Source organism: Leisingera sp. ANG1 (assembly GCF_000203975.2).
GTDB lineage: Bacteria > Pseudomonadota > Alphaproteobacteria > Rhodobacterales > Rhodobacteraceae > Leisingera.
In genome coordinates, this window is sequence record NZ_AFCF02000002.1 from 1 (window position 1) to 112,991 (window position 112,991).

Genomic DNA, 112,991 nt, shown 5'->3' on the forward strand with positions numbered 1-112,991 from the left:
CGGTCTCGGTCTCGGTCTCGGAAACCGCAGACTCTACATCATCAGGGGCGTCAACAGACTCAGCACCGGTTTCCTGCGCCGCATCCTGTTCAGAGGTTTCTGCAGCGTCCTCGGCCGGTTTGTTTTCACCGGGGCCGGGCTCAATCACGTCTTCCGGATTTTTCTTGTCAGCCACGCCGGCCTCCCCCTCGATTCCTAAAATACATTCTTGCGAACACGCTGGACCCTACTCCGCGCGCCCCTTGCCCTCAAGCCGGGACAGCTGCGCTGCGGCATCAAGGACAGCCGCAGCCATGGCCGGTGCATCCGGTGCCTTACTTACGCGCAACACCTTGCAATTCAAGCCTTTCAACGGTTCAGCAACGGCCTGGCTAAGCGCAATCAGATGCAAATGCGGCGCGTCCCCGCACAGATTGGCAAAATGGCGCGCAGTCCTGGGTGAAAATAGCGGCACGATCACATCATTTTGCGCAGCAAGCGCAGCCTGCGCCTCCTCCGTCAGCGGCAAAAGCACCTGATCATACACGATTTGCTCCCCGCAGGGGAGGCCGCCATCCGTCAGAAGCTGGGCAATTTCCCCCCGCGCATGGGCACCGCGCAGATGTACAAGCGGTGCCTCGGGGCGCTTTTGCAGCAGGGCAGCCGTCAGCTCTTCGGCGCATTGGCCCAGAAACTCCGCCTGCCAGCCCAGTTCTGCGGCAGTCTGCGCCGTGCGCTCCCCGACACAATAGGCAGGCAGCCGAACTGCCGTTTCACGTGAAGCGGCCTCAACCCCGTTGGCGGAGGTGAAAACCACGCCCTTCACACTCTGCAAGTTTACCGGTGCCTGAACCACCTGGATTTCCATCAGTGGAGTGTAGACCACGTGCAGGCCCGCAAGCGCTCCGGCTGGCAGGCCGTCAGCAAACCGCTTTGCCGCGGCCAGCGGGCGTGTCATCAGCAAAGGCACCATTGCAAGGCTCCCGGGATTGTTTGCACCCCGCTTCGGTGGTAGCCCCGGCAGCAGATTGATGCAACGGTAAGGCCATGACAAAGACCCTGACAATCCTGGGGCTGGAGAGCAGCTGCGACGACACCGCCGCCGCCGTGGTGCGGCAGGCTGAGGGTGGGAATCCCGAGGTTTTGTCTTCGGTTGTGTTCGGCCAGACCGAACTGCACAGCGCCTTTGGCGGCGTGGTGCCGGAAATCGCCGCCCGCGCCCACGCGGAAAAGCTGGACATCTGCGTCCGCGATGCGCTGGCAGAGGCGGGGCTGTGCCTGAAGGACATGGATGCGGTGGCGGTGACGGCCGGACCGGGGCTGATCGGCGGCGTGATGTCCGGCGTGATGTGCGCCAAGGGCATCGCTGCCGCAACCGGTCTGCCGCTGATTGGCGTGAACCATCTGGCGGGCCATGCGCTGACGCCGCGGTTGACGGACGGGATCATCTATCCCTACCTGATGCTGCTGGTTTCCGGCGGCCACTGCCAGTACCTGCTGGTGCGCGGGCCGGAGGATTTCACCCGGCTGGGCGGCACTATTGACGACGCACCGGGCGAGGCCTTTGACAAAACCGCCCGCCTTCTGGGGCTGCCGCAGCCCGGCGGGCCGTCGGTGCAGGCTGAGGCGGAAACGGGTGATCCCAAGCGGTTCCGCTTTCCCCGGCCCTTGCTCGACCGGCCGGATTGCAACCTGTCCTTTTCCGGCCTGAAAACCGCGCTGATGCGGATGCGGGATCAGATCGTGGCCGAGAAAGGCGGACTAACCCGCCAGGACCGTGCCGACCTCTGTGCCGGGTTTCAGGCTGCGGTGGTTGATACATTGGCGGAGAAAACCCGCCGCGCAATCCGTCTGTATCTGGAAGAGCAGCCAGCGCAGCCAACCGTCGCCGTGGCTGGCGGGGTGGCAGCAAACACAGCCATTCGGGCCGCGTTGGAGACCGTGTGTGCAGAGGCAGGCGCCGCCTTTACTGCCCCGCCGCTGCGGCTGTGCACGGACAATGCCGCGATGATTGCCTATGCGGGCCTTGAGCGGTTCAAGTCCGGTGCGCGTGATGGTCTGGACCTGACCGCCCGCCCCCGCTGGCCGCTGGATCAAAGCAGCCCGGCATTGATCGGATCCGGCCGCAAAGGAGCCAAAGCATGAGCATTTCGGTACTGGGATCGGGCGCCTTTGGCACCGCCCTGGCAATTTCGCTGGCCGGCAACGGGCCGGTGACCCTGTGGGCGCGCAACCCGATGAAAGCCCAGGCGATGCAGGACAGCCGCCGCAACGGCACCCGCCTGCCCGGTGTGGAACTGCCGGAAAACCTCTCTGTCACCGCGGATATTGCTGAGGCCTGCCAGTCCGAAGTCTTGCTGCTGGCGGTGCCAATGCAGACGCTGCGCGGTGTGCTGGAGGAGTACGGCGCGCATCTGGCAGGAAAGACGCTTGTTGCCTGCTGCAAGGGGATTGAGCTGGACAGCGGGCTTGGCCCGGTGGCCGTTATCCGCGAGGTTTTACCGGATGCGCAGGCCGCGCTGCTGACCGGGCCGAGCTTTGCGGCGGACATTGCAAGGGGCCTGCCAACTGCACTGACTTTGGCCTGCGGCGATGCGGAGGTGTGCAAAAAACTGCAGGAGCAGCTGACCACGGCCAACTTGCGCCTGTACCGGACCACAGACACCATTGGCGCGGAAATCGGCGGTGCCCTGAAGAACGTGATGGCGATTGCCTGCGGTGCGGTCATCGGCGCCGGGCTGGGCGACAGCGCCCGCGCTGCGCTGATGACCCGCGGTTATGCCGAAATGCAGCGCATGGCGCTGGCCGGCGGCTCCAAGCCGGAAACCTTGGCGGGATTATCCGGTTTTGGCGACCTGGCGCTGACCTGTACCTCTGAGCTGTCCAGGAACTACCGGCTGGGCCTGTCCATCGGCCGCGGAGAGGAGTTTGACCCCAGCATCACAGTAGAAGGCGCAGCCACCGCGCGGGCGGTTGCGGCACAGGCCCAGCGAATGGGCTTGGATATGCCGGTCACGCTCACGGTAACCAATTTGGTAGATCAGCGCTTGACGATCAGCGAGGCTGCGGCACATTTGCTTAAAAGACCATTAAAAGAGGAATAAAATGCTCATCGCATTGATCGCCCGCGACAAACCCGGCCATCTGCAGACCCGGCTGGACAACCGTGACGCCCATCTGGCCTATATCAACGACACCGGCGCCGTGGCGCAGGCAGGTCCGCTGCTGGATCAGGATGGCAATATGGCCGGTTCCCTGGTTATTCTGGACGTCGAAGACATGGCAGCGGGTGAAGCCTGGGCGGCAAATGACCCCTACAACAAGGCCGGCCTGTTTGAAGCTGTCGAATTGATCACCTGGAAAAAGGTCATCGGCTGATGCGCTATTGGCTGTTCAAATCCGAACCCTCCACCTGGAGTTGGGATGACCAGATTGCCAAGGGTGACGCGGGCGAGGAATGGGACGGCGTGCGCAACTACCAGGCGCGCAACTTCATGCGCGAGATGAACATTGGCGACCGCGGCTTTTTCTATCATTCGCAGAAAGAGAAATCCGTGGTCGGCATCGTTGAGGTTTGCGCGGAGGCGCATCCCGACAGCACCACCGAAGACGACCGCTGGGAGTGCGTCGACATCAAGGCGGTGCGCCCCTTTGCCAAGCCGGTCAGCCTGGATCAGATCAAAGCTGACCCGCGGTTGGAGAACATGGTGCTGGTCAAAAACTCCCGCCTGTCGGTGCAGCCGGTGAGCGAGGCGGAATGGCAAGCCATCTGCGCGCTGGGGGAGACAGACCCCGCCTGATCTGCCACTTTGCTCTCAAATGGCTGAAACCATTGAGGAGAGCATCATGGAATTCCTGAGTGTGATTGTTGCGGCGGCAGCGGCATTTGTGCTGGGCGCCGTCTACTACGGCGCATTGGCCAAGCCCTGGATTGAGGCTTCCGGCGTTGAATGTGATGAAGACGGCAAGCCGAAGGGCGGGCAAAGCCCGATGATCTTTGCCATGGCCTTTGTCCTGCAGTTGATCGTTGCCGGCATGATGCGCCATGTGTTCAGCCTGTCAGGCATCGAAACCCTGGGCGCCGGCCTGATCGGCGGTGCCGGCATCGGCCTGTTCTTCATCAGCCCCTGGATTGCGCTCAACAACATGTATGGAATGCGGCCGGTGAAGCTGACGCTGATTGATGGCGGCTATGCGACGCTGGCCTGTGCGGCGGCTGGTCTGGCGCTGACGCTGTTCTAAGCTGCCACACATCTGAAATGAAAAAGGGAAGGACCTGAGGACAATCAGGACCTTCCCTTCCACCCCGCGTGCTCCACTATCCACCACACGCGTATGAAAATCTGGTTCCTGGCCGTCCTGGCCGGTTTCTTAGGTATAGGCCGCCTTGCGCCGATTCCGCAAAGCAATAACCCGGACAATGCGAGCTAAATCAGAACTGACGTGAATGCCGGCAGAGGTTTTCACCTTCAGGTATTACCCGCTGAGCCGATCCCATCCTCCGGGACCAGAAATTCAAATCTCTCAATTGGGTTCCCGCCGCCTTTCGCAGCCAGAGCGGATGCCTTTCCGGACCAGGGACCTATATCGAGGCCTGCGTATCAGTGACACGGAGGAGGTTATCCTATGCAAAGGTTTCTCATAGAACGGGACATCCCGAAGGTCGGCAGCATGAGCGGTGAAGAACTTGGCGGCGCGGCGCGCACCTCAAATGACGCGCTGGCCAAACTGGCCCCCCGGGTCCAATGGCAGCACTCCTATGTTGCCGGCGACAAGACCTTCTGCATCTACCTGGCCGACTCCGAAGACGCGATACACGAACATTCAAAGTTGAGCGGCTTTCCGGCCAGCAAAATCACCAGAATCGAAACTGTTATCGACCCCACCACCGGCAATTAGGGTCAGGTAAAGAAAAGCGCCGCCGGATTTCCCCGGCGGCGCTGTTTTGTGTTCTGCATTGTCCGCTTAGTAGCGGTAGTGCTCCGGCTTGAACGGGCCTTCGGGCTTGACGCCGATATAGGCGGCCTGTTCGGAGCTCAGCTGGGTCAGCTTGACGCCGATCCGGCCCAGGTGCAGGCGGGCGACTTTCTCGTCCAGATGCTTGGGCAGGATGTAGACGTCGTTTTCGTAGTGGTCGCCGCGGGTCCACAGCTCAATCTGCGCCAGCACCTGGTTGGTGAAGGACGCCGACATCACAAACGACGGGTGGCCGGTGGCGTTGCCGAGGTTCAGCAGGCGGCCTTCGGACAGCAGGATCATGCGGTTGCCCGAGGGCATTTCGATCATGTCCACCTGGTCCTTGATGTTGGTCCACTTGTGGTTCTTCAGCGCCGCAACCTGAATCTCGTTGTCGAAGTGGCCGATGTTGCCGACAATCGCCATGTCCTTCATCTCGCGCATGTGCTCGATGCGGATCACGTCCTTGTTGCCGGTGGTGGTGATGAAGATGTCGGCGGTGGCGACTTCATCTTCCAGCAGGGTCACTTCGAAACCGTCCATCGCAGCCTGCAGGGCGCAGATCGGGTCGGCTTCGGTGACTTTCACACGGGCGCCGGCGCCGCGCAGGGAGGCAGCGGAGCCTTTGCCGACGTCGCCATAACCGCAGACCACGGCAACCTTGCCGGCCATCATGGTGTCAGTGGCGCGGCGGATACCGTCAACCAGCGATTCCTTGCAGCCGTATTTGTTGTCGAACTTCGATTTGGTGACCGAGTCGTTCACGTTGATCGCCGGGAACGGCAGCTGGCCGTTTTTCTGCAGCTCATACAGGCGGTGGACGCCGGTGGTGGTTTCCTCGGAAACGCCCAGGATGGCGTCGCGGGTCTTGGTGAACCAGCCGGGGGAGGCTTCCATGCGCTTCAGGATCTGCGCCTTGATGACCGCTTCTTCCTCGGACTGCGGCACCGGGATGATCTCTTCGCCCGCCTCAGCGCGGGCGCCCAGAAGCACATAAAGGGTGGCGTCGCCGCCGTCGTCCAGGATCAGGTTCGCGCCTTCGGGGAACATGAAGGATTTGTCGAGGTAGTCCCAATGCTCTTCCAGGGTCTGGCCCTTGATCGCAAAGACCGGAATGCCGGCATCGGCGATGGCTGCCGCTGCATGATCCTGGGTCGAGAAGATGTTGCAGGAGGCCCAGCGCACATCCGCGCCCAGCGCCACCAGCGTTTCAATCAGAACCGCAGTCTGAATGGTCATATGCAGCGAACCGACGATGCGGGCGCCCTTCAGCGGCTTGCTTGCGCCGTATTCTTCGCGCAGCGCCATCAGGCCCGGCATTTCAGTTTCGGCGATGTCCAGCTCTTTGCGGCCAAAGCCTGCCAGCGCGATGTCCTTGACGATATAATCCCCGGCCATAGTCTGCTCCATTCCGGTTACGAGTACACTTGGTGCAGGGCCTAGCACTGCATTTGTTGATATTCAACGAAGATACCCGCAACCGGAGCCGGATGGCTCAGGCTTTTCATCAAGTGTCAGGCTGTAGGGGAAGCCCGTCAGGCAGCCAAATTCAGCTTGGCGTGCCCGGGTCCGGCGCTTTTTCCGCGATGTGGAAGAAGGAGGATCCGGTTGCGACAACGCAGCTGATCCCGTTTGCATGTGTAACGAGAACCGTAAAGGTGCCGGTTTCATCTGACGACCATACTTCAATCACTGTCGCTTCGGGGCGGCTTTTCTGCAGTCCGCCGGCCGTCAGCCGTTCGGAATATCCGCTTTCCAGCTTCTGCGTCATGACCTCGCGGTCGCCGCAGCTGGCGGCCAGGGCTGGCGGCGCTGTCGCTGCCATGCCGAACAACAGGGAAAGACCAAGTAAACGCTTGAACATGACAAACTCCTTTCTGTTGCGTGTCACGTCGCAAAGGGGTTTGCCGCGGGGAGGGGGCGGTGCCCCTTGTGTACTTATAATATTGGTTCGGGACGCACCTTTTTCAAACTCACAGGGCGTAAACTGCCCGTTTTCATCCGTGTTCGCGCAAACACTCAAACGATGGCAAGCATTGCCCGGGCAACGCGCAGAAGGTAGTCAGAGGGTAAATAAAACGACAGGAATCCCCATGCCCGCCAAACCCGCCCGCGCCTGGCAGAGAATGCTGTCCGGCCGCCGTCTGGACCTGCTGGATCCGACGCCCGTGGATATCGAGATCGAGGATATTGCCCACGGGCTGGCCTTTGTGGCGCGGTGGAACGGCCAGACGATGGGGGATTTTGCCTACTCAGTCGCAGAGCATTCATTGCTGGTTGAGGACATCTTCACCCGGATGCAGCCAAAGGCGCCGGTTAAATGGCGGCTGGCGGCACTGCTGCACGATGCGCCGGAATATGTGATCGGTGACATGATATCCCCTGTGAAGGCCGCAGTAGGACCGGGCTACGGCGATCTGGATCAGCGGCTGACGGCGGCGATTCACCTGCGGTTCGGGCTGCCGGCGGCGCTGCCCAAGACGGTCAAGGCGCAGATCAAGCGGGCAGACAAGGTCAGCGCCTGGATGGAAGCGGTGCAGATCGCGGGTTTTTCAGAAGCCGAAGCCAGCAAGTTCTTTGGCCGTCCGAATGCAGAGATTGCCAAGGGCCTGCTGATCCGCCTGCGCCCGCCCGTTGAGGTGCGGCAGGAGTTCATTGCCCGGCATCAGGCGCTGTTGCAGCAGATGTGAATGAAACGGGTTTTACCCAGCCAGGGCCGCTGCCCTGCCGGTGGGTCAAATCGGTATCCTGCTGGCTGTCCTGCGTAAGAGCGGAAGCAAGTTAAGGATGGCGGCGCCGCCAAGGGGCGGAGGCGGGACGGGAGGGTTACTCCCGCACGCGAAACGTCGTCTGTGCGTGCCCGTGCCAATGGGCCCAGTTCCAAAGTGCCGGGGGTGTCAGGCCCGGCGGTGACCGCGATCAATTGGAACTTTGCCGCAGGCCGCTTAAGATCCCGTGAGACCAGCGTACGCAGGGTGCGCAACACCCTGCGTTGACGGGCAGAGCCCCATGTTTGAAGTGGAAGGCTCAGCGCGGGCTGCGCTTGGCCAGGATCCGCTGCAGGGTGCGGCGGTGCATGTTCAGCCGGCGGGCGGTTTCCGAGACATTGCGGTCGCAGAGCTCATAGATCCGCTGGATATGCTCCCAGCGCACCCTGTCGGCGCTCATCGGGTTTTCCGGCGGCGGCGGCAGCTCATCACCGGTGGACAGCAGCGCATTCATAATGTCGGTGGCATCGGCCGGCTTGGACAGGTAGTCAGTCGCGCCGATCTTGACCGCCGCAACCGCTGTGGCGATGGCGCCGTAGCCGGTCAGCACGACAACCCGGCTGTCGGGGCGTTTCTCGCGCAGCACCTCGACCACATCCAGGCCGTTGCCGTCCTCCAGCCGCAGATCAACCACCGCATAGGCCGGCGGGCGAGCGGTTGCGATGGCGCTGCCTGCGGCGACGGATCCCGCAGTCTCTACCTCGAACCCGCGTTTTTCCATGGCCTTGGCCAGGCGCCGCAGAAACGGCTCGTCATCATCGACGAGCAGCAGTGTCTTGTCAGGTCCGATTTCCTGCAGATCAGTTTCGGCCATGCCCGGTCCTCCGCGCGGTTTTATCTATTGGCGCAAGAATATGTCCGGGCAGGGGAAAAGGTCAAACAGCTATCCTGCTTCAGATTTTCCCGACAAAGCAGGCGGTCTTGTCGGCCATCTGCTCTGCCGTTTCATCGCGGCGGAAGAACTCAACAAACCCTTCCTCGGGCAGCACCAGGTAGGAGAAGGTGGAATGGTCGACGAGATAGTAGTCCTCATCCCCTTCGTTCTTTTTGAAGTAGGTCTTGTAGGCCATGCTGGCCGCCTTCACCTGTTCCAGCGAACCGGTCAGGCCGATCATCTTTTCATGCAGGTTGGCGGCGAAATCGCCAACGGCTTCAGGGGTATCGCGGTCCGGGTCGATGGAGATGAACACCGGCGTCACGCTGACGCCGCGCTCAGCCAGAACGTCGATAGCATCAGCGTTGCGTGCTGCGTCCATCGGGCAGACGTCAGGACAGAAGGTGTAGCCGAAATAGACGATGGACGGCTCGGTGATCACATCCTTGTCAGTGACGGTTTCGCCCTTGGCATTGATCAGTTCGAACGGCCCGCCAATGGTTTCGGTGCCGCCTGCGATCTGGCTGCTGCGGCACTGCGCGAATTTGTCACCCCCGCTGCCTCCGCGGGTCAGAAACCAGGCACCGCCCACCAGGGCAGCGACAAAAGCAGCAGCTAGAAGAGCATAGACGCGGGTCATGGGATCACACTTTTCGTCAGGGAAGGGTTGTTGATCGTTTGCGGCGCCAGACCTATCAAGAAATACAGCCGATGCAACTGGCGCACGGCGTCACATCTGCGGGAGCACCGGAACCGGATGAACGACCGACTTTTCATGCTGGCAAGCAGCCACGATCACAGTCATTGGGTCCGGCTGCGGACACTGATCCTGCTGCGCTGGGTCGCCATTGCCGGGCAGATCACCGCCATTGCTGTGGCGCAGCACCGGTTCAACCTGCAGCTGGAACTGGGGTTGTGCTACCTGGCGATCGGCATCTCCGCCGCCGGCAATTTGATTGCCATCTTTGCCTTCCCGGAAAACAAGCGGCTCAGCGAGTTCGAGAACTTCCTGATGGTGCTGTTCGACCTGCTGCAGCTGGCTTTCCTTGTTTACCTGACCGGCGGGCTGAACAATCCCTTTGCCCTGCTGGTGCTGGGGCCGGTTACGATTTCCGCCGCGGTGATGGGCCTGCGCTCGACCCTGATCATCGGGGCAACGGCCATTATCCTGGTCACGCTGATGGCCGAGTTTCACCTGCCGCTGCGGACCGAGCAGGGATTTATCCTGCGGATCCCGGATGTGTTCATCTTCGGCAACTGGATCGCCATCGTCATCGCCATCCTCTTCATCGGTGCCTATTCCTTCCGGGTCAGCAACGAGATGCGGCTGATGTCGGACGCGCTGAGCGCCACCCAGCTCGCCTTGTCGCGCGAACAGAAGCTGACCGATCTGGGCGGCGTGGTGGCAGCGGCAGCGCATGAGCTGGGCACGCCGCTGGCCACCATCAAGCTGACCAGTGCCGAGCTGATCGAGGAGCTGGACGACCGCCCGGACCTGCGCGAGGACGCCGCGCTGATCCGCGAACAGGCCGACCGCTGCCGGGACATCCTGCGCGGCATGGGCCGGGCCGGCAAAGACGACCTGCACCTGCGCCAGGCCCCTTTCTCGACACTGGTGACAGAAGCGGCAGAGCCGCATATGCACCGCGGCAAAGCAGTCCTCTACCACGAGGAGCCGTTGGAAGGCGGCGATTTCCAGCAGCCTACGGTTTTGCGCAAACCGGAGATCATTCACGGGCTGCGCAATCTGGTTCAGAATGCCGTCGATTTCTCGCAGTCCACTGTCTGGATTGATGCGGCATGGGACAACGACCGCATCGTCCTGAAGATCAGCGACGACGGTTCGGGTTTCCCTCCGCATCTGCTGGGCCGTATAGGCGACCCTTTTGTGCGCCGCCGCCGGGGCGAAAGCGAACTGAAGCAGCGCCCGGAGTACGAGGGCATGGGGCTGGGCCTGTTCATTGCCAAGACGCTGCTGCAGCGCACCGGCGCACAGCTGAGATTCGCCAATGGCTCTGACCCCCACCAGACCATTTCCCCCGGCATTGAACAGACGGGCGCCATTGTCGAGGTTGCCTGGCCACGCGAGAAAATCGACGCCATGGAAGCAGGAGGCCCTGTCACCGGCAAAAATTTACCTTTAGAAATTTAACTATTCACTTTTGGGAAACCAATTAAACTTCATTTAACCATTTTTAGGGAACCATGCGGGTAAACGAGAGCTGAACTAGGCAGGAAGACATGCAGGATTTCGCGTCGATCGAATGGTTTGTACTGGCCGCGCTATGCGCTGCCACGGCTGCCGCCGCAGTTTGGTGGCTGTCCCCCTCCCCCCGCCGCAATGGCATGGAGCACGATCTGCTGGCCGCCGATGGCCGGACTGATGCCGTGTTCCTTTTCGATGACAGCAGCTTGATCGGCTGGTCTTCCGGGGCCCGCAAATTTATCGGCGACCAAGCGGAGAACTTTGATTGGAGCATGCTGCGCGACCAGCTGGCCCGCAGCTATCCTGGCCTGCCGCAGTCGCCTGGTTTTCTCAAGGATGTGGGGCCGCTGGTGCTGTCCGGCACCGCCGCCGCTGAAAGCCGCGAAGCACATTGCGAATGGATTGATGGTGTGACCCGCGTTCAGCTGCGCCGCAGCACCTTGGAGGAACACAATAAATCCCTGGATCAAGAGCTGACCACCCTGCGGGCCGCGGTGCATCAGGCGCCCTATCCGGTCTGGCTTCAGTCGGAAGAAGGCAATGTTACCTGGTCCAACCTGGCCTATGACAATCTCGGCCAGAAGATTCGCGGCCGCAGCGCAGATTTTTCTGATCCTCTGTTCGTGGATCTCCATGATCCGATGACCAGCGGCAAACCGGAACGGATTTCCATCCCGCTGCCGGAAAGCACCAAGAAGCTGTGGTACAACGTCTCAACCACCGAAACCGAGGCCGGCTGGCTGTGCCACGCGGTCGATGTGAACGCGGTGGTCGACGCCGAGGTTGCCCAGCGCAATTTTGTGCAGACGCTGGCCAAGACCTTTGCCCAGCTGTCCATTGGCCTGGCGATCTTTGACCGCAACCGCCAGCTGGTTCTGTTCAATCCGGTGCTGATCGACCTGACCGCGCTGCCGGCAAACTTCCTGAGCTCGCGGCCCAACCTGCTGACCTTCTTTGACCGGCTGCGCGATCAGCGGATGATGCCGGAACCCAAGAGCTACTCCAGCTGGCGCCACCAGATGGCGGACCTGCTGGAGGCTGCCGCCGAGGGGCGTTACCAGGAAACCTGGTCGCTGCCTTCAGGGTCTGTCTACAAGGTCTCGGGCCGGCCGCATCCGGATGGCGCCATCGCCTTCCTGTTCGAGGATATCACCGCCGAAGTCACCCTTACCCGCCAGTTCCGCTCTGAGCTGGAAATGGGGCAATCAATCCTGGATCAGATGGACGAAGCCATCGCGGTGTTCGCCAATGACGGCAGCATGAGCTTTTCAAACAGCGCGTATGACACCCTTTGGCAGATGGACCCGAACTCCAGCTTTGCCAAAGTGTCTATCATGGATGCCAGCCGCATCTGGCAGGACACCTGTTCACCCACCCCTGTCTGGGGCGAGATCCGTGACTTCGTGGCAGGCTGCGAAGGGCGCGAGGCCTGGTGGTCCCATGTTCAGCTGCGCGACGGCACCGGGTTGGTCTGCAAAGTGTCCGCTATCCAGAACGGTGCCACCATGGTTAGCTTCCGCCAGCCGGAAACCGCTGCTCTGCCGGCTGGCCAGGAACGGTTCCCCGCCTCAAGCAAGGGCTGAGCGGGGAAACCCGCTTGCAGCAGCACCGCGGCGGCGCCATTCTAGCGCCATGACATTTGAAACTGCGTCCTGCACGCTGAATTCACCTGATGAAACGGCCCAGCTGGCCGCCAAGATCGCCGGAGCACTGCGCCCCGGCGATTGCCTGTTGCTGGAGGGTGTTATCGGCGCCGGAAAGACCCATTTTGCCCGCCATCTGATACAGTCGCTGATGGACGTTCCCGAGGATGTGCCCTCGCCCACTTTTACATTGGTGCAGACTTATGACGTGCCCGCCGGCGAGTTGTGGCACACCGACCTTTACCGTTTGTCCTCTTTGGACGAACTGGAGGAACTGGGCCTGACCGAAGCCTTTGACAGTGCGATCTGCCTGGTTGAGTGGCCTGACCGGCTGCAGGAACTGACTCCGCCGCACGCCTTGCATCTGACGCTGGCCCTGGATGCCGAACACGAAGACCGCCGCCACCTGACGCTCCGCTGGAGTGATGCAAAGTGGCAGCCCCTTATGGAGCGCATTTGCGCATGAGCGACCGTAATTCCCTGTGCGAGAGTTTTCTTTCGCAAACACCCTATGCCAACTGGCAGCGCGGCCCGCTTGCCGGCGATGCCTCCAACCGGCGTTATGAGCGGCTGACTAGCGCTGAAGGCCAGACTGTTGTGCTGATGGATGCGCCGCCGGAAAAAGGCGAGGAAATCCGGCCCTTTATCCGCATAGCAGACTACCTGCGTGCCCAGGGCCTGAGTGCTCCTGAAATTCTGGCGCAGGATTCCGAAAACGGGTTTCTGCTATTGGAGGATCTGGGCGACGATCTTTATGCCCGCATCATCGAACGCGAGCCGGTGCTGGAAAGAGAGCTTTATGAAGCTGCGACCGACGCGCTGGTTGCACTTCATCAGGCGCCGATGCCGGAATTGGAGTCCTACGGGCCGCGGCTGATGGCGGAAATGGCCGGGCTGGCCTTTTCGAAATACCGCGCCGGCATTCTTGGCGAAGGCGACGCGGATCTGCAGGCCCGGTTCGAAAACCAGTTCGAGGATATCCTGCGCGAAACAGTCAAGGGCGATCCGGTCCTGGTGCAGCGCGACTACCACGCCGAAAACCTGCTGTGGCTGCCGGACCGGGATGGTGTCGCCCGTGTCGGCCTGCTGGATTTTCAGGACGCACGCGCGGGCCACCCGGCCTATGATCTTGTGTCGCTCCTGCAGGACGCCCGACGCGACGTGCCCGCCGGTATCGAGATGCAGATGATCAGCCGCTACATCACGGCTGCCGGCGCGGACGAATCCGGCTTTCGCACTGCCTACACTGTGCTGGGCGTGCAGCGGAACCTGCGCATTCTGGGTGTCTTTGCCCGGCTCAGCCTAGACTACGGAAAACCGCACTACGTGGACCTGATCCCGCGGGTTTGGGATCATTTTTTCCGCGGGCTGGACCACTCTGCATTGGCTCCGGTGGCAGGGCTTCTGCGTGACAGCCTGCCAGCCCCGACCCCGGAGAACTTGGACAGGCTGAGGCCGTGATGCAGCGTTCACCCGAAGCCGTCATGCTGTTTGCCGCAGGCTTTGGCACCCGGATGCGGGAGCTGACCCGCGACAAGCCAAAACCGATGATCGAAGTTTCCGGCCGGCCGCTGATTGCACATGCATTGGAACTGGCCCAAGCGGTGCAGCCGGTCCGGATTTCTGCCAATGTGCATTACAAGCCAGAACCGCTGAAGGCCTTTTTAGAGCCTGAAAACGTGCTGATCAGCCATGAGATGCCTGAGATTCTCGATACCGGCGGCGGGTTGCGCCATGCCCTGCCCATGCTGGGCGGCGGCCCGGTTTTCACCATGAACACGGATGCCATCTGGAAAGGCCCGAACCCGCTGCAATTGGCGCAAAAGGCCTGGGACCCGGACCGGATGGATGCGCTTTTGGTCTGTGTGCCGCTTGCGAATGCCATCGGCCGCAGTGGGCAGGGCGACTTTTCAGCCGATGCCGAGGGCCGTATCAGCCGCGGCGGAAATCTGGTCTATGGCGGGGTGCAGATCCTGAAAACACAAGGGCTGCAGGACGTTGAGGAGCAGGTGTTCTCGCTTAATGTTCTGTGGAACCGGATGGCTGCAGCCGGGCGGCTGTTTGCACTGGAATATCCTGGCCGCTGGTGCGATGTGGGCCATCCCGAAGGGATCAAACTGGCCGAGGACCTGATAGCCGCAGATGATGTTTGAACCGTCCGCCAAACCGCGCGTCTTTGCCGTGCCCTGCGGCGTGGATTTCCCGCGCGCGCTGGTCGAGGGGCTGCGTGAGCGCGCCCGGAAGCTGCCGCCGGAAGCACTGGCCAGGGCAGAGCTGATCGTCAACACCTCCCGCATGGCGCGGCGTATCCGCAGCCTGTTTGACGACGGCCCCGCGATGCTGCTGCCGCGGATGCTGATGCTGAGTGATCTGGCACAACGGGCCGCATTGGACGGGCTGCCGCCTGCCCTGCCCCCGCTGCGGCGCCGGCTGGAGCTGTCGCAGCTGATTACCAAGCTGCTGGATGCACAGCCTGACCTTGCCTCCCGCGCGTCTCTCTATGATCTGTCCGACAGCCTTGCCGCACTGATTGACGAGATGCAGGGCGAAGGTGTCAGCACGGATGCCATCCGGGAACTGGACGTTTCGGACATGTCCGGCCACTGGGCACGGGCGCAGGCCTTCATCGGCATCGCGGACGAGTTCACCGGCCTGCATGAGGGCGCGATGGACGCACAGGCACGGCAGCGGCAGGTGGTGCTGAACCTGATTGAGGAATGGCAGGAAAACCCACCTGCCCACCCGGTCATTCTGGCCGGCTCCACCGGGTCGCGCGGCACCACCTTGATGCTGATGCAGGCCATTGCCCGCCTGCCGCAGGGCGCCGTGGTGCTGCCCGGTTTCGATTTCGACCAGCCGGATCATGTCTGGGGCGGGCTGGATGACCCGATGATCTCGGAAGATCACCCGCAGTACCGGTTTCACAAGCTGATGAAGGACCTGGAACTGGCCCCGGGCGACGTGCAGCCTTGGACCGATACGCGGCCGGTCTCTCCCGAACGGAACCGGCTGGTCTCGCTGGCCTTGCGCCCGGCCCCGGTGACCGACGCCTGGATGAGCGAAGGCCCCAAGCTGACCGGATTGGACAAGGCCACCGAAAACGTCACCCTGGTTGAGGCTCCCAGCCCCCGTGCTGAGGCGCTGGCGATTGCGCTGCGCTTGCGTCAGGCGGCAGAGAACGGCCAGACCGCTGCGCTGATCACGCCTGACCGGATGCTGACACGTCAGGTTTCCGCCGCGCTGGACCGCTGGAACATCCTGCCGGATGATTCCGCCGGCCTGCCGCTGCAGCTGTCGCCGCCGGGCCGGTTTCTGCGCCATGTGGCAGGGCTGTTCTGCAAGCCGCTGGCCTGCGATAGCCTGCTGACGCTGCTGAAGCACCCGCTGACCCATGACGGTGCGGACCGTGGAAACCACCTGCGCCAAACCCGCGAGCTGGAGCTGTCTCTGCGCCGCAACGGACCGCCCTTCCCCGATGCCGCGGCCTTTGCCAGCTTTGAAAAGGGCCGTCAGCTGACACAGGGCTGGACCGGCTGGTTGAGCGCCTGTTTCGCGGATCAGGAGATCGCCGGCACCCTGCCCCTTGCCGATTGGGTCGAACGGCTGCGCGATCTGGCCGAGCGTATCGCTGCCGGCAGCCAAACGGACGGCGCCGGCACGCTGTGGGACAAGAAGGCGGGCCAAGCCGCCCTCGCCTGTATCGAAAATCTGGAGAGTGAGGCCCCCTATGGCGGCGAGATGACCGCCCGCGATTTTGCCGACCTGCTGGGCGCGCTGCTGAGCCAGGGTGAAGTGCGCGACCGCGATGCGCCATATGGCTCTATCATGATCTGGGGCACGCTGGAGGCGCGTGTGCAGGGCGCCGATCTGGTCATTCTGGGCGGCCTGAACGAAGGCAGCTGGCCTGAGGCCGCCAGTCCCGATCCCTGGCTGAACCGCCAGTTGCGCAATCAGGCAGGTCTGTTGCTGCCCGAACGCCGCATCGGCCTGTCGGCGCATGACTTCCAGCAGGCAATTGCCGCAACTGAGGTCTGGCTGACCCGCGCCGAACGGTCAGAGGAAGCCGACACCGTACCGTCACGCTGGCTGAACCGCCTGTCCAACCTGCTGTCCGGCCTGCCGGACCAGGGCGGCCGGGATGCGCTGGACGCGATGCGAGCCAAAGGCCGGCAATGGCTGGGCTGGGCAGACGCGCTGGAGGAGCCTACGCCCATTCCGCAGATGCCGCGTCCCTCGCCGCGTCCGCCGGTTGCGGCCCGCCCGCGGCGCCTGACCATTACGGAAATTCCGCGGCTGATCCGCGACCCTTATGCGATTTACGCCAAACATGTGCTGCGGCTGAAGCCGCTGAACCCGCTGGTGCAGGAACCCGACGCCCTGCTGCGCGGCATTGTGGTGCATGAGGTGTTTGAGCATTTCATCAAGGAAGCCCAGGTGGATCGAAGCCTGCTGACTGCCAGCCAGCTGATCGAAAAGACCCGGGAGCTGCTGGATGCCCATGTGCCTTGGCCCGTTGCCCGTATCCTGTGGCACAGCCGCATCCGCAAGATTGCCGGAGACTTCGTCCAGGCCGAGCAGGAGCGCCAGGCCCGTGCCAAGCCGGTTGCGTTTGAAGCCAAAGGCAGCGCCCGGCTGGATCCGCTGGATTTCACCATCGCCTGCCGTGCGGACCGGATCGACATGGATGAGCGCGGTTTCCTGCATCTGTATGACTACAAGACCGGCGCGCCGCCCAGCGAGTCCCAGCAGAAGAAGTTTGAAAAGCAGCTGCTGATCGAAGCCGCCATGGCCGAAGAGGGCGCCTTTGACGATCTTGGCCCGGCGGAGGTTGCCCGCGCCCTGTTCATTGGCCTTGGCTCCAGCATGAAAGAGGTTCGCGCACCGCTCGAGGACGAGCCGCCCGCCAAGGTCTGGGATGAGCTGCGTACCCTGATCGGGGCCTATTTCGAGCCTGAACAGGGCTATTCGAGCCGCCGCATGGTGTATCGGGATGACATCGCCGGCGACTACGACCACCTGGCGCGCTACGGCGAATGGGACCGCAGCGCCGAACCGCAGCCGGAGGATCTGGCATGACCATCCGCGACGCCGCCTCTGAGGCGCAGTTCCGCGCCGCCCGGCCCGATGCCTCCACCTGGCTGGCGGCAAATGCCGGCTCCGGCAAGACCAAGGTGCTGACCGACCGGGTGGCCCGGCTGCTGCTGAAGGGCGTGCAGCCGCAGCACATCCTGTGCCTCACCTATACCAAGGCCGCCGCCAGCGAGATGCAGAACCGGCTGTTCAAGCGGTTGGGCGAATGGGCGATGCTGGAAGATCCGGCGCTGATCGCAGCGCTGACCGAATTGGGAGAGGTCAACACTGCGGCTGAGGATCTGGCCAAGGCGCGCACCCTGTTTGCCCGCGCGATTGAGACGCCGGGCGGGCTGAAGATCCAGACCATCCACTCCTTCTGTTCGTCTCTGCTGCGCCGCTTCCCGCTGGAGGCCGGCGTCAGCCCGCAGTTTTCCGAAATGGACGACCGTGCGGGCCAGCTTTTGCGGGCGGAGATCATGGAGGATTTTGCGCAAGGCGCTGATGCCCCGCTGGTCGATGCCCTGGCGCGGCATGTGAGCGACAGCGACTTCGAAACACTCACTTCCTCAATTTGCAATCGCCGGGCCGACTTCGGAGAGACGCTGGACTGGGACGGGCTGCTGGACCTGTTTGGCCTGCCCAAAGGTTTCGATGAAACAGCGCTTGAATCACTGGTGTTTCTGGGCGGCGAGGAAGAGCTGCTGCAGCGTACCCGGGAGATGCTGGGGCAGGGCGGTTCAACCGACCAGAAGGCGGCGAAGAAACTGGCCGGGATCACCAAGCCGGCAATCGCCGATCTTGGCGCGCTCGAAAGCGTGTTCCTGACCGGCGCCGGCGCCAAGGAGCCTTTCACCGCCAAAATAGACAAGTTCCCAACCAAGAAACTGCGCGAATCCCACCTGTCGCTGATGGACCAGCTGGAACCGCTGATGCTGCGGGTTGAGGACGCGCGCGCCAAACGTCTGGCGCTGACTGCCGCGCGCAAGAGCCACGACCTGCACCGCTTCGCGGCCGCCTTCCTGCCGGAATATGAACGGCGCAAGCAACTGCGCGGCTGGCTCGACTTTGACGACCTTATCCTGAAAGCCCGGCAACTGCTGAACGATCCCGGCGTAGCTGCCTGGGTGCTGTACCGGCTGGACGGCGGCATTGACCACATTCTGGTGGACGAGGCACAGGACACCAGCCCAGTGCAATGGGACGTGATCGAAAAACTCGCGCAGGAATTCACCGCCGGCGAAGGCGCGCGCTCGGATGTGGAGCGCACCATCTTTGTGGTCGGTGACAAGAAGCAGTCGATCTATTCCTTCCAGGGCGCTGACCCGGATGCGTTTGACCGGATGCAGCAGGAGTTCGGCAACCGGCTGGCGGAAACAGGGGCAGGGCTGCAGGATGCCTCGCTCGATTTCTCCTTCCGCTCCTCTGCGGCTATCCTGAAGCTGGTCGATCTGGTGTTCAAGGACAGCCCGCGGGCCGGCTTCCGCAAGGACGCGCTGCATAGGGCCTTCAAGTCGGACCTGCCAGGCCGGGTGGACCTGTGGCCGGTGGTAGAAAAGGTGGAGGATGACGAGGATCCCGATTGGACCAGCCCCGTCGACCGTCCCAGCAGCCGCCATCACACGGTGATCCTGGCAGAACGGATTGCCGGGTCGATCAAGCAGATGATTGAAACCGGCGTCACCATTCCGGAGGATGGGCCCGAACGCGGCACCTTTCAGCGCCGTCCGGTGCAGGCCGGCGATTTCCTGATCCTGGTGCAGCGCCGCTCCGATCTGTTCTCGGAAATCATCCGCGCCTGCAAGAAGGCTGAACTGCCTATCGCCGGCGCTGACCGGCTGAAGGTCGGTGCGGAGCTGGCGGTCAAGGACATTGCCGCGCTGCTGCGGTTCCTGGCGCTGCCCGAGGACTCCTTGTCATTGGCAGAGGCACTGAAATCGCCGCTGTTCGGATGGACCGAGCAGGCGTTGTTTGATCTCGCACACCGGCGGGAGGCGATGTACCTGTGGCCCGCGCTGCGGGAGCGGGCACAGGAGTTCCCGGAGACCATGGCGGTGCTGGATGACCTGCGCGCCAATGCGGATTTCCTGCGGCCCTTTGATCTGATTGAGCGTATCCTGACCCGCCACGGCGGCCGCCAGAAACTGCTGGGCAGGCTGGGGCCGGAAGCGGAAGACGGCATCAACGCGCTGCTGTCGCAGGCTCTGGCGTATGAGCGCACCGATGTGCCCAGCCTCACCGGGTTTCTGGTCTGGATGCAGACCGATGATCTGGAGATCAAACGCCAGATGGGCGCGGCCGGCAATATGATCCGGGTGATGTCGGTGCATGGATCCAAAGGTCTGGAGGCGCCGATCGTGATCCTGCCGGACACCGCCAAACGCCAGGCCCCGCGGGACGCGGAGATCATGCTGGCCGAAGGCACACCTGTCTGGAAGCTGCCCAAGGACCAGATGCCCGCTGCTATGCTGGCGGCCCGTGAAGCTGCCCAGGAAAAGCTGCAGAATGAACGCCTGCGGCTGCTCTATGTGGCTCTGACCCGGGCGGAAAAGTGGCTGATTGTCGCTGCCGCGGGCGACGCGGGCGAACAGGGCGACAGCTGGTACCGCATGACAGAGGGCGCCTTGCGCGAGGGTGGCGCAAAGGAATTCGACTGTCCCGGCGGGGCAGGATTACGCCTGCAGCACGGGGATTGGGACGGGCTGCCTTTGGTTGCAACGCCGGTCGAGGAAGTTGTGCAACACAGCCTGCCCGAGGTTTTCAACCGGCCAGCCAGAGCCTATGCGGCGCCGGCGCCGGCGCTCAGCCCCTCTGACCTGGGCGGGGCGAAGGCCTTGCCAGGTGACCTGGGCCTGGATGAGGAAGCCGCCAAGGCTCGCGGCAGCCGGCTGCACCTGCTGCTGGAGCACCTGCCGGGCCGGCCTGAAGACCACTGGCCGCAGCTTGCCGGCAACCTTCTGCAGGATGCCGAGGATACTGCAGAGCTGCTCGCCGAGGCGTCCGGTGTTCTGCAAAACGCCGGCTTGTCCCATATTTTCGCCCCTGAAACCCTGGCAGAAGTGCCCATCACCGCCGACCTGAACGAGGGCCGTCTGCATGGCATCATTGACCGCCTGATCGTCACACCTGACAGGGTTCTGGCGGTGGACTTCAAATCCAATGCCACCGTACCGGAAGTGCCGGAACAATGCCCCGAAGGTTTGCTGCGCCAGATGGGTGCCTATGCCCATGCGCTGGCACAGATTTACCCGGGCCGCACTATCGAAACCGCGCTTCTTTGGACCCGAACGGCCACGCTGATGCCGCTGCCGCACGAACTTGTGACAGCGGCGCTGATGCGGCGTCTGGAACCTTGACGATCCGTTAAGCCGTACATAGGTTCCAACTCCAGTTGCCACACACTCATGGAGACATGCATATGTCCACCGTAGCCGTCACCGACGCCACCTTTGACGCCGAAGTCAAGAACTCCGATATCCCCGTTGTGGTGGATTTCTGGGCCGAGTGGTGCGGTCCCTGCAAACAGATTGGCCCGGCTCTCGAAGAGCTTGCCGCAGAATTCGGCGGCAAGGTGAAAATCGCCAAGGTCGACGTTGACAGCAACCCGAACTCCGCCGCTGCCATGGGCGTGCGCGGCATTCCGGCGTTGTTCATCTTCAAGGACGGCCAGGTGATCTCCAACCGTGCCGGCGCCGCCCCCAAGGCCGCGCTGCAGAGCTGGATCGAAGAGTCGATCTGAGCCGGATCCAAACCGGATTTCTTAGGGCTGTCCCCACGGGGACGGCCCTTTTTTGTTTTAAGCGCTGGCGTACCGGCTGGCGGCAAACTGGCACTGTCCTTTGAGCTGATACCCTGCGACGGTTCGCCTTGAGACAGGTAAAGGAGGCAAAATGGCCAAGACACGGGTACTGGTGGAATTCGGCATGGGCACGTCGCTGAGGCGCGAGGACTATACTGAAGCCGCTCGCCGGGCGATCAAGGACGCGCTGTGGCACAACTCCGTCAATATGGCGGAACTGTTTGATTTCCGTAAGGAAGACATGATCATCGACGCGGAGATCGGTGTGCAGAAACCAGAAGCGGTAGACAGGGACGCACTGCTGGAGATTTTTCCCTACGGCCAGCCCAGCATCCGGGTTTTGGAAGGCGGGCTCGACATTGAAAAACCGCAGGGCGGATGCACGGTGATAGCCAATGCGGCTGTGGTGGTTTCCTTTGACATGGAGACGGTGGAATGAGCGAGAAACGCATCATCCTGGAAATGGGCACCGGCAACGACCTTTACGGCCAGGATTACACCAAGGCGGCGCGGCGCGCGGTGCAGGACGCACTGCATCATTCGTCGATCACCCTGTTTTCCAAGCTTGGCATCGATCACAGCGAAATGCGTGTTGACGTGACCATCGGGGTGCAGCGGCCGGAGGCGGTGGATTGCGATCTGGTAGCGCAGGACTTGCCGCGGGGCAGGGCCAGTGTGCGGGCGGTCAACGGCGGGCTGGATGTGGAGGATGCAGAAGCCGGCAGCTGCCATGTGGTGGCCACCGCAGCAATCGAGGCCTGGCTGCCGGATCAGGCCGGAAAATACAAAATCACAGCCCCGAAATGAACAAAGCCGCCCGTTTCTGGGCGGCTCATTCAATGTCTTCGACCATTTTAGTCTCAGATCTTGGCGATGTCGGCGCGGCTCATGCCAATGTCGTCCAGCTGTGCGTCAGTCAGCCGGGCCAGAGCCTTGCGGGTCTCGCGGGCTTCATACCACTCCACGATGGAGGTTTTCACATTGGTCATAGCGTCGACCACGCGGAGAACGGTGACTGCTCCGAGCGGCGCATGAATGTTTGCGGTCGTCATTTGCGCATATCCTTCTAAGAAACAGCCGACCCTGTGCCGGTTGTGAGCCCCATGTAGGATGCGTAGCTGAGTCCCGCAATTGCCGGTTCGACAGCCCCGCCTTGCGCTTTCTGCATAGCGGCGAAACCCCTTGCAGTCCGTGCAAAGCCTGTGATCCGGCCCGCTCTCTTGTGCCGGCGGGGGGATGGTTCCATATAGGGGGCAACTAAACGGAGGCATTTATGGCAGACGATCAATTCCCCGGCTGGCACGGCACCACCATCATCGGCGTCAAGAAGGACGGTCAGGTGGTCATCGCCGGCGACGGCCAGGTGTCGCTGGGTCAGACGGTGATCAAGGGCACCGCCCGCAAAGTGCGGCGCCTGTCGCCCGGCGGTTTTGATGTGGTGGCAGGCTTTGCCGGCTCGACCGCCGATGCATTCACCCTGCTGGAACGGCTGGAAGCCAAGCTGGAAGCAACCCCGGGCCAGCTGGCCCGCGCCAGTGTGGAACTGGCCAAGGACTGGCGCACCGACAAATACCTGCAGAAGCTGGAAGCGATGCTGATCGTCACCGACGGCACCGATATGTTTGTAATCACCGGCGCCGGCGATGTGCTGGAGCCCGAACATGATGTGGCGGCCATCGGATCCGGCGGCAATTTTGCCCTGGCCGCAGCCCGCGGCATGATGGACAGCGATAAATCCGCGGAATCCGTTGCCCGCGACGCCATGGCCATTGCCGCCGATATCTGCGTCTACACGAATGGAAACCTGACCGTCGAATCCATTGGACGGGAAGGCTGAGGTGGGCAGGGTCAACCAGGACGATCTGCGCGCCGCCGTTGGCTCAGGCCTGCTGAGCGAGGCTCAGGCCGCCTCGCTGCTGGCATTGGCCGACAGCCGCCGGGGCGTCAGGGAAAACCTGGCTCCGGGCGATGAACCCTTTGAACTGTTTAAAGGGTTCAACGAGATATTCATCGTCATCGGCCTGTTGATCCTGGCCTCCGGCTGGATGGCTTTTACAGCCGTCGATCTGGCAGGCTCGCTGGGCGGCTATCAGCAGAAGGCGGTCTATTCCGCCATCGCAGGGGCCGCGGTTCTTTGGCTGCTGTCCGAATACTTCATCCGCCGCCGCCGCATGGTTGCACCTGCCATCGCCCTGTCGCTGCTGTGGGCCGGCAATGCAGGCACCGGGTTTACAGCATATTTCTCGCAACCTTTCATGATTGCGCAGAACGACTTCTCCAGCCTGCCGCTGCCTGTTGCAGCCGCAACCGCTACAATCGCGGTGTTCTGGATGCGCTTCCGGGTCCCCTTTGCCATGGCATTGATTGCTTTGGGGGTCTTTGCGGTTGCACTTCTGTCGGGCGCCATACGGGCCGGCACCCCAGCAGGAATAAGCGATCTGTTCCTGCTGTCAGCCAGTGGCCCCTTTGCCTGGATCACTCTGGCCGTCGGGTGTTGCGTTTTTGCGGTTGCGATGATTTTCGATCTCAGCGACCCGCACCGGGTGACGCGGCGGTCCGCGCAGGGGTTCTGGCTGCATGTCGTTGCCGCACCGGCCCTGGTCAACACCATTGCTCTCAGCCTTCTGGACAGTGGCACCTCCAGTTCAAATTTTCTCTTATTTGCCGTCCTTGTGCTGTTTGCCCTCATCGCAATCATCATCGACCGCCGGTCCTTCCTGATTGCCGCCATCGGCTACAGCGTCACCCTGGCCGGCACCGTGTTCAGCGGCGAAGGCACCGCCATCACCATACTGGCGCTTGGTGTGTTTCTGGTTGCCCTCGGCGCCTTCTGGAGCCGCATCCGAGCGGTCCTGCTTACCCCCTTGTCCGGTGTGCTGCCACTTGACCGGCTGCCGCCCTCACACTGAAACGGAAAGACCCATGACTGATCTGACCCCCCGCGAAATCGTCTCGGAACTGGACCGCTTCATCATCGGCCAGAAGGAAGCCAAGCGCGCCGTCGCCGTGGCGCTGCGCAGCCGCTGGCGGCGCAAGCAGCTGGCCGACGACCTGCGCGATGAAGTGTACCCCAAGAACATCCTGATGATCGGCCCCACCGGCGTCGGCAAAACCGAGATTTCCCGCCGTCTGGCGAAGCTCGCGCGCGCGCCTTTCATCAAGGTTGAGGCCACCAAGTTCACCGAGGTCGGCTATGTCGGCCGGGATGTGGAACAGATCATCCGCGATCTGGTGGACAGCGCCATTGCCCAGACCCGCGAGTACATGCGCGAAGACGTGAAGGCCAACGCCCATAAGGCCGCAGAGGACCGGGTTGTGGAAGCCATCGCCGGCAGCGATGCCCGTGAGGCCACCCGCGAGATGTTCCGCAAAAAACTGAAGGCGGGGGAGCTGGACGACACGGTGATCGAACTGGATGTGGCCGACACCTCCAATCCGATGGGCATGTTCGAAATCCCCGGCCAGCCCGGTGGCGGCAACATGGGAATGCTGAACCTGGGCGACCTGTTCGGCAAGGCGATGGGCGGGCGCACCACGCGCAAGAAGATGACCGTTGCCGAAAGCTATGAGGTGCTGATCAGCGAGGAAGCTGACAAGCTGCTGGATGACGAAACCGTCACCCGCACCGCGCTGGAGTCGGTGGAGCAGAACGGCATCGTCTTTCTGGATGAGATCGACAAGGTCTGCGCCCGTCAGGAAACCCGCGGCGGCGACGTCAGCCGGGAAGGCGTGCAGCGCGACCTGCTGCCGCTTATCGAAGGCACCACCGTCAGCACCAAACACGGGCCTGTGAAGACCGACCATATCCTGTTCATCGCCTCCGGCGCGTTCCATATCGCCAAGCCGTCGGATCTGCTGCCAGAACTGCAGGGCCGCCTGCCGATCCGCGTCAACCTGCGGGCGCTGACCGAAAAGGACTTTGTCCGCATCCTCACGGAGACCGACAATGCGCTGACACGGCAGTACACCGCGCTGATGGGCACCGAGGAAGTTGAAGTGACCTTCACGGAAGACGGGATTGCCGCGCTGGCCAAAATCGCGGCTGAGGTGAACCAGACTGTCGAAAACATCGGCGCGCGGCGGCTTTACACCGTAATGGAACGCGTGTTCGAAGAACTCTCCTTCACAGCGCCTGACCGCTCGGGCGAGGCGGTCACGGTAGACGCGGCTTTTGTGAAAAAGAACCTGGGAGAGCTTGGCCGCTCTGCGGATGTCAGCCGTTACGTGCTGTAAACTACCCAAGCCGCGCTGAGCCACTGGACAATGGCGGCAGGTCGGATAGCCTGCCGCTGTTTGAGTTTGGGGGCAAATATCATGCAGGTTCTGCGCGCAGTTTGCGTATTGTTCGTGACCGTCCTCGCAGGCTGCACGGACAGGTCCTACTCGCCCACAGTTCCTGGAGCTTTGCAGCTTGGCACTGCCAAGACCGTATTTGCAGCGACCAACCGCGATCCCCTGCCGGATGGCACTTTTGGTTCTGACCGGACCGAAGGATTCAGCCTGCTTGAACTTACTGTGTCAATTCCGCCCAACCGGCAGCCTGGATCCTTGGAATTCGGATACCAGGATCCAGATCCAGCCACTGAGTTCACCATGGCCGGACGCCGGAAATTCGAGAGCGAAGCTGCCTTTTCTTCACGCCTGAACCAAGAACTGGCCAAGTTTCCGCCGCAGGAGCGGGACGTCACTGTATTTGTGCACGGCTTCAATTCCACCCAGGCCGAAACCGCGTTCCGCGCGGCGCAACTCACCCATGACATCAATGTTCCCGGGGCAACTGTCATTTATTCCTGGCCCAGCAAGGGCAAGGCGCTTGGCTATGCATATGATGCAGATAGTGTCCTGTTTGCCCGCGACGGGCTGGAGATGCTGCTGCGCAAGCTGCGTTCGCCAGGCACCGGCCGGGTTGTGGTGGTGGCGCATTCCATGGGCGGGCTGCTGACCATGGAGGCGCTGCGCCAGATCGAAATCAAGTCACCGGGATGGACCGCCCGCAACCTGGGCGGCGTGGTTCTGATGTCTCCGGACCTGGACGTTGATGTGTTCAAATCGCAGATGCAGCGCTTTGCCGAAGTCCCGCAGCCGTTTGCCATCTTCGTTTCGCAAAAGGATAGTATCCTGACCCTGTCGCAACGGCTGCGCGGATTGAACGGGCGGGCAAGGCTGGGCAATCTCAACAATATTGAGGAAATCAGCGACCTTCCGGTAGAAGTCATTGATACGACGGCCTTTGCCGACGAAGCGGAATCGCAGCATTTTGTTGCTGCCAGCTCACCGGCGCTGCTGGCGCTGCTGAAAGGCGCCCGGCAAACGGCGCAGACATTCGAACGTGATCAGGACCGTCTGCGCAGGATTTTACCGGGCCAGATCGTTATCCGGGACAGTGCCATAGAAATCGCGCTGGAAGGCCCCCCATCCAATAACCGGTGACAGCCGTCAGCGGCCCCGCCGGAGATAGACGTAATATGCACCTTCTCCGCCATGGCTGATGTGAGCCGGCGTGACCTGCAGAACCGCCTGCGACAACGGCGGCAGGGCAAGCCATTGCGGCACCTTGTGGCGCAGCACCCCGCGCGGCACCGGCATCGGGCCCGGCTCGTCCCGGTCCTTTCCCTTGCCGGTTACCACCAGCACCAGCCGCTTGCCCGATGCCTGAGCCGAAAGGATAAAGCGCGTCAGGGCAGGGTGCGCGGTGTCGATCCGCATGCCATGCAGGTCCAGCTTGCCTTCCGGCCTGATCTTGCCGCGTTTCATCCGGCGGAAGGCCTTTTCGTCCATCTGCAGCGGATCACTGGCCAGGCTACGGGCAATCGACGGCTTCAGATCATGTTTCACCGGCTTGGGTTTGGCATTGCTGCCAACCTTGAACGGCGCCAGGCGCGGTTCCGGTTGCTTGACCGGTTTGGGTTTCGGCATCGGCGCAGCTGGCGGCGTGGAGTGGGTACCCGGGTGCAACCGCTCTGTGTGCTTCACGACCTTGTGCCAAAGGTCGATCTCATCTCCTGTCAGTTTGCGCCGTGTCATTTAGATGTCTTCCGGCAGCATCGCATAGGCCCGCTGGATCGGCAGCAGAACCACCATCCGGCCCGGGTCTTTCATGGTGCCCGCGGTTTCACCCGCCGCGTCCCCAGTGCCCACAAAGATGTCGGCCCGCTGGGCACCTTTGATGGCAGAACCGGTGTCCTGTGCAATCATCAGTCTCCGCAAAGGCATGTGGCCGTCCTTTTCCACCCAGACCGGGGCACCCAGAGGTGTATAGGCTGGATCGGCGGCAATGGTCCGCATCGGGGTGACGGAGCGGTTCATGGCGCCAAGCGGCCCTTTGGAGGCTGCGACCTTGCGAACCTCCCGGAAAAACACGTAGGACGGATTGTGAAACAGCAGCTCCTTGCCGTCCGCCGGATTTCGCCGCACCCAGGACTTGATCACCTGCGCGCTGACCTGATGGGCATTGTAGACGCCGCGGCGCACCAGTTCCTTGCCGATCGACTTGTACGGATGGCCGTTGGCGCCTCCGTATCCGACGCGGATGGTCGAGCCATCCGGCAGGCGGATGCGCCCTGATCCCTGAATCTGAAGAAAGAACAGCTCTACCGGATCATCGACCCAGGCGATTTCCAGCCCGCGGCCCTGCATCACGTCACTGCTCAGGATATCCCGGCGCGGCAGCCACTGATCTGTTGCACGCGCCTCTGGGGGCATCTTGTAGACCGGATAGCGGAACCGGCCCGTGGGGTAGCGTGACCCTGTCAGTTCCGGCTCAAAATATCCGGTAAACAGGGCAGGGTTGCCGTCCTCGATCAGAACCGGACGGAAAAACAGCTCAAAAAACGCACGGGCGCCATCAGGTGACTGGGAGCGAGCCGCCTTGCACAATGCGGTCCAATCCGGATCCTTGAGGTCCCGGCAGGTTCCCAGAAAAACCTCCAGCGCGGCTGCGTGGTCATCATGTGCCCAGCCGTCAAGCTGAGCAAAGTCCAGAATGCTGGACACAGTTTCGGAGTGCGCCCCGGAGGCGGTCATCGCGGCACCTGCAATTGCAGCTGCCCCAAGTGCCCCCCGAAGCGCCGCAATCATGCGTCCGTCGCAACAAGCTGCCAGTTGGGATCATCGCTGCCCATGTTGCGAGCAAAGACCCAAGTGTCTTTCTGGCGTTTCACCGCCTTGGGGTCGCCCTCGACAATATCGCCGCCGCGGTCGCGCACGACGGAGGTAAGCTCACCCACGAAGCGCATGGTAATCTCAGCCCGGCCAGACTGCGCATCAAATTGCGCATCGGCCAGCGTCGTTTCACGCACTCCAATGAATTCGGCTTCGATCTTCAGCCCCTGGTCCTCGCGGTGCGCGACGGCTTCCACGAAGCTATCAAAAACATCCTCCGCCAGGAACGGCTGGATGTCATCCAGATTGCCGTGCTCGAATCCCATCAAGATCATCTCGTACGCACCGCGGGCGCCCTGAACGAAATCCTGCACTTGGAACGAGGGTTCAGCCCGTTTCATCGCAGCCAGGGCCTGAGCCTGCGGGCTGCCTTCAGCAACATAATCGGTGATGTCGCGGTCCGGGCCGCCTTCGATCACTTCCAGATCCGGGCGGCGGCTCTTGGTTTCGGACTTCGGCAGCGGCGGCTTTTCAAAGCCTTCGCGTGTTCCCAGAACGCTTTTCAAGCGCAGGATCAGAAACACGGCAATACCGGCCAGAACCAAAAGCTGAATCACAGGCGACTCCATGGATACCTCATGCTAGGCGTTCGTGCTTTGTTTGAAACCAAAGCGGTCAGACCTTATGTAGGTGACGGGCGGGGGCAAGTCTACCGCCCGGGTGTATGATCGCAAGGAAACCCCCATGTATCTCCTCTTGGCCTTTCTGATGGTTCCCATCATTGAAATTGCTTTGTTTATTCAGGTCGGCGGCGCCATCGGCCTGTGGCCGACCCTGGCCATCGTGGTTCTAACCGCAGTACTGGGCACCTGGCTGGTGAAAACACAGGGACGCATGGCGATGGGACAGCTGCGGTCGTCTTTTCAGCAATTGTCCGATCCGGCAGAACCATTGGCGCATGGTGCGATGATCCTGTTTGCAGGCGCTTTGCTGCTGACCCCCGGTTTCTTCACTGATGCTGTTGGCTTTGCGCTTTTGATGCCGCCGGTCCGGCTGGCGGTCTATCGCTATCTGCGTGCCCGCATCACCGTGGCGCAATTCCAGATGGGACCAGGCAGCATGCAGGGCCGCCACTATCCGGGAAGCGCTGGAAAACCGGATGACATCATCGACGGAGACTACGAAGATGTGACTCCCGGGCAGCGCCCAAGCAGCCCGTCCGGCTGGGTTGACGGGCCCCGTTGAGGTGTCCGGGCCAAGCTGTTAAGCACGGTCCAAAGCATATTTCAGGAGTATCCCGATGGCCGAAAACGGCGAAGCCCAGCAGCAGCCGCAAGTCCAGATGAACGTTCTGGCACAGTTCATCCGCGACATGTCGTTCGAGAACGTGATGGCGCAAAAAGGCACTGGTGGCGAGGTTCAGCCCGACGTCAGCGTGCAGGTTAACCTGGATGCGAAAAAGCGTTCGACTGAGAACCAGTACGAGGTGATCACCAAGCTGACCGTCGAGTCCAAGAACAAGGAAGGCGGCAACGTCCTGTTCGTGCTTGAGCTGGAATATGTCGGCGTCTTCAACATCGTCGGCGTGCCGGAAGACCAGCTGCACCCGTTCCTGCTGATCGAATGCCCGCGCATGACCTTCCCGTTCCTGCGCCGCATCGTGTCCGATGTGACACGCGACGGCGGCTTCCCGCCGCTGAACCTGGACAACATCGACTTTGTCGGGATCTACCGCAACGAACTGGCGCGCCGCCAGCAAGAAGCGGCTGCAGCCGAACCCACACAGTAAAGTCTTCGGTCTCTGAAGCAGAAAACGCCGCTGGTCTCAGCGGCGTTATTTCGTTTCCAGCCAATTTGGAGTCAGGTGGCCTTCCACAAGGCATCTTCTCCCATTTTGCCGACAAAGGCCTCATGTGCCGCCAGTTCGTCGGCCGTGATCCGCGGTGGAAGCGGAGATTGCCGCGGGGCAGGGCGCCAGTCATCCTCAACCTGTACGGAGCCTGACGAGGCGGCTTGCGTGGACAGGCCAAAATCCGGCTGCCGACCGCCAATCAGCTCAAGATACACATCTGCCAGGATTTCGGAGTCGAGCAGCGCGCCATGCAGGGTCCGGTTGGAGTTGTCGATATTGAACCGGCGGCAGAGCGCATCAAGCGTCGCCGGCGAGCCGGGAAACCGCTGGCGCGCCATTGCCAGAGTATCGATTGCCTGGTCCATCGGCAGCTTTGGCAGCCCCATCCAGTCAAGTTCCGCGTTCAGGAACTTCATATCAAAACTGGCGTTGTGAATGACCATCTTGGAGTCTTTCACAAAATCCAGGAACTTCTGGCCAACTTTGGCAAAAACCGGTTTGTCGCGCAGAGTAACCGCACCGGGTTCCGGTTTCTGGGGCGGCTCCAGCAGGTCCGGGCCAATGCCATGAACCGAGAATGCTTCTGCCGGCATTGAGCGTTCCGGGTTTATGTAAACGTGAAACGTTTCCCCGGTGGGCATGTGATTGAACAGCTCCACTGCACCGATCTCGACAATCCGGTCGCCGGAAAACGGATCAAAACCAGTGGTTTCAGTATCGAGGACGATTTCACGCATGGCCCAGCTTACTCCTGATATCTGCGAGGACCTCTGCCACCTGTGCCTCTGCGTGGTCGAGCGTGTCTGTCTCGATCACATAGTCAGCCCGAGCTTTTTTTTCCTCAATCGGCATCTGTTTTTGCAGGATATGCCGGAATTGCTCAACCGTCATCGTGCCGCGGGCCAGAACACGCTTTTGCTGAGTGCCCGCATCCACGGTCACACAGGCCACTGCGTCCATTTCTGCATCGCCGCCGGTTTCGAACAACAGGGGGATGTCGAAAACCAGGACGTCACTGATTGCCTGCGCCCGGAAAGCGGCCCGGTCCTGAGCCACCAGCGGATGCACGATACTTTCGATCCGTTTCAGAGCGTCCGGGGATTGGCCGATGATCTGTTTCAGGGCAATACGGCTGACTGCGCCATCCTCGATTGCCTCCGGGAAGGCAGCACCCATCGGCGCCACCGCGGCACCGCCTCGGCCGTAAAGCCGGTGAACGGCCGCATCGGCATCCCAAACAGCGCAGCCCTGGGCCGCAAACAGTTTGGCAGTGGTGCTTTTTCCCATACCGATAGAGCCGGTGAGGCCAAGGCTGAAACTCATCTGAGTGCCGCCGCGCGCGTGGCAGCGTCAACCTCAGGCCGGTGTCCAAACCAGCGTTCAAAGCCCGGAACCGCCTGATGCAGCAGCATACCCAGACCGTCAACCACAGTGCAGCCCGCATCCTCGGCAGTTTGCAGCAAGTCGGTTTTCAGCGGCGCATAGATCAAATCGGTCACAACAGCATTTGACCGCAGCCCGTCCAGCGGAACCCGCAGACGCGGCTTGCCCACCATGCCGAGTGAGGTTGTGTTCACGATCAGCGCGCCTTCTTCCACGATATTGCCGGCCTGAACCCATTCCACCACTTTGACACGGTTGCCAAAGTCCTTCTGCAGCTGGTCCGCCCGCTCACGCGTGCGGTTGGTCAGCAGGATTTCCGGCACACCAGCCTCCATCAAGGAAGCGACCACTGCCCGGCATGCCCCGCCAGCCCCCAAAACTACAGCCGGCCCGGACTGCGGATCCCAATCCGGCGCGCCCTGATGCAGGTTGGTGATAAAACCGTAACCGTCCGTATTATCGGCCATGATCGTTCCATCCTTGCGGAAGATCAGCGTATTAGCCGCACCGATCAGCCGCGCCCGGTCCGTCACTTTGTCAGCAATCTCCATCACCGCTTCCTTGTGCGGAATGGTGACATTCGCCCCGACAAACCCCATCTTCGGCATCGTCCGGATGGTTTCGGCAAGATCTTCCGGCTCTACATGCATGGGAACATAGTAACCGGCGATGCCGTGAGTCTTCAGCCAATGGCCATGCAGCTGCGGGGATTTGGAATGCGCCACCGGGCAGCCGATCACGCCGGCGAGCGGGATTTTTGCTTCTGTCATTGCTTGATCACCCCTTGCAAACCCAGGTAACTGATAAGCTCCATCAGCGGCAATCCCAAGACATTAAAGTAGCTGCCGTCGATGCTGGCAAACAGCCGCACACCTTCTTCTTCCAGTTTGTAAGCCCCGACCGCATGGCGAATGCTATCCCAATTGCGGGCGACATAGTCCTCAAGGTAACTGTCCGAACATTTACGCATTACCAGCCGGACCTGGCCCACATGCCGCCAGATCGGTTCACCATCCCGGTAGATCACGGCAGCTGACAATAGCATATGACGTTTGCCGCGCATCTCCTTGAGCTGGTGCAGTGCCTCCTCAGGACTGACTGGCTTGGAAAGAAGGCTCCCCTCAAAATCAAGCACCTGATCACAGCCTAGAACCAGCTTTCCAGAATGCTTCCCGCTGATTTTGCGCGCCTTTGCCTCTGCCAGCGCATCCGCGATGTCCCGCGGCGGAGCCTGTTCGGCCAATAGGGCTGACTTAATCGCATCCTCATCCAAGCGCGGTACATCGCATTCGAAATCAATACCCGCCTGACGCAGCAGATGCGCCCGGATTTCGGAACCGGAAGCCAGCACAATGTGGGCAGTCATGTGGAAAACCCCGTGGGAAAGACGCAGATCGTTTCAGGACGTTTTGTATGGTTTTCCGCGGTTAAGTAAAGACTCCAGGGGTTGACGCAAATCTCGGGATTCTGCCGGCTGAGTCGTCCTTTGTGAGTCAGGATAACTTTGAAATCGTGGATATGCCGGCTCTCCCCGGATCATCCCGTGGTTATCCCCAAGTTCAGATAGGTAAACTGATCCTTAACAACCCTTGTTTTAAGAGCGTTAACCAAATTTCCACGACTCCTGTCCCATGCACGCTGGAATCTTATCCCTGCTGGGGATAAGCGAAGGAAGATTCACTTATCCACTGGAATCCACGCACACTACAAAAACATCATCCTTCTAATATTTCTTTATTTATTAGGGTGGTCAGATCTGAACGGGGAGAACTGCCCATGGACTTGAGCGATCTGATGTTCGCGCTCTACCCATATGCCAAGTCACTTCACATCATGGCAGTACTCAGCTGGATGGCCGGTCTCTTCTACCTCCCCCGTCTGTTCGTGTATCACGTGGAGCAGGCAGAGAAGGTTCAGGAAGCAGTACCGATTTTCCTGACTATGGAAGAGAAGCTTCTCAGGATCATCATGCGCCCTGCAATGTATGTTTCATGGGCTGCAGGTCTGTTCATCGTACTGACACCCGGCATTGTCGACTGGAGCTACCTCTGGCCTTGGACCAAGGGTCTATCCGTCATCGCCATGACATGGTTCCACCACTGGCTGCTGTTCCGCCACCGGGATTTCAAAGGCGGGCGCAATACGCTGACGGGGCGGCAGTTCAGGATGATGAACGAGGTGCCGACGGTGCTGATGGCGGTGATTGTGATCTCGGTCATCTTCAAATTCTGACGCAGCGGCGCTGGGGTGGGGGCTGTGGCTGCGAAACGTTTTCAGCCGGCGTTTGACTCATCTGAAACGAGTCCCTATGTATGGCTCTCAGCGGGCCCGTCCGGGCAACCGTGTTTTCCTAACCTGTCGTGTGACCGACCCCCGGGTAAGCGGGGAGTAGAGGCCGTATCTATATGACCGTGCAATCCCTGAATCTGTCCGATCTCAAAGCCAAGAGCCCTAAAGCCCTGCTGGCGATGGCTGAGGAGCTGGAGATCGAAAACGCCTCGACCATGCGCAAGGGCGAGATGATGTTCCAGATCCTGCGGGAACGCGCGGATGAGGGCTGGGACATCGGCGGCGACGGTGTGCTGGAAGTGCTGCAGGACGGCTTTGGCTTTCTGCGCTCTCCTGAGGCAAACTATCTACCGGGTCCGGACGACATCTATGTCTCTCCCGACATGATCCGCCAGTATTCTTTGCGCACTGGCGACACGGTCGAAGGCCAGATCAAGGCGCCGCTGGAGTCGGAGCGCTATTTTGCACTGACCAATGTCACCAAGATCAACTTCGAGGAGCCTGAAAAGGCCCGTCACAAGATCGCTTTTGACAACCTGACACCGCTCTATCCGGATGAGCGCCTGAAGATGGAGATCGAGGATCCCACCATCAAGGACCGCTCTGCCCGGGTGATCGACCTGGTGGCCCCCATCGGCAAGGGTCAGCGCTCGCTTATCGTGGCGCCGCCGCGCACCGGTAAGACGGTGATCCTGCAGAACATCGCGCACTCGATCGAAAAGAACCATCCGGAGTGCTACCTGATCGTTCTGCTGATTGACGAACGTCCGGAAGAGGTGACCGACATGCAGCGCTCGGTGAAGGGTGAGGTTGTGTCCTCCACCTTTGACGAGCCGGCAACCCGCCATGTTGCAGTGTCCGAAATGGTCATCGAAAAGGCCAAGCGCCTGGTGGAGCATAAACGAGATGTTGTGATTCTTCTCGACTCGATCACAAGACTTGGTAGGGCGTTTAACACGGTGGTTCCGTCTTCAGGTAAAGTTCTGACCGGTGGCGTTGACGCAAACGCGCTGCAGCGGCCCAAGCGCTTCTTTGGTGCCGCGCGGAATATCGAGGAAGGCGGTTCGCTGACCATCATCGCCACCGCGCTGATCGACACCGGCTCGCGCATGGACGAGGTGATCTTTGAAGAATTCAAAGGCACCGGTAACTCGGAGATCGTGCTGGACCGCAAGATTGCCGACAAACGCGTGTTCCCGGCAATCGACATTCTCAAATCCGGCACCCGGAAAGAGGATCTGCTGGTCGACAAGGGCGATCTGGCCAAGACCTTTGTGCTGCGCCGGATCCTGAACCCGATGGGCACTACCGATGCTATCGAGTTCCTGCTGTCGAAGCTGAAGCAGACAAAGTCGAACTCCGAATTCTTCGACTCTATGAACACCTGATCCGGGCCGGCAAGAAAGAAGGGCCATCCCATGGACACGATCTTTGCGCTGGCCTCCGCACAAGGGAAGGCCGGGGTCGCGGTAATCCGCATTTCCGGCCCATTGGCGCTTGACGCTGGCGCGCAGATTTGCGGCGGTGAACTGCCGGCGCGGGGCACCAGTCTGCGAATCTTGCAAGACGAATCAGGTGAACGCCTGGACGAAGCTCTGGTTCTAAGCTTCTCAGCTCCAAAAAGCTTTACGGGTGAAAATACCGTTGAATTTCAAACACATGGAAGTACGGCGGTGGTCTCTGCGGTGTTGGATTCCCTGGGGCGAATCAACGGGCTTCGCATGGCTGAACCGGGGGAGTTCACCCGCCGCGCTTTGGAAAACGGCAACTTGGACCTGGCGCAGGTCGAAGGGCTCGCCGATCTGATAGATGCTGAAACCGAAGCGCAACGCAGACAAGCACAGGTCGTTCTTGCCGGCGGGCTGGGGCGATTGGCCGAATCCTGGCGTACAAGCCTGATCCGTGCCGCATCCTTGATCGAAGTCACAATCGATTTTGCTGATGAAGAGGTGCCGGTTGACGTGACCCCGGAAGTCTCTGAGCTGCTGGCACATGTTCAAGCCGGCCTCGAAAAGGAGACCGCCGGCGTTAGAATAGCAGAGCGGATTCGCAGCGGGTTTGAAGTTGCTATTGTTGGTGCTCCGAATGTGGGAAAGTCCACGCTGCTGAACGCGCTGGCCGGCCGGGAAGCCGCGATCACGTCAGAGTATGCCGGCACGACGCGCGATATAATCGAAGTGCGGATGGATCTAGCCGGCCTGCCGGTCACGCTTTTGGATACTGCCGGCCTTCGCGACACGGATGACCATGTCGAGGGCATCGGCATTGCCCTGGCCCGAAGGAGGGCTGAGGAAGCCGATCTGCGTGTGTTTCTTGCGGAAGACAGTGAAGTTCTGGACGTCGAGATGCGCGCCGGCGACATTCGCTTGCGGCCAAAGGCTGATTTGCGTGCAGAACAAGGAAATGCAATCTCGGGCCGGTCGGGGCAGGGTGTCGATCAGCTTGTTGATCATGTGTCCTCTGTCCTCAAGAGCCGTTCAGCACAGGCGGGAATTGCAACGCGTGCCCGTCACCGGGATGCGATGTTGTCGGCTCTGCTCAGCTTGACTGAAGCCCAAGACATTCTGCGGCGCGGACCGGAGTATTATGATATAGCTGCCGAAGAAATGCGTTCGGCAATCCGATCCTTGGAGATGCTTGTTGGCCGGATCGGGGTTGAAAATCTTCTTGATGAGATTTTCTCTAGTTTCTGTCTCGGAAAGTGAAGGAGTGTTTCACGTGAAACATTCATCGTATGACGTGATTGTAGTTGGCGGCGGCCACGCCGGTACCGAAGCTGCCCATGCTTCGGCGAGAATGGGCGCCGCAACTGCACTGGTGACCTTGAACCGTGACGGCATCGGAGTAATGTCATGCAACCCGGCAATTGGTGGCTTGGGCAAAGGGCACTTGGTCCGGGAAATTGACGCAATGGATGGCGTCATGGGCCGTGTTGCTGATTTGGCAGGAATTCAGTTCCGGTTGCTGAACCGCAGAAAGGGACCTGCCGTACAAGGGCCGCGGGCCCAATCGGATAGAGCTATCTATCGCCTGGAAATGCTTCGGCTGACGGAAACTCAACAGAACCTGGACATCGTGGAAGGCGAAGTAACAGACTTTCTGATGTCCGGAGAAACTGTTGCCGGCGTTGTGCTGGCTGACGGCAGCGAAATCCCAGCTAAGTCGGTTGTGCTGACCTCAGGCACGTTTCTTCGCGGCGTTATTCACATTGGAGATGTGTCGAAGCCAGGCGGCCGGATGGGAGATAAACCGTCTGTCAAATTGGCTGAGCGCCTTGATAGTTTTGAACTTCCGCTCGGTCGACTTAAAACTGGCACGCCGCCACGCTTGGATGGGCGGACCATTAACTGGGAGAGTTTGGACGCCCAGCCGGGAGATGATGATCCTGTCTTCTTTTCCTTTCTGTCTAAAACCCTGAATGCGCAGCAGGTGTCTTGCGGCATTACGCATACCAATGCCAAAACCCACGACATAATCCGCCGGAACTTGGAACGATCCGCGATGTATGGCGGACATATCGAAGGGGTCGGACCGCGGTATTGCCCCTCGATTGAAGACAAAATTGTGAGGTTCTCGGACAAGGAAAGCCATCAGATCTTTCTGGAGCCAGAAGGGGTGACGGATCACACCGTGTATCCCAATGGCATCTCCACCAGCCTGCCTGTGGAGGTGCAGGAGGAATATGTCCGGTCGATTTCAGGTCTTGAGCACGCAGACATCCTGCAGCCGGGGTATGCGATTGAGTATGACTATGTCGATCCAAGAGCGCTCCAGTTAGATCTATCGCTAAAGGATGTTCCTGGCCTTTATCTTGCAGGACAAATCAACGGAACGACTGGCTATGAGGAAGCCGCTGCGCAGGGACTGGTCGCGGGGCTCAACGCGGCGCACCGGGCCAGGGAAAGAGCGCCTATCACCTTCAGCCGGTCGAACAGCTACATCGGTGTGATGATCGATGATCTTACGACCAACGGCGTTACTGAGCCTTACCGGATGTTCACCTCAAGGGCGGAGTTCAGATTGTCCCTTCGGGCTGATAATGCGGATCAGAGGCTGACACCGATGGCGATTGATCTGGGGTGTGCCGGAGAAGAACGTCGGCGGGCCTTTGAGAAGAAGAATGAACAACTAGTCTCAGCTCGAAAGAGACTTGAGTCCGAGACTTTTACACCCAAACAGGTGGCAACTGCGGGTATCCGGATCAATCAGGATGGCAATAGGCGGACTGGTTTGGATGTTCTGGCTTTTCCTGATGTCACTTTTGAAAATGTGATCCAACTGATGCCTGACTTGGATGAAGTGGATCCGGAGATTCGCCGGCAGATGGAGCGGGACGCCCTCTATGCAAATTATATTGCGCGTCAGGAGCGGGAAATCTCCGCAATGAAGCGTGATGAAGGTCATGTGATCCCGAAGGGCTTTGTTTTTGAAGATGTCGACGGTCTTTCCAAAGAGCTTCAACAGAAGCTAGCGCGAGTGCGTCCGGAAACCCTGGCCCAAGCCGCTCGGATCGACGGAATGACTCCCGCTGCCCTTGCGCTGATCCTTGCCCGTCTTCGCAAGGGGAAATCGGGGCAGGAGAAGACTGGATGAGCAGCAAGAAGCTCCTAGATGACCTCAGTGTTTCACGTGAAACATTTGAACGCCTCGAGATCTTTGAAAGAGTTATTCGCAAGTGGAATCCGAAGATCAACTTGGTCTCCCGTTCCAGTCTTGACGAACTCTGGACGCGTCATATAGCGGATTCTGTTCAAGTTTTCCGCAGTGTCGACGCGCCGAAGCATTGGGTCGACATCGGCAGCGGCGGAGGATTTCCTGGAGTTGTGGTTGCGTTGCTCGCCGCGGATGAAACTCCGGAAACCAAGATAACGTTGATCGAGAGTGATCAACGCAAGTCTGCCTTCCTTCGAACAGCGGCCAGAGAGTGCGGCGCATCGATTACAGTCCTGAGCAGCCGGATTGAACAGGTTGAACCGCAGAGCGCAGATGTATTGTCTGCCAGGGCACTTGCCGGATTGAGTGATCTCTTGGGTTTCGCAGAGCGTCATCTCGCGGCCGATGGCGTTTGTGTGTTCCCCAAAGGTGAGAACTGGAAAAAAGAAGTGGATAACGCTCGGCAGCAATGGCGATTCGAGTTGGAAACGACTAAAAGTTTGACTGAGCCAGAAGCAGTAATCCTGAAAATCAGGGGAGTAGAACGTGTCTGATTTTTCCCGCCCGGAGGGGCCTCGGATCATCGCGGTCGCAAATCAGAAAGGCGGGGTAGGGAAGACAACAACAGCCATAAATCTTGCAGCAGCGTTGGTGGAATGCGGGCTGCGGGTACTGGTTGTCGACCTGGATCCGCAAGGCAATGCCTCCACAGGATTGGGTATTGAACCGTCGGATCGGGACCTGACGACTTATGATCTCCTTGTTGAGGACGCATCTTTGTCGGATGTTATCCGGCAAACGGAGATTGAGGATCTTTGCATTATTCCAGCGACTGTTGATCTCAGTTCTGCCGATATCGAACTATTCACCAATGAGAAGCGCAGTTTCCTATTGCACGATGCTCTTCGGCAAACGGCTATGGATGAATATGATTGGGATTATGTTCTGATTGATTGTCCGCCATCCCTGAATTTGCTGACAGTTAATGCGATGGTTGCTGCGCATTCAGTCCTAGTGCCATTGCAAAGTGAGTTCTTTGCGCTGGAAGGCGTGACACAGTTGATGCTGACGATCCGGGAAGTCCGGCAGTCGGCGAATCCGAATCTGCGGATTGAGGGAATCGTTCTGACCATGTTCGACCGGCGCAATAACCTGTCGCAACAGGTTGAGCAGGACGCACGGGATAATTTGGGTGATCTTGTGTTCCAAACGAAGATCCCGCGCAACGTGCGTGTGAGTGAGGCACCGTCTTACGCACAGCCCGTATTGAACTATGACAGCAACTCCCAGGGTGCACAGGCTTATCGCGCACTGGCAGAAGAAATCCTGAATAAACATCACAAGATAGCGGCGTAAATGCAGAATACGGACCGGAGGCAACCATGGCAGACAAAAAGACAAAACCACGCGGACTTGGCCGGGGGTTGTCGGCGTTGATGGCAGATGTGAACCCTGCGCCAGTCAGCACGCAGGCTGAAGCACCACGAAATGCGGAAATACTGGTGCCAATCGAAAATGTCATTGCCAACCCGAACCAGCCGAGGCGCCAATTCCTGCAGGAAGACCTGGATGACCTGACGGCTTCCATCAAGGAGAAGGGGGTTCTTCAGCCACTGATCGTTCGGCCCCGTCCTGGCGGGAAGTATGAGATTGTTGCTGGTGAGCGCCGCTGGCGCGCGTCGCAGGCAGCCCAGTTGCACGAAGTTCCGGTTCTGATCCGCGATTATTCCGACCTGGAGATGATGGAAGTTGCCATCATCGAAAACATCCAGCGCTCGGATCTGAACGCGATGGAAGAGGCGCAGAGCTACAAGCAACTGATGGAAAAATTCGGGCATACGCAGGAAAAAATGGCAGAGGCGCTGGGGAAAAGCCGTAGCCACATCGCCAATCTTGTGCGCCTTCTGCACCTTCCGGAAGATGTCCAAATCCTGGTTCAGGAACGCAAACTGTCCGCGGGCCATGCCCGCGCTCTGATCACTTCGGATCATGCCTCAGAATTAGCGGCAAAGATCGTGAAGGGTGGTTTGTCCGTTCGTGCTACTGAAGCATTGGTGAAAAAAGACGCGGCTGGCATTCAGGCGGCCGGTGCCAAGAAACCTCGTAAAGCTCCAGAAAAGGACGCCGATACCCGGGCACTGGAGGGCGACTTGTCAGCGATGCTGAAAATGAAGGTCTCGATCGATCACAAGCCTGGCGGTGAGGCGGGTGCGGTGACGATCAGCTATGAGAGCCTGGATCAGTTGGACGAACTGTGCAATCTGCTCAGCCGTTAGGCCTGGTCCAGATGAAGAGAAGCACGGTTGACAGAACTACTGTTTGAATCCCCAGCACGTGACCGGGGACGCCCAACAGCAGAGACAGGCCAAAGACGGCGGCAATCGACAGGGTTGCCGCCTTTTTTGCACCCGGCCGGATAGCGCCATGATCGCGCCAGTCCATGATCATAGGACCAAAGACGTTGTGATCAACGATCCAGTTGTGCAGGCGCTCAGAGGAATTTGCGAAGAAGAACGCTGCAAGAAGTAAGAATGGAACGGTGGGAAGCAGGGGGAGAACAATGCCAATGACGGCCAAGGCGACGCAGAATAATCCCAGGCCGGCGTAGAGGAAACGCATTGCTTCAATCCATCAACAGTTCGCGGAGTACCGCATTCAATACCGCGCGGCCCTGGTCAGTCGCGCGAAGCCTCTGGCCAGAGATAGTCACCATACCCATTTGTGCAAGATCATGCAGCCGGTCTTCTGGAAATTTGCACCCCGAAAGCTGGCTGTATCGCCCCATATCCAGACCTTCAGACAGGCGCATCCCCATCATGAGGTATTCAGCCGCAGCATCTTCCCGGTTTAGTTTCTCTCGCAGGGATTCCCCGTTGCCACTACTCACAGCATTCAACCAGGCCCCGGGCGCCAGATGGGTTTCAGTGGCATGACGCAGGCCGTTCAAGGTCAGACGTCCGTGGGCCCCGGGGCCGATGCCGGCATAGTCGCCATAGCGCCAGTAGATCAGGTTGTGGCGTGATTCTGCTCCGGGCTTGGCGTGGTTCGAGATTTCATAGCCAGCCATACCGAAGCCGGCGCAGACCTCCTGGGTAGCCTGGTACATATCTGCTGCCGTGTCGTCTTCCGGCAACCCGCGCAACTTGCCGCGGGCATACCGGTCGCCAAAGGCAGTGCCTTCTTCGATGGTAAGCTGATAGAGCGACAGGTGGTCGATGGCCATGGAGAGCGCTTCGCGCAGTTCCGCCTGCCAAGATTTTAATGTTTGCCCCTGACGCGCGTAGATGAGGTCAAAGCTCACGCGATCGAAACATTTACGGGCTATGTCGAAAGCTGTTTTGGCCTCTGCAACGCTGTGAATACGACCAAGCCGGCGCAGGTCTTCGTCGTTCAGGGCCTGTATGCCCATGGAGACCCTGTTTACGCCTGCGTCGCGGTAGCCCGCAAAACGGCCGGCTTCAACAGATCCAGGGTTTGCTTCAAGAGATATCTCTATGTCATTGGCGAAAGGCCAAATTTCACGTGCGCGCTCAATAACAGCGGCCACAGTGTCCGGCCGCATGAGGGAAGGGGTGCCGCCGCCAAAGAAAATCGAGTTCAGAACACGACCGGAAAGCTGCTCTGAGAGTCTGTCAAGTTCGCTCAGATAGGCTCTAACCCATAGCTTTTGGTCTATGCTTGCCGAAACATGGCTGTTGAAATCGCAATAGGGGCATTTGGCCTGGCAAAAAGGCCAATGCACGTAAAGGCCAAAGCCCCCATTGCGCCAGTCATCCACCGAAACAGCCCTGGACGAACTGGGCCACCGCCTTGCCGCGGTGGCTGATCTTGTTCTTCTCCGCCGGGTCCATTTCGGCGCAGGTGATGTCAAAGCCGTCAGGCTGGAACATCGGGTCGTAGCCAAAGCCGTGTTCGCCGCGGATCGGCCAGACCAGCTGACCTGGCATCACGCCCTCGAACACTTCGTCATGTCCGTCGGGCCACGCAATCACCAGGGTGCAGCGGAACTGGGCAGTGCGCGGCGCGCTGGCTCCGGCAGCGGTTAGCTCATCATTGGCGCGGGTCATTGCCAGCTTGAAGTCGCGGCCGTTCGGTGTTTCGGCCCAGTCGGCAGTGTAGACGCCGGGCGCTCCGTTGAGTGCGTCGATGGTGATGCCGGAATCATCGGACAGGGCCGGCAGGCCGGTTGCCGTGGCGGCAGCGTGGGCCTTGATGCGGGCATTGCCGACAAATGTGTCCTCGGTTTCCTCGGGTTCCGGCAAATTCATCTCGCCGGCGCCAACAACCTGCACGCCGAAGGGGGCGAGGATTTCGGAGATCTCGTTCAGCTTGCCCTTGTTATGGGTGGCGACAAGCAGCTTGCCGCCTTCCAGTTTGCGGGTCATTTGCAGGCGGCCTTCTGCATTTCTGCCAGCTCGGAGGTGCCTTTAGCGGCCAGGTCCATCAGCTGGTTCATCTGGTCGCGGGAAAAGACGGAGCCCTCGGCAGACATCTGTACTTCGATCAGCTTACCGGATCCGGTCATGATGAAGTTGCCGTCCACGCCGGCCTCGGAATCCTCGGGGTAATCCAGATCCAGCACCGGCTGGCCGGCATAGATGCCACAGGAAACGGCCGACACAGGATCCACCAGCGGATCGATATGCACATCACCAGCTTTCATCAATTTGTTGACGGCCAGACGCAGGGCAACCCAGCCGCCTGTGATCGAGGCGCAGCGGGTGCCGCCGTCGGCCTGCAGGACGTCGCAGTCGATGGTGATCTGGCGCTCGCCCAGGGCAACGCGGTCGACGCCGGCCCGAAGCGCGCGGCCGATCAGGCGCTGGATTTCCACTGTGCGCCCGCCCTGCTTGCCAGAGGCTGCTTCGCGGCGCATCCGGGTGTTTGTGGCACGGGGCAGCATGCCGTATTCGGCGGTAACCCAGCCCAGGCCGGTACCCTTTATGAAGGGCGGCACGCGGTCTTCGATGGTGGCGGTGCACAGGACATGGGTGTCGCCGGCCTTGATCAGGCAGGAGCCCTCGGCGTGTTTGGTGAAGCCGGTCTCGATCGAGACAGGGCGCATTTCATTCAGTTCTCGTCCTGAGGGTCGCATGGCACTTCCTTTTGCTGTTGGCTTGGGGATATCCCCCGGACGCGGGGCTATGCAAGCCCGATTGACCTTTTCCCGAAGTGCTCTTTAATGACATTTTGGAGCCGGGTTCCTATGTTTAGACCGGAAGAAATGCTGGCAGGCTGATGAGCGATCCGAACAACATTCTGAAGGACTTGAATGACCGCTCCCGGGACGTGTTCCGCGCAGTGGTGGAAAGCTATCTAGAGAGCGGCGATCCGGTTGGCAGCCGCACGCTGACCCGTTCGCTGAGTGAAAAGGTCAGCGCAGCTACCGTGCGTAACGTTATGCAAGATCTTGAATACCTTGGCCTGCTGGACAGCCCGCACGTCAGCGCCGGCAGGGTACCCACGCAGATGGGCCTCAGGATGTTTGTTGATGGTCTTTTGGAAGTTGGCGATCTCAACGTAAAAGACCGTGAGAAGATTGATGCGACTCTAGGCCGGAATGCAGGTGACGTTGGCGGGATGCTCGACCGGGTTGGCGCTGCACTGTCTGGTGTCACGCAAGGCGCTTCCCTAGTGCTGACACCCAAGCATGAAGCGGAGATCCGGCACATTGAGTTTGTCTCTTTGGCGCATGACCGCGCACTGGTGGTTCTGGTATTTTCTGACGGTCATGTGGAGAACCGGCTATTCACACCGCCGCCAGGGCAGACGCCCAGTTCGATGCGTGAAGCCGCAAATTTCCTGAATGCACTGATCGAAGGCAAGACACTGAGCGAGGTGCAACGGCAGATCCAGAGAGAGATTTCCGCCCGGCGTCAGGAAATCGACAGTCTTGCACATGCGATGATCGAAAGCGGACTGGCTGTCTGGGAAGAGGAAGGCAGCGAACAGGCACGACTGATAGTGCGAGGCCGCGCGAATCTTTTGGCCGAGACTGGAGCAGCCGAGGAGTTGGAGCGGATCCGCACGCTGTTCGATGATCTGGAACGCAAGCGGGACATTGCCGAATTTCTGGAACTGACCGAAGAAGGCGAGGGTGTGCGCATTTTTATCGGGTCGGAGAACAAACTTTTCTCACTTTCGGGTTCCTCTTTGGTGGTGTCTCCCTATATGAACGCGGATCGAAAGATCATCGGTGCGGTTGGGGTGATTGGCCCAACGCGCCTGAATTACGGACGGATTGTGCCGATCGTGGACTACACGGCACAGCTGGTCGGCAAACTGTTGTCCGACCGGAGTTAGAGGTGAAACATGGCAGAGCTCAAGGACGAAGACTTTCTGGATGACATCGCCGCCGCCGAAGCTGAAGAGCTGGCTGCGCAAACCGAGGAATTTGATGATGCCTCGCTGGAACTTGATGCGCTCCGGGCGGAACGGGATGAGCTGAAGGACCGCTTCATGCGGGCGCTGGCGGATGCGGAAAACGCCCGCAAGCGCGGCGATAAGGCGCGCCGCGAAGCAGAGAACTATGGCGGGTCGAAACTGGCCCGTGACATGCTGCCGGTCTATGACAACATGAAGCGCGCGATTGAAGCGGCCACCGACGAGCAGCGCGAGGTGTCCGCCGCCCTGATTGAGGGCGTGGAACTGACAATGCGTTCGCTGCTTGGCGTGTTTGAGAAGCACGGAATCCGGATTGTGTCGCCCGAGGTTGGCGACAAGTTCGATCCGCAAGTACATGAGGCAATGTTCGAAGCGCCTGTACCGGGCACCAAGGCGGGTGACATCATTCAGGTCTCAGCGGAAGGATTCATGCTGCACGACCGTCTGCTGCGCGCGGCGCAGGTGGGTGTGTCCTCGACCCCGGCCAGCTGATGAGCAGACCCTGGCGGGCCTGCGCCTCCGGCGGGAGTATTTTTGAAAGATGAAAGGGCGGGTCCGTTTGGACCCGCCCTTTGCTTTAGTTCGCAGCTTCCTTGAGCTTGTAGAGCACTTCAAGTGCTTCCCTGGGAGAAAGCTCGTCCGGGTGAATGCTGGCGAGGAGCTCTTCGGTCGGCGAGGGGCCCGCCGGTGCCTTGGGCTGTGGTGGCGGGGCGGCTGCGAACAACGGCAGGTCGTCGATCTGGATCTTGGACCCGCCTTCGCGGCTGCCTTGCTCCAGCATGTCGAGGACGTCGCGGGCGCGGGCGACAACAGTTGCAGGCAGGCCGGCGAGCTGGGCCACTTGAACGCCATAAGAACGGTCAGCGGCGCCCTTGCGCACCTCATGCAGGAAGATCACTTCGCCCTCCCATTCCTTGACTGCTACGGTGGCGTTCTCAACACCTTCCAGTTTGGCGGCAAGCTGGGTCAGCTCGTGGTAGTGGGTGGCAAAGAGTGCACGGGAGCGGTTCACCTCGTGCAGATGCTCCAGTGTCGCCCAGGCGATGGACAGGCCGTCATAGGTGGCAGTGCCGCGGCCGATTTCATCGAGAATGACCAGAGCGCGGTCATCTGCCTGGTTCAGAATCGCGGCGGTCTCGACCATTTCCACCATGAATGTGGAGCGGCCGCGGGCCAGATCATCAGAGGCACCGACGCGGCTGAACAGCTGGCTGACAAGGCCGATATGTGCGGCCTCGGCCGGGACATAGCTGCCCATTTGGGCGAGCAGGGCTATCAATGCGTTCTGACGCAGGAAGGTCGATTTACCAGCCATGTTGGGACCGGTCAGCAGCCAGACTGCGGCGCCGCCCTGCGCGGTCAGATCGCAGTCGTTGGCGACGAAAGCTTCTCCGCCTTGCTGGCGCAGGGCCTGTTCCACAACCGGGTGACGGCCGCCTTCCACGTTAAACGCACGGCTGTTGTCGACCTTGGGGCGGATCCAGTTTTCGCCGCGTGCCAGATCGGCCAGTGCCGTCAGCAAGTCCAGTTCTGCCAGTCCCCGCGCAGCAGTGTTGAGGCGCGCGGCATTGTCCAGAATGGCGCCAGAAAGCCTTGCGTAGAGCCTTTTTTCGATCTCTAGCGCCAGGTTGCCCGCGTTGAGAATACGGGTTTCGATCTCACTCAGCTCTACCGTGGTGAACCGGACCTGGTTTGCTGTGGTCTGGCGGTGGATGTAGGTCTCGTTGAGGGGGGGCGACATCATCTTGTCGGCGTGGGTTGCGGTGGTTTCAATGAAGTAGCCCAGCACGTTGTTGTGCTTGATCTTCAGCGAGGCGACGCCGGTGTGCTCTGCGTATTGCTTTTGCATTGACGCGATTACCGATCGGCCCTCGTCGCGCAGAGTGCGGGCCTCGTCCAGCTCAGGGTCATAGCCGGCTGCAATGAAGCCGCCATCGCGGGCCAGCAGCGGTGGTTCTGCTACAAGTGCAGCGTCAAGCAGTGATACCAGATCATCGAACCCTTGCAGATTGGATATGGCGCCGGATATCAGGTCCGGCAGATCCAAACTGGTGCAGAGGTCCGCGATTACTTCTGCCTGTGACAAACCGTTTCGGATGGCGGCCAGATCGCGAGGGCCGCCGCGTTCCAGCGCGAGACGCGAGAGCGCACGGTCAAGGTCCGGTGTCTTGCGCAGTGCAGCGCGCAGGTCTTCGGCTTTGCGCGTATTTTCAACAGCAAAGTCGAGGGCGGTCAGCCGCTGATGAATGGTGTCCAGATTGCGCGATGGGCTGGACAGCCGCTGTTCCAGCAAGCGGGCGCCGCCGGGGGTGACGGTCCGGTCTACGACAGACAGAAGAGAACCGGCCCGGCCGCCGGATAAGGACCGGGTCAGTTCCAGATTGCGGCGAGTGGCGGCGTCGATTTGAACCACCCGGTCCTGTGCCTCTTGCTGGGGGGGCTGCAGCAGCGGCAGTTTGCCCTTCTGGGTGATCTCCAGATAGTCGATCAGTGCGCCCATTGCGGAAACTTCAGCGCGGGTGAAGGTGCCAAAGCCGTCCAGAGCGCTGACGCTGAACAGGGTGCAGATGCGCTTTTCCGCAGCGGTGCTGTCAAAGCTTGATTTGCCCAGCGGGGTCAGCGGGATCTTGTATTCATCGGCCAGCGGGCGGGCGGCCTCGTAGGCTGGGCCATCTGCAACAATCAGCTCTGAGGGCGCGAGGCGGGCCAGCTCTGGAGACAGGCGCACCCGTGCAACCGGCATCACGTGAAATGCGCCGGTGGAGATATCGGCCCAGGCCAGCGCAGCCTCATCGCGCAGTTCGGAGTAGGAAACCAGGAAGTTGTGACGGCGGGCTTCCAGCAGGGAATCCTCGGTCAGGGTACCTGGGGTCACCAGTCGCACCACATCTCGCTTCACAACAGATTTGGAGCCGCGTTTTTTGGCTTCGGCTGGGCTTTCCAGCTGTTCACCTACCGCAACGCGGAATCCCTTGCGGATCAGAGTCAGTAGATACCCTTCGGCTGCATGCACCGGCACACCGCACATCGGGATGTCTTCACCGTTGTGCTTGCCGCGTTTGGTCAGTGCGATGTCCAACGCTTCGGCTGCGTTGACGGCGTCCTCAAAGAACATTTCGTAGAAGTCGCCCATCCGGTAGAAAAGCAGCGCATCCGCATGCGCTTCCTTGATCTCGAGATATTGCGCCATCATGGGCGTTACGGTCATTGGAGGTCCCCCGGGGTCGTCTTTGCAAGACATCTACAATGGGGGCGGAGCGAGGAAAACCCGGATATGGCTGCCGCCAGCGCGCCGGCGGCAGCCTGCTGTCAGTAGAGATTGCGCAGAGTGTCAGGCATCGTGTTGACGATGGAGAGCGAGAGGGTGCTCAGCTGTTGCTGTGCTTGCAACGCCAGCATTTTGGTTGCAGCTTCCTCCATGTTGGTGTCGATCATGGAGCTGACACCGCGGGTGAGCGCATCAGATTGCTTGCTGACATAGTCGCCCTGGCCAGCCAGCTGATTGGCACTCGACCCCAAAGCCGCCGAGCCTTCGATTGCGTAGGCAAGAAAGCCTTCGATTTCGCCCAATGCAGTTAGAGCACTTGCGCTGTCTGTGATTGCGGTTCGGCCACCGAGATCGAACAGCGGGCTGCCTTCAAAGTCCACACCGTCCACGCTGAGGGTGCTGAGGGTGCCGTCGCTGGAAATCGCTGACGGTACTGTCAGTCCAGCGCCGCCGGCCCCGTCGACATCGGTTTTCAGCAGGTTCACCCCATTGAAGCCGGAAGACGAGATGATCGAATTGATCTGCTCGGTCTTCTTTGCCATGGCCGCTTCATATTTGCTGAAGTCGCCCATTCCGCTGCTGGCCATGATTGCAAGTGACCGCATTTCAGTCAGGGTTTCGGTGATCTGCTCTGCCCCGGCTGAGGCAACCGCCACGGTAGCTTCGCCCAGCGACAATGAGTCCGACACCGAGCGTAAGCCGGAAATATCCGAGTTCATCAGCTCGGAAATTGCCCAGAGGGCCGCGTTATCTTGCGCTGAGTTAATGGTCTGACCGGTGGAAATGCTGTCTTGCGTTTGATTGAGCTGAGAATTGACTCCGCCCAATGTCTGCAAGGCCACCATCGCACCGGAATTGTTGTGGAAGCTTATCATTCCTCACTTTTCCTTTGATCCTATGCCCTTTGCGGGCGGACAAACGCCGTTCTGGCCCTTGCTTGCAGGCCTCTGAATTTCAGGCCATAGCGCCACCTGGGAGACAGGTGCGCGTTAATACCTATTAAGAAATTACAGCATTCCGCGGTCTGCTTTGAGGCGAAAACCTGACGGAATCTATCGTCTTTTAGCCGCTTTTTTCTAAAATCTGGCGATACAGATTCTTGAAACCGCGGATTGAGGGGCGCCGTGGGCTGGGCTAAGACGGTCCGCGACGAGGAGAGGACACGTAATTAAATGCCCAAGAACAAGATCACCGATGAAGAAGCCCTGGCGTTCCACCTGGAGCCGTCTCCGGGTAAGTGGGAGATCAATGCCACCGTCCCGATGACCACACAGCGGGATCTGTCGCTGGCATACTCTCCGGGCGTTGCGGTGCCTTGTGAAGCGATCGCCGAAAATCCAGAGACAGCCTATGATTATACCAACAAAGGTAACCTGGTTGCGGTGATCTCCAACGGCACGGCTGTTTTGGGTCTGGGCAACCTCGGCGCACTGGGCTCCAAGCCGGTGATGGAAGGCAAATCCGTCCTGTTCAAACGGTTCGCTGACGTCAACTCAATCGACATCGAGCTGGACACCGAGGACCCGAACAAGTTCATCGAAGCGGTCAAGCTGATGGGCCCGACGTTTGGCGGCATCAATCTGGAAGATATCAAGGCACCCGAATGTTTCATCATTGAGCAGAAGCTCAAGGAAGAGATGGACATTCCGGTGTTCCACGACGACCAGCATGGCACCGCGGTGATCTGCGCAGCGGGTCTGATCAACGCTTTGCATCTGTCGGGGAAAAAGATCGAGGATGTGAAGATCGTCCTCAATGGCGCCGGCGCGGCGGGCATTGCCTGTATCGAACTGCTGAAAGCGATGGGTGCGCGGCATGAAAATTGCATCGTCTGCGACACCAAGGGTGTAATCTACCAAGGCCGCACCGAGGGTATGAACCAGTGGAAATCGGCGCATGCGATCAGCACTGATCTGCGCAGCCTGGAGGAAGCGATGCGCGGAGCCGATGTGTTCCTTGGCGTTTCGGTCAAAGGCGCGGTGACCCAGGAGATGGTGGCCTCCATGGCCGACAACCCGGTGATTTTCGCCATGGCAAACCCGGATCCGGAGATTACACCGGAAGAGGCGCATGAAGTGCGGGTGGATGCCATCGTTGCCACTGGCCGCTCGGATTACCCGAACCAGGTCAACAACGTTCTTGGCTTCCCGTATCTGTTCCGCGGCGCACTGGATATTCATGCCCGCGCCATCAATGATGAGATGAAGATTGCCTGCGCCCATGCGCTTGCGGCGCTGGCGCGTGAGGATGTGCCGGACGAGGTGGCGCTGGCCTATGGCAAGTCGCTGACCTTTGGCCGCGATTACATCATTCCGACTCCGTTTGATCCGCGGCTGATCCACCGGATTCCGCCGGCTGTGGCCAAGGCAGGTATGGATACCGGCGCGGCGCGGCGCCCCATCGTGGACATGGATGCCTATGAGGTTGGCCTGAAATCTCGCATGGATCCGACGGCGTCGATCCTGCGCGGCCTGAACGCCCGTGCGCGCTCCGCCCAGTCGCGAATGATCTTTGCTGAGGGTGACGATCCCCGGGCGCTGCGGGCCGCGGTTATGTACCAGCGCTCCGGTTTCGGTAAATCGCTGGTTGTGGGCCGCCAGGAAGACGTGCGCGTCAAGCTGGAAAAAGCCGGACTTGGCGATGCGGTGCGTGAACTGGAGATTATCAACGCTGCCAACACGCCGCATTTCGAGGCATACAAGGATTTCCTGTATAACCGCCTGCAACGCAAAGGGTTTGACCGTAAGGATATCCACCGCCTGGTTGGCCGCGACCGGCATGTGTTCTCCAGCTTGATGCTGGCGCACGGGCATGGTGATGGCCTGGTTACCGGCGCAACTCGCAAGTCGGCGCATGTTCTGGACCGGATCAACCATGTGTTTGATGCCGATGCCGACCACGGTGTGGCTGGTGTGACCGCGCTGCTGCACAAGGGCCGGATCGTGCTGATCGGCGACACGCTGGTGCACGAATGGCCGGATGAAAACCACCTGGCCAACATCGCAGAGCGCGCCGCCGTGGTTGCCCGTCACATGGGGCTTGAGCCGCGGGTGGCCTTTGTCAGCTTTTCCACCTTCGGCTATCCGGTTTCGGAGCGTGCTGAAAAGATGCATGTCGCGCCGACTGTTCTGGACCAGCGCGGGGTGGATTTCGAGTATGAAGGCGAGATGACCGTGGACGTGGCATTGAATGAGCGCGCGCAGCGGTATTACCCGTTCCAGCGCCTGACCGGTCCTGCCAATATCCTGATCGTTCCGGCCCGACACTCGGCTTCGATCTCGGTCAAGCTGATGCAGGAGATGGGCGGTGCCACCGTGATCGGTCCGATTCTGTCCGGTATCGACAAGCCGATCCAGATCTGCTCGACCACCTCCACGACCAATGACATTCTGAACATGGCGGTGCTGGCGGCCTGCAATATCGGGTGATCTGACATGGCGATCTGGAATCTCGGCTCTATCAATGCGGACATGGTTTATAGAATGCCGCATCTGCCGGCGGCGGGGGAAACCCTTGCCGCCCGCGGCCTTGACCGTTTCCTTGGCGGTAAAGGTGCCAACATGTCTGTTGCTGCCACTCGCGCCGGCAGTGACGTGTACCATATCGGTGCTGTGGGGCCTGACGGTGAATGGGCGGTGGAGCGTCTTAAGGAGTATGGGGTCGGCATCGGCCACATTGTCCAGACGGACACTCCAACCGGGCATGCCATCATTGCGGTGGAACCTGAGGGAGAAAACCAGATCATCCTGTTCCCCGGTGCCAACCGGGCGCTGAGTCTAAAGCAGGTAGAGAAGGCTCTGTCCTTAGCGAAGTCCGGTGACATTCTTGTCATGCAGAACGAAACCAGCATGCAGGCAGAGGCGGCGCAGCTGGGCCGCCTCAAAGGGTTGCGCGTCTGCTACGCTGCCGCTCCGTTTGATGCAGACGCTGTGCAGTCGGTCCTTCCATACTTGGATTTCCTGATTTTGAATGAGGTCGAAGCGCAGCAGCTTCAGCAAGCCACGGGAAAGGAACCTGGGGCGTTGGGCATCACGGATGTGATCATTACCCTGGGTGCCAAGGGTGCGCGGCATATTAACGGGGAGACGGGCGCTGTCAGTGACGTGCCAGCCTTGCCGGTCACGCCGGTTGATACAACCGGCGCCGGCGATACCTTTACCGGCTACGTTCTGTCTGGTCTGGATCTGGGGCTGACAGTGGCAGAGGCAACGGCGCAAGCCAGCCGCGCGGGGGCTCTTATGGTCACACGGCACGGTACGGCTGATGTCATCCCTACCTTGGCGGAACTACAAGCCGCCCGGTTCTGAAACCGGACGGCTCCGGCTCAATGCCCTTTGGCAAAGGGCGCAGTATCACCCCACAGCTGGATTACTCTTGCGTCGCGGCCGCAGGCCTGGCGGTAGCGTTTGTAAGCCTCCGCCTGACGCTTGGGACCAAACCGGGTGAATACCAGACTGTCGCCCTTGTAGTAGTCCTGATGGTAATCTTCAGCCTGAAAAAAGGTCTTGGATGAGAGTATTGGGGTCACAATCTTCTGCCCCAACGCCTGCTGAGCCTGTGCCTTTGTTTGTTCGGCTAGGGACCTTTCTTCGCCGTTAGAAACAAATACTGCGGTGCGGTAGCTGTCGCCACGGTCGCAGAACTGGCCTCCAGGGTCGGTGGGGTCTACTGAGCGGAAGAACAAGTTTATTAGGTGCCCGCGAGAGACTTTTGCGGGATCGAAGACGATTTGCACCGCCTCATAATGGCCGGTGCCGCCTTTGGTGACATCTTTATAGGTGGGGCTTACCGTAGTGCCACCAGTATAGCCGGATATGGCTTCAACCACACCCGGCACGCTTTCGAAATCGCTTTCCACGCACCAGAAGCATCCGCCGGCAACGGTCAGAGTTTCTGTGGACTGCGCTTGAACCGGAATACCATGCGCGGCGAACCCGGCAGCAATCAGACCGCTCAGAACCAGGGGTTTAATCTTCTCCAGAACTCGCATTCCCGACTCCTTGAATAGCTTGGGGCCAGACTGCCGGCTGCAGTGGGTTCTCTCAACCCGGCAAGTCAGGATTTCACGGACTGGTGACAGCACGTTATCGTTTGGATTCCGGATCCAGTATCAATAACGTGCCGGCCAAGGAGGACCCTATGACCGAAAAGATGAGCACCCACCAGGCCGAAGAAGATCAGCGCAACGAAGAGATCCTGATTTATCTGAACGGTGAAATTGTGCCCAAGGCCGAGGCCAAGGTCAGTGTATATGACAGCGGTTTCATGCTGGGTGACGGCGTGTGGGAAGGGTTGCGCCTTTATAACGGCACCTGGGCCTTCATGGATGAGCATATGGACCGGCTGTTCGAGGCGGCCAAGGCCATTGATCTGGACATTGGCCTGGACCGAAATGGTGTCAAAAATGCTGTGTTGGAGACTCAAAAAGCCAATGGAATGACGACCAATGCTCACGCCCGGCTGATGGTGACGCGCGGCGTGAAAACCCGGCCGTTCCAGCATCCTTCACTGTCGCGCCAGGGGCCGACGATGACCATTATCATGGAGCACTCCCGCCCCAATCTTCCGCGCCCGATCAAACTGGCGACGGTGCCGCATCTCCGCGGGCTGCCGATGACCCAGGATCCCAAGCTTAACTCCCACTCCAAGCTGAACTGCATCCTCGCCTGTATCGCGGCAGAGAAGGCCGGCGCGGATGAGGCGCTGATGCTGGATGTGAATGGCTTTGTGAACACCACCAACGCCTGCAACTTCTTCATCGTGCGCAAGGGGGAGGTTTGGACTTCCACTGGTGACTACTGCATGAACGGCATCACCCGGCAAAAGGTGATTGATCTCTGCCGTGCAAACAGCATTCCGGTCTACGAGCGGAACTACTCTTTGGTGGATACTTATGGCGCAGACGAGGCCTTTCTCACAGGGACTTTTGGTGCCCAAACCCCGGTCGGCAGCATAGATGGCAGGCAAATCGGCAGCGGCCAGATGGGACCGATGACTGAACGTATTCGCGGCCTTTACAAGGCGCTGATCGAGAAGGAGTGCGCCTGATGCGGATTGCCATGTGGTCCGGGCCAAGGAACCTGTCGACGGCGATGATGTATGCCTTTGGCAACCGCGGCGACTGCGCCGTGGTGGATGAGCCGTTTTATGCAGCCTATCTGGCGATGACCGGACTCGATCACCCTATGCGTGCGGAAATTCTGGAAAGCCAGCCGCAGGACCCTGAAACCGTGGCGCAGGCATTGCTGGGAGCGGTGCCGGCGGCCAAGCCGTTTTACTACCAGAAGCACATGACGCAGCACATGATTCCTGGGGTTCCGAGGGAATGGATGCGGGAGGTCACCAACGTCTTCCTGATCCGCCACCCGGCACGGGTGATCGCCTCATATGCCGCCAAGAGGGAAAACCCGGTTCTGGAAGACATCGGCTTTCGCCAGCAGGCGGAGCTGTTTGATTTGGTGCGAAGCTGGGGGCAGTTGCCGGTTGTGGTGGACAGCCATGACATCCGCGAGGATCCGGCCGCCAAGCTGGAACAACTGTGTGAGATGATCGGGATGCCCTATTCACCAAAGATGCTGAGCTGGCCCAAAGGCGGCCACAGGGATGACGGTGTCTGGGCGGCGCATTGGTACGGCGCTGTCTGGACTTCCACCGGATTCGCCGGCCTTGAAGGCCCCCTGCCGGAGGTGCCGGAGGAATTGCAGCCGGTCCTGCAGGCGGCGATACCCTACTATGAACAAATGAAGGCTGCAAAGATCTGACTTGCCGAGAGGGGTGCCCGGCGCCCCTGCGGCGCGCAGCCCGGGAAACTTGCGGCCAGCAAAGCTGATCAGCTGATCAACTGATCAGCTTGCTCAGTTTCATGGCAACGCCAATATCTCCGGAAACCTTGATCTTGCCCATCATGACAGCGGTCATCGGATTGAGGTTTCCGTTCAACAGCTTTTTCAGGTTTTCAGCCGACAGCCGCAGCGTGCAATCTGTTTCACGGTCGTCTGTGCCGGCGCTTCCCTCCGACAGAACAATCACACCGTCCGGTCCGCAATCGAACTTCAGCGACCCGTCGAAACTCTTCCCGGCCAGACCGTCCCGGATTCCTGCCGCAATATCGTCCAATGCCATCTTCTTCTCCCTCGCTTAGCGAGAGGGTTAGGCAGAGGGATAAATCCGGGCAAGATTGACCGCGGGAGAGGCGGAAGGATTACGCCGCGGCAAGTGCGGCCTTGGTCAGCGGGCAGGGCTGGCCGCCGTAGAAAGCATCCAGAACCTGCTGGAATTCCACCGGTGCGCCGGGGACCGCGGCAAACAGCGTCATTGAGGAGCGCAGTTTCTTGGCATCAATTCCACCGAGGATCTGCTCGGCATCCTTGTCCTGATGAGACAGCATCAGTTGGCTGACCTCGACCAGGCGCGCGCGCAGTATCTCATGCTTCAAATAGGCCGTGGCTTCAGCCTTATCTTCGATCCCGTAGAGCTGGGCCAAGTGGGAGCGGCCAAGTTCGGCAAGCTGGGGAAAGACGAACCACATCCAGTGGCTCGTCTTCTGTCCTGCGGAGAGTTCACTCAGGACATCAGCCCATACGGTGTCCTGAGCTTCGACGAACATATCCAGCTCTTCCGCGAAATCGTCCTCGAATTCGCCGTCTATGTCGTCGTATTCGCTCACTTTTTGATCCGGCGCTCGCGGGCGGCCAGCAGTTTGAGACGCAGCGCGTTCAGCTGGATGAAGCCTGCGGCGTCTTTCTGGTCATAGGCGCCGGCGTCTTCCTCAAAGGTCACATGCGCCTCGGAGTAGAGCGAGTTTTCGGACCAGCGGCCGACGGTGTTCACCGAACCTTTGTAGAGCTTCACGCGCACGGTGCCGGAGACATGTTTCTGGCTGGCGTCGATGGCTGCTTGCAGCATTTCGCGCTCGGGGCTGTACCAGAAGCCATTGTAGATCAGCTCTGCGTACTGCGGCATCAGCTGGTCCTTAAGGTGCATCGCGCCGCGGTCCATGGTGATGGATTCGATACCGCGGTGGGCTTCCAGCATGATGGTGCCGCCCGGGGTTTCGTAGATGCCGCGGGACTTCATGCCGACGAACCGTCCTTCGACCAGGTCAAGGCGGCCGATGCCGTGCTTGCGGCCGTACTCATTTAGCGCGGTCAGGATGGTTGCCGGGCTCATTGCTTCGCCATTGATGGCAACCGGGTCACCCTTTTCAAAGGTGATCTCGATGAATTCCGGGGTGTCCGGCGCCTCTTCGGGGTGAACAGTGCGCTGGTAGACGTAATCGGGCGCCATTTCCGCCGGATCCTCCAGCACTTTACCCTCAGACGAGGTGTGCAGCAGGTTGGCGTCGACGGAGAAGGGAGCCTCACCACGCTTGTCCTTGGCGATCGGGATCTGGTGCGCCTCGGCAAACTCCAGCAGTTTGGTGCGCGAGGACAGGTCCCATTCACGCCAGGGTGCGATCACTTTGATGTCCGGGTTCAGCGCATAGGCCGCCAGTTCGAAACGGACCTGGTCGTTGCCTTTGCCGGTGGCGCCGTGGGCAACGGCATCTGCACCAGTGGCTTCGGCGATCTCAACCAGGCGCTTGGAGATCAGCGGGCGCGCAATGGAGGTGCCCAGCAGGTATAGACCCTCGTAAACCGCATTGGCGCGGAACATCGGGAAGACGAAGTCGCGGACGAATTCCTCGCGCACATCTTCGATGAAGATGTTTTCCGGCTTGATGCCCAGCATTTCCGCTTTCTTGCGGGCGGGCTCCAGTTCCTCACCCTGGCCGAGATCGGCGGTGAAGGTGACAACTTCGCAGCCGTATTCGGTCTGCAGCCATTTCAGGATGATCGAGGTGTCGAGGCCGCCGGAATAGGCGAGCACAACTTTCTTGGGCGCGGACATGGAATTCCCTCTCAGGTCAGAACGCCTGCGGCGTAGCGGGTTTTGACCGCAAGGGCAAGGTTTTCCGGGGTTTCGCAGCGCGGCGGCGGCAACTAAGGTCCGCGCCTGACGCGATTTTCAAACTGGAGCGGATTTTCATGAAACCTTGGGCGCTGTTCAGCCATTCGGTCGGAATGCTGACTCGGAATTTCGGTGATATGCTGCGCGTGTTTTTGGTCCCAACGCTGCTGATCGTGGTGGTCTGTGGGGTGTTTTTGAAAGTGACAGGTCTTTTGGATGTCTTGCAGTGGGGAGTCATGACTCCCTTACAAGAAGATTCAGGCTTGGGCGGCCCACTGTTTATTGTAGTTATACTCTCACTACTGATTGGGATGTGGAGCGTTGTTGCTTGGCATAGATTTGTACTACTTGAGGAATTGCCGCAAGGCTGGGTACCGCAACTGCGAACCGATAGGGTAATGGCCTACTTCGGCCGGTCTTTGCAGATTGCATTAGTTCTGTTCTGCATGATGCTTCCCGTGCTCTTGGTTATTCTGTTCCTCACAATTGCACTCAGCGGAGCAGGGTCTGCTAGCCTACACTTGATCAACCTTCCGATTGCGATCTTCATCACCTATCTGGTTCTTAGGCTTTCGGTGATCTTGCCCGCGGCAGCTCTTGGGGAGGACATGGGCCTGCGTGACGCTTGGAACTCCACTTCAAATGCATTTGGAGATCTGTTGGGACTGGCGGCCATAATGGTTGCGGCACAGTATGCTGGCCAATTCATTGCCGAATCCCTGGATGCATCCTCCCTCGTGGCCGTCGGGGTTTCAATAATAGTTTCTGCTGCGCTGGCGCTGTTGAACATTAGCCTGCTGACCACTCTTTATGGCCACTATGTTGAGGGCCGTCCGGTCTGACGTCCGGTATTCTTATGTATGCTTTGAAGCCCGCCTCTTGCCTTGGGGGCGGGCTTGCGCCACTGAAGGATGCATGAGCGATTTCAAGTCCCAGGCCCGCGCCGCCGAGCAGGCGATGCGCGACGTTTTTCCTGCAACACCCTTGCAGCGCAATGTGCACCTGTCCGAAAGGTTCGGTGCTGATATCTACCTGAAGCGGGAGGACTTAAGCCCGGTCCGCTCCTACAAGATCCGCGGTGCAATGAACGCCATGCGCAAGCAACCGGATCAGGAGCTGTTTGTCTGTGCTTCCGCTGGCAATCACGCGCAGGGTGTCGCGTTTATGTGCCGCCATATGGGCAAGCGCGGCGTCATTTTCATGCCGGTCACCACACCTCAGCAGAAGATCCAGAAGACCCGGATGTTCGGCGGCGACAATATCGAAATCCATCTGGTAGGCGACTACTTCGATGTGTGCCTGGCTGCCGCACAGGAATGGTGCGCCCAGGAGGGCGGGCATTTCCTGTCACCGTTTGACGACGCCGATGTGATCGAAGGTCAGGCCTCCATCGCGGTGGAGATCGAGGAGCAGCTGGGCAATGCACCCGATCACGTTCTGTTGCCGGTTGGCGGCGGCGGCATGTCGGCAGGCGTGTCATCGTGGTTTGGCGATGAAGTGCACAGCCTGTTTGTCGAACCGGATGGCGGTGCCTGTCTGCGAGCGGCGCTGTCGGCGGGCAAGCCGGTGCCGCTGGACACGGTCGATACCTTTGTCGATGGCGCCGCGGTAGGACGGATCGGCGAACTGCCTTATGATATTTTGAAGGACGTGCCTTTGCCTGATGTGCTGGCAATTTCCGAAGACAGGATCTGCGCCACAATCATCGAGATGCTGAATGTAGAAGGAATCGTGCTGGAGCCTGCCGGTGCGCTGTCAGTTGAGGCTCTGCAGGATGTGCGCTCATGGATTCGGGGCAAAACCGTTGTTTGCGTTACATCCGGCGGAAATTTTGATTTCGAACGGCTGCCCGAGGTCAAGGAACGGGCTCAGCGCTACTCTGGTGTGAAAAAGTACTTCATTTTGCGGTTGCCGCAGCGCCCGGGCGCACTGAAGGAGTTTCTCGGGATCCTGGGGCCGGAGGACGACATCGCCCGCTTTGAATATATGAAGAAGTCGGCCCGCAACTTCGGTTCGGTTCTGATCGGGATCGAAACCAAACGGCCGGAGAATTTTGAGCAGCTGTTTGCACGTCTGGACGCTGCCGGAATGACTTACACGGATATCACCCGGGATGAGACACTGGCGCAGTTCGTGATCTGACGGCGGCTGAGTCAGAACTTCTCCGAAAGGCCGGTCAGGAAAACGGATTTGGACGCTTGAAAGTTGGCGATGATGGCCGGAACATCCACACCGTCCGCCCCGCCTTGTGCAGAGCGCCGCTCGCCATCCAGGCACATGGAAGAAAACTCATCAAATCCAAGGTTGAGTGCACTGCCTTTCAGGAAATGCAGATCCTGCTCAAGCTGGCCACGGTCGCCACCCTCCAGCTTGCCGATAACTTCTTCGACCTCTTCCAGAAAGATTTCAACAACTTCACCGAAGTCCTCGGCGCCGACTTCTTCACGCAGCTCGGTCACGCGTGGCCAGTCAATCATGTGGTACGTCCTTACGATCTTTCGCTGAGAGCACATCTTAAGTTGATTGCAGTAAAAATATGGTGAAATAAAGGAGGAAGCTCAAATTTTAGGCTTCACCGCCTGTTAAATCTCTGGACCGATAGTATCACAAGATCTTCTGATTTTGCCATTTGTGAGGTGCCTTCGGTGCTGCCAGAAAGTTCGATGGACGACGAGGACCAGACAGTGGCCGGATCAATACGCCGTGTGCTGGTTGTAGACGACAGCCGCCTGCAAAGACGCATCCTTGTGGCCTCTCTCAAGAAGTGGGGATTTGAAGTTGTCGAGGCTGACAGCGGCGAGGCAGCAATGGAAATTTGCCAAGCGGACCCCCCCGACCTGATTCTCAGCGATTGGATGATGCCCGGCATGAACGGGCTGGAGTTCTGCCGCGCGTTCCGCGCGCGCGCCACTGAGGACTACGCTTATTTTATCCTGCTGACCTCAAAGAGCGAAAAAAACGAGGTGGCCGAGGGCCTTGATGCTGGCGCTGATGACTTCCTGACTAAACCTGTCAGCTCTGATGAGCTGCGGGCTAGGATTTCAGCGGGTGAGCGCATTTTGCGGATGCAACGGGAACTGTATGAGAAGAACCGTATCGTGTCAGAGACCCTGGGTGAGCTGCAGCGGGTGTACGACGCAATCGACAAGGACTTGATCCAGGCTCGTAAAATCCAGGAATCACTGGTGCCGGAATTGTCCAAGGATTTCGGCTCTTCCACAGTCAGCCTGCTGTTAAAGCCATGCGGACATATTGGCGGGGACCTGGTTGGGATGTTTTCCCCCGGTGTGAACCGAATCGGCTTCTATTCTATTGACGTGTCCGGCCATGGCATCACCTCTGCAATGATGACGGCGCGGTTGGGTGGTTACCTGTCGTCAAACTACTTCGACCAGAACGTAGGGATGGAGAAACGGTTCAATCGCTTCTATGCATTGCGCCAGCCAGAGGAAGTTGCCAGCCTGCTGAATGCCCGGTTGATTGCTGATACGGGGATCGAAGAGTATTTCACCATGGCCTATTGCATTGCGGATCTGCGCAGTGGTGTCGTCAAGATGGTGCAGGCAGGCCACCCGCATCCGCTGTTATTGCGAAAGAACGGCGAGCTGGAGTTCATCGGCAAAGGCGGTGTCCCAGTAGGCTTGGTCCCGGACATCGGCTACAGCCAGGAAGAGTTCACAATGGAGCGGGGCGATCGCCTGCTGCTGTTTTCTGACGGGTTTACCGAAGCACGGCTGGAGAACGGGGCAATGCTGGAGCCTGAAGGCTTGCTCGACTTGGTTCAGAAATGCGGACCGCAGCAGAACGGCAAGGAGTTCCTTGACGATCTTTACTGGCACTTGACCCAGATGATGAGCAAGGAGCATGGGCTGGAGGATGACGTTTCCGCCACCCTGTTCGAATACCAAGGCCCCTAAACAAGCTTTTATTCTGTCCGATGTGTCCTGGCCTTTGCCGGGATTGTTTGCGTTTTGCAGAATAGGCTGATCTGACTACATGCGGGCCGCCAGTTGGGAGGCAAAATGGCGGTCGCCGGCGTTGCCCAGGCAGACGGCCGCCTCTGCAGGAGCCATCCAAAGCGCTTCATGCCCTTGTTCTGCCGGCGGACCGAGCCTGCGAAGGGGGCGGGCCACATAGATGTGGCACAGCTTTTCTGCCCACAGATCGTATTCCGGCATATAGGCAAACCGCCGGAAAGCACCCAACTTGCGCGGGGGGGAGATCTTCCAGCCGGTTTCCTCGTACACCTCGCGGTGCAGGGCAGGGATTGGTGATTCGCCGGGATCAATACCGCCACCCGGAAGCTGCAGATCGGGGTGCGGATCATACTGGCGAGTAACCAGCAGCTTTCCGTCTCGTGGCAGCAGAGCATAGACCCCGGGACGTATCCGGTAATTCCGGCCCTTCTGAGGTGTGTCGCCAAAACGTCTGATCACAGGCCGGCCTCTTCACTCTTGTGTCGTTTCTCCTATATAGCCCCGGTATGCCAATCCCCGGCGCGTAAGGAAACCCCATGACACTTGGTTCTAAAATCGCGTGGGACGACACCGTCCTGCCTTTCCAGCTTGATGCATCCGACATGCGCGGCCGTGTGGCGCGGCTGGATGGCGTGCTGGATGGTATTCTGAAACAGCATGACTACCCGCCGGTTGTCGAGGCGCTGGTTGCCGAGATGGCGTTGCTGACAGCACTGATCGGGCAAACAATCTCTCTGCGCTGGAAGCTGTCGCTGCAGGTGCAGTCCAAGGGTGCGGTGCGGATGATTGCAACCGATTACTATGCGCCTCAAAAGGAAGGTGAGATCGGCCAGATCCGTGCTTATGCGAGCTTTGACCGCGACCGCCTTACCGACAGCAACCCCTTTGACCAAGTGGGCGAAGGCTATTTTGCCATTCTGATTGACCAGGGCAATGGCACCCAGCCCTACCAAGGGATCACACCGCTGTCCGGCGAATCGCTGAGCGCCTGTGCAGAGGCCTATTTCGCGCAGTCCGAACAATTGCCGACCATGTTCAAACTGAGCTTTGGAAAGTCGGCGGAACCGGGCGTTGCCGAGCATTGGCGTGCGGGAGGTGTGATGCTGCAGAGCATGCCCAAGGCTTCTCCATTTGCGGCGCAAGGCGAAGGTTCCGGCGAAGTCCTGCAGGCCGGCGACCTGGTGTCCGGGGACGAGGAAGAGAACTGGAACCGGGCCACCACACTGCTGAGCACGGTGGAAGAGCTCGAACTGATCGGCCCGTCTGTCACCCCTACCGATCTGCTGATCCGATTGTTTCACGAGGAACAACCGCGGGTCTATGACACCCAGCCTGTGCGCTTTGGCTGCACCTGTTCCGAGGACCGGGTACGTCAAAGCCTGTCGATCTACTCTGCCAAGGACATCGAGAAGATGACCACGGATGATGGCCGTGTGACTGCAGACTGCCAATTCTGCGGAGCGCACTACGATCTGGACCCGTTGAGTGTGGGTTTCGACGCGGAAAACCCGCCCAGTGAGTGACCCTGCCCAGGATCTGACGGACAGGATTGCCGTCGCCCTGAACCGTGAGGGCGGCGGCTCCTCCGATTTTGACCTGAACCCTGGCACTGTGCTGCCGGAGGGGCGCAAGCTGCGCCCGGCTGGTGTGCTGGTTCCGGTTTCCATTGCTTCGGGCGCTCCGCGGCTGATCCTGACCAAACGGTCCTCGGCGCTGAAGCATCATCCGGGGCAGATCGCCTTTCCTGGCGGCAAAGTGGATCCGGGCGACAAGGACGCCTGTGCGGCGGCGCTGCGCGAGGCGTGGGAAGAGATAGGCTTACCGCAGGACGTGCCCCGGATCATCGGCTGCCTGCCGGAGCATGAAACCGTAACTGGCTTCTCCGTGACACCAGTTGTAGCGCTGATCCGTGACCGTTTTGACGAATGTCCCGAGGCGGGCGAGGTGGCAGAGGTGTTTTCAGTTCCTCTGGCGCATGTTTTGGAACCGCAAAACTACATCATCGAATCCCGCCGTTGGCGCGGCACGCGCCGCCGGTACTATACCGTGCCCTATGGTCCCTATTACATTTGGGGCGCTACCGCCCGTATGTTGCGCGGGCTCGCGGCACGGATGGAGGGAGAATGCGGCTAGATCAGCCATGGCTGGAGGACCCGGCTACGCAGGCGGTTTGCGAAGCTGTTTCGGCAGACGGTGCGGAGGTATTGTTTGTTGGCGGCTGCGTGCGCAATGCCTTGCTGGGTGAACCGGTTTCTGATCTGGACATTGCCACCGATTCGCAGCCGGAGCAGGTGATGGAGCTGGCTGCTCGTGCCGGGATCAAGGCAGTGCCGACCGGGATCGACCATGGCACAGTGACATTGGTAAAGAACGGCATCCCGCATGAAATCACCACTTTCCGCAAGGATGTGGCGACCGATGGCCGCCGGGCAGTGGTGGCATTTTCCACCGATATTGCCGAGGATGCCCGCCGCCGCGATTTCACAATGAACGCGATTTATGCGCGCCCGGATGGTGAAGTCGTCGACCCTCTAGGCGGGCTGACGGATATCGCTGGGCGCCGGGTGCGTTTTATCGGCACCGCGGAAAACCGTATCCGGGAGGATTACTTGCGCAGCCTGCGCTACTTCCGCTTTCACGCCTGGTATGGCGATCATGCCTTGGGCTTCGATCCGGACGCGCTAGCGGCGATTGCAGCCAACTTGGACGGACTGGGTTCGCTGTCTAAGGAGCGGGTTGGGGCGGAACTGCTGAAGCTGCTGGCGGCTCCCGATCCTGCTCCTTCGGTTGCGGCGATGCGGCAGGCAGGCGTGCTGGCGCAGATTCTGCCTGGCGCCGATGACCGTGCGCTGGCGCCGCTGATTCACCTGGAAGCCGGAAGGGCGGCCTCGGGCATCCGGCGCCTTGCCGCGCTGGGCGGCGATGGCTTGCAGGAGACCCTTCGGCTGAGCAAGGCTCAGGCCTCGCATCTGGTGGCAATCCGTGCGGCAGCGGCTGGAACTGCCGGGGCAGGGGAACTGGGATTCCGGCTGGGTGCAGAAATGGCGCTGGACGCATTGCTGTTGCGTGCTGCGCTGCTGGAACAGCCGCTTTCATCCAATTTAGAGACTGATATCGCGCAAGGCGTGGACGCGGAGTTTCCAGTTAAGGCCCGGGATCTGCTGCCGGAACTGAAGGGGCCGGCACTGGGAAAAGCGTTGAAAAAACTGCAAGCGGATTGGATTGCGTCGGGGTTCTCCCTCAGCCGAGAGGAACTGCTGAATTCCTTCCGCTGACAAGGGATGTCAGCAGCGTCACAACCTTGGGGGGGTGACAAAACCGCAAATCTTGCGTACGCATGAGGCAGCCACCACATGACGGAGGAATGCTGATGTATTACGGGATCTGGTTTCTTTAACGCCTGAGACCTTGCCCCGTTTGACGTGGGAGCCTTGGGCGGCCCGCAGTCTGCATCTGTTTTCCGATTTGCTCGAACACCTGGAGCACCCGCATGTTTCGCTATTTTGAAAATCTCATTGACCCCTATTGCGCCTACCCGGAAGTCAACACGCCACCGACACGGCTGTGGCCTTTCTTGCGCGACTATTCCAAGCCATTCAAAACCATCTTTGTCCTGACTGCGCTGATGTCGGTTGTGGTCGCAGGGATTGAGGTCGGGCTGATCTACTACATGGGCCGGATTGTCGACCTGATGTCGGGCACGCCGGCCGAAGTGTGGGAAGAGCATGGCACTGAACTTATCCTGGTTGCCTTGTTCATACTGCTGCTGCGGCCGCTGATCCAGCTGCTGGATGTCGCGCTGCTGAACAACGCGATTCTGCCGAATTTTGGCACTCTGATCCGCTGGCGGGCGCACAAGCATGTTTTGCGCCAGTCGGTCGGCTGGTTCGAGAACGATTTTGCCGGGAGGATTGCCAACCGGATCATGCAGACCCCGCCTGCCGCGGGGGAGGTGATCTTTCAGGTATTTGACGCCATCACGTTTTCGCTGGCCTATCTCGTAGGCGCGGCAGTTCTGCTGTGGGTCGCGGATATACGGCTGATGCTGCCGCTGGCGCTTTGGTTCGCCCTCTACGCAGTTTTGGTACTGTGGACGGTCAAGCGGGTCGGGCCGGCCAGTCAAGCGTCTTCCGACGCGCGCTCGACCGTGACAGGGCGGGTGGTCGACAGCTATTCCAACATCCACTCGGTCAAGATGTTTGCCCATCACAACCGCGAACTGACCTATGCCCGCGATGCGATTGAGAACACCCGCAAAACGTTCCAGACGGAGATGCGGATATTCACCATCATGGACGCCACGCTGGTTACGCTGAACGGGCTGCTGATTGTCGGAGTGGTGGGCTGGGCCGTGATGCTGTGGATGCAAGGCTCTGCTTCGGTTGGGCTGGTTGCTGCAGCGACGGCGCTGACACTGCGCCTGAATGCGATGACCGGCTGGATCATGTGGGCGCTGACGTCCTTTTTCCGGCAGCTGGGTGTTGTGGCTGAGGGAATGGAGACCATTGCGCAGCCGATCGACCTGGTGGATGCGGCCAATGCGGAGCCGTTGCGGCTGGTAAAGGGGGGGATAGAGTTGCGCAACCTCTCGCACCACTACGGGCGTGAGGCTGGCGGGCTGGACAGGATCAGCCTGATCATTCAGCCGGGGGAGAAGGTAGGCCTGATCGGGCGTTCCGGCGCCGGGAAATCGACCCTGGTCAAACTGCTCTTGCGGTTCTATGACGCCGAAAGTGGACAGATTCTGATCGACGGTCAGGACATCCGCTGTGTGACACAGGACAGCTTGCGCAGCCATATCGGCATGGTGCAGCAGGACAGCTCTCTGATGCACCGCTCGGTTCGGGACAACCTGCTGTACGGACGTCCGGAGGCCACTGAGGAGCAGATGATAGCTGCTGCCAAACAGGCGCAGGCGCATGAGTTCATTCTGGATCTGGAGGACCCGCAGGGGCGCAAGGGGTATGACGCCCACGTGGGCGAGCGTGGCGTCAAACTGTCCGGTGGGCAGCGTCAGCGGGTGACACTGGCCCGGGTGATCCTGAAGGACGCGCCGATCCTGGTTCTGGATGAGGCGACCTCAGCACTGGATTCAGAGGTCGAAGCGGCAATTCAGGAGACACTGTATGGCATGATGCAGGGCAAAACGGTGATCGCCATCGCACACCGGCTGTCCACCATCGCGCAGATGGACCGTATCCTGGTGATGGATCAGGGCCGTATAGTTGAAGAAGGGTCTCATGAGGCGCTATTGCAGGCGCAGGGGCTTTATGCACAGCTTTGGGCGCGCCAGTCCGGCGGCTTCCTGAACATCGAGGCAGCAGAATGACCATAGGCAACCTGATCGACGCCTTCCGCCCGGCAGACGGTCCGCCACCGCAGCGGCTGGGAGCTTTCTTGCGCTGGTGCCTGGCCGGCGCTTGGCCGATGCTGCTGCTGGCTGCGGCCTTTTCAGCACTGGCAGGCGGGATGGAGGCGGGCACCGCCTTTATCCTGGGCATGGTCATCGACACCGCCATCGCCAGCGGGCCGGAACAGTTCTTTTCGGCTGGTAATGTGGCAGTGATCGCATTGGCGCTGGGCTTTTTCCTGCTTGTGCGTCCGGTGCTGTTCGGCCTGTCCGCAGCCTCCAACGCCATTGTGGTGCAGCCGAACGTGAACCCGCTGGTTCTGTCGCGGCTGAATCGATGGACATTGGGCCAGTCGGTGCGGTTCTTTGACGATGATTTTGCAGGCCGGATAGCGCAGAAACAGATGCAAACGGCAAATGCCGTGACCTCCGTGACCACTGAGGTGATCAATGTTGTGGCCTTTGCGCTGGCCTCTCTTGCGGGCTCTTTGGCCTTGTTAGGGTCTATTGATTGGCGCATCACTGGGGTGTTTCTGATTTGGCTGGTGGGATACTTCGCATTGATCCGCTGGTTCCTGCCAAGAATCCGCAAGAGGTCAGGAAAGCGGGCCGGGGCGCGGGCGATGGTAACCGGCCAGGTCGTCGATTCGATCACCAACATCAAGACGGTGAAGCTGTTTGCCCATGCTGACCATGAGGAACGGACTGCACAGGATGCAATGGTCGAGTTTCGTAAAAAATCGCTGCACTTCGGCTATCTCTCTGCCAGCTTCCGGTTCTTTCTGATGTGCCTTGCAGGCATTCTGCCGGTGCTGCTGATCGGAGCAACCTTGCACCTGTGGCAGTCGGGGAACGCGACCGAGGGCGACATTGTGGCTGCGGGTGCGGTTTCGATACGGATTGCACAGATGACTGGCTGGGTGAGCTTCACGCTGATGGCGATCTACTCCAACATTGGAGAGATCGAAAACGGCATGAAGACTTTGTCCGTCCGCGACAGGGTGGAAGATGCGCCCGGAGCCAAACCGCTGGAAGTGCGAGAGGGCGGGATTGTTTTTGATCAGGTGGAATTCGCCTATGGCCGCGATGTGGGCGGGGTGCAGGGGATCAGCCTGCACATTCATCCGGGGGAGAAACTAGGCATTGTCGGGGCTTCCGGTGCTGGGAAGTCGACACTCGTTTCGCTTCTTCTCAGGCTCTATGAGGAAGAAAACGGGCGTATTTTTGTCGACGGGCAAGAGATCTCGGAGGTTACCCAAAATTCCTTGCGCAGTCAGATCGGCATGGTCACGCAGGAGACTGCAATGTTCAACCGGTCTGCGCGTGAAAATATCCTGTATGGGCGGCCGGATGCGTCTGAGGAAGATCTGATTGCCGCGGCCAAGAAGGCTGAAGCGCATGAGTTCATCACGGAACTGGAAGATGGTCAGGGCCGTACGGGCTATGATGCATATCTTGGCGAACGCGGGGTGAAACTCTCTGGCGGGCAGCGGCAGCGGATTGCCCTGGCCCGCGCCATCCTCAAGGACGCACCGATCCTGGTCCTGGATGAGGCGACCTCGGCCCTGGATTCCGAGGTTGAAGCTTCGATACAGGCTGCGCTGCACCGGGTCATGGAGGGCAAGACGGTTCTGGCCATTGCGCACCGGTTGTCAACGCTGAGCGAAATGGACCGGATTGTCGTGATGGACAAGGGCCGGATCGCCGAAAGCGGCAGCCATCAAGAGTTGCTGGCCAAGGGTGGTCTTTATGCCTCGTTCTGGGCACACCAGTCCGGCGGGTTTATCTGCACCGATGATGAGCGGACAGCGGCAGCTGAATAAACTTCCCAGCGCATTTTGCTTTTGCTGGCTGGATTGCCGGGGTAATGAGCGCGCATGACTGACACAGCCAGAACCAAAGCAATGATCAGCCGGCTGGGCCATCAGGGTGATGGTGTGGCCGATGGTCCATTGTTTGCCCCTCGGACACTGCCGGGCGAGGTAGTCAGCGGTATTGCCGATGGCAGCCGTTTGACACATATCCGCATCGAAACGCCTTCCGAACACCGTGTGCAACCGCCCTGCCGACATTACAAGGCCTGCGGCGGATGCCAGCTGCAGCACGCCAGCGATGCGTTTGTGGCAGAGTGGAAAACGGATGTGGTGCGCAATGCACTGTCAGCACAAGGTCTGGAGACGGATTTCCGGCCTATACACACATCACCGCCCAGATCCCGCCGTCGAGCCACCTTGTCGGTACGGCGGACCAAAAAAGGGGCGATGGCCGGTTTTTATGGCCAGGCATCAGACGTGATCACGGAAATTCCGGATTGCCAGCTGCTGGAGCCTGAATTGCTGGCCGCCATTCCTGTAGCAGAAGCATTGGCACTTGCAGGAGCCAGCCGCAAGACGCCGCTGGCTGTGACAGTTACTACGTCTGATGCGGGACTCGACATGCTGGTTCGCAATGGCAAGCCGCTGGATGGCCCACTGCGGATCGAACTGGCGCAGCTGGCTGAAAAGCACCGGATTGCGCGACTGACCTGGGATGACGAGCCGGTGGCGATGGAGCAGCCGCCCGTGCAGCCCTTTGGCCCGGCACTGGTCTGCCCGCCGCCGGGCGCATTCCTGCAGGCAACGCGTGAAGGGGAAGCTGCTTTGCTGGCAGCGGTTCTGGAAATCATCAAGGACGCCAAGCGGGTTGTGGACCTGTTTGCCGGCTGCGGGACCTTCTCTCTCCCGATTGCGCAAACGGCAGAAGTTCATGCGGTTGAGGGCGAGCGGGATATGGTAAAGGCCTTGGATGCGGGCTGGCGGGCGGGGAAAGGGCTGAAGAAAATCAGTACTGAAGCTCGCGACCTGTTTCGTAATCCCTTGCTGCCAGAGGACCTCAACCCCTTTGGTGCCGTATTTGACGCCGCGGTGATTGATCCGCCTCGAGCCGGTGCCGAAGCGCAGGTAGCGCAACTGACTAAGGCGCGCACGCCGTTGATTGCTTATGTATCCTGCAATCCGGTTAGCTTTGCCCGTGATGCCAAGACACTGGTTTCAGCAGGCTACGATTTGAACTGGGTTCAAGTTGTTGACCAGTTTCGCTGGTCAGCCCATACCGAGCTGGCCGCAAGGTTTACCCTGAAAGACTGAAATGACGGATATTCAAGTGATGACACCGACCCGACGCATGGAAGCCATTCTGGACAGCAGCCGCTTTGGCCGCTTCATAACCGCTGTCATTTTGGTCAATGCCGTTACTCTTGGGTTGGAAACCGCTCCGTCGGTTATGGAAAAGGCTGGCGGGCTGATTCATCTGATCGACAAAGTTTGCCTGACAATCTTTGTCGTTGAAATTCTGGCAAAGCTTTTGGTGCGCCGGCTACGGTTCTTCCTGAGCGGATGGAATGTGTTTGACTTCGCAATTGTCGGCATTGCGTTGGCGCCAGGTACACAAGGCCTGTCGGTACTGCGGGCTTTACGTATCCTGCGTGTGCTGAGGGTGATCTCCGTCGCGCCGCGGCTGCGCCGAGTGGTCGAAGGGTTCATCACCGCCCTGCCGGGGATGGGCTCGGTCTTTTTGCTGATGGCGATCATCTTCTATATCGGCTCAGTTATTGCGACCAAGCTGTTCGGCCAGGACTTCCCGGAATGGTTCGGGAACCTTGGCCTCAGCGCCTACTCGCTGTTCCAGATCATGACACTTGAAAGCTGGTCCATGGGCATTGTGCGTCCGGTTATGGAAGTGCATCCGCATGCCTGGGCATTCTTTGTGCCTTTCATCATGGTGACGACCTTTGCCGTGGTGAACCTGTTGGTTGGCCTGATCGTGAACTCTATGCAGGATGCCCACGGCGAAGAAGAAGGTGAGCGCACAGATGCTTACCGGGACGAGGTGCTGAGCCGGCTGGAAGCGATCGAGCAAAAACTGTCCAGTCAGACGGTCCAGGACAGGAAATTGTGAATTTCCTTAACAGCAATTTCGCGCTAAAGCCTGAATAGAGGCAAAAGAAAAATACAGGCTGGGACAATGAACAGAAGGGCATTTGGCATTGGTGCCGCCGCAAGCCTTGCGCTGGCTGGCTGCAGCACCACAGGCGGAGCAGTAAGCAGATTCAAGACTTATAACGGTCCACAAGTCACATCGATCGTGATCAATAAAGGTGCGCGCAAGCTGTACTTGATGAACAACGACGAAATCCTGCGGGAATATAAGGTCGATTTGGGTTTTGCACCGCTTGGGCCGAAGCAGTTTGAGGGTGATGGCAAGACGCCGGAAGGCACTTATTTGATCAACCGGCGCAACCCGAACAGCCGGTACCATCTGTCGGTTGGCATCTCATATCCCAACAACCAAGACCGCGCTCATGCGCAGGCCAATGGCAAGCGGCCTGGCGGAGAGATATTCATCCATGGGCAGCCGAACAACCCGAAGGAACGCAAGCGAGCGGCCAGGGTTGACGACTGGACTGCTGGCTGCATCGCTGTAACCAATGAAGAAATCGAAGAGATTTACGCGATGGTACAGGATGGCACCACTATCGCACTGCGGCCCTGATCGGAGCCAATGATGAGAAGTGAAGGTCCGCTGCGGTTGCGCCGGACCTTTCCCTTTCGTGCAGTTTTCAAGCGAAACGCTGCGCTAAAGCACGGCGTAGTGGCTTAGTTCGCCATAACCAATGTCCACCAGATCTTGCCGTTCGGCTCCTGGAACCAAGAAAAGCCCATGTTCACGGCCTTGGGATCCAGTATCACTGCACGAGTGGCCGGTCTTTCCAGCCAGGCAGTCAGGGTCTGCTGCTCATTCTCGTAGGTTTCGGATATGTTTTCACCCAGCAGTGTGCCCGTGTAGCCAGCACGGGCAACCCGGTCCAGCGGCGACGATCCGTCTGAACCGAAATGCCAAGGACGGTTCTGCACCGACATGTCACGGGAATGGGTGGCTGCGGCGGCAGTCAGTTCAGCGTTCAGTTGCACGTTTTGAGCGCCTGAAGCCTGGCGCAGTGCATTCACCGAGTCGAGCATCCGCAGTTGCACTTTGTCCGCATTCCTGATGCGGTAGGATCCGCCGGATTCCGATGACGGGGTACAGGCGGCTGCCACCGTGAGAATTGCAGCTGCCATCAGCAGAAAAACGCGATTCATAATGCTCTCTCGCTCCATCAGTTGCTGAAGCATGTATCCTTCCTGTGGCAGCTGTGCAAACGGGCCGGCAGAATTATGCAGACTAAGCTTCCGGATTGATTTGCGACTGCGGCTTTCCGGCCATAAAATGTTTCAATCTTGGATCCTCAATGCGCAAGTTGGTAGAAGTGATGCCCCGAAAACCTTTTGAAATATTCAGCCGAAGGCAGTTTCTTGCTGGCAGTGCTGCTTTGATATCCTCCTCCGCGCTTGCGCAGGAGGCTGGCGATACCGCGGAGCAGGCATTTGATCCCCTGCGCCCGCCGCCAGAGCCAGAGCCGCCGGTTCAGCGCAATATCTCAGCTTTCCGTGCTAAATCCTGGCGGCCCTATTTTGATAACCTGCGCAATGGGGCGATACTTGTCGATATAGACAGCCGTGCGCTGCACTATTGGTCACCAGATGAAGGCACCTACAAGCTGTTCCCGTCTTCCGTGCCGCTGTCAGACGATCTGACCCGCCGCGGCCGCACGCAGGTTGTGCGCAAGGTGGAGGGGCCTAGCTGGGCACCAACACCCAATATGCGCAAGCGCAACCCGGAATGGCCGGCCTATATTCCACCGGGGCCGGATAACCCGCTGGGCACTCATGCTTTGTACCTGGGCTGGAAATACTACCGGATCCACGGAACCCACGATACGCGCAAAATCGGACGCAAATCGTCGAACGGATGCATTGGCCTTTACAATGAGCATATCGCCGAACTGTTCGGCTTGGCGAAAGTCGGCACTCAGGTGTTGCTAATTTGACGACACGCAGCGGGGCGCTAAGCTGTTAACTATAACAAGCAATTGCAATCCCGCGTTTTTGCTGGTTAGAAAAAAATACGAGGTAAGTCTTGGGTGCGCGGTTCAGATGTTTGATCCGCGCAAATTCTGGAGGTTAACATGAAAAAACTCGTTATCGCTGCTGCGCTGACCGCTGCTGCTTCCACTGCCACCGCTGGCAACCTGTCCGAGCCGGTTGTTGAACCGCCGGTCATCGTGGAAGAAGCTCAGGGTTCTTCCAGCGGCATCCTGCTGCCGCTGCTGCTGCTGGTTCTGGTCGGCGCAGCTGTTGCATCGAGCTAATTTCGATACACAGTTACAGAAAAGGCGGTGGGGCAACCCGCCGCCTTTTTTCGTTGCCCGAAGGAATTGCCGGAGGGACTGTCAGACCGCTTCCACCTCCTGCAAAATGTTATCCAAGATTTTGACGATCATGTCTGTATCGTCGGAATCAATAGTCATCGGCGGCCGGATCTTCAGAGTATTGTCCTTGGGGCCTTCACTGCCGATAAGGATGCGGTGATCCCGCATCCGGTTTTTAACGTAGGAGCAGATCTCTGTGGCTTGTGAGCCATCCAGATTGATAAGTTCCAGCCCAAGAAACAACCCCATACCACGGACGTCACCTACGCAGGCATATTTCTGTTCCAGTTCCTTCAGGCCTTCAAACAGCCGCTTGCCTTGGATACGGGCGTTTTCCTGAAGTCCCTCGTCATCAACGATATCCAGAACTTCTTTGCCAATCCGGCAAGAGAGTGTGGAACCGCCAAAAGTAGAGAAAAACTCGATCCCGTTGTCGAAGCTTTCGGCAACTTCTTTTGTGGTGACAAGCACGCCCAAGGGATGGCCGTTGCCGATTGGTTTGCCCAACACAACGATATCAGGCAGGGCACCTTGATGTTCAAACCCGAAGTAGAAGTCGCCGAGTCTGCCCAATCCGGTTTGCACCTCATCGGCAATGCAGACACCGCCTGCAGCGCGAATCTTCTGATAAACCGCACCCAAATACCCCTTGGGAGGAATGATTTGGCCACCGACTGACGGAAAGGTCTCTGCGATGAAGCCGGCAACGCCGTGCCCTCTCTCCTGGAGGCGTGCGATCGCTGGATCTATGAGGCCGGCGTATTTTTTCGCCCGGTCCAGGTCATCCCGGCGGAAGGAGCCGCGGTAGTCATCGGCAACTTCAACAAGTTCTACCCAGTCTGCCTGACCGGTTCCCCCGGGTTTGTTGAATTTGTAGGCTGAAATGCTGATCGCACCGGTGGTGTTGCCATGATAGCCGTGATCCGGCGTCACCATACCCTTGGCGCCGGTATGCGCGCGGGCCAAGCGCAGGGCTAGCTCGTTCGCCTCTGTCCCGGAGTTTACGAAGAAACAGACCTCGAATTGATCCGGCAGCTTGGACAGAACTTTTTTGGCAAAGGCCGTCTGGGCGGGGTGCAGATAGCGTGTGTTTGAGTTCATCCGCTTCAACTGGTCGGCGGCAACTGCCTGGATGCGGGGATGGGCGTGGCCTACATGCGGCACGTTGTTGTAAGCATCCAGATACGGTCGCCCCCATTCGTCAAACAGATGGTGCTTCCAGCCGCGCACTAGCATGACGGGGTCTTTGTATGTCAGGCTCAGGTTGCCGCCGAAATGTGAGCGGCGTTCTGATAGAACTTCTTCCTTGCTGGTAGGCTGAAAAAGAACCTTTTCTTCCGGCAGATTAAGCAGCGCAGCCGGGTTCGGGCAAAGCGCGCGCCACAGGTACATTTCGTCCGGATCACCGACACCGGGCCAGTCGGCTTCGATTCCTTCAGTGGTCAAGGCCAGTTGGAAATGGACATGCGGCGCCCAGCCGCCGTTTTGGCTGGGGTCGCCAAGGCGGCAAAATTCTTCACCTTTCTCGACGACATCGCCAGATTTCAAACGAGTCAAGAATTCGGGGTCCAGATGGCCATAAAGGGTATAGAACGAATCGCCGTCGGGCGTTTCATGCCTCAGGATGATCACCCCACCATAATCCAGATGCCCCTTGCGGTACTCAGCAACAAACACTGTGCCGCGTAACGGCGCGAACATCGCCTTGCCTGCCGGAGCAAAAGCGTCCACCGCCAGATGCACCGTCCGGCGGTTGCTGGCTTTCCACGGACCTTTGCGGAAGGCTGGGTCCGTATAAATAAGCCGCGGCTCGTGGTAGTAGCCTAGCCAGATGCGTCCATTATCCTCAAACTCTTCGCCGACCTTGGCGGCCTCTTCGAAGGGCAAGTGGAAAGGGTTTTGCGGCCAGGTAGACTCTTCAACTGACAGCGTCCCCATCGGCGCATCTGCCAAGTCTTCCCCCATCAGCGGGGCGAAACTTCCGTTTTCCTGCTTGAGCCAGGCCACCACACGGTCCGCACCCTCAACCACCGGCAGGCCGCAGGCAGCGCGCAGCCGGGCATTCAGCAACCCGCCATGTAGCGTATTGCTCTCCAGAAACCGCCAGGCTGGCGCTTGGGAAACTGTCACATAAGGATCATCCGGGTTTTCCGCGGCCATGAGAGTGGAGTTCACCACGCTTACCGCCAGCCGCATCCGAAGCAGCTTCCAGACCATGTCGACCTCGGCGGTGGTCAGCGGATAGGCCTCGTGGTAACCCGCGACCAGTGACGCAAGAGCGGCCTCCGGTGCCGGGTGATCCAATACGATGTAGGCCGCGGCAATTGCCAGATCGCAGATGCGCGGCGCCGCGCACATGTCGCCAAGGTCGATCAGGCCGGATACCCGCCGCGGTTCGTTCAATTCGCCTGCTACCATGATGTTGTAGTCATTGGCGTCATTGTGGATGGCTTGCTTGGATAACTCTGCCAAAGCAGGCTCTAACTTTGAAAATTCTGCGGATATTTCTTCAAGAATTGCATGGCGCGCGGGGTCTTTGATGCAGGAGAACTGAGCTGTAATCCAGCCGGCGCGCATCAGGTCCCACTTGAAGTTGCGTTCCAAGCCTTCATGGTGGAAGTCCGTCAAAGCTTTTGCAGTGCCGCCCAGCGTCTGGCCGATTTCATGGATCAGCATATCGCTTTTGGGCTCCGCCTTGGCATAGCAGCGCCCCGGCAACTTGTTCAGCAGCCAGACCAGCCGGTTCTGCCCATCTTCATCCGGAAGGGTTAGCAGGGATCGCCGGGAAAGAGAGGCAATGACCCGCGGGCAGGGCAGGTCTGGCTGGCATTCCTGGATATGCTCAAGCGCCTTCACTTGCATATCAACCAGCCATTCTTCGCAGCCGGGGCGCATGGCCTTGAGGATATAGCCTTGGCCATCCTGCCCCGTGGCCAGGAAGTTCAGGTCGTATTCCCCGTCCAGGCGGGTCAGTTCCGCCTCAATGCCCCAGTGCTCCCGGAGGGCTTTGGCCCAATGCGCAAGCGTCATCCAATATCTCCCCGTTTTCCGGCCGGACCGGAAATTGAATATTGGATACTTTTTGGACTCAGGCGGCCGGTTAGTCCAGCCAGCCTTTCAGGTTTTCCTCGATAACACCGGCCAGCGCCGCAACGTGACCGTCATCGTCATTGAGGCACGGAATATAGAGGAAGTCTTGCCCGCCAGCGTGTTCAAAGCTCTCGCGGATTTCTTCGTTGATTTCTTCCAGTGTCTCGATGCAGTCCGCAGAGAAGGCCGGTGCAATTACTGCGATGCTCTTCTTGCCTTCCTTGGCAAGCGTGGCGACGTGGTCCACTGTGTAGGGTTTAAGCCATTCCTCGGGTCCGAAAACGGACTGGAAAGTGCTGGTGATTTGGGTGTCGTCCCACCCAAGCCGCTCCTTCAGCAACCGAGTCGTTTTCTGGCACTGGCAGTGATACGGGTCCCCCTGCATCAGATACCGCTTTGGCATCCCGTGATAGGAAACCACCAGAATATCCGGGCGTTTCCCGGCTTTGGCATATGCTTCTTCCACCGAGCGCGCCAAAGCATGGATATAGGCGGGCTGATCGAAATAGGGAGCGATCGTGCGCGCGGCAGGCTGCCAAGGTTCCTCCATCAGAGCACGGAAAAACTGATCGTTTGCGGTGCCGGAGGTCGCGCCAGCATATTGCGGATAGAGCGGGACAAACAGAATCTTCTGACAGCCTGCCTCAACCATCTGCCGCACCTTGGACTTGGTGGAGGGATTGCCGTAGCGCATGCAGAAATCGACCATAACCTGATCGCCGTAACGCGCCTTCATCACCTCCGCCATCTTGGTGGTCTGGTCCTTGGTGATGGTCATCAGAGGGCTTTCGCCCGTGTCGTGATTCCAGATCGATTTATAGGCCGCTCCCGACGAAAACGGACGTTTGGTCAGGATGATTAGCTGCAAAAGCGGCTGCCATTTCCATGACGGATAGTCGATGACCCGCTTGTCAGACAGGAACTCACTCAGATACCGGCGCATTGGCCAGTAGGAGTAATCATCCGGAGTGCCGAGGTTGGCCAGCAGGATGCCGACTTTTTCTGCCGGGATCCTGGGGTGATCGGCTGGGGCGTGGGCAGGGCATTTGGCGGTCCGGGCGGCGTCCAGCATGGGCAGGTCCTGTGCGGCTGAGATTTTTGTTGGCGGATAACTACTGTGTTTACGCGCGGAAGGCCAATTGGATCACATTGGCGCAGCAATAGCTTTGTCCAATCAAGGCTAGAGCTTTGATTCAGGCACCTTGAGCGCGTCGGCCAGACGCATCTGGGCTGAACCAGGGCGCAGGGGTTTCTGCTGGTTGTCCGATGGCGACCAGCCGGTCAGGCAGACAAGTTCGAACGTCGCGGGCAGGCGGCCTTCGGCGTTGGCGAAATGCTCCCGGTAGATGTGATCGGCGAGGTGGAAGAGGCCGCGCGGAGGAGTACGTTTCAAGCGTTGGGCGAGCGTGTTGGTCTCTCCCATACCGCGCAGGTCGTGGACCAGGTGGGTCAGGTCGCGGTATTCGGCTGTCAGCGGCACCAAATCAGCAACCGGCAGGGCGAAACCCGCACGTTGCAGCAGGCCGCCCAGATCGCGGATCTCGCCCATCGGCGCAATGCGTGGCGAAAGACCGCCCAGAACAACGGTCTCGGCTTCGGCCATAGCAACACGCAGTTCGTGCAGGGTCTGCCCGCCCAGCAGGATGACCAGAAGCAGCCCGTCTTCCTTCAAAGCGCGGCGGCATTGGATTAGTTGCCCGACAGGATCATTGGACCAATGAAGGCACATGGCGTGGATCACCACATCATGCGTGCCTTCCTTCAGGTCGAGGACATCCTCGTCTGCAACGACCTTTGCTTGTGGATGAAAACCTTCCCAGACTTCGGGGAAAGGGCAAACCACTGCCGGTGCTGTAAAGGTTCTGTTAACCAAGCCCAGGCGATCCTCAGCTTCGTCCCGTGCCATCTGGTGCAGGAACAGGGCGTCCGGCCGCCGTCGTGATCGGCGGGCGTTCAGGGCGCGGCGGTCGAAAAGCTGCATGGGTGCTTGTGTCATGGGGGCTATTTAGATGCTGCCGGCTTGGATTCAAACTGCTGTTTCGCTGATTTATCCGTCCCAGTGCCTGGGTTGCGGCGGGTTGGTTGGCAGTGACTTCGGGCTGTGTGCAAATTGCTGGGCAGATATGTACTTCATCAGTGGAACGGTTTGTGAAGGCTGCGGCGCTCCGCTGCCAGGCGAAGCGGATGGGTTCCGCCTGGAGTGCGACAGTTGCCTGCGCCATCCGCGGCCCTGGAGCCAAGGGCGGTCTGCTTTGCTCTATGAGGGGCAGGGACGCAAACTGGTGTTAGCCCTAAAACATGGTGACCGCACGGAAATTGCCGTTCCGGCCGCTAACTGGCTGCAACGGGCGGCAGAACCTTTGCTGGAGGGGGATCCATTGATTTGCCCGGTGCCACTGCATTGGACCCGGCTGCTGAAGCGAAAGTACAACCAATCCGCCCTGCTGGCTGATGCATTGGCGCGCAGAAAGAACTTGCACCACTGTCCTGATTTGTTGCGGCGCATCCGGCGTACACCTGCACTGGAGGGGAAAACCCGGGACCAGCGTTACCGGCTCTTAGGATCAGCCGTGGGTGTACCGCAAGACCGGAAAGAAAGGGTCAAAGGACGGATTGTGCTGATTGTAGACGATGTGATGACCTCTGGAGCCACTCTCAGCGCGTGCAGCGAGGCCTGTTTGCAGGCGGGGGCGGCAGAGGTGCGGGTGGCGGTGCTGGCCCGGGTCACGCAAGCGTGAGGCCATGGGTTGGCCACTGGCAATTGTTGCAATGAATGCCCAATTCCTCCACAACCTTCGAAACCTGAACATGGGGTCCTGAATGAAACCGGTTGAAATCTACACCTCTCCGCTCTGCGGCTTCTGCCATGCGGCCAAGCGGCTGCTGAACCAGAAAGGTGTTACCTTTTCGGAAATCAATGTGCTGGCGCAGCCGGGACGCAAGGCAGAGATGATCCAGCGTGCCAATGGCGGCCGCACCGTGCCGCAGATCTTTATCGGCGACACGCACGTCGGCGGTTGTGACGACCTTTATGCTCTTGAGCAAGCGGGTAAACTTGACCCGTTGCTGGCGGCTTAAAACCGGAGAAACAATATGCGCGCTGCTCTGCTTCAGATGACATCTACTGATATTCCGGCTGAAAATCTGGAAACGGTGAAGGCATTGATGGCGGAAGCTGTGCGCGGCGGGGCGGGCTTTGTACTGACGCCAGAAGTTACTAACTGCCTGTCAGGCAGCCGGACGCATCAGAATGGTGTGCTGTGCCACGAGGAGGATGATCCAACTCTGGCGGCCTTGCAGGAAGAAGCGGCTAGGCATGGCGTGTGGTTGCTGCTCGGATCGCTGGGAATCAAGACACATGACGATGACGGCCGTTTTGCCAACCGCCAGTTCCTGATTTCGCCGGAGGGCGAAATCAAGGGGCGTTACGATAAGATTCACATGTTCGATGTGGAGGTCACCCCAGAAGAAACGTATCGCGAGTCAGATGGATACCGTCCTGGAACCAAGGCAGTGGTGGCGGAAACGCCTTTTGCCAAAATTGGCATGACCATCTGTTATGATGTGCGCTTCCCGCATCTGCATCGCGCTTTGGCCAAGGGAGGAGCACAGATTGTCACTGCTCCCGCCGCCTTTTCCTATGTGACTGGAGCTGCGCATTGGCATTCTCTGTTGCGCGCCCGTGCCATAGAAACCGGCTGTTTTGTGTTGGCGCCCGCACAAACCGGCAAGCACCCGGCCTCCAGGGGGCCGAGCCGCAAGACCTTTGGCCATTCACTGGCAGTTGCTCCATGGGGTGAAATTCTGGCGGATGCAGGTCAGGAACCAGGCGTGACTTACGTTGATCTCGACATGGAAAAAGTGGCAGAAGCGCGCAAGCGTGTGCCTTCTTTAACTCATGACCGGGAGTTCGACGGACCCTGATGGACGAAACCCATTCCCTGGCAGTATCGCTGTTCAGCGAAATTTTGATGGCTGACCAGCTGGCCCGGTCACGCCTCAGCAAAGTGCTGCCCAAGGGGATGGAGCTGTCGCATTTCTCTGTGTTGAACCATCTGGCCCGAGCCGGGCTGGAACGGTCGCCTGCACAGCTGGCCAAAGCGTTTCACGTGACACGCGGCGCAATGACCAACACCTTGAACAAGCTGGAAGTGGCAGGCTATATCCACGTCCGCCCCGACTGGGATGACGCGCGGCGAAAGATGGTTGCTATCAGCCCAGCAGGAAAACAAGCCCGGGATGCAGCCCTGGCGGGTATCATTCCTGTGATATCGGAAGTGGTGGGGGAGCTGGGCAGCGACCGGGTCCGCGCCACGCTGCCAATTCTGCGTGAGCTTCGCGGTAAACTGGAAGAGAGCGGCTGAGCGAAATAGCCGTCCTCCTAAACATTTTGACCTTAAAGTAAAAAGAAAGACGCCCGCTAGCAGGCGCCTTTCCTCCCCATCAGTCCCCATCAGTCCGTGAGTGGCGGTTCCGGTAACCTTTGGGCGGACCCACCATCATTGCAGTGGCAAGCATTCACTCGATTCAGGAGCTTGCACCCCTGTAGCGAAGCGAAATATTCCAATTCCGCAATCTGACGATAACAAGCAGTGGATAAGCGCAAAAGTGCGCATAGGGATTACCACCTATCCTTTCGGATAGATGGCAGTATCAACGGAAATTCAGGCTGATTCTTCAATCAGGCTTTACGCTGGCGGTTACATAGTTCACCGACAAGTCCCGCTCAGAAATTGACCAATTCCAGGTTATTGGGTTGAATACGAACCCCTTGCGGTCTACCGGCTTCAGCCCGGCCTTGTGCAACAATTCGAACAGTTCGTCGGGAGTGATGAATTTGGACCATTCATGGGTGCCGCGCGGCAGCCAGCGCATGATTACTTCGGCTCCGACAATTGCCATGGCGAAACTCTTGGGGTTTCGGTTGATGGTCGAGCAGATTTCCAAACCGCCAGGTTTCAGAAGTTTCTGCGTGGCGGTCAGGTAGCTGAGCGGATCGGCAACATGCTCGACAACTTCCATATTCAGTACCACGTCGAATTGCTCGCCGGCTTCGGCTAGCGCTTCGGCGGTGGTGTGGAGGTAATCGATTTCCAGTCCGGATTGCTCTGCATGAATGCGGGCGACTGGCAGGTTGCCTTCAGCGGCATCTGCGCCAACCACTGTTGCTCCCAGCCTTGCCATGGGTTCGCTCAGCAGCCCGCCACCGCAGCCAATGTCCAATAGCCGCAGCCCTTCGAAAGGGCGCTGTGACGTCAGGTCGCGGCCAAACTCGCCGGCGATCTGGCTGGTTATATAGTCGAGTCTGCACGGGTTCAGCATATGCAGTGGCTTGAACTTGCCGTTCGGATCCCACCACTCTGCCGCCATCGCCTCGAATTTGGCGATTTCCGCAGGGTCGACCGTGGATTGAGGCGCTTGCATTCCTGTCTCCGTGTGCTCTTTTGTAGTCTGACGTTTCACTAAGGTCAGTAATGGATAGATACCCGGATCAAAAGCGCGCTGTGCATTATCTTTACCCGCCGGTTGAGCCTTTTGACCAGCGTATGATCGACGCAGGCCAGGGCCACCGCATTTATGCGGAACAAAGCGGCAATCCGAATGGAATTCCGGTGATCGTTTGTCATGGCGGGCCCGGCGGGGGCAGCAGCCCGGCGATGCGGCGCTATTTTGATCCGCATGTCTTTCGAATCATCCTGTTCGACCAGCGCGGATGCGGCCGCTCGCGCCCCTATGCTTCCTGCGAGAACAACACCACATGGCATCTGGTTGCCGATATGGAGTTGATTCGAACCCAGCTGGGAATTGACGCTTGGATCCTGTTCGGCGGCAGTTGGGGGGCAACCCTTGCGCTGATCTATGCCCAGACCCATCCGGACCGGGTGCAGCAAGTCATCCTGCGCGGTGTCTTTCTGATGACCAAGGCGGAGCTGGACTGGTTCTATGGCGGCGGAGCGGGAAAATTCTGGCCAGAGACCTGGGCTAAGTTTGTCTCGCTGATTCCGGACGCAGAGCGCGGCGACATGATTGCGGCATACAAAAAGCGCTTATTCTCGGGCAATCTGGAGGAAGAAGTGCGCTATGGCCGAGCCTGGTCCGCCTGGGAAAACGCCTTGGCCTCCGTCCATTCAAACGGTCAGTGCGGTGAAAGCCCCGGCGATTATGCGCGCGCGTTTGCCCGGCTGGAAAACCACTATTTCAGCAACGGCGGTTTCCTTGACTACGACGGCCAAATTCTCGCCAGCATGGGGCGGATTTCACATATTCCCGGTGTGATCGTACAGGGACGTTATGACATGATCTGCCCGCCGTCCTCCGCCTGGCGCCTGAACGAGCTGTGGCCAAATGCGGAGTTGAAGATGGTGCGCAATGCCGGCCATGCTCTGTCCGAGCCGGGAATCAGCGCAGAACTGGTCCGGGCGATGGACCGGATTGCAGGAGAGCTTGTGCCATGACGCGCATCGACCGCCGCGCGCTGTTCACCTCTGGTGCTGCTGCTGCCTTGCTGGCGGCGGCTGGCGGTTCGGTTCATGCGTCACCCAAGGCTGGCGGCGTGCTGCGCCTGGCGGTTCCGCGTGAGGGCGGCATGCTGGAGCAGGCCGCCCGCGGCGCGGTCTATGAAACGCTGACTGAAATCGCGCCTGACGGGCTCCTGCGCGGCGAGCTTGCAACCAGCTGGCAATCCGCGCCGGATGCACGCGCCTGGACCCTTGATCTGCGTGAAGATGTCACTTTTCACGATGGCATACAGTTGACAGCGGAAGATGCCGCGGCCTCGCTTGATGCGCTGGGCGTAACCGGTGCAGACCTACGGGCTGTTACCGCGTTAGGCAGTCATCAGTTGCTGCTGGAACTGGCACAGCCCAATCCGCATCTGCCTTATTTGCTGGCCAGTGCTGATCACTATATCGCCCCTCGGGGGGAACTGCCTGCCGCGCTTGATGAAGCGGTTGGAACCGGCTGCTACCGCGTTGAACGTGCTCAAGAAGACCGCCACTTCCGCGCGTCCAAAGTGGCAGGGCATTATAAAGCCAGCACAGCGGGCTGGGCAGACACGGTGGAAATCATCGTGATTCCGGATGCTTTGGTCCGTGCTGAGGCTCTGCGCGACGGTTATGTCGATGTGGCGGCCCTGCCGGAACCGCGCGGCCTGCTGAAGCGCGGTGAGTTTCTGTATCATCCGTCCTCCAAAGACATGGCTTTGGCGGCACGACACGATGTCGGTATTCCACGAAAGGTGGGCCAGCGCGCACCACTGGACGATGGCCGCATTGCAGAACGGTGGTGGCGGCTGTAAGGCCACCGGGAGGCTCTGCACAACACAAGCCTTGCAGTTTTCCCCAATCCCGCCTATATGCCTTTGACAACAGCGGCGCGTTGAACCTCTGGCTCAAGGCTCCACCGGGAATTTCGACGGGCCGCGCGCCCGTTTTTTTGTGTTTGCAGGCCTTTGTCTGCACGCTCCAAGTGGAGGTCTTATGACCAACGACCTGATTGCCAAAGCTGCCATCGACAGGCGCCTGGCCGAGATCGTCACCCCGGTGATCGAGGATCTGGGTTACGAGCTGGTGCGAATCCGGCTGATGTCTGGTAAGGCGACGACGCTGCAGATCATGGCCGATAAGCCTGATGGCGGCATTGAAGTGGACGATTGTGCTGCGATCTCGAACGCGGTCAGTGCGACGTTGGACGTCGAAGATCCGATCATTGACGCCTATGCACTGGAAGTTTCGAGCCCGGGTATCGACCGGCCGCTGACCCGGCTGAAGGACTTTGACATGTTCGAAGGCTACGAGGCCAAGCTGGAGACCGAAGAGCTGGTCGGTGGCCGCCGCCGTTTCAAGGGTGAGCTGGCAGGCACTGAAGAAGATGAGGTTCTGATCAATATTAACGATCAGGGCGAGACTGTGACCATTGGTCTGAAATTCGACTGGCTGAGCGACGCCAAGCTGGTTCTGACTGATGATCTGATCAAGGAAATGCTGCGGCAGCGCAAAGAGGCCGGCACGCTGAACGAAGACGCATTCGACGAAATCGAGACCGAAGAGTCTGACGAGGAGAACAAGTAATGGCTATCACCTCTGCAAACCAGCTGGAGCTGTTGCAAACCGCCGAGGCCGTGGCGCGCGAAAAGATGATCGACCCGGGTCTGGTGATCGAGGCGATGGAAGAGAGTCTCGCCCGCGCGGCCAAGAGCCGCTATGGCGCCGAGATGGACATCCGCGTCTCGATCGACCGCAAGACCGGCCGCGCCACCTTTACCCGTGTACGTACCGTTGTGGCGGATGAGGATCTGGAAAACTACCAGGCCGAAATGACCGTCGAGCAGGCGCGTCAATACATGGCGGAGCCCGAGGTCGGCCAGACCTACGTCGAGGAAGTGCCGCCGGTGGAAATGGGCCGGATTGCCGCCCAGTCGGCCAAGCAGGTGATCCTGCAGAAAGTTCGCGAAGCTGAGCGTGACCGCCAGTATGAAGAGTTTAAAGACCGCGCCGGCACTATCATCAACGGCCTAGTCAAGCGCGAGGAATACGGCAACGTTATCGTAGATGTCGGCGCTGGCGAAGCGATCCTGCGCCGCAATGAGAAGATCGGCCGTGAAAGCTACCGCCCGAACGACCGCGTACGCTGCTACATCAAGGACGTGCGCCGCGAGCCGCGCGGCCCGCAGATTTTCCTGTCGCGCACCGCGCCGGAATTCATGGCCGAGCTGTTCAAGATGGAAGTGCCCGAAATCTATGATGGCATTATCGAGATCAAGGCCGTTGCTCGTGACCCTGGGTCGCGCGCCAAGATTGCGGTTATTTCCTATGACGGCTCGATCGACCCGGTTGGTGCCTGTGTCGGTATGCGCGGTTCCCGCGTGCAGGCCGTTGTGAACGAGCTTCAGGGCGAAAAGATCGACATCATTCCGTGGAATGAGGATCAGCCGACCTTCCTGGTGAACGCGCTGCAGCCGGCCGAAGTGTCCAAGGTTGTTCTGGACGAAGAAGCTGGCAAGATCGAAGTTGTGGTGCCGGAAGAGCAGCTGAGCCTGGCCATCGGCCGCCGCGGCCAGAACGTGCGCCTGGCGTCGCAGCTGACCAACCTCGACATCGACATCATGACCGAGGAAGAGGAATCGGCCCGCCGACAGAAGGAATTCGAAGCGCGTACCAAGTTGTTCATGGAAACCCTGGACCTTGACGAATTCTTTGCCCAGCTTCTGGTGTCCGAAGGCTTCACCAATCTGGAAGAAGTTGCCTATGTCGAACTGGACGAACTGCTGGTGATCGACGGTGTCGATGAAGGCACCGCCGAAGAGCTGCAGGCCCGTGCCCGCGACTTCCTGGAAGCCCAGGCCAAGGCGGCGCTGGACGCGGCGCGCGCTCTGGGTGCCGAAGACAGCCTTATCCAGTTTGAAGGCCTGACCCCGCAGATGGTCGAGGCGCTGGCGAAGGACGACGTGAAATCGCTGGAAGACTTCGCCACCTGTGCCGATTGGGAACTGGCCGGCGGCTGGACCAATGACGGCGGTGAGCGGGTCAAGGACGACGGCATCCTGGAACCCTTCGGCATGTCGCTTGAGGAAGCACAGGATCTGGTGATGACCGCGCGCATCATGCTGGGCTGGGTTGATCCTGAAGAGCTGGAAGCGGAAGCAGCTGAAGGCGAAGAAGCTGGTGAAGAGGAAGGCGAGGCCTGATTTCGGGCCTTGCACAGGAGACCTGCATGACACGCGGCGGCACAACAAAAGACCGGACCGGCGAAAGCGAACGCAAATGCATCGCGACCGGCGAGTCCCAGCCTAAACAGGGCCTCATCCGATTTGTGATGGGGCCTGACGGGCAGGTTGTGCCAGATGTGATGGGCAAGCTGCCCGGCCGCGGTGTCTATGTCGCCTCCAGCCGGGAGGCTCTGGCTGCAGCAGTCAAAAAAAAGCTGTTTGCCCGCGGTTTCAAGGCGCAGGTGCAGGTGCCGGATGAGCTGGTACAGGAAGTCGAGCGGCAGGTAGTCCGCCGCCTGATCGAACTGATCAGCCTGGCGCGCAAATCGGGCGACGCAGTGTCCGGGTTTGAGCGGGTCAAGGATTGGCTGGCCAAGGAAGAGGCCCGGGTGCTGATCCAGGCTTCTGACGGATCCGGGCGCGGGAAGTCGAAGCTGAGCACGCCCTACAAGGGCAAATTCATCGGCTGCCTCACGGCGGACGAGCTGGGAATGGCATTTGGGCGCCAAACTGCGATCCATGCCGCCCTCGCCTCTGGCGGACTCAGCAAACGTGTTGTAGATGAGGCGCAACGACTGCAAGGTTTGCGCGAAATGGTGGGCGGCAACGGCCGCACGGAAGGATAAGTAGCTTTATGAGCGATAGTGACGGCAAAAAGACACTGGGTCTGCGTGGGGGTTCCCGTCCGGGGAACGTGAAACAAAGTTTCAGCCATGGACGGACCAAGAATGTCGTGGTGGAAACCAAGCGCAAACGCGTTGTGGTTCCCAAGCCGGGTGCGGCCAAGGGGGGCAGCGGCGCTGCACCTTCCACATCCGGATCGCGCCGGCCAGCCGGCATCAGCGACGCGGAAATGGAGCGCCGCCTGAAGGCACTGCAGGCTGCAAAAGCCCGCGAAGCTGAGGAAGCCGCGCAGCGCGAAGCCGAAGAAAAGGCCCGCGCTGAAGAGCGTGAGCGCCGCCGGGCCGAGGCTGAAGCCAAGGAACGCGAGCAGCGCGAAGCGGAAGAACGCGCGCGTGCTAAAGCCGAAGAAGAAGAGCGTCAGCGTATTGCAGCCGAAGAAGCCGCGAAGCGTGCTGCAGCCGCGCCGGCACCGGAAGCCGCGAAAGCTGAGCGTGCTGCGCCGAACAAGCCTGCCCCTGCTGCAACACCGCGCAAATCCGAACGCGAGCGCGAGCAACGCCCGTCCCGCGGCAAGGGCCGTGACGACAACCGCCGCTCCGGCAAGCTGACTCTGGGCCAGGCAACTGGCGGTGAAGGTAACCGCCAGCGCTCGATGGCAGCCATGAAGCGTAAGCAGGAACGTGCGCGGCAGAAGGCCATGGGAGGCTCGGTCGAGCGTGAAAAGGTTGTGCGTGACGTGCAGCTGCCGGAAACCATTGTGGTGTCCGAGCTGGCGAACCGTATGGCTGAACGCGTTGCAGATGTGGTGAAATCGCTCATGCAGATGGGTATGATGGTCACCCAGAACCAGTCGATCGACGCCGATACCGCGGAGCTGATCATCGAGGAATTCGGCCACAAGGTAACCCGTGTTTCCGATGCTGACGTCGAGGACGTGATCAAGGAAGTCGAGGACAAGGAAGACGACCTGAAGCCGCGTCCTCCGGTCATCACCATCATGGGTCACGTCGACCATGGCAAGACATCGCTGCTGGACGCTATCCGAGATGCGCGTGTTGTGGCAGGCGAGGCGGGCGGTATTACCCAGCACATTGGCGCCTATCAGGTGACCACCGAAAGCGGCACGGTGCTGAGCTTCCTGGACACCCCTGGCCACGCGGCCTTTACTTCGATGCGCTCCCGCGGCGCGCAGGTGACGGATATCGTGGTTCTGGTTGTGGCTGCGGATGACGCGGTGATGCCGCAGACCGTCGAAGCCATCAACCACGCCAAGGCTGCGCAGGTTCCGATGATCGTGGCGATCAACAAGATCGACAAGCCGGCAGCCGATCCGACGAGGGTCCGCACCGACCTGCTGCAGCACGAGGTGATCGTGGAGCAGATGTCAGGTGAAGTGCAGGACGTCGAAGTTTCCGCCGTTACCGGACAGGGCTTGGATGAACTGCTGGAAGCCATTGCGCTGCAAGCGGAAATCCTGGAACTGAAAGCCAACCCCGACCGCGCTGCCCAAGGCGCCGTGATCGAGGCGCAGCTGGACGTGGGCCGTGGCCCGGTTGCCACCGTTCTGGTTCAGAACGGCACCCTGCGCCAGGGCGACATCTTTGTTGTGGGTGAGCAGTACGGCAAGGTCCGTGCGCTGATCAACGACAAGGGTGAGCGCGTGCAGGAAGCCGGTCCTTCGGTCCCGGTCGAGGTCCTTGGCCTCAACGGCACCCCGGAAGCGGGTGACGTTCTGAACGTGACGGAGACCGAAGCGCAGGCGCGCGAGATCGCCGCCTACCGCGAGCAGGCCGCCAAGGACAAGCGCGCCGCAGCTGGTGCTGCGACCACGCTGGAGCAGCTGATGGCCAAGGCAAAGGAAGACGAAAACGTCTCCGAACTGCCAATCCTGGTCAAGGCCGACGTGCAAGGTTCCGCCGAAGCCATCGTGCAAGCGATGGAGAAGATCGGCAACGACGAGGTACGTGTGCGCGTGTTGCATTCTGGTGTTGGTGCGATCACTGAAACCGATGTGGGCCTGGCCGAAGCCTCTGGTGCGCCGATTATGGGCTTCAACGTCCGTGCCAATGCTTCGGCCCGCAACACTGCAAACCAGAAGGGTGTGGAGATCCGCTATTACTCGGTGATCTATGACCTGGTGGACGATGTGAAAGCGGCGGCTTCCGGCCTGCTGTCTGCCGAAATCCGCGAGAACTTTATCGGTTACGCTCAGATCAAGGAAGTCTTCAAGGTTACCGGTGTTGGCAAGGTTGCCGGCTGTCTGGTTACCGAAGGTGTCGCCCGCCGTTCGGCTGGCGTGCGTCTGCTGCGCGACAACGTGGTGATCCACGAAGGCACGCTGAAGACCCTGAAGCGCTTCAAGGACGAAGTGTCCGAGGTTCAGTCCGGCCAGGAATGCGGTATGGCGTTCGAAAACTACGACGATATCCGCCCGAACGATGTGATCGAGATCTTCGAACGCGAAGAAGTCACGCGTACGTTGGATTGATAGCTGCGGAAAACGGAATAAATGAGGGCTCTGGTTAGTAACCGGGGCCCTTATTTTCTTACTCGGGTCACTAAGGTGTTCGCAGGAATAAAAGGGCAGCCTTGCAGCTGCCCTTTGCGGCGTTGCCTGGCATGTGTGAGTGGCGGCTCAGGCAGAGGGGGTTACCGGGTGGCCCTTGTATGTTTTGCTACCGACCTGCACCGCTATTTTCCCATCTGGGAATGCCCGTATGAATATGCCCTGAACCAGTGAAAAACTTCCAACCGCGATAGTTCTTAGCATGATCGCCTCATAATCCGCTGTAGTACAGCCTACTGAGTTGGTTTGCTTTTTCAGGTTTGACCAGAATGGTTAACAAAAAGTTCACACGTATTGCCGAGGCGCAGTTAAACACCCGGCAAAAATGTGGGATTTGCCATCGAAAGCGTGGCGTGTGACGGCTCTGGTGTTACCACTGTGCCGTAGCGTCTTTCGCTTTAGAGCCAGTCGCGCAGGATTGGGATAAGCGGAATATCAGCTGGCGGCATCGCAAAATCGCGAAGGTCCTGCGGGCGGACCCACTTTAAGGTTTGACCTTCCTTTGCCTGTGGAATGCCCTCCCATTTTCGGCAAGCAAACAGCGGCATCAGCAAGTGGAAATCCGCATAGGAATGGCTGGCAAAGGTAAGCGGAGCCAGGCAGGAGGCCCAGGTATCAATGCCCAGCTCCTCGTGCAACTCGCGGATCAGTGCGGCCTCCGGTGTTTCACCCGGCTCGATCTTGCCGCCAGGAAACTCCCAAAGGCCAGCCATGGACTTGCCTTCCGGCCGCTGCGCAAGAAGCACGCGTCCATCCGCATCGATGAGCGCAACCGCGGAAACCAGAACTGTTTTCATGACCGGTAATCCGCGTTGATTGAGATGTACTGATGGGTGAGATCGCAAGTCCAAACGGTTGCTGAGCCGCTGCCGAGGCCAAGATCGACCTTTATGGTGATTTCCTGCTTCTTCATCTCCGCCGCGCCTAGCTCCTCATTGTAGCCCGGCGAGACCCAGCCCTTTTCAGCAACTAGAACATCGCCAAAGCGAATCGACAGAAGATCGCGGTCTGCGGCAGCGCCGGATTTACCGATTGCCATCACTACTCGGCCCCAGTTGGGATCCTCTCCGGCTATAGCGGTTTTTACCAAGGGCGAGTTGGCAATTGCCATTCCATGTACTTTGGCATCCGGATCCGAAGCCGCGCCTGTGACCTGAATTTCCACGAACTTTGTGGCGCCTTCACCGTCTCGTACGACCTGGTGCGACAGGTCTAGCATGACCCGTTCCAGTCCAGCCGCAAACTCGGCATTGCCGGTTGCGTCCACGCCAGAAGCGCCAGTAGCACAGAGCATCAGGCTGTCTGAAGTGGAGGTGTCGCTGTCCACTGTGATGCAATTGAAGCTCCGGTCGCAAATCGCGGCCAGCTGAGCTTGCAGCGCTGCCTGTTCAACCTTTGCGTCAGTGAAGATGTAGACCAGCATTGTCGCCATGTCCGGTGCAATCATGCCGGAGCCCTTGGCAATACCGGCTATTTTGACCGTTTTACCGTCTATGCCAACGGTGGCGCAGGAGCCCTTGGCAAAGGTGTCAGTGGTCATAATGGCTTTGGCGGCACCTTCCAGTGCGGTTTCATCAACGGAGTTGTGCAATTCGCTGATCTTGGCAACGATCCTGTCATGGGGCAGTGGTTCGCCAATCACACCGGTGGAGGCGGTAAAGACCCTTTCTGCCGGAATGCCTGTTCGAGCAGCCACAGCCGAAGTTATCTCCGCAACCGAAGTTTGGCCGTAATGGCCTGTGAAGGCGTTGGAGTTGCCCGAGTTCACCAAAATTGCCGCGCCTGCGTTTGTTGCGCCACCCAGCTTGGCCTGGCAATCCAACACTGGCGCAGAACGGGTCTTGGACCGTGTAAAGACACCAGCGACGGATGTCCCTGGCTCCATGACTGCTAGCATCACGTCTGTACGGCCTTGGTATTTGACTCCGGCAGCTGCGGACGCAAATCGCACACCCTTGATCACGGGAAGGTCGGGAAAGCTGGCAGGCGCCAGCGGCGAAACGGGCATGGATTTGGCCATGATCAATTCCTAACCAGGCTAAGGTCTTTGAGAATGGCCGGGTCCAAATCCTCGATCTCAGGCCGTTCGATTTCTGCGGCAGCTGTCAGTTCGTTCACCCGGTCCTCAACCGCTTTCTGGCGCAGTTCACCGGCCAGTTCGGCACGCACTTCTTCGAACTCGGGCGCTTCCGTTTTGCGGCGCTGGTTGAGCAGGATAATATGCCAGCCGAACTGTGTCTGGACCGGACCGGAGACCTCGCCCGAACGCAGTTTCAGGACAGCCTGTTCGAACTCCGGCACCATGCGGCCGGTGGTGAACCAACCTAGATCGCCTCCATTGGGGCCGGAAGGTCCGGTGGAGCGTTCCTTGGCCAGGGTGGCAAAATCAGCGCCTGCGTCCAGCTCAGCCTTTACGTCCAGTGCGTCCTCTTCACTTTCGACCAGGATATGGGCCGCATGAAACTCGTCACCGCCTTCACCGGTGGAGTATTTCTCGTCATAGGCTGCCCGCAGCTGGTCCTCGCCGCTGGCTCTGTCCATGACCGTTTCGATCACATCCGCTGCCAGCATCGCGCGTTCCTCGTTTTCAACTGCAAGCTCGACGTAGTGGGGCACTTCGCCACGTAGTTGCTGTTTAAGCGCGGTCTGCTGGACAAGCTGGTCGAGAATAGCGTTGTAGAGCACCTCGTCGGGCAGTTGTTTGTACTGCTCCGGCAAATTTTCGCGCGCCATGACCATGTGGCCGATGGTGATTTCTTCACCGTTGACGGAGGCAACCACTGTATTGGCGTGCGGCGCTGCTGATACGGCTAGCGGCAGCGCAGCACTGGCGGCAACCGCCATACCGCGCAGAAATGTGAGACCTTTACGCATTGAAACCTTCCTATTCCCCGGCCGCAAGGGGCCGTGCCGTTGACACTCTATACCCTGCCGCTTACATCGCCTTGAGGCCATTGGCAGGACCGTCTTTGCACCATTGTTTATGGGTTGCGGACACGGCGGGCAAGCCTGCCCGATGCAAAGGCCGGACATAGGATCGCTGGAGAAGATATGCTGGGTTTCGGAACACTCGCCAAAAAGGTTTTCGGCACGCCGAACGACCGTAAAGTCAAGGCGACACGGCCGCTGATTGCGCAGATCAACGGGCTGGAAGATGAGTTCGCGAAGCTCAGCGATGATGGGCTGATTGCTAAGACCGAAGAACTTCGCAAACGGGCGCTGGACGGTGAAAGCCTGGACGCGCTGCTGCCCGAAGCCTTTGCCAATGTGCGTGAGGCCGCAAAGCGGGCCCTGGGCCTGCGTGCCTTTGACACCCAGCTGATGGGCGGAGTCTTTCTCCATCAGGGTAACATTTCCGAGATGAAGACGGGCGAGGGTAAGACACTAGTGGCGACCTTCCCGGCTTACCTGAACGCGCTGACCGGCAAGGGCGTGCACGTGGTTACTGTGAACGAATACCTGGCCAAGCGCGACAGCGAATGGATGGGCAAGGTGTTTGCTCAGTTGGGTATGACCACCGGCGTGATCTGGTCGGGCCAGCCCGATGCTGAGAAGATGGCCGCCTATCAAAGCGACGTCACCTATGCGACGAACAACGAGCTGGGTTTCGACTACCTGCGCGATAACATGAAACCTTCGCTGGATCAGGTGTTCCAAAAGCAGCACAACTTTGCGATCGTCGACGAGGTGGATTCAATTCTGATCGACGAGGCCCGCACCCCGCTGATCATCTCCGGTCCGGCAGAGGACCGTTCGGAGCTGTACTCTACCATCGACAAAGTGATTCCGCTGCTGGCGGAAGACCACTATGAGATCGACGAGAAGACACGCGGCGTGACCTTCACGGAGGATGGCAACGAATATCTGGAACAGGTCCTGCGTGAGCATGGGCTGCTGGAGTCTGAGGCGTCGCTATACGACCCCGAAAGCACCACAGTGGTGCACCACGTGAATCAGGCGCTGCGTGCACACAAGCTGTTCCAAAGGGACAAGGACTATATCGTCCGCGACGGCCAGGTGGTTCTGATCGACGAATTCACCGGCCGGATGATGCCGGGCCGCCGATTGTCCGAAGGCCTGCATCAGGCCATCGAAGCCAAGGAAGACGTTCAGATCCAGCCGGAGAACACCACGTTGGCCTCCGTCACCTTCCAGAACTACTTCCGTCTCTATGAAAAGCTGTCCGGTATGACCGGCACGGCGATGACCGAGGCTGAGGAATTTGCCGAAATTTATGGTCTTGGTGTGGTAGAAGTGCCGACCAACCGACCGATTGCCCGGGCAGACGAGGACGATCAAGTCTACCGCACCGCCCGTGAAAAATACGAAGCGATGATCAAGGAAGCCACGAAGGCGCATGAAAAGGGCCAGCCGGTCCTTTTGGGCACCACCTCGATCGAGAAATCTGAACTGCTGAGCCAGATGCTGCAGCAAGAAGGTATTCCGCATAACGTTTTGAACGCCCGCCACCACGAGCAGGAAGCGCAAATTGTCGCCGATGCCGGCCGCTTTGGCGCGGTGACTATCGCCACCAACATGGCTGGCCGTGGCACCGACATTCAGCTCGGCGGCAACGTGGAGATGAAGGTACTGGAGGCGCTGGCGGCAAACCCAGAAGCCGATCCAGCAGAACTGCGTGCGGCTGAAGAAGCCAAACACGCGGAAGAGAAGCAAAAGGTGCTGGATGCTGGCGGTCTGTTCGTAATGGCGTCTGAGCGGCACGAAAGCCGCCGCATCGACAATCAGCTGCGCGGCCGCTCCGGCCGTCAGGGCGACCCGGGTCGCACGCGCTTCTATCTCAGCCTCGAAGACGACCTGATGCGCATCTTCGGTTCCGAGCGTCTGGACAAGCTGCTGTCGTCTCTGGGCATGAAAGAGGGTGAAGCGATCATCCACCCCTGGGTGAACAAGTCGCTGGAACGCGCTCAGGCCAAAGTCGAGGGCCGCAATTTCGACATGCGCAAAAACGTGTTGAAATTCGACGACGTGATGAACGATCAGCGTAAGGTGATTTTCAAGCAGCGCCGCGAGATCATGGCGGCAGAAGACTTGTCTGAAATCACCAATGACATGCGCCATGAGGTGATCGACGATCTGCTGGATGTTCACATGCCGCCCAAGACCTATGCTGACCAGTGGGATACACAGGGTTTGCAGGAACAGGTCCGCGAAATGCTGTCCATTGATGCTCCGGTAGCCGATTGGGCCGCGGAGGAAGGTGTCGACGACGAGCAAATCCGCGAGCGGCTGGTAGATGCGTCAGACAAGATGATGGCGGAGAAGGCTGAGGCCTTTGGTCCGGAGAACATGCGGAACATCGAGAAGCAGGTGCTGCTGCAGACCATCGACAAGAAATGGCGCGAGCACTTGCTGACGCTGGAGCATCTGCGTTCGGTCGTAGGTTTCCGCGGCTATGCGCAGCGCGATCCCTTGAACGAGTACAAGAACGAAAGCTTCCAGCTGTTTGAGAGCATGCTTGACAGTTTGCGGGAGGAAGTCTCCCAGCAGCTCAGCCGGGTGCGTCCGATGACTGAGGAAGAGCAGCAGCAGATGCTGATGGAGATGGCTGCGCGCCAGGCAGCCATGCAGCAGATGGCTGCACAGGCTTCGGGGGCAGAGGCCCCGGCGGAGGCTGCGGCTCCCGGTTTTGTTGAAGATGATCCTTCGACTTGGGGAAATCCTTCGCGCAACGACAAGTGCCCTTGCGGATCCGGCAAGAAGTTCAAGCACTGCCACGGCAGCCTAGCCTAACTGATACACTTAAGTCGCCTAGTATCAATTATCGGAGGCACGCTTAGAAGCAAAAGGGGGGGAGTGCCCCTACAGGTTTTCTCAACTTACGGCCTTGGCTTGAAGTGGCGCTGCATTTGCGTGCAGCGCCATAGCTGTCTTTAAAAGGAGAGACAAGGTCGAGCCGGAACGCCCGCAGCGCAGCTAAGTGCGTCTGTATTGTTTCCTAGCGAGCAACGAAGATGGGGGAATTGCCGGATTCTCTCCTGTATGCGGCCACAAACTGGCCGTCTTTTCCGGGCAGGCTTCCTCCACCAAGCTGGTTCAGGAGGTGCCCATGCTGACGAAACAGGTGATGCTGACAAGTGCGCTGACGCTGGCATGCGCCTTGGGGATCGGGGTCTATATGCAGGCATTCGGAACAGACCGTGAAGCTGGTTCTGCCCTTAAAGCTGCCGGTGCTGAATTGCCATCGGAACCTAGCGGGGCGGAACTGCAAATCGAAAAAATTGCTTTGACCTCTGCTAATCCAGCATCTGCCCGGGAATCTGCGGACCACCAGAGTTCAGAGCCGGAGCCTGAGAGCTCTTGCCGTATGACAGCCGCAGCCAAGGCAGCTCCGCTGGCGATGGTTGCTTTCTCGGTTGATGCTGCATGCCGCGCAAACGAACGCCTTACAGTGCACCACAGTGGTATGAGTTTTACTGTCTCTCTGGACGAAGCCGGGCGCTATGAAGGGCTTGTGCCGGCCTTAACTCAGACTGCAGTCTTTATCGCTGAAATTTCCGGTGGCACAGGTGCGGTTGCTGTCGTCGAAGTTCCCGATATTGGGGCTGTGGAACGTGTGGTCGTACAATGGAGTGGCCACAGTGGGATTGAACTGCACGCGCGGGAGTTTGGAGCTGCTTACGGCAGTGCGGGTCATGTCTGGCACGGTGCCGGCGACCAAGCCGGGATTGGCCGGGTTATGCGGCTCGGCGATGAAAGCCAGTTAGCACCGCGCATTGCCGAGATGTACAGCTTGCCGTCCAGTTTGCCCGGACAGGACGGGAGAGTTTCCTTGACCGCCGAGGCCGAAATTACCACCAGAAATTGCGGGCGGGATATCTATGCTCAGGCGCTGCAGTTGCATAGCGGCAGACTCAGCAGCCGTGATCTGGTTATGGCAATGCCGGATTGCGATGCACAAGGCAGTTTTCTGGTGTTGAATAATCTGATGGAAGACCTGAAGATTGCCGCCAACTGATTTGCGGTAATTCAGGTATCAACATGACCTTCTTCCGTGCGGCCGTTTGCGCCGCACTTTTTCTGGCAGCTCTTGCGCGCGCACTCGCGGCCCAGGACGTCACATTGTCTTCCCCGGACGGCGCCGTTGAAATCACAGGCACTCTGCTGGGTTTTGATGGTGAGTTCTACCGGGTGCAGACTCAATTCGGCGAACTGACTGTTGATGGGTCAGGTGTTTCCTGTGACGGGCCGGGGTGTCCAAGCCTGTCTGGATTTGTTGCGGAGATCACTTTCGCCGGTTCCTCTGCGATGTCGGAAGTTCTGCTGCCTGCGCTGATCGAGGGATTTGCACTGCGCAATGGGTATCAGACGCGCAGGGAAGCTCTTCCTGCAGGGAACTTCAGCCATGTGCTTTTGCGCGGGCAGAAGCCTGCTGCGCGGTTCACTTTTGCTGCCAGCAATACTGACGCAGGATTTGCGGCTCTCATCGCGGATGAGGCGGATATTGCTATGGCGCTTCGGGAAATACGTCCCCTTGAACGCAAGGCTGCACGGGCGGCAGGTTTAGGGGATCTAACAGGGGTGGGACGCAGCCGTGTGCTGGCGCTGGATGCCTTTGTGCCAGTGGTGGCGCCGAGCAATCCGGTGCGCGAAATCACTCTGCCGCAGCTGGCTGGCATCTTGTCAGGACAAATCACCAATTGGCGGGAGCTTGGCGGCCCCGATGCTCCCGTTTCGATCCATATGCCGGTGTCCGCTTCCGGTTTGTCTCAGGCGGTCGAAGACAAGCTGATGAACCCATCCGGGACTGCGTTTACTTCTGCCATCCAGAGACATGACCGCAGCAGCTTGCTGGTCCGTAGGGTGATGATTGACCCCTTTGCCATAGGTATCTCTAGCTATGCTGAGAAAGGCGCAGCCCGGGTTCTGACGCTGACTGGGCCCTGCGGATTTTTCCTGCAAGCCGGCCGTCGGGCAGTGAAAACTGAGGACTACCCGCTGACAGTTCCGATGTTCCTGTACCTGCCGGCCCGGCGTCTTCCCAAAGTGGCGCGGGACTTTCTCGCCTATGTGCGCGGACCGGCAGCGCAGGCAGTGATCCGCCGTGCCGGATTTGTGGATCAGGCTCCAGAACTGATCCCGGTCAGCCGTCAAGGCAACCGGCTTGCTAATGCCATTCAAGCAGCGGAAGAAAACGGCGGCCTGGCGGAATTGCAGCGTTTGGTGACTGAGTTGGGTGGAATGCGGCGGCTGACCGTCTCTTTCCGTTTCGAACCTGGCTCCTCGCGCCCGGACGCTCAGTCCCGCTCCAACATTGAGCAACTGGCCAGGGCGCTGGAAGCAGGGGAGTTTGACTCAAAGGAAGTTATCTTTGCAGGATTTTCAGATAGTGTTGGGCCCGCGGCAGGCAACCGGCAAATTGCGTTGAAGCGGGCTGGAGCGGTACGTGATGCGGTGATCAAGGCCGCGGAAACAGCAGACACTGGCCGTGTCAAAATCCGAGCTGAAGGATTTGGTGAAGTTTTGCCAATGGCCTGTGATGACAGCGATTGGGGCCGCCAGATCAATCGCAGGGTAGAGGTCTGGGTGCGCTAGAAAAGAGTATTTAAGAAATTGGTCAACAGTTTGCCGCTGGCTAGGCTGTTGTTGTTCCGAGAAGATAGCGGTAGTCGCGAAGAACTGTCTGCAGCAGTTTAAACCGATTCACTCAACTAGCTAGCTAACCGAGTGGCCCACAGCAGCGGCTGGTCGAAGTTATACATTACAAGTTTTCCATCCCCGGTGACCTCCACACGGTTGGTTAGGCTGATCTGTTGCATGAACTCCCGTTCGGTAATCATGATTGCTTCATCGCACAGCCCTCCACCGATTTGGAACGGTGAGAACATAAAGTTCTCGAGGTCAGGGCCGAAAGTTGTGGTGAAGCTCCGGCAAGGGCTGGAGCCGTAGAGTGTGCCATCTTCGAAATCAAATCGCAGATTTTCAGATGGGTCCAGATCGACGTCCTTAACCTTCTGGATGATCCAGGCACCGTCGAGATCTGCTGCCGTGGTTGTGACCATGGGTATTCCTCCGCTTTGTCCGCTCCCGCCATCAGAGGCAAATGAGAAAACGGCCAACCCGACGCAAACCCCTGAAAACGCCGTAAGAAACACGGCGCCGGCTAAGCGCGAACCCCTCACGTGCCACAACCAGTCGGTCGGATAATCATTTATGCCTCTCTTTAATGCACATGGACCTTTAGTCTGCGCAGCCAGCCAGAATTGACAAGAAAAAATCTTGCTGGAATCCGGCTTCTATGCAACGCTTGATGGTGGCAGAGATAACCTACTGTTTTAAAATAGTTTTTAGTCCTGGGAGTGTCCCCATGCCACTTGACGCATCCGCCGCAAAAGAAATCAAACAGCAGATGACACTCGCCCGCAAACGCGCGTTGTCCTTCGGGTTGTGCTTTGGCAAGAAGATCGAGAATTCGGTGTTCCTCACTCACAAGACCAAGGCTGCCAAGGTGCTGGGCAAGCAAGCGAAATCCGATGGCGAAACCCCGCAGTTCAGCTTCGGCACCCTGAAGCTGGACGGCAAGGAACTGTCGATGTCGGTCGAGGGCAAGATCGTGCCTGGCATGGCCCGCAAGGCCAAGAAGATGTTCATGGTGGTCGGGCTCAAGTACAAGATCCTTATTCTCGACCCCTCCGGCAATGTCGTCGAGTCGGAGGCCGATGATGAGGATGAAACGGCAGAGGACGTCCCCCAGGCCGCCCCGGCCGCCAGCGGCGACACCGCCACCGAAGCGTCGGCTGAGGCGCCGGCCGCCCCCTCCGCCGAACCGGATCCGGCAGAGGCCAAGTGGAAAACCACCGCTGCCAAGGTCGAGACCAACATGGCGAAGCTCCGCGACATCGCCGGCATCGACCTCTCCAAGGCAGAGACGCTGTGGAAGGCGATCCAGGCCAAGGCCGAGGGCAGCGGCTTTACCGCCGCGCTGGAGCATATCGCCAAGCTCTCCGCCGAGATGAAGACCGCCGCTCAGGATGCCGCCGCCCGCGCCAAGCGGCAGAGCCTGCTGGAAGGCAAGTGGCAGCAGGCGGCAGCCAAGCTGGAGCCGCTGATCGATGAGGTGCTGGCACTGAAGACTGCGCAGTCGGAGAAGATTGAAACCGTCTGGACCCAAATCAAGGCCCGCGTGGCCGCCAGCCCGCCGGATTATGAGGGCGCGCTCAAGGCAGTCGGCCCGCTGGCGCAGGCGATTTCCAAGGCCCGCCAGACCGCCACCGATGCAGGCGGCGGGGAGGCGGCTCCTGCCAGCACCGAGGCAGCAGCAGGCGGTGATACCGCGACCGCAACCAAACCCGAAGCCCCGGCCAAGGCGCCGGAACAGGCCGCACCACCCTCCGGCGACACCGGCAGCGAGACCGGGGACGCCACCGTCGACGAACAGATCGCCCGGATCGAGGCCGCGCTCAAAGCACTAAAGGACGGGCCGGTCAAGACCTACAACACCATGGTGCCGGAAGCGGTCAGCCAGACCCCTGACAAGTGGAAAGCCGCGCTCGACAAGGTTGCGGCGCTGGCCGCGCAGGCCAAGGCCAAGCCCGAGGATGCCAGCGACGCCAAGCTGGATGCCGGCGAAAAGGCGCTGGACGCTCTGGAAAAGGCGGTTGCCGCCGACACTCAGGCCAAGACCGCGTTCCAAAAGGCTCTGGAAATCTTCGATCTGCGCATGGTGCCTCTGACCAGCCACCCCAAGGCCACGGCGCCCGAAATCGCACCTGAAATCACCCGCATTACCGGACTGCGCACCGCCGCGGCGGACAAGGCCAAAGCGCATGATCTGAAAACGGCCACCGCCGACTTGACTGCGGCCGAAGCGGAGATTGCCAAGGCCGAAATCCTGGCCGATGAGTTCGCCCATTTCATGGCGCTCGATCCCGACCGCAAGGCGCTGGCCGACGCGGCCCGCGGCGTAACAGTCGGCGATCCGGCAGTGGATGACGCCGCGCGCGAGATGGAGCGGCTTTATGATGCCGCGCAGCAGGACAAGGCCGCCAAGAAATTCAAGGATGGCATCCAGAAGCTGGACGAAGTCGCCAAGGTCTATGAACGAACCGCCAAGGTGCGCAAACAGCGCAAGCTGTATGAGGACTGGCGCCCCAAGGTCAAACAGTGGATCGACCACTGGGCGGGCCTCACAGCGGCGATCAAGAACCTGCTCAAGGATAAGTTGGACGAGGCCAAGGGTTATTACACCGATTCAGATGTTGCCACGAGCAAGGATTACACCGAGTCGATCAAGCTACTCAGCAAGTTCTGGGGCCTCCTGCCCTTCCTCAAAAAGGAAATCCCGGTTGTTCAGCAGTATGCTCCGAAGCTGACGGCCTTTGAGGCCAAGCTGAAAGAGTTCAAAGACCACGATGGTGCTTCGGGCATTCAGGTGATCATCCTCAAGATGGAGGCGGACCTCGCCTCGGCAAAGGCCGAAGCGGTGCTGCACAAGTACTCCACCGCCCTGACCCTGCTGGACGCCACCCAGGGCGATTGGCCCGCTGCGACCGCCCAAGCGGACGCCTGTAAGGCCTACAAGGAAAAACGCGTGGCAGTTCAGGGCAAGATCGACCCGCTCAAGAACGTGCCGCAGGCTGCAACCATGCTGGAAGATGCCAAGGCCCTGATGGCCGAGGCGGCAGCAGCGGCGCTGAAGCTGGACTTCACCACCGCCAGCAACTGTGTGGCAGATGCCGAGAAACGCGCCGACAGCGCCAAGGCCGCGGCAGAGGCCGCTGTGGAGCTGGACGGGATGACAGACACCGCCGCGCTCGACGATCTGAAAAAGAATTGGGATCCGGCATTCAAGGTATTCACTGATGTCCGCGATAAGGTGGTAGCAGCCGATACCGGCAATGACTTCACCGCGCTGATCGCCAAGGCTCAATTGCCCGCGGCGGAGGCCGAAAAAGCCAAGACGGCCAAGAAGTTCGATGATGCCCGGGCGCACCTGGACAGCGCCATCTCCAATCTCAAGATGGCAATGGTGCTGATCCACCAGCACCGCGCCTACGGCGAATTGAAGGCCTCGCTGGCGGCGCAGATTGCGGCGCTGGCACCGCTGAACGATGCCAATTGCCTGCAGCCGCATATCGACGACGCTAACAAACTGAGCGGCGAAGCGGACGATCTGATCAAGCCGGAAGGCTATGATTATAAGGGTGGTGAGGCAAAGATCGCCGCCGCGCGCAAGATTGTAGAGGAAGCCCGCGCCGATGGCGAGCTGTTCAAAACCATCAAGGCGGACCGCACCAAGGCCGCTGCTATCATCGCCAAGATCACCACCGAAGGCGGCGATGTCGAAGCCCAGCTGACCCACCGCAAGACCGAAGTTCAGGACCTGCTCGACGAAAGCACCTCCAAGCAGACCGCCCGCGATTTCAAGGGTGCCGCGGAGAAGGCCAAGGCGGCGGCGGGCTGGGAGAAAGCAACAGACGAGGATCTGAAAAACCTGAAAACCGTGCTGGGCTGGGAAACCCCCTTCTTCAAGACGCCCCGCGCTACCCTGATCGGCCCCGGCAAGGAGGCCGGAGTGCATCAGATCGCCCGTGCCGATGCGGATTTCGCCAAGTATGAGGCGATGAAGGCTGCGCATACCTATTCTGCCGCGCTGCGGATGTTCGAAAAGGCGTATCAGAAGATTGAGGCCTGCAAGCTGCTGATCGCGGCAGCGGCCCCCTATAATCAGAGCGTGACAGATGCCCAAGCGGCGGTGGATGCGCTGGCACCGGAAAACAACGATGCCACCAAAGACCGGATCAAGGCGATGGCGGACCGGCTCACGGCCGCCAAACTGGACCTCGCACGGACCGATCTGGACAGCAACGACTATACCCAGGCGATCAAGCTCTTGAAGCAAATCACCGAAGACGCCAAGGCGCTGCTGCAATCCATCAAGGGGTCTTCCGATTATGAACCCGCCCGCGCCGCTGCCGAGGCCAAGCTGGCCGAAGCCAGGGGCCACAAGCACGCAGACGCGATCCAGGCCCAGTTGACCCGGCTGACGGCGAAATACGACAACCTGGTCAAGCTGGCCCCCAGCGATTACGCCACCGCCAAGACTATGGCCGAGGAAGTCACGAAATCCGCCGAGGAGGCAATCAGCTCCGCCAATACCCACGGTATCCTGGAAGCGGTGAACTCCGCCATCGGCGGCGACGAGGACAGCGCCCCCTGGTGGCCGCAGGTGCAGGCGGCGAAACTGTCGATCAAGGCAGTGGGCAGCCGCGAGAACGCCGGCGTCGCCAAGACCCATCTGGACACCGCCAATACCGAGATTGAGAACTGCCAGAAGGACGGGCTGGACGCCAAGATCGCCAAGGGCCATCTCAAGGCAGCGCTGGAGGCCTGCAACACTGCCAATGAGGTAATCTCGCAATATGCCTTCATCGCGCAGGAAATCGTCCGCGCCCGCGCCACCCTGCCGCCGGTTACCGGCCACGCTGAGGCGGCCTATGTGAAGGATGAGACGGACGCGGTTGAAAAACTGCTGGATGGAGCCGAAACCGCGGCCAAGGGCGGCCAGAACTATGCCAAGGTCAGCAGCGATATCGAGGCGGCCATTGCCCAGACCAAGATCGCGCTGGAAATGGCGGGGCAGCACAAGCAATACAAGGAGCTGCGCGCCAAACCGGAGGTCGAGCCGCGCCTGGCAGTGCTGGAAAAACACGAGCACCGCTACGCTATCAAGCCCAGTATCGACACTATGCGCAAGAAGCTGGGTGATGCTGCGGCAGCTGTGGCCGGCAAGAAGCCGGGCGAGGGCGTCAAGCTTCTGGAGGAGGCCCGCGCCATTGGCACCAGCGCCTTTGTGATGGCGGAAATGCGCGCCAACACTCCGCCCAAGGAAGACGACATCAAGGAAATCCTGTCGCGCCCCAATGGCACGGCTGAACTGGACGCAATGATCGACAACCTGGAGCCGGAAGCTCAGCGTGCCGTGGTCAAGGTCGCGTTCAAGGCGCGTTTTGGATGCGATATCAAGAACTTCAGCAACGAGAACCTGGCCCCGGCCTCGGAAATTGCCGACAACAACCTGAAAGGGCCGAACATCGTCGCCTTCTACAAGGCGATGCAGGACCTGCCGCTGGATCACACGCTGAACAACGACTCGCTGCAAAGCTTTGCGGTGAACGAGGCTGCCAAGGGCGGTTCCAAGTACCAAAGCGACAAGAAGCGGATCGTGATGCACGAAGGCGATGCCGGGGCCTCGCCCAATTACGCCTTTGGTAGCGACGATGCGGTCGGCAGCCTGGACGATGCCGCCACCCCGGAAGAGCGCGCCGAGCTGGAGAAATGCAAACCCGCCAACGAGGAACCGGTCACCTTCTTCAATTGGAACACCCTGCATGAGGTCGGCCATGCGGTCGACGACAAGCAGAGCTTCATGAAGAACAACGGCAAGAAGAAGGACTTTGGCGGCTGGACCGAACACGGCATGGATATTTCTGGCATCGCAGACAAGATTGCCAAGAAATTCAGCTATGATACGGCCTATGTCACTGAATACATGGCCCATAACAAAAGCGCCCATGTGCCGCCCAGGCCGGAGGATGAAACCTGCTCGGATGAGGACTGGGAAAGCCGCCGGATCAAGATGGAGGCCTTTGTCGATATGGCCTCGGAACCGGCCAAACCCTGGTCCAGCATGGCCACCGCCAAGAAGCTGGCAATCGGCGGGGTGGTCTATCAGGAAAGCTACCCCAACAGCTGGAACTCCTATCTGCTCAGCGAGCGCGCCAAGGGGATCACCGGCTACCAATTCCGGGCGCCGGGGGAGTGGTTCTCGGAGCTGTATGCCGCCTTTCATTCCGGCAAGCTGAAGCCGAACCACCCTGCCGTTGGCTGGCTGGAAAAACTCTGACCTATTGAAAGGCTTCTGACCGATGTCCCTATTTCACCCCGTCAATCTGGTCTGCCCGCAGTGCGAGGCGCCGGTGACCATGATGGCCGTGGGCAGCGTAAACGCCGACCGGCGGCCTGACCTGCGCGACGATATCCTGCAAGACCGGTTTCAGGACTGCGCCTGCGATGCCTGCGGCGAAAGCTTCCGGCTGCAGCCTCAGTTCAACTATCTGGATGCAGGCCGCGGCCAGTGGATTGCCGCGATGCCTGCCAGCCGCCTGCGCGACCATCTGGAACTGGAGGATGAGGCCAGGGAGCTGTTCGGCGCCAGCTATGGTGCCAGCGCCCCGGCGGCGGCCCGCGACGTCGGCAGCGGCCTGGCGGCGCGCCTCACTTTCGGCTGGCCTGCAGTGCGGGAGAAGCTGCTGATTAAGCAGCTGGGACTTGATGACGTGATCGTCGAAATGATGAAGCTGCACATCCTACGCAGCGTGGAAACGGTTCCGCTGGCAGAAGGCATCGAACTGCGTCTGACCGAAGCGGATGAAGAGGAAGACAGCTATGTGTTCGCCTGGCTGGAAACGGCGTCAGAGCAATACCTTGAATACATGACCGTCCCGGCAGAGCTCTACCGTGCCATCCAGGGCAACCCGGAGGGCTGGGCCGCCGTCCGCGGGCGGCTGGACAACGGTTATTTCGTGGACATGCAGAAGCTGTACATGGGCGAAGGGCGCCAGGCAGAGTGATCTAGTTCTGTCTGACCAGGCAAGCGTCACGAGTTCAGGTCAGTTTTGCAGTAAATAGGTTTCAGCTAAGGGCAGCCAGACGTTCCTGCAGAACAGGTCTTCTGGCAAGGCCTGCAGCTTTGCTCATGGGAGAAACCTTCGGGGATGGCATGCACTGGTGCGGTCTGCAATAATGCCGGCTGGACGGTCCGGCGTCTGCGCAGAAATCAAGCCTTGACCGGGTACCGGAACCCGGCAGTCCAGGTAATCCCGGAAGCAGACCAATGAGCCAGCAAACTGTTCTTGTTACCGGGTCTTCCGGCTTTATCGGCTACCATCTGTGCCAGCGGCTGTTAGCAGACGGATATCGCGTCGTTGGTATCGACAACCTGTCTGACTACTACAGTGTCCAGCTCAAGCGGGACCGCCAGGAGATGCTGGAACGGCATCCGGCTTTCAGCGTCATCAACCGCAGCATCGAAGAGCGCGGTGTCATGATGGAACTTTTCTCGGCGCACAGGCCTGACTTTGTGGTGCATCTCGCGGCCCAGGCTGGGGTACGTTATTCGATCGAAAACCCGCGTTCTTATCTGGATAGCAACATAACCGGCACCTTTGAGATCCTGGAGGCCGCTCGCGCCTATCCGCCGCGGCACATGCTGCTGGCCTCCACTTCCTCGGCTTTTGGCGCCAACACCGAGATGCCCTACAAGGAGACCCAAAAGGCCGATCACCAGATGTCCTTCTATGCCGCAACCAAGAAGGCGACGGAGAACATGGCGCATTCCTATGCGCATCTGTTTGAACTTCCGGTCACCATGTTCCGGTTTTTTACAGTCTATGGTCCCTGGGGACGGCCGGACATGGCGCTGTTCAAATTCACCAAGGCGATCCTCGAAGGGAAGCCGATTGATGTTTACAATTACGGCGACATGAAGCGGGATTTCACCTATGTCACCGATTTGGTCGAAGCGATCCGGCTGCTGCTGGATGCCGTTCCGCAACGCCGGCCGGACGGTGTTGTGCCGGAGGGCGACAGCCTGTCGCCTGTAGCACCGCATCGTGTGGTCAACATCGGCAATTCTGAATCCGTGCGGCTGACCGCCTTTATCGAGGCGATCGAGGCGGCTACCGGGCGTAAGGCAGAACAGAACCTGATGCCGATCCAAGCCGGTGATGTTCCGGCGACTTGGGCGGATGCTTCGCTGCTTCACAGGCTCACGGGATACAATCCTCAAACTGCCGTGGCTGAGGGCGTAGAGCATTTCGTCAACTGGTACCGGGAGTATTATGACGCTCCATTCCCTGCAATAGACGGCAGCTAAAGCGGTCTGTCCGGCACCACGGGAAAGGGCAGGCCCAGTAAGGCAGTTGGTGCCGTTATCGGAGCAATGCCTGACGACTATGCTGGCTGTGTGATTTGGAAGGAAGCCGTTGACGCGAGTGACCTTGGTCATGTTGAAGACAATCAAAGGTTTATAGCCGATGGTTTTGTAGTTCTGTTTTGAGGGGCTGGCTACAGGCCGCAAAGCAAGAGGAATTTCCGATGAATAAAGTTCTGTTTCCACTTCCAGAGACACCGGTCGTTCCAGTGATGGGAGAGGAGGCTGGCTACCAGGTGGGGCGGATCTTTTGTGTTGGACGCAACTATGCAGCACATGCCGCCGAGATGGGTAACGAAGTGGACCGGGAAGCGCCGTTCTATTTCACCAAGGCGGCTGCCAATGCTGTTCTGACGGATGAAGTTGTGCCTTATCCTCCGGGTACAGATGACTTTCACTATGAAATGGAGCTTGCGGTGGCAATCGGGGCACCGGTTTTCCGGGCCGGGCCGGCAGAAGCAGCGGCTTCCGTATTTGGCTATGGCTGTGCATTGGATATGACCCGGCGTGACCTGCAAATTCGGGAGCGAAGGAAACAGCGTCCATGGGATCTGGGGAAAGATCTGGAGAATGGCACCGTGTTGGCCCCGATGAGCAGGGCGGGCGATTGGGAGGGTCCGGCCGGCCAGCAGATCTGGCTGGAGGTGAATGGGGAGATCAGGCAGGACGCTACGCTGGCGGAGATGATCTGGTCTGTGACTGACATCATTGGTCACCTATCGGGGTTCTATCATTTGCGGCCGGGCGACATAATCCTGACTGGCACACCTGCCGGTGTCGGAGCGGTTCAGACTGGCGATCGGATTCGTGGAGGGGTGGACGGGCTTGCGCCGGTTGAGCTGACATTGGCTGCTGCGGAATGACGCAGGATGTCCCGTGCCGCGATAGTTGTTGCCATGCGGCGGTTTCCATATGTATCAATTTGGATGTGATTTATGGCCGTTTCGTAACGTATTGAATGGTGAATCCCGCTGACAATGGGGCGAGCGGACAGATTTCATGAGTAAAAAATGCATAATCTGCTGTTGATGGTTACAAACGCACCTAATAGCAGGGAAGCAGTCGGTTCGTTAAACGAACCCGAATGAGGGTTCTGACGGCAGAAACGGAAAGAAAATCGCCGGGCGCCGCAGCAATCTTGCGACGGTGGAGGTCCGGTAAATGATTTGGTCAAAGGGAGGACACACATGACCACTCGCAGAAAGCTTTTGGGGGCAGCGGGCGCAGCGGCCCTGGCGGTGTTTGGCGCGATGCCGGCATTTGCCCAGGAAGTGACCTTGAAACTGCACCAGTTCCTGCCGGCGCAGGCAAACGTGCCGAAACTGATCCTGGATGTCTGGGCGGACAATGTCGAGGAAGCCTCGGGCGGGCGGATCAAGATCGACCGCTTCCCTTCGATGCAGCTGGGCGGCAAGCCGCCGGAGCTGATGGATCAGGCCATTGACGGCGTGGCCGACATCGTCTGGACCGTGGTGGGATACACGCCTGGACGCTATCCCTCGACCGAAGTGTTCGAACTGCCGTTCATGATGACCAATGCGCGCGCTGTTTCACATGCCTATTGGGAAATGTTCGACAAGCACATGAAGGACACTGAGTTCAAGGATGTGCACATCCTGGGCACCTGGGTGCATGGCCCCGGCATGATCCACACCTCTGATCCGGTGGAAACGCCCGAAGATCTGGAAGGCATGAAAATCCGCGGCGGCGGCCGCTCGGTCAACGCACTGCTGACCGAACTGGGCGCAACTCCGGTGGGTATGCCGGTTCCGGCGATTCCGGAAGGCCTGTCCAAAGGCGTGATCGACGGCACCACCATTCCGTGGGAAGTGACCGCGGCGCTGAAGGTTCCGGAACTGGTGGAGAACCACACCGAGTTCACTGGCAAAGCCCTTTACACCCTGACCTTTGTTTTGGCGATGAACAAAGATAAGTATAAAAGCCTGCCGGATGATCTGAAGAAGGCCATCGACGACAACTCCGGCCTGGAGTTCTCGGTCTTTGCCGGCGGCACACAGGCGGATTCCGATGGCCCGTCGCGCGAAATGGCGCTGGACTTGGGTAACAACGTGATCACCCTGGACGAAGAGCAGACCGCTATCTGGCGAGAGCGTGCGCAGCCGATTTACGACCAGTGGATCGCTGACATGAAGGAAAAAGGCATCGACGGTGCCGCGCTGATCGAAGAAGCCAGCGGGCTGATCGAGAAATACACGCCGCAGTACCAGTAAGGCGTTTGAATTGATAAAAGTGAAGGGCCGCGCGGCATTGGCACTGCGGCCCTTTGCATACCGGAACAAGGCAACTGAACCATGCACAAGCTCATGATGCGGCTGGCCAAATCAATGGCCTACCTGGGCGGTGCGGTCCTCACTCTTCTAATCATTCTGACATGTGTTTCAATCGCTGGGCGCCTGCTCAACGGTTTCTTCCATGGCGATTTGATGGAGCGGATTGCGCCCGGGTTTTCGAAATGGATGACAGGCTGGGTCGGGCCAGTGAACGGCGACTTTGAGCTGGTCGAGGCAGGGGTGGCCTTTGCAATCTTCGCCTTCCTGCCGTTGTGCCAGATCACTGCTGGTCATGCCTCGGTCGATGTGGTGGCCAATGCGTTTCCGCGCGGTGTCAAACGGTTCCTTCGGATGGTGACCGAAGTTGTTTTTGCTGCTGTTCTGGTGCTGATCGCCTGGCGGTTGGCTGAAGGCCTTGCAGGCAAGTTTTCCAATGGCGAGACCTCCTTCCTGCTCGAGTTCCCGATCTGGTGGGCCTATGCCATCAGCCTGCTTGCAGCGGTCGTAGCCGCCATCGTTGGCATCTATATGGGTGCAATCCGCACCATTGAATTCTTTACCGGCCGGATCCTGATCTGGGACGGCGTGGAGGGTGAACAGTGACAGCTCTTGAAATTGGCATCGCCTCCTTCCCGGTTCTGATGCTTCTGATTTTTTTGCGGGTGCCTATCGGGCTTTCGATGTTTCTTGTTGGCCTCGGCGGACTTATCTGGGTGACAGACGGGACTCAGGTTGCCTTTGGCCGCTTGAAAAGCGAGACCTATACTACCTTTTCCTCCTACTCGCTGACCATCGTGCCGATGTTCCTGCTGATGGGGCATTTCGCAACGCTGGGCGGCATGTCCACCGCGTTGTTCAAGGCGGCCGAAGGGTTCCTGGGCCACCGCAAGGGCGGTGTCGCCATGGCGGCAATTGGTGCTTGCGCAGGTTTTGGTGCAATTTGCGGGTCCTCACTTGCGACAGCTGCCACTATGGGCCGGGTCGCACTGCCGGAACTGAAGCAATACGGCTATGCCGGCGGGTTTTCGACGGCGACACTGGCTGCAGGCGGCACGCTGGGCATTCTAATCCCGCCATCCGTGGTGCTGGTGATCTATGCAATTCTGACTGAGCAAAACATTGCCAAGCTGTTCTTGTCGGCCTTCATCCCCGGCCTGCTGGCAGCGCTTGGCTATGTGATTGCGATTTCCATCTATGTCCGCCTTTTCCCGGAAAGCGCAGGCACCCGCCCGCCAGTTCCCTGGGGCGAGCGCTTTGCCGCGCTGTTCCATGTATGGCCGGTGCTTCTGGTGTTTGGCCTTGTGGTTGGCGGTATCTACCTGGGCTGGTTCACCCCGACGGAAGGTGCAGCGGTAGGGGCGTTTGGCACCGGCCTGATTGCTTGGCTCAATGGCGGTCTGAACCGCGAAACCCTGGCAGATAGTTTCCTAGTGACCGCGCGCTCCACCGCGATGATCTTCTTCATTGTGCTGGGCGCAGGTTTCTACAACGGCTTTCTGGCGCTGACCAAGGTGCCTCAGGAACTGGCCGACTTCGTGGTAAGTCAGGGCCTTAGCCCCTGGATGGTGCTGACGCTGATCCTCGCCTTCTACTTGGTGTTTGGCTGCCTGATGGATTCGCTGTCGATGATCCTGCTGACTATCCCGATCTTCTTCCCGGTGATTTCCGCGATGGACTTTGGCCTGCTGTCGCTGCCCGCGATGCAGGCGGATGCAGCCATGGAGGTCCTGAGGGCGGGAGTTCCTGAAGGGATGGGGGCTGAGATGCTGGCCTCTATACAGGATGCCATCGCCACTGGTGCCGAACTGACCCGCGAGCAGATGAAGGAACTGGGCATCCGCGTCACAGAAGGCCGGGTAAACCGGATCGAGGCGGAGTATGTCGCCATCTGGTTTGGCGTGCTGGTGCTGATCGTTGTTGAAGTGGGCCTGATCACTCCGCCAGTTGGTATGAACCTGTTCATCATCAACGCGATGGACCGCAAGACCCGGATGATCGACACCTACAAGGCGGTGATGTTCTTCGTCGCTTCCGACATCATCCGGGTGATCATCCTGGTGGCGTTCCCGGTGATTACTCTGCTGCCGCTGATGCTTATGCAGTAAACATAACGGCCCCTTTCCGGTTGTCCGGGGAGGGGCGTGCCAAAGCTTGTGCAGGAAATGGAAATATTATGTGACGCAGGTTTGGATTGACCTGAATCACGTTTCCGGGTTCCGCTTGCGGGAATATGATGCACCAGATGGGGAGACCCGCCATGCAAATCAGCAGAAGCAAAGCCGCCGCGCCGAAGGTTCAGGCGCTGGCAACGGAAGTTTCCGCGCTGCAGGGACCTTGTGTCGGCTGCACCAATTGTGTCGGGCTGTGTGACGCGCTGATAGATGCGCTAGTGCTGCCGGATCTGATTCTGTCCCGGAAGCGCGGCAGTTCGTAAGGCGGACTTGCCTGCCATTGCGGTTTGATACCTCGGACAGGCGCCGGTAGGGTGCTCCTGCAGAGGTATGCGAGGCAGTGAAAATGGCAGAGCAGGACACATTCACCCATGAAATCCGCGTGGGCTGGGGCGATTGCGACCCGGCACGGATTGCCTATACCGGGCGGCTGCCGGCCTTTGCGCTGGAGGCAATCGACGCCTGGTGGGAGCATCACCTGGACGGCGATGGCTGGTATCAGATGGAGCTGGACCGCGGCACCGGCACTCCCTTTGTGCACATGAGCATTGACTTCCGCTCGCCGGTCACCCCGCGGCACCGGTTGCTGTGCGAGGTTTGGCCCTCGGCGCTGGGCAGCAAGTCGGTCACCTTCAGGGTGAACGCACGGCAGGCCGGTACCCTGTGTTTCGAGGGTAAGTTTGTCTGCGTCTTCATTGCTCCGGAAACCTTTACTGCAAGGCCCGCGCCGGACGATTACCGTCGGGTGATCGAGGCGCAGCTGAGGCCGGAGTGAAGCGAATCATCGCAGCCAGCCGTCAGCAAAAAACACGCCGCCAACGCCTGCAAACCTCGCCACCCTGACCAGCTCAGCCTCCAGCCGTTTGGTGCGGGCTGCTGACCACTTAATATCCTGCTCCGGCCAGACTGCAGTAACGCGCAGGAGATCCGCGTCGCGGTCCGCCTTCATGTCAATGCGGCCTACCAGCCGCGTGCCTTCCATCAGCGGAAAGACGTAGTATCCGTATTGCCGTTTGGGAGCGGGGGTGAAGACCTCGATCCGGTAGTGGAACCCGAATAGCCTTTCCGCCCGCTTGCGGTCACGCAGGGCAGGGTCGAAGGGGCTGAGCACGCGTATCCGTCCTGGCGCAGGTCCTAGTTCCGCTGCAGTGTCAACTGTCCCTGGACGGGCGAACACCTTGCGCAGCTTGCCATCCGCCTGTTCGAATTCGATTTCTTCCAGATCACCGAGCCGCATCTGCCCGGCGCACCAGGCCTTGGCTTCTGTTGGTGAGGCCGTGTCCCAGAAAGCGGCGATTTCTCCAGACGTGGCAAAGCCCAACCTGTCCAGCGCGGCGGAACACAGCCAATTGAGAGATGCAGCTTCATCGTAGGAGGAACTGGAGCGCAGATGTTCCTCTATCACCCGGTCCGTCAGATCATAGCGTTTCTGAAATCCTTCGCGCCCGATCACAGTCAGCGCGCCGGAGCGCCATAGGTATTCCAGTGCGGTCTTGGACGGGTGCCAGTCCCACCAGCCGCCAGAGCCTTTCTTCTCATCCTTGCCGACATCGGAGGAGCTGACCGGCCCGTGATCGCGGACATGTTTTAGTACGGCTTCGAACCGCGCCTCGAACCCGTCCCGGCGCCAATTGCGCCAGCGTTTGCGCAGCAGGTCCTTGTCGCGCTCAAAACGCAGGTGCCAGTGCGGATAAAATGCCATCGGAATAACGGCGGCATCATGGGTCCAGTGTTCAAACAGCTCCCGGTCGCGCTCGTAAAGCTGTTTGAGGTTTTGCGCCCTGTAGCCTGGCCGACGCGAGAACAGGATCACATCATGGGCTCGCGCCACGGTGTTGATGCTGTCAAGCTGCACAAATCCAAGTCGTTGGATCAGCGCTAGAAGATCGCTACCCTTGGCAGGGCCTGCGGGCTTCTCCAGCAGGGCGTGGCGGTTCAGGAACAACCGCCGCGCCTTTTGATTGCCAAGCCGCTGAAGCGCCATCAGCGCCGTTTCAGAGTATCGCCATAGGAAATGGTCGGGGTCAGCGTGACATGTTTTTCGATCTCAGTGTCCGGATCTTCCAACTGGGCCGCGATAATCTCTGCAGCTTTGCGTCCGATTTCCAGCCGGCACGCGTCCATAGTAGCGAGCTGCCGGGGCAAACCCTGCAACAGTTCTACACCATTGAAGCCGGCCAAACCAATCTGGCCGGGAACGCTGATGCCCTGCTCCTGAAGGTACAGCAAGCCGCCTGCGCCGATCATATCATTGGAGTAATAGAGAAAATCCAGCTCAGGGGAACGATCCAGCATGACCTGGGTCATCTCACGCCCCTTGGCAAGCGCCGAGCCGCCGGAATAAAACTCCCGGTCCTCGATCTCCACACCTTCTTTGGCCAGCACCTCGGTGAAACCCTCGAAGCGTTTGCGCGCGCGGTGGTCCAGCGGCATCTTGGTGCCCATGAAGCCGATGTGTCGGTACCCGGCCTTGAGGATAGCCTTGGCCATTTCGCGGCCAGCGCGGCGGTGGGAGATACCGACCATAGCGTCCACCGGCTTGCCATCAGTATCCATGATCTCCACCACCGGTATCCCGGCGCTGCTCAGCATGGCGCGGGCGGCGTCCGTATGTTCCAGGCCTGCGATGATTACTCCCGAAGGGCGCCAGGAGAGCATCTCGTAGAGGACTTTTTCCTCCTTCTCAGGCTGATAGTCAGTCACGCCGACGACGGGCTGAAGCTCAGTGTTTTCCAGCACCTTGTTGATGCCGGTCAGCACCTCGGGGAACACCATGTTCGAAAGCGAGGGAATGATCACTGCCAC

At 59.5% G+C, this 112,991-nt stretch carries 107 protein-coding genes (1 of these 107 running past the window's edge); 71 read left to right on the plus strand and 36 right to left on the minus strand.

The features are described 5' to 3' along the window. Positions 1 to 226: 226 nt before the first annotated feature. Positions 227 to 952 carry a uroporphyrinogen-III synthase gene (locus tag GC1_RS05465; protein ID WP_019295353.1) on the minus strand — a complete coding sequence of 242 codons (726 nt, stop codon included), beginning with the start codon at positions 950 to 952 and terminating at the stop codon, positions 227 to 229. Between the two features lie 74 nt (positions 953 to 1,026). On the opposite strand from GC1_RS05465, the gene tsaD reads away from it, so the two are divergent. From tsaD to GC1_RS05495, 6 genes are all read left to right on the plus strand, one after another. Beyond that, on the plus strand, positions 1,027 to 2,124 hold the full coding sequence (gene tsaD, locus GC1_RS05470; RefSeq protein ID WP_019295352.1) for a tRNA (adenosine(37)-N6)-threonylcarbamoyltransferase complex transferase subunit TsaD: 1,098 nt from the start codon (positions 1,027 to 1,029) through the stop codon (positions 2,122 to 2,124). Then, on the plus strand, positions 2,121 to 3,083 hold the full coding sequence (locus GC1_RS05475; RefSeq protein WP_019295351.1) for an NAD(P)H-dependent glycerol-3-phosphate dehydrogenase: 963 nt from the start codon (positions 2,121 to 2,123) through the stop codon (positions 3,081 to 3,083). Before tsaD ends, GC1_RS05475 begins: the two co-directional genes overlap by 4 nt. Before the next feature lies 1 nt (position 3,084). Continuing rightward, positions 3,085 to 3,357 (plus strand): YciI family protein, encoded by a 273-nt coding sequence (locus GC1_RS05480; RefSeq protein WP_019295350.1) that lies wholly within the window; start codon positions 3,085 to 3,087, stop codon positions 3,355 to 3,357. Beyond that, complete coding sequence (locus GC1_RS05485) at positions 3,357 to 3,779, plus strand: EVE domain-containing protein (protein WP_019295349.1); 423 nt, start codon at positions 3,357 to 3,359, stop codon at positions 3,777 to 3,779. The genes GC1_RS05480 and GC1_RS05485 overlap by 1 nt, the downstream gene beginning before the upstream one ends. A 46-nt stretch (positions 3,780 to 3,825) precedes the next feature. Then, positions 3,826 to 4,221 carry a DUF1761 domain-containing protein gene (locus GC1_RS05490; RefSeq protein ID WP_029204733.1) on the plus strand — a complete coding sequence of 132 codons (396 nt, stop codon included), beginning with the start codon at positions 3,826 to 3,828 and terminating at the stop codon, positions 4,219 to 4,221. 384 nt (positions 4,222 to 4,605) lie between these two features. After that, positions 4,606 to 4,878 (plus strand): DUF4242 domain-containing protein, encoded by a 273-nt coding sequence (locus GC1_RS05495; protein WP_019295347.1) that lies wholly within the window; start codon positions 4,606 to 4,608, stop codon positions 4,876 to 4,878. 66 nt (positions 4,879 to 4,944) lie between these two features. On the opposite strand, the gene ahcY is transcribed toward GC1_RS05495, so the two are convergent. Then, entirely contained in the window at positions 4,945 to 6,333 is a 1,389-nt protein-coding gene (gene ahcY, locus GC1_RS05500; protein ID WP_019295346.1) for an adenosylhomocysteinase, read from the minus strand. Positions 6,334 to 6,484: 151 nt separating this feature from the next. Next, positions 6,485 to 6,799: a hypothetical protein gene (locus GC1_RS05505; RefSeq protein ID WP_019295345.1), complete on the minus strand. Its 315-nt coding sequence runs from the start codon at positions 6,797 to 6,799 to the stop codon at positions 6,485 to 6,487. A gap of 229 nt (positions 6,800 to 7,028) precedes the next feature. Here GC1_RS05505 and GC1_RS05510 point away from each other — a divergent pair, with 229 nt between their 5' ends. Beyond that, the gene (locus GC1_RS05510) at positions 7,029 to 7,625 is read left to right on the plus strand and encodes an HD domain-containing protein (RefSeq protein ID WP_019295344.1); all 597 of its coding nucleotides are present in this window, start codon (positions 7,029 to 7,031) and stop codon (positions 7,623 to 7,625) included. A 337-nt stretch (positions 7,626 to 7,962) separates the two neighbouring features. Here GC1_RS05510 and GC1_RS05515 read toward each other — a convergent pair whose 3' ends face one another. Then, positions 7,963 to 8,517, minus strand: coding sequence for an ActR/PrrA/RegA family redox response regulator transcription factor (locus GC1_RS05515; RefSeq protein ID WP_019295343.1), 555 nt, complete (start codon positions 8,515 to 8,517; stop codon positions 7,963 to 7,965). A gap of 79 nt (positions 8,518 to 8,596) precedes the next feature. Continuing rightward, positions 8,597 to 9,217, minus strand: coding sequence for an SCO family protein (locus GC1_RS05520; protein WP_019295342.1), 621 nt, complete (start codon positions 9,215 to 9,217; stop codon positions 8,597 to 8,599). A gap of 117 nt (positions 9,218 to 9,334) precedes the next feature. On the opposite strand from GC1_RS05520, the gene regB reads away from it, so the two are divergent. From regB to GC1_RS05570, 10 genes are all read left to right on the plus strand, one after another. After that, positions 9,335 to 10,729, plus strand: coding sequence for a sensor histidine kinase RegB (gene regB, locus GC1_RS05525; RefSeq protein ID WP_019295341.1), 1,395 nt, complete (start codon positions 9,335 to 9,337; stop codon positions 10,727 to 10,729). A gap of 89 nt (positions 10,730 to 10,818) precedes the next feature. Then, the gene (locus GC1_RS05530; RefSeq protein ID WP_019295340.1) at positions 10,819 to 12,366 is read left to right on the plus strand and encodes a PAS-domain containing protein; all 1,548 of its coding nucleotides are present in this window, start codon (positions 10,819 to 10,821) and stop codon (positions 12,364 to 12,366) included. Positions 12,367 to 12,415: 49 nt separating this feature from the next. Continuing rightward, a complete protein-coding gene (gene tsaE, locus GC1_RS05535) occupies positions 12,416 to 12,892 on the plus strand; it encodes a tRNA (adenosine(37)-N6)-threonylcarbamoyltransferase complex ATPase subunit type 1 TsaE (RefSeq protein WP_019295339.1) in 477 nt (158 codons plus the stop codon). Continuing rightward, on the plus strand, positions 12,889 to 13,887 hold the full coding sequence (locus tag GC1_RS05540) for an aminoglycoside phosphotransferase family protein (protein WP_019295338.1): 999 nt from the start codon (positions 12,889 to 12,891) through the stop codon (positions 13,885 to 13,887). Before tsaE ends, GC1_RS05540 begins: the two co-directional genes overlap by 4 nt. After that, positions 13,887 to 14,579, plus strand: coding sequence for a nucleotidyltransferase family protein (locus GC1_RS05545; RefSeq protein ID WP_019295337.1), 693 nt, complete (start codon positions 13,887 to 13,889; stop codon positions 14,577 to 14,579). The genes GC1_RS05540 and GC1_RS05545 overlap by 1 nt, the downstream gene beginning before the upstream one ends. Further along, the gene (gene addB, locus GC1_RS05550; protein ID WP_019295336.1) at positions 14,569 to 17,502 is read left to right on the plus strand and encodes a double-strand break repair protein AddB; all 2,934 of its coding nucleotides are present in this window, start codon (positions 14,569 to 14,571) and stop codon (positions 17,500 to 17,502) included. The genes GC1_RS05545 and addB overlap by 11 nt, the downstream gene beginning before the upstream one ends. Beyond that, positions 17,499 to 20,852 carry a double-strand break repair helicase AddA gene (addA, locus tag GC1_RS05555; protein WP_019295335.1) on the plus strand — a complete coding sequence of 1,118 codons (3,354 nt, stop codon included), beginning with the start codon at positions 17,499 to 17,501 and terminating at the stop codon, positions 20,850 to 20,852. The genes addB and addA overlap by 4 nt, the downstream gene beginning before the upstream one ends. Before the next feature lie 62 nt (positions 20,853 to 20,914). After that, complete coding sequence (gene trxA, locus GC1_RS05560; protein ID WP_019295334.1) at positions 20,915 to 21,235, plus strand: thioredoxin; 321 nt, start codon at positions 20,915 to 20,917, stop codon at positions 21,233 to 21,235. Positions 21,236 to 21,386: 151 nt separating this feature from the next. Next, positions 21,387 to 21,734 (plus strand): Lin0512 family protein, encoded by a 348-nt coding sequence (locus GC1_RS05565; protein WP_019295333.1) that lies wholly within the window; start codon positions 21,387 to 21,389, stop codon positions 21,732 to 21,734. Next, positions 21,731 to 22,102 (plus strand): Lin0512 family protein, encoded by a 372-nt coding sequence (locus GC1_RS05570; RefSeq protein WP_019295332.1) that lies wholly within the window; start codon positions 21,731 to 21,733, stop codon positions 22,100 to 22,102. The genes GC1_RS05565 and GC1_RS05570 overlap by 4 nt, the downstream gene beginning before the upstream one ends. Positions 22,103 to 22,155: 53 nt before the next feature. On the opposite strand, the gene GC1_RS05575 is transcribed toward GC1_RS05570, so the two are convergent. Continuing rightward, a complete protein-coding gene (locus GC1_RS05575; RefSeq protein WP_019295331.1) occupies positions 22,156 to 22,347 on the minus strand; it encodes a DUF1127 domain-containing protein in 192 nt (63 codons plus the stop codon). Between the two features lie 221 nt (positions 22,348 to 22,568). Here GC1_RS05575 and hslV point away from each other — a divergent pair, with 221 nt between their 5' ends. The 4 genes from hslV (at position 22,569) to GC1_RS05595 (ending at position 26,725) form a co-directional block, all read left to right on the plus strand. After that, the gene (gene hslV / locus GC1_RS05580) at positions 22,569 to 23,132 is read left to right on the plus strand and encodes an ATP-dependent protease subunit HslV (protein ID WP_019295330.1); all 564 of its coding nucleotides are present in this window, start codon (positions 22,569 to 22,571) and stop codon (positions 23,130 to 23,132) included. Between the two features lies 1 nt (position 23,133). Next, positions 23,134 to 24,204: a hypothetical protein gene (locus GC1_RS05585; protein WP_029204731.1), complete on the plus strand. Its 1,071-nt coding sequence runs from the start codon at positions 23,134 to 23,136 to the stop codon at positions 24,202 to 24,204. 13 nt (positions 24,205 to 24,217) lie between these two features. Then, positions 24,218 to 25,528, plus strand: a complete 1,311-nt coding sequence (hslU, locus tag GC1_RS05590) for an ATP-dependent protease ATPase subunit HslU (protein ID WP_019295328.1) — start codon at positions 24,218 to 24,220, stop codon at positions 25,526 to 25,528. Positions 25,529 to 25,609: 81 nt separating this feature from the next. After that, on the plus strand, positions 25,610 to 26,725 hold the full coding sequence (locus tag GC1_RS05595) for an alpha/beta hydrolase (protein WP_019295327.1): 1,116 nt from the start codon (positions 25,610 to 25,612) through the stop codon (positions 26,723 to 26,725). Between the two features lie 6 nt (positions 26,726 to 26,731). On the opposite strand, the gene GC1_RS05600 is transcribed toward GC1_RS05595, so the two are convergent. From GC1_RS05600 to GC1_RS05610, 3 genes are read right to left on the minus strand one after another with little or no spacing between them, the layout of a single operon-like run. Continuing rightward, a complete protein-coding gene (locus GC1_RS05600; RefSeq protein ID WP_019295326.1) occupies positions 26,732 to 27,319 on the minus strand; it encodes a Smr/MutS family protein in 588 nt (195 codons plus the stop codon). After that, positions 27,320 to 28,372 (minus strand): murein transglycosylase A, encoded by a 1,053-nt coding sequence (mltA, locus tag GC1_RS05605; protein WP_019295325.1) that lies wholly within the window; start codon positions 28,370 to 28,372, stop codon positions 27,320 to 27,322. Beyond that, entirely contained in the window at positions 28,369 to 29,025 is a 657-nt protein-coding gene (locus GC1_RS05610) for a Tim44/TimA family putative adaptor protein (RefSeq protein ID WP_019295324.1), read from the minus strand. Before GC1_RS05610 ends, mltA begins: the two co-directional genes overlap by 4 nt. 115 nt (positions 29,026 to 29,140) lie before the next feature. Between GC1_RS05610 and GC1_RS05615 the strand changes: the two genes are divergently transcribed. Next, positions 29,141 to 29,641 (plus strand): FxsA family protein, encoded by a 501-nt coding sequence (locus GC1_RS05615; RefSeq protein ID WP_019295323.1) that lies wholly within the window; start codon positions 29,141 to 29,143, stop codon positions 29,639 to 29,641. 55 nt (positions 29,642 to 29,696) lie between these two features. Beyond that, positions 29,697 to 30,185, plus strand: a complete 489-nt coding sequence (secB, locus tag GC1_RS05620; RefSeq protein WP_019295322.1) for a protein-export chaperone SecB — start codon at positions 29,697 to 29,699, stop codon at positions 30,183 to 30,185. Between the two features lie 71 nt (positions 30,186 to 30,256). Here secB and dnaQ read toward each other — a convergent pair whose 3' ends face one another. From dnaQ to GC1_RS05640, 4 genes are read right to left on the minus strand one after another with little or no spacing between them, the layout of a single operon-like run. After that, entirely contained in the window at positions 30,257 to 30,985 is a 729-nt protein-coding gene (gene dnaQ, locus GC1_RS05625; RefSeq protein ID WP_019295321.1) for a DNA polymerase III subunit epsilon, read from the minus strand. Beyond that, entirely contained in the window at positions 30,978 to 31,571 is a 594-nt protein-coding gene (gene coaE / locus GC1_RS05630; RefSeq protein ID WP_019295320.1) for a dephospho-CoA kinase, read from the minus strand. The genes dnaQ and coaE overlap by 8 nt, the downstream gene beginning before the upstream one ends. Continuing rightward, positions 31,568 to 32,401 (minus strand): shikimate dehydrogenase, encoded by an 834-nt coding sequence (locus GC1_RS05635; protein ID WP_019295319.1) that lies wholly within the window; start codon positions 32,399 to 32,401, stop codon positions 31,568 to 31,570. The genes coaE and GC1_RS05635 overlap by 4 nt, the downstream gene beginning before the upstream one ends. After that, complete coding sequence (locus GC1_RS05640) at positions 32,398 to 32,997, minus strand: Maf family protein (RefSeq protein WP_019295318.1); 600 nt, start codon at positions 32,995 to 32,997, stop codon at positions 32,398 to 32,400. The genes GC1_RS05635 and GC1_RS05640 overlap by 4 nt, the downstream gene beginning before the upstream one ends. Positions 32,998 to 33,407: 410 nt before the next feature. On the opposite strand from GC1_RS05640, the gene GC1_RS05645 reads away from it, so the two are divergent. The 7 genes from GC1_RS05645 (at position 33,408) to GC1_RS05675 (ending at position 40,849) form a co-directional block, all read left to right on the plus strand. After that, positions 33,408 to 33,863: a CopD family protein gene (locus GC1_RS05645; RefSeq protein WP_019295317.1), complete on the plus strand. Its 456-nt coding sequence runs from the start codon at positions 33,408 to 33,410 to the stop codon at positions 33,861 to 33,863. Between the two features lie 173 nt (positions 33,864 to 34,036). Further along, on the plus strand, positions 34,037 to 35,308 hold the full coding sequence (rho, locus tag GC1_RS05650; protein WP_019295316.1) for a transcription termination factor Rho: 1,272 nt from the start codon (positions 34,037 to 34,039) through the stop codon (positions 35,306 to 35,308). Between the two features lie 30 nt (positions 35,309 to 35,338). Continuing rightward, positions 35,339 to 36,625, plus strand: coding sequence for a tRNA uridine-5-carboxymethylaminomethyl(34) synthesis GTPase MnmE (gene mnmE, locus GC1_RS05655; RefSeq protein ID WP_019295315.1), 1,287 nt, complete (start codon positions 35,339 to 35,341; stop codon positions 36,623 to 36,625). Between the two features lie 13 nt (positions 36,626 to 36,638). After that, positions 36,639 to 38,513, plus strand: coding sequence for a tRNA uridine-5-carboxymethylaminomethyl(34) synthesis enzyme MnmG (gene mnmG, locus GC1_RS05660; protein WP_029204730.1), 1,875 nt, complete (start codon positions 36,639 to 36,641; stop codon positions 38,511 to 38,513). Continuing rightward, on the plus strand, positions 38,510 to 39,127 hold the full coding sequence (rsmG, locus tag GC1_RS05665) for a 16S rRNA (guanine(527)-N(7))-methyltransferase RsmG (protein ID WP_019295313.1): 618 nt from the start codon (positions 38,510 to 38,512) through the stop codon (positions 39,125 to 39,127). Before mnmG ends, rsmG begins: the two co-directional genes overlap by 4 nt. Then, on the plus strand, positions 39,120 to 39,929 hold the full coding sequence (locus tag GC1_RS05670; protein ID WP_019295312.1) for a ParA family protein: 810 nt from the start codon (positions 39,120 to 39,122) through the stop codon (positions 39,927 to 39,929). Before rsmG ends, GC1_RS05670 begins: the two co-directional genes overlap by 8 nt. Before the next feature lie 26 nt (positions 39,930 to 39,955). Then, positions 39,956 to 40,849, plus strand: coding sequence for a ParB/RepB/Spo0J family partition protein (locus GC1_RS05675; RefSeq protein WP_019295311.1), 894 nt, complete (start codon positions 39,956 to 39,958; stop codon positions 40,847 to 40,849). Here GC1_RS05675 and GC1_RS05680 read toward each other — a convergent pair. Genes GC1_RS05680 through rph form a run of 4 tightly spaced genes read right to left on the minus strand, consistent with a single transcriptional unit; the run spans position 40,839 to position 43,668 of the window. Then, entirely contained in the window at positions 40,839 to 41,192 is a 354-nt protein-coding gene (locus GC1_RS05680; RefSeq protein ID WP_019295310.1) for a YbaN family protein, read from the minus strand. The two genes, GC1_RS05675 and GC1_RS05680, sit on opposite strands and share 11 nt — an antisense overlap. Before the next feature lie 4 nt (positions 41,193 to 41,196). Then, on the minus strand, positions 41,197 to 42,351 hold the full coding sequence (gene hemW, locus GC1_RS05685; protein ID WP_019295309.1) for a radical SAM family heme chaperone HemW: 1,155 nt from the start codon (positions 42,349 to 42,351) through the stop codon (positions 41,197 to 41,199). Continuing rightward, on the minus strand, positions 42,344 to 42,958 hold the full coding sequence (gene rdgB, locus GC1_RS05690; protein WP_019295308.1) for an RdgB/HAM1 family non-canonical purine NTP pyrophosphatase: 615 nt from the start codon (positions 42,956 to 42,958) through the stop codon (positions 42,344 to 42,346). Before rdgB ends, hemW begins: the two co-directional genes overlap by 8 nt. Further along, positions 42,955 to 43,668: a ribonuclease PH gene (gene rph / locus GC1_RS05695; protein ID WP_019295307.1), complete on the minus strand. Its 714-nt coding sequence runs from the start codon at positions 43,666 to 43,668 to the stop codon at positions 42,955 to 42,957. The genes rdgB and rph overlap by 4 nt, the downstream gene beginning before the upstream one ends. Before the next feature lie 143 nt (positions 43,669 to 43,811). On the opposite strand from rph, the gene hrcA reads away from it, so the two are divergent. Beyond that, on the plus strand, positions 43,812 to 44,876 hold the full coding sequence (gene hrcA / locus GC1_RS05700) for a heat-inducible transcriptional repressor HrcA (RefSeq protein ID WP_019295306.1): 1,065 nt from the start codon (positions 43,812 to 43,814) through the stop codon (positions 44,874 to 44,876). A gap of 9 nt (positions 44,877 to 44,885) precedes the next feature. Then, positions 44,886 to 45,449, plus strand: coding sequence for a nucleotide exchange factor GrpE (locus tag GC1_RS05705; protein ID WP_019295305.1), 564 nt, complete (start codon positions 44,886 to 44,888; stop codon positions 45,447 to 45,449). An 85-nt stretch (positions 45,450 to 45,534) separates the two neighbouring features. On the opposite strand, the gene mutS is transcribed toward GC1_RS05705, so the two are convergent. Then, on the minus strand, positions 45,535 to 48,165 hold the full coding sequence (gene mutS / locus GC1_RS05710; protein ID WP_019295304.1) for a DNA mismatch repair protein MutS: 2,631 nt from the start codon (positions 48,163 to 48,165) through the stop codon (positions 45,535 to 45,537). A 101-nt stretch (positions 48,166 to 48,266) separates the two neighbouring features. After that, entirely contained in the window at positions 48,267 to 49,100 is an 834-nt protein-coding gene (locus GC1_RS05715; protein ID WP_019295303.1) for a flagellin, read from the minus strand. 297 nt (positions 49,101 to 49,397) lie between these two features. Here GC1_RS05715 and GC1_RS05720 point away from each other — a divergent pair, with 297 nt between their 5' ends. After that, positions 49,398 to 51,653, plus strand: a complete 2,256-nt coding sequence (locus tag GC1_RS05720) for an NADP-dependent malic enzyme (protein WP_019295302.1) — start codon at positions 49,398 to 49,400, stop codon at positions 51,651 to 51,653. Positions 51,654 to 51,659: 6 nt separating this feature from the next. After that, on the plus strand, positions 51,660 to 52,532 hold the full coding sequence (locus GC1_RS05725; RefSeq protein WP_019295301.1) for a ribokinase: 873 nt from the start codon (positions 51,660 to 51,662) through the stop codon (positions 52,530 to 52,532). A gap of 17 nt (positions 52,533 to 52,549) precedes the next feature. Here GC1_RS05725 and msrA read toward each other — a convergent pair whose 3' ends face one another. Further along, positions 52,550 to 53,215 carry a peptide-methionine (S)-S-oxide reductase MsrA gene (gene msrA, locus GC1_RS05730; protein WP_019295300.1) on the minus strand — a complete coding sequence of 222 codons (666 nt, stop codon included), beginning with the start codon at positions 53,213 to 53,215 and terminating at the stop codon, positions 52,550 to 52,552. Between the two features lie 149 nt (positions 53,216 to 53,364). Between msrA and GC1_RS05735 the strand changes: the two genes are divergently transcribed. After that, positions 53,365 to 54,273 carry a D-amino acid aminotransferase gene (locus tag GC1_RS05735; protein ID WP_019295299.1) on the plus strand — a complete coding sequence of 303 codons (909 nt, stop codon included), beginning with the start codon at positions 53,365 to 53,367 and terminating at the stop codon, positions 54,271 to 54,273. Then, on the plus strand, positions 54,273 to 54,986 hold the full coding sequence (locus GC1_RS05740; RefSeq protein ID WP_029204729.1) for a hypothetical protein: 714 nt from the start codon (positions 54,273 to 54,275) through the stop codon (positions 54,984 to 54,986). Before GC1_RS05735 ends, GC1_RS05740 begins: the two co-directional genes overlap by 1 nt. Positions 54,987 to 55,062: 76 nt before the next feature. On the opposite strand, the gene GC1_RS05745 is transcribed toward GC1_RS05740, so the two are convergent. The 3 genes from GC1_RS05745 to GC1_RS05755 form a co-directional block, all read right to left on the minus strand. Then, positions 55,063 to 55,347 (minus strand): SCP2 sterol-binding domain-containing protein, encoded by a 285-nt coding sequence (locus GC1_RS05745; RefSeq protein ID WP_019295297.1) that lies wholly within the window; start codon positions 55,345 to 55,347, stop codon positions 55,063 to 55,065. Between the two features lie 79 nt (positions 55,348 to 55,426). After that, entirely contained in the window at positions 55,427 to 55,891 is a 465-nt protein-coding gene (locus GC1_RS05750) for a DUF1810 domain-containing protein (RefSeq protein ID WP_019295296.1), read from the minus strand. Continuing rightward, positions 55,888 to 57,114, minus strand: coding sequence for an argininosuccinate synthase (locus GC1_RS05755; protein WP_019295295.1), 1,227 nt, complete (start codon positions 57,112 to 57,114; stop codon positions 55,888 to 55,890). The genes GC1_RS05750 and GC1_RS05755 overlap by 4 nt, the downstream gene beginning before the upstream one ends. A 137-nt stretch (positions 57,115 to 57,251) precedes the next feature. Between GC1_RS05755 and GC1_RS05760 the strand changes: the two genes are divergently transcribed. After that, positions 57,252 to 58,016, plus strand: a complete 765-nt coding sequence (locus GC1_RS05760) for a hypothetical protein (protein WP_152612426.1) — start codon at positions 57,252 to 57,254, stop codon at positions 58,014 to 58,016. 73 nt (positions 58,017 to 58,089) lie between these two features. After that, a complete protein-coding gene (ilvA, locus tag GC1_RS05765) occupies positions 58,090 to 59,316 on the plus strand; it encodes a threonine ammonia-lyase IlvA (RefSeq protein ID WP_019295293.1) in 1,227 nt (408 codons plus the stop codon). A gap of 11 nt (positions 59,317 to 59,327) precedes the next feature. Here the strand turns inward: ilvA and GC1_RS05770 are convergent, their stop codons facing one another. Next, on the minus strand, positions 59,328 to 59,651 hold the full coding sequence (locus tag GC1_RS05770; protein WP_019295292.1) for an Hpt domain-containing protein: 324 nt from the start codon (positions 59,649 to 59,651) through the stop codon (positions 59,328 to 59,330). Positions 59,652 to 59,837: 186 nt separating this feature from the next. Here GC1_RS05770 and GC1_RS05775 point away from each other — a divergent pair, with 186 nt between their 5' ends. Beyond that, positions 59,838 to 61,091 carry a PP2C family protein-serine/threonine phosphatase gene (locus tag GC1_RS05775; RefSeq protein ID WP_152610507.1) on the plus strand — a complete coding sequence of 418 codons (1,254 nt, stop codon included), beginning with the start codon at positions 59,838 to 59,840 and terminating at the stop codon, positions 61,089 to 61,091. Between the two features lie 75 nt (positions 61,092 to 61,166). Here the strand turns inward: GC1_RS05775 and GC1_RS05780 are convergent, their stop codons facing one another. Then, positions 61,167 to 61,610, minus strand: coding sequence for an NUDIX hydrolase (locus tag GC1_RS05780; RefSeq protein WP_019295290.1), 444 nt, complete (start codon positions 61,608 to 61,610; stop codon positions 61,167 to 61,169). A gap of 77 nt (positions 61,611 to 61,687) precedes the next feature. Here GC1_RS05780 and hslO point away from each other — a divergent pair, with 77 nt between their 5' ends. From hslO to GC1_RS05820, 8 genes are all read left to right on the plus strand, one after another. Beyond that, positions 61,688 to 62,674, plus strand: coding sequence for an Hsp33 family molecular chaperone HslO (gene hslO, locus GC1_RS05785; protein ID WP_019295289.1), 987 nt, complete (start codon positions 61,688 to 61,690; stop codon positions 62,672 to 62,674). Beyond that, positions 62,667 to 63,284, plus strand: coding sequence for a CoA pyrophosphatase (locus tag GC1_RS05790; RefSeq protein ID WP_019295288.1), 618 nt, complete (start codon positions 62,667 to 62,669; stop codon positions 63,282 to 63,284). The genes hslO and GC1_RS05790 overlap by 8 nt, the downstream gene beginning before the upstream one ends. Continuing rightward, a complete protein-coding gene (locus GC1_RS05795) occupies positions 63,275 to 64,426 on the plus strand; it encodes a CCA tRNA nucleotidyltransferase (protein WP_019295287.1) in 1,152 nt (383 codons plus the stop codon). Before GC1_RS05790 ends, GC1_RS05795 begins: the two co-directional genes overlap by 10 nt. A 215-nt stretch (positions 64,427 to 64,641) precedes the next feature. After that, positions 64,642 to 66,480, plus strand: a complete 1,839-nt coding sequence (locus GC1_RS05800; protein ID WP_019295286.1) for an ABC transporter ATP-binding protein — start codon at positions 64,642 to 64,644, stop codon at positions 66,478 to 66,480. Further along, positions 66,477 to 68,324 (plus strand): ABC transporter ATP-binding protein, encoded by a 1,848-nt coding sequence (locus GC1_RS05805; RefSeq protein ID WP_019295285.1) that lies wholly within the window; start codon positions 66,477 to 66,479, stop codon positions 68,322 to 68,324. The genes GC1_RS05800 and GC1_RS05805 overlap by 4 nt, the downstream gene beginning before the upstream one ends. A 54-nt stretch (positions 68,325 to 68,378) precedes the next feature. Further along, positions 68,379 to 69,626, plus strand: coding sequence for a class I SAM-dependent RNA methyltransferase (locus tag GC1_RS05810; protein WP_019295284.1), 1,248 nt, complete (start codon positions 68,379 to 68,381; stop codon positions 69,624 to 69,626). A gap of 1 nt (position 69,627) precedes the next feature. Next, positions 69,628 to 70,437, plus strand: coding sequence for an ion transporter (locus GC1_RS05815; RefSeq protein WP_019295283.1), 810 nt, complete (start codon positions 69,628 to 69,630; stop codon positions 70,435 to 70,437). Between the two features lie 66 nt (positions 70,438 to 70,503). Further along, entirely contained in the window at positions 70,504 to 71,031 is a 528-nt protein-coding gene (locus GC1_RS05820) for a L,D-transpeptidase family protein (protein WP_019295282.1), read from the plus strand. A 104-nt stretch (positions 71,032 to 71,135) separates the two neighbouring features. Here the strand turns inward: GC1_RS05820 and GC1_RS05825 are convergent, their stop codons facing one another. Continuing rightward, positions 71,136 to 71,618: a CAP domain-containing protein gene (locus GC1_RS05825; protein ID WP_029204728.1), complete on the minus strand. Its 483-nt coding sequence runs from the start codon at positions 71,616 to 71,618 to the stop codon at positions 71,136 to 71,138. A 170-nt stretch (positions 71,619 to 71,788) separates the two neighbouring features. On the opposite strand from GC1_RS05825, the gene GC1_RS05830 reads away from it, so the two are divergent. Both GC1_RS05830 and GC1_RS05835 read left to right on the plus strand, forming a co-directional pair. Further along, positions 71,789 to 72,406 (plus strand): L,D-transpeptidase, encoded by a 618-nt coding sequence (locus GC1_RS05830; RefSeq protein WP_029204727.1) that lies wholly within the window; start codon positions 71,789 to 71,791, stop codon positions 72,404 to 72,406. 138 nt (positions 72,407 to 72,544) lie between these two features. Continuing rightward, the gene (locus GC1_RS05835) at positions 72,545 to 72,727 is read left to right on the plus strand and encodes a hypothetical protein (RefSeq protein WP_019295279.1); all 183 of its coding nucleotides are present in this window, start codon (positions 72,545 to 72,547) and stop codon (positions 72,725 to 72,727) included. An 81-nt stretch (positions 72,728 to 72,808) separates the two neighbouring features. Here GC1_RS05835 and GC1_RS05840 read toward each other — a convergent pair whose 3' ends face one another. From GC1_RS05840 to GC1_RS05850, 3 genes are all read right to left on the minus strand, one after another. Continuing rightward, on the minus strand, positions 72,809 to 75,817 hold the full coding sequence (locus tag GC1_RS05840) for an aminotransferase class III-fold pyridoxal phosphate-dependent enzyme (protein ID WP_019295278.1): 3,009 nt from the start codon (positions 75,815 to 75,817) through the stop codon (positions 72,809 to 72,811). A 70-nt stretch (positions 75,818 to 75,887) separates the two neighbouring features. Then, complete coding sequence (gene hemH, locus GC1_RS05845; protein ID WP_019295277.1) at positions 75,888 to 76,949, minus strand: ferrochelatase; 1,062 nt, start codon at positions 76,947 to 76,949, stop codon at positions 75,888 to 75,890. Positions 76,950 to 77,057: 108 nt separating this feature from the next. Beyond that, a complete protein-coding gene (locus GC1_RS05850) occupies positions 77,058 to 77,873 on the minus strand; it encodes a methyltransferase domain-containing protein (RefSeq protein WP_019295276.1) in 816 nt (271 codons plus the stop codon). Between the two features lie 13 nt (positions 77,874 to 77,886). Between GC1_RS05850 and GC1_RS05855 the strand changes: the two genes are divergently transcribed. The 4 genes from GC1_RS05855 to GC1_RS05870 all read left to right on the plus strand — a co-directional run bounded on the left by GC1_RS05855 (position 77,887) and on the right by GC1_RS05870 (position 80,241). After that, on the plus strand, positions 77,887 to 78,615 hold the full coding sequence (locus GC1_RS05855) for a ComF family protein (protein WP_019295275.1): 729 nt from the start codon (positions 77,887 to 77,889) through the stop codon (positions 78,613 to 78,615). An 82-nt stretch (positions 78,616 to 78,697) separates the two neighbouring features. Beyond that, entirely contained in the window at positions 78,698 to 78,955 is a 258-nt protein-coding gene (gene grxC, locus GC1_RS05860) for a glutaredoxin 3 (RefSeq protein WP_019295274.1), read from the plus strand. Positions 78,956 to 78,970: 15 nt separating this feature from the next. Beyond that, on the plus strand, positions 78,971 to 79,801 hold the full coding sequence (locus GC1_RS05865; protein WP_019295273.1) for a carbon-nitrogen hydrolase family protein: 831 nt from the start codon (positions 78,971 to 78,973) through the stop codon (positions 79,799 to 79,801). Continuing rightward, a complete protein-coding gene (locus GC1_RS05870; RefSeq protein ID WP_019295272.1) occupies positions 79,801 to 80,241 on the plus strand; it encodes a MarR family winged helix-turn-helix transcriptional regulator in 441 nt (146 codons plus the stop codon). Before GC1_RS05865 ends, GC1_RS05870 begins: the two co-directional genes overlap by 1 nt. Before the next feature lie 313 nt (positions 80,242 to 80,554). Here the strand turns inward: GC1_RS05870 and ubiG are convergent, their stop codons facing one another. Continuing rightward, on the minus strand, positions 80,555 to 81,301 hold the full coding sequence (gene ubiG, locus GC1_RS05875) for a bifunctional 2-polyprenyl-6-hydroxyphenol methylase/3-demethylubiquinol 3-O-methyltransferase UbiG (protein WP_019295271.1): 747 nt from the start codon (positions 81,299 to 81,301) through the stop codon (positions 80,555 to 80,557). Between the two features lie 50 nt (positions 81,302 to 81,351). Between ubiG and pip the strand changes: the two genes are divergently transcribed. The 6 genes from pip (at position 81,352) to infB (ending at position 88,695) form a co-directional block, all read left to right on the plus strand. After that, a complete protein-coding gene (pip, locus tag GC1_RS05880; RefSeq protein WP_019295270.1) occupies positions 81,352 to 82,332 on the plus strand; it encodes a prolyl aminopeptidase in 981 nt (326 codons plus the stop codon). Then, a complete protein-coding gene (locus GC1_RS05885) occupies positions 82,329 to 83,174 on the plus strand; it encodes an ABC transporter substrate-binding protein (protein ID WP_019295269.1) in 846 nt (281 codons plus the stop codon). The genes pip and GC1_RS05885 overlap by 4 nt, the downstream gene beginning before the upstream one ends. 181 nt (positions 83,175 to 83,355) lie before the next feature. After that, entirely contained in the window at positions 83,356 to 83,946 is a 591-nt protein-coding gene (rimP, locus tag GC1_RS05890) for a ribosome maturation factor RimP (RefSeq protein WP_019295268.1), read from the plus strand. Next, positions 83,946 to 85,562 carry a transcription termination factor NusA gene (gene nusA, locus GC1_RS05895; protein WP_019295267.1) on the plus strand — a complete coding sequence of 539 codons (1,617 nt, stop codon included), beginning with the start codon at positions 83,946 to 83,948 and terminating at the stop codon, positions 85,560 to 85,562. The genes rimP and nusA overlap by 1 nt, the downstream gene beginning before the upstream one ends. Before the next feature lie 26 nt (positions 85,563 to 85,588). Further along, complete coding sequence (locus GC1_RS05900) at positions 85,589 to 86,209, plus strand: RNA-binding protein (RefSeq protein ID WP_019295266.1); 621 nt, start codon at positions 85,589 to 85,591, stop codon at positions 86,207 to 86,209. An 8-nt stretch (positions 86,210 to 86,217) separates the two neighbouring features. Then, complete coding sequence (gene infB, locus GC1_RS05905) at positions 86,218 to 88,695, plus strand: translation initiation factor IF-2 (protein ID WP_019295265.1); 2,478 nt, start codon at positions 86,218 to 86,220, stop codon at positions 88,693 to 88,695. Between the two features lie 476 nt (positions 88,696 to 89,171). Here infB and mutT read toward each other — a convergent pair whose 3' ends face one another. From mutT to GC1_RS05920, 3 genes are read right to left on the minus strand one after another with little or no spacing between them, the layout of a single operon-like run. Beyond that, positions 89,172 to 89,570: an 8-oxo-dGTP diphosphatase MutT gene (mutT, locus tag GC1_RS05910; RefSeq protein ID WP_019295264.1), complete on the minus strand. Its 399-nt coding sequence runs from the start codon at positions 89,568 to 89,570 to the stop codon at positions 89,172 to 89,174. Beyond that, entirely contained in the window at positions 89,567 to 90,793 is a 1,227-nt protein-coding gene (argJ, locus tag GC1_RS05915) for a bifunctional glutamate N-acetyltransferase/amino-acid acetyltransferase ArgJ (protein ID WP_029204726.1), read from the minus strand. Before argJ ends, mutT begins: the two co-directional genes overlap by 4 nt. Positions 90,794 to 90,795: 2 nt before the next feature. Continuing rightward, the gene (locus GC1_RS05920; protein ID WP_019295262.1) at positions 90,796 to 91,647 is read right to left on the minus strand and encodes a foldase protein PrsA; all 852 of its coding nucleotides are present in this window, start codon (positions 91,645 to 91,647) and stop codon (positions 90,796 to 90,798) included. 177 nt (positions 91,648 to 91,824) lie between these two features. Between GC1_RS05920 and secA the strand changes: the two genes are divergently transcribed. The 3 genes from secA (at position 91,825) to GC1_RS05935 (ending at position 97,326) form a co-directional block, all read left to right on the plus strand. Next, positions 91,825 to 94,524, plus strand: coding sequence for a preprotein translocase subunit SecA (gene secA / locus GC1_RS05925; RefSeq protein WP_019295261.1), 2,700 nt, complete (start codon positions 91,825 to 91,827; stop codon positions 94,522 to 94,524). Positions 94,525 to 94,840: 316 nt separating this feature from the next. Continuing rightward, positions 94,841 to 95,749: a hypothetical protein gene (locus tag GC1_RS05930; protein ID WP_019295260.1), complete on the plus strand. Its 909-nt coding sequence runs from the start codon at positions 94,841 to 94,843 to the stop codon at positions 95,747 to 95,749. A 23-nt stretch (positions 95,750 to 95,772) separates the two neighbouring features. Then, positions 95,773 to 97,326 carry a phosphate ABC transporter substrate-binding/OmpA family protein gene (locus GC1_RS05935; protein WP_019295259.1) on the plus strand — a complete coding sequence of 518 codons (1,554 nt, stop codon included), beginning with the start codon at positions 95,773 to 95,775 and terminating at the stop codon, positions 97,324 to 97,326. Positions 97,327 to 97,442: 116 nt separating this feature from the next. Here GC1_RS05935 and GC1_RS05940 read toward each other — a convergent pair whose 3' ends face one another. After that, positions 97,443 to 97,793 carry an META domain-containing protein gene (locus GC1_RS05940; RefSeq protein WP_019295258.1) on the minus strand — a complete coding sequence of 117 codons (351 nt, stop codon included), beginning with the start codon at positions 97,791 to 97,793 and terminating at the stop codon, positions 97,443 to 97,445. Between the two features lie 305 nt (positions 97,794 to 98,098). On the opposite strand from GC1_RS05940, the gene GC1_RS05945 reads away from it, so the two are divergent. The 9 genes from GC1_RS05945 (at position 98,099) to GC1_RS05980 (ending at position 110,961) form a co-directional block, all read left to right on the plus strand. Further along, positions 98,099 to 103,636 (plus strand): hypothetical protein, encoded by a 5,538-nt coding sequence (locus GC1_RS05945; RefSeq protein ID WP_029204725.1) that lies wholly within the window; start codon positions 98,099 to 98,101, stop codon positions 103,634 to 103,636. Positions 103,637 to 103,658: 22 nt separating this feature from the next. Continuing rightward, positions 103,659 to 104,363: a CpXC domain-containing protein gene (locus GC1_RS05950; RefSeq protein WP_019295256.1), complete on the plus strand. Its 705-nt coding sequence runs from the start codon at positions 103,659 to 103,661 to the stop codon at positions 104,361 to 104,363. Between the two features lie 263 nt (positions 104,364 to 104,626). Beyond that, positions 104,627 to 105,667 (plus strand): NAD-dependent epimerase/dehydratase family protein, encoded by a 1,041-nt coding sequence (locus GC1_RS05955; RefSeq protein ID WP_019295255.1) that lies wholly within the window; start codon positions 104,627 to 104,629, stop codon positions 105,665 to 105,667. Between the two features lie 221 nt (positions 105,668 to 105,888). Further along, on the plus strand, positions 105,889 to 106,587 hold the full coding sequence (locus GC1_RS05960; protein ID WP_019295254.1) for a fumarylacetoacetate hydrolase family protein: 699 nt from the start codon (positions 105,889 to 105,891) through the stop codon (positions 106,585 to 106,587). Between the two features lie 324 nt (positions 106,588 to 106,911). Beyond that, positions 106,912 to 107,955: a TRAP transporter substrate-binding protein gene (locus GC1_RS05965; RefSeq protein WP_019295253.1), complete on the plus strand. Its 1,044-nt coding sequence runs from the start codon at positions 106,912 to 106,914 to the stop codon at positions 107,953 to 107,955. 81 nt (positions 107,956 to 108,036) lie between these two features. Continuing rightward, a complete protein-coding gene (locus GC1_RS05970) occupies positions 108,037 to 108,618 on the plus strand; it encodes a TRAP transporter small permease (protein WP_019295252.1) in 582 nt (193 codons plus the stop codon). Beyond that, on the plus strand, positions 108,615 to 110,120 hold the full coding sequence (locus GC1_RS05975; RefSeq protein ID WP_019295251.1) for a TRAP transporter large permease: 1,506 nt from the start codon (positions 108,615 to 108,617) through the stop codon (positions 110,118 to 110,120). The genes GC1_RS05970 and GC1_RS05975 overlap by 4 nt, the downstream gene beginning before the upstream one ends. A gap of 152 nt (positions 110,121 to 110,272) precedes the next feature. Continuing rightward, positions 110,273 to 110,449, plus strand: coding sequence for a hypothetical protein (locus GC1_RS22675; protein ID WP_019295250.1), 177 nt, complete (start codon positions 110,273 to 110,275; stop codon positions 110,447 to 110,449). 83 nt (positions 110,450 to 110,532) lie between these two features. Beyond that, entirely contained in the window at positions 110,533 to 110,961 is a 429-nt protein-coding gene (locus tag GC1_RS05980; protein WP_019295249.1) for an acyl-CoA thioesterase, read from the plus strand. Between the two features lie 6 nt (positions 110,962 to 110,967). Here GC1_RS05980 and GC1_RS05985 read toward each other — a convergent pair whose 3' ends face one another. Further along, complete coding sequence (locus GC1_RS05985) at positions 110,968 to 112,170, minus strand: winged helix-turn-helix domain-containing protein (protein WP_019295248.1); 1,203 nt, start codon at positions 112,168 to 112,170, stop codon at positions 110,968 to 110,970. Then, positions 112,170 to 112,991, minus strand: the 3' portion of a protein-coding gene (locus GC1_RS05990; RefSeq protein ID WP_019295247.1) for a LacI family DNA-binding transcriptional regulator. The gene runs 204 nt beyond the window's last position; the window shows 822 of its 1,026 coding nt (coding positions 205-1,026); the start codon falls outside the window, past its right edge; it ends in the stop codon at positions 112,170 to 112,172. Before GC1_RS05990 ends, GC1_RS05985 begins: the two co-directional genes overlap by 1 nt.

Coding starts and splice junctions, on each gene's coding strand:
- GC1_RS05855 (WP_019295275.1), top strand. CDS start 77,887: ATGCTGCCGGCTTGGATTCAAACTGCTGTTTCGCTGATTTATCCGTCC.
- GC1_RS05920 (WP_019295262.1), bottom strand. CDS start 91,647: ATGCGTAAAGGTCTCACATTTCTGCGCGGTATGGCGGTTGCCGCCAGT.
- rho (WP_019295316.1), top strand. CDS start 34,037: ATGACCGTGCAATCCCTGAATCTGTCCGATCTCAAAGCCAAGAGCCCT.
- argJ (WP_029204726.1), bottom strand. CDS start 90,793: ATGGCCAAATCCATGCCCGTTTCGCCGCTGGCGCCTGCCAGCTTTCCC.
- GC1_RS05885 (WP_019295269.1), top strand. CDS start 82,329: ATGACGCGCATCGACCGCCGCGCGCTGTTCACCTCTGGTGCTGCTGCT.
- rimP (WP_019295268.1), top strand. CDS start 83,356: ATGACCAACGACCTGATTGCCAAAGCTGCCATCGACAGGCGCCTGGCC.
- GC1_RS05835 (WP_019295279.1), top strand. CDS start 72,545: ATGAAAAAACTCGTTATCGCTGCTGCGCTGACCGCTGCTGCTTCCACT.
- GC1_RS05505 (WP_019295345.1), bottom strand. CDS start 6,799: ATGTTCAAGCGTTTACTTGGTCTTTCCCTGTTGTTCGGCATGGCAGCG.
- GC1_RS05545 (WP_019295337.1), top strand. CDS start 13,887: ATGCAGCGTTCACCCGAAGCCGTCATGCTGTTTGCCGCAGGCTTTGGC.
- GC1_RS05935 (WP_019295259.1), top strand. CDS start 95,773: ATGACCTTCTTCCGTGCGGCCGTTTGCGCCGCACTTTTTCTGGCAGCT.
- ilvA (WP_019295293.1), top strand. CDS start 58,090: ATGAGCGATTTCAAGTCCCAGGCCCGCGCCGCCGAGCAGGCGATGCGC.
- mnmE (WP_019295315.1), top strand. CDS start 35,339: ATGGACACGATCTTTGCGCTGGCCTCCGCACAAGGGAAGGCCGGGGTC.
- GC1_RS05520 (WP_019295342.1), bottom strand. CDS start 9,217: ATGACCCGCGTCTATGCTCTTCTAGCTGCTGCTTTTGTCGCTGCCCTG.
- GC1_RS05735 (WP_019295299.1), top strand. CDS start 53,365: ATGACCGAAAAGATGAGCACCCACCAGGCCGAAGAAGATCAGCGCAAC.
- GC1_RS05725 (WP_019295301.1), top strand. CDS start 51,660: ATGGCGATCTGGAATCTCGGCTCTATCAATGCGGACATGGTTTATAGA.
- ubiG (WP_019295271.1), bottom strand. CDS start 81,301: ATGCAAGCGCCTCAATCCACGGTCGACCCTGCGGAAATCGCCAAATTC.
- GC1_RS05840 (WP_019295278.1), bottom strand. CDS start 75,817: ATGACGCTTGCGCATTGGGCCAAAGCCCTCCGGGAGCACTGGGGCATT.
- hslO (WP_019295289.1), top strand. CDS start 61,688: ATGACACTTGGTTCTAAAATCGCGTGGGACGACACCGTCCTGCCTTTC.
- GC1_RS05480 (WP_019295350.1), top strand. CDS start 3,085: ATGCTCATCGCATTGATCGCCCGCGACAAACCCGGCCATCTGCAGACC.
- GC1_RS05900 (WP_019295266.1), top strand. CDS start 85,589: ATGACACGCGGCGGCACAACAAAAGACCGGACCGGCGAAAGCGAACGC.
- GC1_RS05600 (WP_019295326.1), bottom strand. CDS start 27,319: ATGACACGGCGCAAACTGACAGGAGATGAGATCGACCTTTGGCACAAG.
- GC1_RS05515 (WP_019295343.1), bottom strand. CDS start 8,517: ATGGCCGAAACTGATCTGCAGGAAATCGGACCTGACAAGACACTGCTG.
- GC1_RS05795 (WP_019295287.1), top strand. CDS start 63,275: ATGCGGCTAGATCAGCCATGGCTGGAGGACCCGGCTACGCAGGCGGTT.
- GC1_RS05755 (WP_019295295.1), bottom strand. CDS start 57,114: ATGTCCGCGCCCAAGAAAGTTGTGCTCGCCTATTCCGGCGGCCTCGAC.
- GC1_RS05760 (WP_152612426.1), top strand. CDS start 57,252: ATGAAACCTTGGGCGCTGTTCAGCCATTCGGTCGGAATGCTGACTCGG.
- trxA (WP_019295334.1), top strand. CDS start 20,915: ATGTCCACCGTAGCCGTCACCGACGCCACCTTTGACGCCGAAGTCAAG.
- rsmG (WP_019295313.1), top strand. CDS start 38,510: ATGAGCAGCAAGAAGCTCCTAGATGACCTCAGTGTTTCACGTGAAACA.
- ahcY (WP_019295346.1), bottom strand. CDS start 6,333: ATGGCCGGGGATTATATCGTCAAGGACATCGCGCTGGCAGGCTTTGGC.
- GC1_RS05485 (WP_019295349.1), top strand. CDS start 3,357: ATGCGCTATTGGCTGTTCAAATCCGAACCCTCCACCTGGAGTTGGGAT.
- GC1_RS05705 (WP_019295305.1), top strand. CDS start 44,886: ATGGCAGAGCTCAAGGACGAAGACTTTCTGGATGACATCGCCGCCGCC.
- GC1_RS05945 (WP_029204725.1), top strand. CDS start 98,099: ATGCCACTTGACGCATCCGCCGCAAAAGAAATCAAACAGCAGATGACA.
- GC1_RS05800 (WP_019295286.1), top strand. CDS start 64,642: ATGTTTCGCTATTTTGAAAATCTCATTGACCCCTATTGCGCCTACCCG.
- hemH (WP_019295277.1), bottom strand. CDS start 76,949: ATGCTGGACGCCGCCCGGACCGCCAAATGCCCTGCCCACGCCCCAGCC.
- tsaE (WP_019295339.1), top strand. CDS start 12,416: ATGACATTTGAAACTGCGTCCTGCACGCTGAATTCACCTGATGAAACG.
- GC1_RS05830 (WP_029204727.1), top strand. CDS start 71,789: ATGCCCCGAAAACCTTTTGAAATATTCAGCCGAAGGCAGTTTCTTGCT.
- GC1_RS05970 (WP_019295252.1), top strand. CDS start 108,037: ATGCACAAGCTCATGATGCGGCTGGCCAAATCAATGGCCTACCTGGGC.
- GC1_RS05815 (WP_019295283.1), top strand. CDS start 69,628: ATGACGGATATTCAAGTGATGACACCGACCCGACGCATGGAAGCCATT.
- GC1_RS05465 (WP_019295353.1), bottom strand. CDS start 952: ATGGTGCCTTTGCTGATGACACGCCCGCTGGCCGCGGCAAAGCGGTTT.
- GC1_RS05960 (WP_019295254.1), top strand. CDS start 105,889: ATGAATAAAGTTCTGTTTCCACTTCCAGAGACACCGGTCGTTCCAGTG.
- infB (WP_019295265.1), top strand. CDS start 86,218: ATGAGCGATAGTGACGGCAAAAAGACACTGGGTCTGCGTGGGGGTTCC.
- GC1_RS05645 (WP_019295317.1), top strand. CDS start 33,408: ATGGACTTGAGCGATCTGATGTTCGCGCTCTACCCATATGCCAAGTCA.
- GC1_RS22675 (WP_019295250.1), top strand. CDS start 110,273: ATGCAAATCAGCAGAAGCAAAGCCGCCGCGCCGAAGGTTCAGGCGCTG.
- GC1_RS05870 (WP_019295272.1), top strand. CDS start 79,801: ATGGACGAAACCCATTCCCTGGCAGTATCGCTGTTCAGCGAAATTTTG.
- GC1_RS05615 (WP_019295323.1), top strand. CDS start 29,141: ATGTATCTCCTCTTGGCCTTTCTGATGGTTCCCATCATTGAAATTGCT.
- GC1_RS05475 (WP_019295351.1), top strand. CDS start 2,121: ATGAGCATTTCGGTACTGGGATCGGGCGCCTTTGGCACCGCCCTGGCA.
- nusA (WP_019295267.1), top strand. CDS start 83,946: ATGGCTATCACCTCTGCAAACCAGCTGGAGCTGTTGCAAACCGCCGAG.
- addA (WP_019295335.1), top strand. CDS start 17,499: ATGACCATCCGCGACGCCGCCTCTGAGGCGCAGTTCCGCGCCGCCCGG.
- GC1_RS05565 (WP_019295333.1), top strand. CDS start 21,387: ATGGCCAAGACACGGGTACTGGTGGAATTCGGCATGGGCACGTCGCTG.
- GC1_RS05965 (WP_019295253.1), top strand. CDS start 106,912: ATGACCACTCGCAGAAAGCTTTTGGGGGCAGCGGGCGCAGCGGCCCTG.
- msrA (WP_019295300.1), bottom strand. CDS start 53,215: ATGCGAGTTCTGGAGAAGATTAAACCCCTGGTTCTGAGCGGTCTGATT.
- mutS (WP_019295304.1), bottom strand. CDS start 48,165: ATGACCGTAACGCCCATGATGGCGCAATATCTCGAGATCAAGGAAGCG.
- GC1_RS05865 (WP_019295273.1), top strand. CDS start 78,971: ATGCGCGCTGCTCTGCTTCAGATGACATCTACTGATATTCCGGCTGAA.
- secA (WP_019295261.1), top strand. CDS start 91,825: ATGCTGGGTTTCGGAACACTCGCCAAAAAGGTTTTCGGCACGCCGAAC.
- GC1_RS05490 (WP_029204733.1), top strand. CDS start 3,826: ATGGAATTCCTGAGTGTGATTGTTGCGGCGGCAGCGGCATTTGTGCTG.
- GC1_RS05955 (WP_019295255.1), top strand. CDS start 104,627: ATGAGCCAGCAAACTGTTCTTGTTACCGGGTCTTCCGGCTTTATCGGC.
- tsaD (WP_019295352.1), top strand. CDS start 1,027: ATGACAAAGACCCTGACAATCCTGGGGCTGGAGAGCAGCTGCGACGAC.
- GC1_RS05940 (WP_019295258.1), bottom strand. CDS start 97,793: ATGGTCACAACCACGGCAGCAGATCTCGACGGTGCCTGGATCATCCAG.
- GC1_RS05720 (WP_019295302.1), top strand. CDS start 49,398: ATGCCCAAGAACAAGATCACCGATGAAGAAGCCCTGGCGTTCCACCTG.
- mutT (WP_019295264.1), bottom strand. CDS start 89,570: ATGAAAACAGTTCTGGTTTCCGCGGTTGCGCTCATCGATGCGGATGGA.
- GC1_RS05810 (WP_019295284.1), top strand. CDS start 68,379: ATGACTGACACAGCCAGAACCAAAGCAATGATCAGCCGGCTGGGCCAT.
- GC1_RS05635 (WP_019295319.1), bottom strand. CDS start 32,401: ATGACAGAAGCAAAAATCCCGCTCGCCGGCGTGATCGGCTGCCCGGTG.
- GC1_RS05680 (WP_019295310.1), bottom strand. CDS start 41,192: ATGCGTTTCCTCTACGCCGGCCTGGGATTATTCTGCGTCGCCTTGGCC.
- GC1_RS05575 (WP_019295331.1), bottom strand. CDS start 22,347: ATGACGACCGCAAACATTCATGCGCCGCTCGGAGCAGTCACCGTTCTC.
- mltA (WP_019295325.1), bottom strand. CDS start 28,372: ATGATTGCGGCGCTTCGGGGGGCACTTGGGGCAGCTGCAATTGCAGGT.
- GC1_RS05820 (WP_019295282.1), top strand. CDS start 70,504: ATGAACAGAAGGGCATTTGGCATTGGTGCCGCCGCAAGCCTTGCGCTG.
- grxC (WP_019295274.1), top strand. CDS start 78,698: ATGAAACCGGTTGAAATCTACACCTCTCCGCTCTGCGGCTTCTGCCAT.
- GC1_RS05850 (WP_019295276.1), bottom strand. CDS start 77,873: ATGACACAAGCACCCATGCAGCTTTTCGACCGCCGCGCCCTGAACGCC.
- GC1_RS05640 (WP_019295318.1), bottom strand. CDS start 32,997: ATGACTGCCCACATTGTGCTGGCTTCCGGTTCCGAAATCCGGGCGCAT.
- GC1_RS05775 (WP_152610507.1), top strand. CDS start 59,838: ATGGACGACGAGGACCAGACAGTGGCCGGATCAATACGCCGTGTGCTG.
- GC1_RS05540 (WP_019295338.1), top strand. CDS start 12,889: ATGAGCGACCGTAATTCCCTGTGCGAGAGTTTTCTTTCGCAAACACCC.
- hslV (WP_019295330.1), top strand. CDS start 22,569: ATGGCAGACGATCAATTCCCCGGCTGGCACGGCACCACCATCATCGGC.
- GC1_RS05930 (WP_019295260.1), top strand. CDS start 94,841: ATGCTGACGAAACAGGTGATGCTGACAAGTGCGCTGACGCTGGCATGC.
- hslU (WP_019295328.1), top strand. CDS start 24,218: ATGACTGATCTGACCCCCCGCGAAATCGTCTCGGAACTGGACCGCTTC.
- regB (WP_019295341.1), top strand. CDS start 9,335: ATGAACGACCGACTTTTCATGCTGGCAAGCAGCCACGATCACAGTCAT.
- pip (WP_019295270.1), top strand. CDS start 81,352: ATGGATAGATACCCGGATCAAAAGCGCGCTGTGCATTATCTTTACCCG.
- GC1_RS05715 (WP_019295303.1), bottom strand. CDS start 49,100: ATGATAAGCTTCCACAACAATTCCGGTGCGATGGTGGCCTTGCAGACA.
- GC1_RS05980 (WP_019295249.1), top strand. CDS start 110,533: ATGGCAGAGCAGGACACATTCACCCATGAAATCCGCGTGGGCTGGGGC.
- secB (WP_019295322.1), top strand. CDS start 29,697: ATGGCCGAAAACGGCGAAGCCCAGCAGCAGCCGCAAGTCCAGATGAAC.
- rdgB (WP_019295308.1), bottom strand. CDS start 42,958: ATGACCCGCAAACTGGAAGGCGGCAAGCTGCTTGTCGCCACCCATAAC.
- GC1_RS05745 (WP_019295297.1), bottom strand. CDS start 55,347: ATGGCATTGGACGATATTGCGGCAGGAATCCGGGACGGTCTGGCCGGG.
- GC1_RS05950 (WP_019295256.1), top strand. CDS start 103,659: ATGTCCCTATTTCACCCCGTCAATCTGGTCTGCCCGCAGTGCGAGGCG.
- GC1_RS05610 (WP_019295324.1), bottom strand. CDS start 29,025: ATGGAGTCGCCTGTGATTCAGCTTTTGGTTCTGGCCGGTATTGCCGTG.
- GC1_RS05495 (WP_019295347.1), top strand. CDS start 4,606: ATGCAAAGGTTTCTCATAGAACGGGACATCCCGAAGGTCGGCAGCATG.
- GC1_RS05825 (WP_029204728.1), bottom strand. CDS start 71,618: ATGAATCGCGTTTTTCTGCTGATGGCAGCTGCAATTCTCACGGTGGCA.
- coaE (WP_019295320.1), bottom strand. CDS start 31,571: ATGAGTTTCAGCCTTGGCCTCACCGGCTCTATCGGTATGGGAAAAAGC.
- GC1_RS05570 (WP_019295332.1), top strand. CDS start 21,731: ATGAGCGAGAAACGCATCATCCTGGAAATGGGCACCGGCAACGACCTT.
- rph (WP_019295307.1), bottom strand. CDS start 43,668: ATGCGACCCTCAGGACGAGAACTGAATGAAATGCGCCCTGTCTCGATC.
- GC1_RS05770 (WP_019295292.1), bottom strand. CDS start 59,651: ATGATTGACTGGCCACGCGTGACCGAGCTGCGTGAAGAAGTCGGCGCC.
- hrcA (WP_019295306.1), top strand. CDS start 43,812: ATGAGCGATCCGAACAACATTCTGAAGGACTTGAATGACCGCTCCCGG.
- dnaQ (WP_019295321.1), bottom strand. CDS start 30,985: ATGCGTGAAATCGTCCTCGATACTGAAACCACTGGTTTTGATCCGTTT.
- GC1_RS05510 (WP_019295344.1), top strand. CDS start 7,029: ATGCCCGCCAAACCCGCCCGCGCCTGGCAGAGAATGCTGTCCGGCCGC.
- GC1_RS05805 (WP_019295285.1), top strand. CDS start 66,477: ATGACCATAGGCAACCTGATCGACGCCTTCCGCCCGGCAGACGGTCCG.
- GC1_RS05740 (WP_029204729.1), top strand. CDS start 54,273: ATGCGGATTGCCATGTGGTCCGGGCCAAGGAACCTGTCGACGGCGATG.
- GC1_RS05530 (WP_019295340.1), top strand. CDS start 10,819: ATGCAGGATTTCGCGTCGATCGAATGGTTTGTACTGGCCGCGCTATGC.
- GC1_RS05985 (WP_019295248.1), bottom strand. CDS start 112,170: ATGGCGCTTCAGCGGCTTGGCAATCAAAAGGCGCGGCGGTTGTTCCTG.
- addB (WP_019295336.1), top strand. CDS start 14,569: ATGATGTTTGAACCGTCCGCCAAACCGCGCGTCTTTGCCGTGCCCTGC.
- GC1_RS05675 (WP_019295311.1), top strand. CDS start 39,956: ATGGCAGACAAAAAGACAAAACCACGCGGACTTGGCCGGGGGTTGTCG.
- GC1_RS05595 (WP_019295327.1), top strand. CDS start 25,610: ATGCAGGTTCTGCGCGCAGTTTGCGTATTGTTCGTGACCGTCCTCGCA.